This window comes from Aciduricibacillus chroicocephali, assembly GCF_030762805.1.
In the GTDB taxonomy this organism is placed as follows: Bacteria; Bacillota; Bacilli; order Bacillales; family Amphibacillaceae; genus Aciduricibacillus; species Aciduricibacillus chroicocephali.
Map to the genome: position 1 here is coordinate 1,624,813 of NZ_CP129113.1, position 115,343 is coordinate 1,740,155.

A 115,343-nucleotide genomic window follows, 5' to 3' on the forward strand; every position below is an offset into this window, starting at 1 on the left:
TATCTGCTCCTGCCTTTGCCTGGGAAACGGCTGTTTTCGCAAGCAGTTCAAGGGACTCGTCGTTTTCAACATCGCCATCGTGCACGACACCGCAATGGCCATGTGAAGTATATTCGCACAAGCATGTATCAGCTACAACGAGCAACTCAGGATCAACTTCCTTCGCTTTGCGTGTTGCCCGCTGAATAATACCTTCGTCGGAAAACGCACCGGAACCTTGCTCATCTTTCTCATTCGGCACACCAAAGAAAATGACAGAGCGAATTCCTAGTGCCTTCACTTCCTGAAGCTCTTTTTCCAGAAGGTCAAGTGTAATTTGGAAAACACCCGGCATGGAAGATACTTCGTTTTTCGTATTTTCACCTTCCAAAATGAATATCGGATAGATGAAGTCTGTTGCATGCAAATGTGTTTCTCTTACTAAGTCTCGCATCGCAGCAGATGAACGCAATCTGCGGTGTCTTCTGAATTTCATATCTTCTGCCATCGTTCATCAATCCTTTCCTGTAACAGCATGCCCCATCACGGAAACCATGCCTTCTATTGTAAACTCATCCGGTACGATGATATCGGCAAATCCACATGATTCTGCTTTCTCAGCAGTTGTCGTACCAATGCAGCAAATACTCGTATCTAAAAGATGAGGCAGCCCACCAAGGTCTATAAATGCTTCAATTGTAGATGGGCTAGTAAATGTGATAAACGCAAACTCATTTTCATCTAGTGTTTCGGTCAGTTTGCTGCCAATACTTTTATTATAAACAGTTTCATATACTTCAAGCGAATCAAACGCAATATTCTCGCGGCCGAACAGATGTGGCAGCACATCGCGGGAGCGTGACCCGCGGACGAGCAGGATTGTACCTGGACGTGGATGTTTACGGAGAAATTCATGACCCATCGTTTCTGCATCATATACTGACGGGATGAAATCAGCGTGTTTGCCATGCTCTTTTAATGCGTTCTCAGTTTTGTGACCGACAACGCCAATTTTCGCTGATGCGAATCGGTTCGCCGGTATTTTCAACGCCTCAAGTTGTCTAAAAAAGCAATCAACCCCATTTGCACTCGTAAATAAAATCCAGCTGTACGAATCAAGTCTTTGCCAAATCGGCAAATTTTCTGCACGCTGTGAGCAATTTATTTCAAGAAGGGGTAGCTCAACCGGAATGCCACCGGCCAAAGCAATTTGCCTGGAAAAAGCCTTTGCCTGGGATGCCTCTCTCGTCACAAGAATCTTCTTGCCTTGGAGAGGTTTCATTGGCTCTCATTCTCCGCTTTTACGCGCTCTACAATATCTTTTGCTCCTCGAGCGATGAGTTTATCTGCAGCAATCTTACCAGCTTCCTGCGGCGTGGCGGCGCGTACTGTCTCTTTTAACATTGTGGAACCATCTGGTGTACCGACAAATGCTGTAAGTACAACCTCTTCCCCTTCCAAATGAGCAAAACCACCGATAGGAATTTGGCAGCCACCTTCCAGAAGACGGAGGAAAGTACGCTCTGCCTCCACTGTCCGTGTCGTATATTCGTCATTAATCCGATCGAGCAATTCTAGAAGTTCTTTATCATCTACACGAGATTCAATTGCGAGTGCACCTTGGCCAACTGCAGGAATACATACTTCCGGATCAAGATATTCTGTAATCATGTCTTCACTTTTACCGACGCGCTTCAACCCTGAAACAGCAAGAATGATTGCATCATAATCCTCTTCTTCCATCTTGCGCATGCGTGTTTCGATATTACCGCGAATCCATTTAATGTTCAGGTCAGGCCTCGCCTGCAACAATTGCGCGGAACGGCGCAGACTGCTCGTGCCGACAATTGCTCCTTCCGGCAGTTCCATCAGTTTCTTACCGCTTTTGGAAATGAAAGCATCCCGATGATCTTCACGTACAGGAATACAGCTGATCATCAATCCATCCGGCAAGATTGCAGGCATGTCTTTCATACTGTGTACGGCAAAATCAATTTCCTTATCATACATTGCCTGTTCAATTTCTTTGACAAAGAGCCCCTTACCACCGACTTTGTTCAAAGTGACATCGAGAATCCGATCCCCGCGTGTGACGATTTTTTTAAGTTCAAATTCATTTTGCACGCCAGCTTTTTTCAACTGGTCGATGACCCACTCCGTCTGTGTAACAGCAAGATTGCTTTTTCTCGTTCCTACAATGATTTTGCGCATAAATACCGTTTCCCCCTCAGCAGTATGTCAAAATGAAATGATTTCATATGAATGAACCAGAGGCTGCCTTATCCTGTGCGGCAGGCGCCTCTGGTTCGATTTTTTAAAAAGTCCTACTGTCCGGACGTGATACGGTCCGCAAGCGAAAAAGTCAGGATTCCGGAATTGCCAGCTCCGAAGGCTACTGGATTCCCCTGTTCCCGGGATGATGCCAAATCATTCTTAACAGCTTCATCAATCCCGAAAATTTTCATAAACAAAGCAAGTGATTCCTCGGGATTCTCGCTCGTCGCCAATTCCTTCGCTTGTCTGATTGGCTCTTTCAACATTTGGTTAATAATGCTTTTTGTATGTTTATTCAATACTTTCTTTTCGCGCGTTGTCAGATCTGGCATTTTCCGCTCAATACTATTCATCGTTTCAGCCTGGATCGCAAGCGCCTTGTCTCGCAATGCAGAGATGATCGGTACGACACCTAATGTCGCCAACCAACCATTAAATGCAACGATTTCTTCCTCTAGCATCGCTTCAACTTCATTAGCGGCTTTTTTACGTGCTTCAAGGTTTTCATCAACGATATCCTGCAAGTTGTCGATATCATAAAGCTTCACACCATCAAGCCCGGCGATACCTGAATCAATATCACGCGGTACTGCAATATCGATCATAATCAAATCTGAAGGATTTCTTCGCTTGGAAAGAATCTCTTTGACCTGTTTCATATGAAGGACAATGTCAGGGGCGCCTGTTGAGCTGATGAGAACATCCGCCTCTTGCAACAAGTCTCCCAGTTTCTCATACGGAACCGCCTCTGCCCCTGTTTCGGAAGCGAGAACAGCAGCTTTCTCATAAGTCCGGTTAAGGATACTTAACCGAGCGGGTCCAGCAGCACTCAAGTTTTTGAGTGAAAGGGTGCCCATCTTACCGGCACCAAGGACTGCGACATGCTTGTCCTTCAGCGAACCGGAAAGCGCCGACTTCGCAAGCTGGACAGCAGCGTAGCTAATTGAAACAGCATGTTCACCGATCGCGGTCTCTTTGTGAGCCCGTTTTGCAAATGTGATCGCCTGCTTGAACAACTCATTGAAAATCGTTCCAGTCGTCCGCGATTTTTGCGCAGTGAGAAACGCATCCCTCACCTGACCGAGGATTTGAGTTTCACCAAGGACCATGGAGTCGAGACCTGATGCAACACGGAACAAATGTTCAATCGCCGCATCATTTTCTTCAATGACAAGATATGGCAAAAAACTTTCCTTATCAATTTCAAACCAATCGGAAAGGAATTGTTTAATATAATAACGGCCAGTATGTAGCTGGTCGGCAACAACATAAATCTCAGTGCGATTGCACGTTGAAATAATTACATTCTCAAGAATGCTCTTCTGCAAATTAAGATGGATCATGGCACCGTCGACCGCATCCTCGGAAAAGGCCAGTTTCTCACGAATTTCAACTGGGGCTGTTCTGTAATTCAAGCCGACTTTTATAATATGCACACTATCTACCCCCAAAAAATAAAGCCTTCCGTGTTTCACCCGTACTGCGACGTTCTGTATTTATTATAACATGTTTACCCGACTATTTTCCCGCAAAAGCAACAGTTTGATGAATAATATTCATGCGAAAGACGGCAGAATTGTAACATTCTGCCGTCTTTTTCTTACATATATGATTCAAGCAAGCGCCATGCTTCATCCTTGCCCTCTCCCGTTTCGGAAGAGAAAGGAATGATTGGATCTTCCCCTCGCATACCAAGTGTCTCACGTGTCCGTTTCAAATGAGCTTGCCGCTTCCCTTTAGGAATCTTGTCAAGCTTTGTAGCAATGACAATGATCGGCAGCTCGTAATGCAATAGGAAATCATACATAATACAATCGTCTTTTGTCGGTGCATGCCTAATATCTGTTACAAGCAATGCAGCCCGAAGCTGTTTGCGTTTCGTGAAATACTCTTCAAGCATATGGCCCCATTTTTCTCTTTCTTTCTTGGAGACCTTCGCGTAACCGTAGCCCGGCACATCGACGAAGTGAAATGCATCATTGATTTTATAGAAATTCAATGTTTGTGTTTTTCCAGGCTTAGAAGAAGTCCGTGCCAAGTTCTTACGCTGGATCATCTTATTAATAAAAGATGACTTCCCTACGTTTGATCTGCCCGCGAGTGCAAATTCAGGAATCTGCTCTCCCGGATACTGTTTCTCGCTTACTGCGCTAATGATAATTTCGGCTTGTGTTACTTTCATGAATGCCATTCCCCTCTAAACTAATGCGTGTTTCAATACCTCGTCCAAATGCTTCACCTTAATGAATGTCAGGTCTTTGCGGACGCTTTCTGGAATATCATCAATATCACGCGCGTTGTCTTCCGGTATGATAATTGTTGTAATTCCCGCTCTATGTGCACTCATCGACTTCTCTTTAAGCCCGCCTATAGGCAGAACGCGCCCTCGCAATGTAATCTCCCCAGTCATGCCTACTTCTCTTCTAACTGCACGTTTTGTCAGTGCAGAAACAAGTGCTGTAGCAATCGTGATTCCGGCGGAAGGACCATCTTTCGGCGTTGCGCCTTCCGGAACGTGTATATGAATATCATACTTTTCATAAAAATCCGGGTCAATATCCAATTCTTCAGCACGGGAACGCACATAGCTGAATGCAGCTTGAGCCGACTCCTGCATGACATCTCCAAGCTTCCCTGTCAAGGTCAGTTTTCCTTTGCCTGCATAGTAGGTAACTTCAATCGGAAGAATGTCTCCCCCTGCAGCTGTATAGGCAAGTCCTGTCGCTGTTCCGACCTGGTTTTCATTTTCCATCTGTCCGTATCGGAAATACGGTTTGCCGAGGAATTCTTCAAGGTTCTTATTAGAAACGACGACACGCTTTTTATCCTCTGAAATAATGATTCTCGCTGCTTTTCGGCAAAGTGTCGCAATCATGCGCTCAAGCCCACGAACACCAGCTTCTCGCGTATATGTGCGTATGAGTGTCAGCAACGCATCATCTCTGATTTGCAGCTGAGATTTTTTCAATCCATTCTCTTTAATCTGTTTCGGCAAAAGATGTTCTTTAGCGATATGTTGTTTCTCAACTTCTGTATAACCAGCCAGTGAAATGACTTCCATCCGGTCAAGAAGCGGACCTGGAATGTTATTCACATAGTTAGCTGTCGCAATGAAAAGAACATTTGAAAGATCATACGTCTCTTCAATATAATGATCGCTGAAATTACGGTTCTGTTCCGGATCGAGCACTTCCAGCATTGCAGAAGATGGATCACCACGGAAATCGTTCGACATCTTGTCAATTTCATCGAGGAGGATAACCGGATTCACAGTTTCCGCACGCTTCATACCTTGCAGAATACGTCCTGGCATTGCGCCGACATATGTCCTACGGTGACCGCGAATTTCCGCTTCATCTCGTACACCACCGAGAGAAATACGGACGAAATTACGATTGATCGACTCCGCAATGGATCTGACTAGGGATGTTTTACCGACTCCTGGAGGTCCTACAAGGCAAAGGATCGGTCCGCGAATCGATTCTGTCAATTTCTGTACTGCCAGATATTCAAGAATCCGCTCTTTCACTTTCTCCAAGCCATAATGCTCTTTGTTCAGAATGTCTTCAGCATGAGATAACTCAATTTCTGCTTTTGTCTTCTTAGTCCATGGGAGTGCTAGCAGCCAGTCCAAATAGTTGCGGATTACAGAGCTTTCACCAGAGTTCTGCGGTATGCGCTCATAGCGATCAAGCTCTTTTTTCGCAACTTCTCTAATGCGGTCTGGCATATCAGAGTTCTCGATACGTTCTGCAAGCTCACCGATTTCGCCAGTTTTGCCTTCGTTTTCACCAAGTTCTTTCTGGATGGCCTTCAGCTGTTCGCGCAAATAATATTCTTTTTGCGTCTTGTCCATTGAGGACTTAACACGCTGAGAAATCTTCTTTTCAATCTCCAATACTTTCTTTTCATCTGCAATGTATTCAATGAGGCGTTTCATCCGCTTAATCGTGTTCGATGTTTCCAGCAGATTCTGTTTTTCTTTAAGTTTGAGCGGCAAGTGGACCGAAATCACGTCTGTCATACGTGCCGGCTCTGTAATGTCAGAGACAGATTCCAATGTATCTTTATTGATTTTGCGAGAAACTTGCACATACTGTTCAAATTGCTCATAAAGAGCGCGAGCATACGCTTCTTCCTCGTGCGAATCCCCTGAATCCTCTGCCAGTTCTTCATACTCTACTTCCAAATAACTTTCCTGATCGGTATAACGAAGAATTTTCGCTCGTGTTTCACCTTCGACCAAGATGCGGAAAGTGTCATTCGGCAGTTTAATCATCTGTGTCACTTTTGCAATGGTACCAATTTCATAAATATCGTCTTTTTCAGGATCGTCGGTTGCAGATTCTTTTTGTGCAGAGAGGAATATGCATTGTTCCCCGAGCATTGCCTGCTGAAGCGCAGCGACGGAGCGGTCGCGTCCGACATCAAGGTGGACAACCATTGATGGATAGATGACCAATCCGCGCAAAGCCATTAGAGGGAGTATTTTATTATCTGTTGTCATTCGGCATACCTCCATGAATCATTGCTGTAGTATGTATATTAAACAGTTACAGTTATTTCAGTCATATGTAGAACAGTATTCCCTGCGCCTGCACAATTAACCTTGTTTTCGGCAGACTTAGGGCAAGTTACCCATTAAAAGAATGAAAGAGACCGGCAGAGAGCATTCGCAAAATCATTGCATCCCGGCCGGTCTCTTTATTATTGAATATTATCGCAGATTGACGAGCAGTAAGTCCGCATCTCAAATAAGGTGGAGGGACCTCCCTCCCAAATGGGAAGCTGCCCCTTAAGGTCCGATTTGTCCTTCTTGCAATAAGCAGGGCTGACCTCTCAACTTACCGAGTTTACTTATGCACTTTCCTTTGGAAGACTGTCTTTTGAGCTGGCAACCGTTCCGTCTTTAAGGACAAGCTTCGGTGCTCCGTCTTCCTCTGTAACTGTTTCTTTCGTAACGATGCATTTCTCGATATCATCACGTGAAGGCAGTTCAAACATTACTTCAAGCATGATGTTTTCGATAATGGAGCGGAGTCCACGGGCACCTGTCTTACGTTCTATCGCCTTTTTCGCGATTTCTTCAAGAGCGCCTTCCTCGAAATCAAGCTCGACACCGTCGATTTCAAACAGCTTCTGATATTGCTTGACGAGTGCATTTTTTGGCTTCGTCAAAATATCAACAAGTGCTTTCACATCAAGCGGCTCAAGACTTGCGATAACCGGGAGACGTCCAATGAATTCTGGAATCAGACCGTAGCTCTGCAAATCTTCAGGCAATACCTTGGAAAGCAGAACGTTCTGTTCAAAGTCTTCGGATTTTGTATCCGCACCAAAGCCGATTACTTTCTTGCCGAGACGACGCTTGATGATCTGATCGATTCCATCAAATGCTCCACCTACGATGAAAAGTACATTCGTTGTATCAATCTGAATGAACTCCTGATGAGGGTGCTTTCTTCCACCTTGAGGCGGTACGCTCGCAACAGTTCCTTCAAGGATTTTCAAGAGCGCTTGCTGTACACCTTCACCGGAAACGTCACGTGTAATGGACGGGTTCTCAGATTTACGGGCAACTTTATCAATTTCATCGATATAGATGATGCCTTTTTCAGCTTTTTCAATATCATAGTCAGCAGCTTGAATCAGTTTTAGAAGAATGTTCTCAACGTCTTCCCCAACATAGCCTGCTTCTGTAAGTGAAGTCGCATCCGCCATAGCGAAAGGAACATCAAGAATACGGGCAAGTGTTTGAGCAAGAAGTGTCTTACCGCTACCAGTTGGCCCAAGGATAGCGATATTGGACTTAGATAGTTCGACATCGCCACCATACTGTGGTGAATTAATTCGCTTGTAATGGTTATATACAGCAACAGCCAGACTCTTCTTGGCATTGTCCTGTCCGATTACATACTCATCGAGAGTTTGGCGGATCTGTGCAGGTTTCGGAAGTTCTTTGAATTCCGGTTCTTCTTCCGTACCCAGTTCCTCTTCAACAATCTCTGTGCACAACTCGATGCATTCATCACATATATATACGCCGGGTCCAGCTACAAGTTTGCGGACCTGCTCCTGGCCTTTTCCGCAGAATGAGCATTTGAGCTGCCCTTTCTCTTCGTTAAATTTAAACATACCAATTCACCCCTAAAATAAAACTTACTTGCCACCATCAAATCCGCATTGCAATCATTTCAATTAAACATATCATACCAAAAATAGTATGCAAAACAAAACGATACACATCACAGCAAAAGTTTCCTATTTGAATATATGATTCAAACAGAGATAGAACGTTTCGAACAACATTTAAAAGCATAAAATCTGGCAGGGTGCCGTCATTCATTATACTGCATTTACTGCTTTCACATTACGTATTTCATTCATGCTGTCGTTCATTTATTGCCGTATTATACGCATTATAGACAAAAAAGTAAAACAAGATGCAACTGAACGGCATCTTGTTTTACTTTTTATTTCATATAGTCATAAATTGCTTATTTTGTTTTGCTTTGTTCATCAAGGAATTCAATTGCTTTGCGGTATTTAAGGTCTTCCTTGATCATTTCAGTGTTGCCACCAAGCATAGCTTTAAGCTGTTCAACGTCTGTTTGGTACATTTCAGCCATTTGCTCAAGCTCTTTGTTAGCATCTTCATCTGACACTTCAAGATTCTCTTGTTCGAAGATTGCTTCAAGAACGAGGTTAGTCTTAACACGTTCAGAAGCATTTTCTTTCATTTGGCCGCGAAGATCGTCAACTGACTGGCCAGAGAATTGAGTGTAAAGATCAAGTGTCATACCTTGCATTTGCAAGCGCTGTTCGAATTCCTGAACCATACGGTCAGTTTCAGTTTCTACCATTGCTTCTGGGATATCAACTTTTGCGTTGTCAGTAGCTTGCTCAAGCAATGCTTCACGCTTAGCGTTTTCAGCTGCCTGCTTTTTATCCGCTTCAAGCTTTTCACGAGTTTTTGCTTTAAGATCAGCAACACTTTCAGCATCCTGGTCTTTTGCAAACTCATCATCAAGCTCAGGAACTTCTTTTTCTTTGATTTCATGAATATGAACTTTGAAAGTAGCTTCCTGACCTGCAAGGCTTGTTTCATGATAGTCTTCAGGGAATGTTACTTTTACTTCAGTATCTTCTCCGGACTTCTTGCCAACAAGCTGCTCTTCGAATCCAGGAATGAACTGGCCAGAGCCGATTTCAAGAGAATAGTTGTCGCCTTTGCCGCCTTCAAAAGCTTCCCCATTATGGAAGCCTTCGAAATCGATAACAGCAGTATCGCCTTCAACGATTTCGCCTTCTTCTTTAACAACAAGCTCTGCTTGCTGATTGCGAACCTGATCGATTGCCTGATCAACTTCTTCATCAGTTACTTCAACAGATTCAACTTCTACTTCAAGGCCTTTGTATTCGCCAAGTTCAACTTCCGGCTTGACTGTAACTTCAGCTTTGAAAACGATGCCTTTGCCGCGTTCAATTTCTTCAACGTCGATTGAAGGCTGATCAACTGGCTCAATACCAGCTTCTTTAACAGCTTCAGGATATGCAGATGGAAGTACAGCATCAATTGCATCCTGATAGAGTGATTCAACGCCAAAGCGCTTTTCAAACATGCCACGTGGCATTTTACCTTTACGGAATCCAGGTACGCTTACTTGCTTAACGACTTTATTGAAAGCCGTATCAAGAGCCTCTTCGAATCTTTCTGATGAAACTTCAAAAGTCAGTACTCCAACGTTACCTTCTTGTTTTTCAAATTTAGCAGACATACTGTTCCCTCCAACATCTATGTGTCCTGTCACGTTCAGCAATTCAACTTAAGTACTTACACATGCAGATTTGCAACCATTACATTATAACATATCTATCTTGCCTTTCAAGCATTTCTCCTATGTCCCTATGATTGTCAGGTAGAGAGCTTGGCAAGTGTTCAATTCTTCTATGTATTGCGAGCAGTTTGAGCTGCCTTCTTCCACTATGTCATTTCCTGATGCGAATCGAAGGGCATGCACGATGCATTCCGGGTTGCGTTCCGGTTCATTAAATGGATACAGAACGTACAAATATCTTTCCAGAGCTTCCATCATTAAACCATAGCGTGTAGGATCTTGCTGTTCTGTTTCTTTCAATAGATTCCGGACTCTTAATCCAAGTTCGAATTGACCAAGCGTCGGCAAATCATTCGGTACGACCTCAAGATAATGGCCAAATTTTTTCAAACCTATAGGTCCCTCATGATTGCGGTCCTTCAGCCAGAGGAGAATAGCGGTCTTTGTTACCGGATGCACAGTATCATCAAGAAGCATCTCTTGAATGAAATGATCTGGTTCTATTCTCGTCTTGCGCATTTCTTCAATAAGTCCCCATTGACGTCGATGGTCTTCGGCCTGTACAGCTTCGATCAATGATGACATATCTTCCTTCCATTTTCTGTCCGAAAGATCACTGCGCATGTTTTCGCTGATTGCATATAATTGCTGGTACTGCTCCTTCATTGAACTTGGCAAATCGGGACGCTCCAGCACTTCATCCACTGTCTCAACGAGCAAGTCATGCTGGTCTGTCTGAAATAATAGGGTCAAATAGATATGCATATAATCGTAGAAGCCATCATCCTCGCTTTCAAGCAATGATTCGACTTCACTCTGGGCTTCACCAAACTCACCAAGTTCCATGAGGCAAATCAGTTTCCCGACATGGATTTCACTGCTTGCTTCATTATAATAAATGAGCAGATCCAGCTTCTCCAGTGCCTCGCTGTAGCGCTTTTCTTTAAGCGCAGCCAAACTTTCATTCTCCAGCCGTTTTTTCCATTTCGGAAAGAGAATGAGATTATCGGATTTTCCTGTCATTCAGTCACCTCCGTTCTCTTATATTGTTCTCATCATTATAACGTTAACACCTAAAAAAGTACTGAATAATGCCTGTTTTTGAAACGTTCACACTCAATTGCCTGAACTTAAGAATTTCATTTGAGTATATAGAACAAAAAGTTGTATTTCAACCGGGTTAAATGTACTATGTAAACACAATTTGCATTCTCGTATATACAGCAAATGAATTACGACTAAAGTTGGAAAGGATAATTTTATGTCATTTTGTGATGCATGCGCCCCAAGGCCCCTTGCTTATCAGATACAATTCACAAGTGCCGAAAACCAATTACATATACCCGCAATTGTCCGGCATTTAACATCAAAAGGCATGTTGCTTCGAAATCATGATGATCTGTTGCTTGTCAAAGAAGAAGCTGTACGAGGCCTGTATGATTACTTTCTCGACCATATGGACCTGAAGAATATTCGATTCCGGCTTACCTCATCAGACTGGCAGCCGTTTGAGGAAGCACTCGGATTGCTTGAAAACCGCTGGATTGACAAGGTGATCAGTGAGGAGCTTGTCCAGTTCCATTACCAGCCGATCATTGATGCTGACAAAAATATATATGCACATGAAATGCTCGCCCGTTTCACTTCAGAAGATGGAGCGCCTGTATCCCCATACGAGGCATTCCAATCAGCACGAAGCAGAAACCGCACATATGCACTTGATCGAATATGCAGGACGAACGCGGTTAAACAATCCGGGAAAGCACCGGAAAAGGTGTTCATCAATTTTATTCCGACATCTATCTATTCTCCAGAACATTGTTTGCGAACAACTGTCCAACTGGCACATAGTCTTAATCTATCTCCTTCAAAGTTTGTTTTTGAAGTTGTTGAAACAGAGAAAGTGTCAGATATGGATCATTTAAAAGAAATTCTCGACTTTTACAGGGAAAAAGGCTTTTTATATGCATTGGATGATGTAGGTGCCGGTTTCAATGATGCTGATACAATAAAAGAATTGCAGCCACATTATATGAAGCTGGACATGAAATTTGTTCAAGGCGTTTCTCATGATGCCGATAAACAAAAAGCCGCTCTTCATATTCTTAACACCGCTGAATCCGTCGGCTCGATCACACTCGCTGAAGGAGTCGAAGAGGAAGAGGATTTCATTTGGCTAAAAAATGCAGGATTCAAGCTGTTCCAGGGATATCTATTTGGAAAACCGGCCCCTGTTCCAGCCGATTCTGTCCAATCATAGAATAAGCATTTCAAGACGTTGTCGGATTTAGGACAAGGACATTTATTCCAAAGTCAAAAGAACCCGCTGGAAATATAATATTTCCAGCGGGTTCTACTATTATTAGCTATTCATCAATTTGTTAAAGTCAGCGATGACCGGGTTTGTAATCGTATAGCCTCCATCAATCACTAGCATTTGTCCTGTCATGAATTTAGACTCATCTGATGCGAGATATACTGCCGCATGTCCGATATCTTCTGGCTGGCCATGATATGGAAGTGCGTTGTACTTAAGGAAGATTTCACGTACTTGCTGAGGCAAGTTTTCCTCTGCTGATGGGGTAAGAATCAACCCTGGCGCAATGGAGTTGCAGCGAATGTTGTCTTTGCCGTACTGTGCAGCAATGTACTTTGTCATATTTGCAACAGCTGCCTTCGAAGCACCATAAGCAGTACGAGTAGAATCACCGTCAATTGCGCCAATTGAGACTGTATTAATGATAGAGCCTCCACCAGCTTTTTGCATATGAGGTATCGCATAACGACTGCCAAGAAGCGCACTCTTTGTATTCACGTTCATCAAGCGATCCCATTCATCCAAATCAATGTTGACGACATCAAGGTCCTTCTTCAGATTTGTAAGGCCAACGTGGTTATGCATAATTGTAAGGGTGCCGTATTTCTCAACTGTGAAGTCAACTGCTTCTTTAATTGAATCAGCTTTTGATGCGTCGAGGAAGATACCTGATGCTTCTCCTCCATCGGCTTTAATATCTTCAGCTGCTTTCTTAGCACCTTCTTCGTTATAATCGGCGATTACAACTTTTGCTCCTTCTTTTGCCATCAGTTGTGCAGTTGAAAGACCAATTCCTGATGCCGCTCCTGTAAGCAATGCTACTTTGTTTTCCAATCTTCCCATTCTAATCTACTCCTTCAACTATTCAAGTTCTTCTAAGATGCCGACCAATTTCTTTTGAATACGCAAATATTCATCGAGCTCGTTTTTATCAAGCTTTTCAAATACTTCTTGTCTTAACTGTGCACCTTTTTCATGAGCTTTCTTCAGGAAATCTTTACCATCTGGTGTAAGTGCCAGCCGGACAATACGACGATCCTGCTCATCCCGCTCACGACTCGCAAACCCTTCCTTTAAAAGACGGTTGGCGATATTCGTCATGGCGCCAGGTGTATATCCAAGCATATTCGCGAGTTCTGTCTGTTTCAAAGCTCCATGTTCATCTAATTGATGCAATACGAGAATTGGAGAAATACCTAAATTCTGCGGAAATGATCTTGTCCAGCGGACGATCATTTCATTGGAAAACTGTTCTACTGTCCGGATCAGTTCGAACACATTGTCTTGTTGTTTAGCCATTAGCGCAACATGATGGATCCGCCGTCCACCATCATTGTCTGGCCAGTCATATAATCTGAATCTTCACTAGCCAGGAATACGGCGACGCGTCCGATATCCTTCTCAATATCTCCGACACGGCGCATTGGAATCTTTTTCAGCATGGCTTCGTAATAATCCGGATGTTCTTCGGCCCATGCTTCCATACCTGGGGACTTCGCAATAGGTGAAATCAAGTTGACATTAATGCCAAATGGTCCCCATTCATTCGCAGATACACGCGAAATGGCACGGATTGCTTCTTTGGCAGCAGCATAGGAAGCTTGATTTGCGTCCCCATTGATGCCCGCTCCCGAAGCAAAATTAATCACTTTACCCTTTGTTTCTTTCAGATACGGCAAGGCTGCCTGCATCAAATAGAAGGTCGGATAGAATCCTGTATCAAATGACAGATCAAGTTCTTTTTTTGTCGTCTCTGCAAATGACATATTGCGCGACGCATGGGCATTATTAACAAGAATGTCCAACTTTCCAAATTGCCCAACGACTTCATCAATAATATTATTTAATTTCTCATGTTCTGCAAGGTTAGCCTGAATGAATATAGAATCAGGCTGTATGTCTTGCAATTGCTTCAATGTCTCATTGCCAGCTTCTTCATTTAAATCTACGATGGCAAGCTTAGCACCTTCCTTGGCCATCGCTCTTGCCATCCCATTGCCAATCCCGCCTGCTCCGCCGGTAATGACAGCAACTTTGCCTTCAAGTTTACCCATGAAATCAGATCTCCTTTTAATTGGCATATATATAATATAACATTAAATATTTTAACATTAAAGTATTTTGTTTGATTTATTTTCATTCCACATATGAACTTAATATGCACTTCCCGTTATAACCCTATCCAACTCACAAAAAAGCACATCTCTTCTCCGACTGGAAAAGAGATATGCCTTTAATTAAATAGGCTTGTTCGCCGTAAATTTATTTTTCAACCAGGCTATGATTGCCGGCAACACTGAGATGAATACGATGGCAATCAGTACTGTTGAGAAATTGTCCTTGATAATAGGAATATTCCCAAATAAATAGCCAAGCATTGTGCAAATTCCAACCCAAAGGGCGGCCCCGACGATATTGTATGTCAGGAAATAACGATAGTGCATTGAACTTGCTCCGGCAACAAATGGTGCGAACGTACGGATGAACGGCATGAACCTTGCAATTACGATTGTTTTACCACCATGCTTGTTAAAGAAAGCCTCCGCCTTCTCCATTTTCTCTCTATCGATTATTTTGCCAAACCAGCTATCCTGCGGAATGGATGTCCCAATTTTATTACCGATTGCGTAATTCAATGTATCCCCCAGCACTGCAGCAATGAAGAACACAACAATTAGCAGCGCAATATGGAACGCCCCTGTCGCTGCGAACGCACCTGCAGCAAAAAGCAAAGAATCCCCGGGCAAGAACGGGAAAATGACGACACCCGTTTCCACAAAAACAATTAAGAACAAAATGACATATGACCAGATTCCGAACATATCAATGATTTCTTTCAGATGCACATCAATATGCAAAATGAAACTGATCAAGTATTGAATGATATCCATTTTTATCTCCCTGCTTCGCATTGTTAATTCATATCTATGTTGCAAGTCCAATTATAAACCCAAATATGTACAGGCAGGTAGCAAAAAGCGGTAATCATTTGTTAAAATCCTGTGACATCAGCGGAGTTTGTACATTTTATAGATGAGATAACCCATTGAGGCGAATAACAGCCCGAGGTAAATGACAAGATCGAATGGAGCGATATGAAGAGGTTTTCCAATTGCACTCCGGACAGCTTCCCATGTTGCATAGCATAAATAAATGACGGTAAGATTTTTTATAATATTAAGCATCAATACTGAATTACGGACGAGAGGCTCCCTATTCTCTTCTGTCACTTCAACTGGGAATTTATGTGCTTCCGGAAATTTTTCAAGAATAGTGATGCCAATCCAGGTAATCATCCCGATTAAAATTAGAATGAATAAAGACCCTTTCCCTCCCCATCCATCTGCCTCTCCGGCAATATTAAAATGGATTGGAATTTTGTCAGGTACTTCTCTCCATATAATGAACAGGCTGATACAGACGGTAAGCAAAATAACTAATGCAACACCATTAAGGACTTTCTCAAACAAAGAAAGTCTTGTTTTTGTGTATTTTTTCTCGCTCAATTCATCTCCTCCTATAAAATCAAATTCCTTTATGTGGATGATTATACCAAAAACATGTATTGAAAAGACTTACTCTGCCAAAAATAGAAAGAAAGAGGTGTTCAATTCATGCGTAGAAAAACAATTATTATATTTAGCACGGCCTATGTCCTGCTTATGGCCATTACATTCATCATTCAGCATATGAATGGTGATGCTTCCAAATGGACGGATACGCTTGGCAGAGTTTCAGCGAGCTTGCTGCCATTGCTTCTTCTCTTCATGAAACGCATTCCATTCCCTGTACCGCTCATCATCAGTTATTATCTGCTGATTTTTTGCACATTTTATCTTGGAGCAACGATTAGACTATATGACAAATTCAAATGGTGGGATACCGGAACCCATGTGATCGGCGGCATATTTATGTCCTACGTAGCAGCAACACTTTATAAAATCATGGTACCTAATCCAGAGGACCAAAAAATTCCAGCCTGGCTTCTGTTTCTATTCGCCCTTTCATTTTCTATGTTTGCAAGTGTCATGTGGGAAGTGGTTGAATTCGCAGCTTCCGAAATGGGAAAACTCGAAGCTGATAGCCAGAAGGATACGATGACTGATCTGATTGCAGGTCTCGTTGGTGGAGTTATTGCAGCAATCCTTATCGTCATTACTAGAAAAAAAGGAAATCTAAATGACCATTAATAAAGAAGCTGCGAACTAGATATCGCAGCTTCTTTATACTAGACAGACTACTTCACAATTTGAAGAGTTTTTATATGGTGCATGTTCACATACATTGAACTTGCTCTAGCCGGCTGAACCTCTATAAATCCTCCTTCAATGCTTTTAATTTTCCCAATATGATTGACGCTTTCACCCATATTCACAACAACAAATTCCCCTTTTGCTTCTGTAATTAAATTTTCAAAGGTACTTGCCAGTTGCGTGTCAACCGACTGATTCAAGAAACTCTCATTAGCAAACCCGTAAAGCTGACCATGATCGGGATGAGGAATAAGCCATTTTAAATGATCGAGCAAAATATATATCGTTTTATGGACCGGGGAATGGAATACCAAATAGTCGTCTTTCACATTAGTTATATAACCATACAACGACTGTTCTCCAATGACAGCAACCTCTGTGAACATATTGACCGCTTTCATTAGAATCCTTTTTAATGAAAATTCTCCGTTGATGTTTTCTGAATCTATACATGGAGAATCAGCCGGGCACCCTATTTCATTATCGTTGTCATTGTTAAATGTCAGATTCTGAATATGGGTTACAGGAATATAGAGATAATCGTTTCCGTCATAGACGACTAGCGTATCACTCCCTATATCGATGATTGTGCCCTCCAGGTCCATTTTTCCGGTAACTTCTAAATTCACTGTCTCATTTAAAAGCCCCTGCATCTTGCTGTTCATCAATATCCCCCTTATTTAATTCAGAAAAATAGAGTTGCCCATAGATAAAGACTCAGCAAACTTATGATTAAACCGATCGGTACAACGAGAAAAGTCACTTTCAAATATTGACCCCAAGATATTTTGATCGATTCCTTTTTAAGAAGGAACATCCAAATCAATGTGGCAAGTGTGCCAATAGGTGTCAGTAACGCTCCTATATCCGCTCCAATTACACTGGCCAGATATGTCAACTGCAAAAGATTCGTGTTTAAATCCATATCAATAATTGACATCGTGCTGATCATGACAGCAGGCAAGTTATTAAACAGGTTGGAGAATACCGTTGTGAGTGCACCCATTATAAAAGTAGCGTTAAACGGAGAATTCACAACAACATCTCTCACTAAATGCATAATCACTTCATTCAAGCCTACATTTCTCAGACCAAACACAAGAACATACATATTGAAAGCAAAAATCAGGATATGCCATGGTGTCTTTTTCAATATATCCAGGGGACTTGTCCCTAAATTAATCCAGCGAACACCAATTAGAATAGATGCACCAATCAGACCAACCCATTCCGTAGCCACGCCAAAAGGAGCTAGAACAAAGAAAGCCGCCCTTGTTGCTACGACAATGGCTATACAAAGTTTAAACAAATTCCAATCGATGGCATCATCAGTATTTTCTATTTCCAGAGGATGGGATTGCTTGTACTTAGAGTGATGTTTGTCCATTGAAAATTGTACAGAAGTTATTTTACGAGGGAGATCCTTTTTAAAGTAGAAATACATTAGTAGAAACATTGCGCCAATACCGAGCATGGACGGGACAAACATTAAATTAATATAACTATTTAAACTTAATCCCACTATTTTAAGCGCGATGAGGTTCGAGATATTGCTGACAGCTATCGGTGCACTTGCCGCAGTTGCAATTAAAGCACCTGACAGTAAATAAGGGAGTATCTGATGAGGCTTTAATCGTATCAATGTTACGATATGGATGATAATAGGAGTAGTAATTAGGATACTTCCATCATTATTGAACATCATCGTCATAAAAAAACATAGTAAATTCGTATAAAAGAATAGCCGGATCCCAGAACCCTTTGTTCTGTTTACTATATTTAATGCAATCCATCGAAAAAAGCCTATGCTTTCCAGAACGATTGTCATCATAATTGTTGATAATATTGTCATCACAGGCCCACTAACGATTCCTAATATTCCTAGCACGTCGCCCCACGATACAATACCTGTCGCTAATACAATGACTGCACCAATAGAAGTTGGTATTGTTTCATTGATTCCATATGGTCTCCAAAGCATTAAAACAATTGTTGCGATAAAGACAATGATCATTATCGTTATAGACACATCAAACATGCATATCCGCAGCTTTTTTCTTCGCTACTACTTTTTCTTTTTTAATAACTGCCTTCTTCTCAACCGGTGGGGATGTCAGGAACAATTTATAAAATAATGCGCCAATAAGAGAAAAAAACAAAATCATGATCACGCTTTTTTCCTCCTCATATGCTATCAGCTTTTTTGTGTTTCATTGCTTAGCTTAATGTACCTCCTCTTTGAAGTTTTGGGCTTTGATATCATTGAAGGATAGCGGAATTACAGCAATTGAATGTCAAAGCGAGTTTACTGCCCTCCCCTCCTGAATTGATTTGACGTAACGATCTTTGAAGCAAATCTTTATACATAGTCAGATCTGCTTCAATTGGATTTCCCTATATCTGTATGTTCCGTATCGTAGCAATGACTCAGCAGTCAACCATGGTCACAGATTACTTCCGTAAGTCACTTTTCACAGCAACCACCATTAGCCTCTTCTGTTGTCCCCCTCTGAATTTTTCCCTCACGAAAACTAATTGTATGACTCTTATCAATATAGAAGCTTCTAAAAACGTTTCCGTAGACCCATATGAATTCCGAACTGTATGATTAATATCACGCTGACTCAAGGAGGAAGACCAATCAAATGGAAGAAGAAAAATATAGAAATCTAAAAATGGGAGAGCGTGGTGCGGTGATTAGCATTGTCGCATACATTTTCCTCTCAATTCTTAAATTAGTCATCGGATATACAAGCAATTCTGCTGCCTTACGTGCAGATGGTCTTAATAATACAACAGATATTATCGCCTCCATCGCTGTACTGATCGGTCTTAAGCTGTCACAAATCCCGCCCGACAGCAATCATAGGTACGGTCATTGGAAAAGCGAAACAATTGCATCCTTAATGGCATCCTTCATTATGGCAATGGTAGGTATTCAAGTTTTAATTGATATAGTTACCTCGATATTCCAAGGACAAAAAGAAACTCCCGATATTACAGCTGCGTACGTTGGCGTTTTCTCTTCAATCATTATGTACATGGTATATAGGTATAATAAAAATTTGTCTCAAAAAATCAACAGTGGTTCTGTTATGGCAGCAGCCAAGGATAACCTTTCAGATGCATGGGTAAGTATCGGAACGGCTGTCGGTATATTTGCTGCTCAGCTGAATATGCCATGGATCGATACAATGACAGCGATTATTGTCGGTCTATTAATTTGCAAGACAGCATGGGATATATTTATTCAATCATCCATTGAGCTTTCAGATGGTTTTGATGAAGGGAAAATCAAGCTTTATCAAGATGCCATTAACAAAATTCCGAATGTGCAAGGTATCAAGGAGATTAAAGGGAGAAACTACGGAAATAATGAAATAATCGATGTAGTCATTCTTGTATGTCCAACATTATGTATTAGTGAAGCACATGAAATTGCAACATCTGTGGAGAACAAAATGATGAAGGAATATGAAGTGTATGACGTCCATGTGCACGTGGAACCATTTGAATAAATTTGTTTAAAACAACCTCGGTGGTCAGGAGCTTTTCTTAAAAGTTAGATTGCGCAGTATCGTTATGCTTTTTACATAATTCATTTACTGCTTAGCCATATTAATAAAAAAATGGTGGTGATCTAATGCCTGAATCGAGAACGAATCGACTCTTAGTTGGAAGCTCTATTTTATCCAGTGCCTTTAGTGCAACAATCCTCGCCTTAACAATTTATCATCATTTCGTTATTCAAGATAAGATTGATGATCTGAAGAGATAACCATCCAGAAGAAAGCATCTAGACCTGTCAGGTTTAGATGCTTTCTTTAATTAAAAAAGGCCCCAGCAAATATTAGCTGAACCCCCTTTAAACCGTCATATAATGAGTAAACCAGAAATACACAGAGAACAGACTGCTGCACTAGCAAGCCATCTCTTCGCCCATCCTGGTATTGGCAGCAATAGTGAAATGAGTGCTGTAGCACCCCCGATGATTATAATGAGTATAAGTAGCTTGATTAATGGCCCTGCAATACTGTAAGTTAGCATCTCCAATTGCTTCCACTCCTTCTTAGAAAAGGATTCGACAAAAGAAGAGGAAATCCTCTATACTACAGCGCCCAGCAATTTGGTTGCTTGAAAAGATAATAAAATAGCCTTTTTAAATAAAGCTTCAGTAGTGGATAAGTACATTATTTCACGTTTGATAACATTTCGAATAATTGTTCCGAGTTAAGTACGCTAACTCCCTTTGAACTTAATTTATTCAATGATTGTAATCTCTTTTTATCACTTGAACTTGCAACTGCATCTTTTATTACCGTCGTATTAAAATGATGATGAATTGAACCTAAAGCAGTTGCTGATACACAACCTTCTGTAAACAAGCCAACAATTATTATTTCTTTAATCCCGTTACTATTTAAATACGCAATCAATTCTGGATTACTAAATGCATCCCCTTTATTTTTTGGAAAATAAACATCATTTACCTTTAGCAACCTTTCATCTAATTCAGCTCCTTCCCTCCCCTTTAATGCAGAATTTCTTCTGAAGATATTCGAAATAAATTGTTTAGGCTCAAACTCATTCCCTATATAAACAACCGAAATTCCTTTACTGCTTACTTTTTTAATAATAGTATTGATGCTTTCCAACATTGGTTCTACTTGATGTTTTGCAACAGGTAGTCGAGCTTGTTCACCTATAAAGTCCTTTTGGACATCAAGAACAAGTAATGCGATATTCATTTACCTAACTCCCTTTTTCTTTTTCTATTAAGGACTTTATTATAAATTAATTTGCTTATGATCTCTTTAACACTTTAGTATTCGATTCAAAAAAGATAAAAAATAGGGTGACTTTTAAATTCACTCCTAAACTAACCTCATTTCTATTCTTCTCTTGAATATATGATTCTTTTTCAAAAATATAAAAACCACCAGAACCCTTTTTATATAAAAGGTTCTGGTGGTTTTCATTTTAGCGTCCCAGGCAGGATTCGAACCTGCGACCCACAGCTTAGAAGGCTGTTGCTCTATCCAGCTGAGCTACTGGGACAATTATGTATGGAGCGGGTGAAGGGAATCGAACCCTCGACATCAGCTTGGAAGGCTGAGGTTTTACCACTAAACTACACCCGCATAGAATTTAAAAATCTTCCTTTTAAAGCTCAAATATTAAAGAGCCGCTTCAAAAGCACATTTATTATATTAACCCTTCCACTCCATAATGTCAACAGAAAAGTGAGCGAGCTTTTCATTTTTTCTTTTTCATGAAAAGCCCGCATGAATGTCAGACTGTGAGAACTCGGTTCAGCTCTGGGACGAGCTCACCTTTTATATTGTAAAAATGGGCTTCTATACTGTCCTTTTGCACATCGAGAATGGCATAGGTCGGAATGCTGCTCTGTCTCGGTTTACGGATGCTTCCTGGATTAATAATAAAAAGATTGCCGTATTCTTCAGCGTAAGGAACATGTGTATGGCCGAAACAGACGATATCCGCTCCTTCTTCCTCTCCCCGATATGCAAGGTTCATGATGTTCTCTTCCACTTTGTATTGGTGACCGTGTGCAATGAGTACCTTTTTGCCATTGATCATCAATGTGTGTTCAAGCGGAAAGCGTGCATCGTAATCACAATTGCCGCGAACGCCGATAAAGCCGTCGAGTGCAGGCTCTTCAATATCGAGCTCTGTATCACCGCAATGAATATTGTATTTGCAGCCGTGTCGCTGCTTAATTTCTTTTAATTCTTCTTCCAGGCCATGGCTGTCGCTAACCACTAGCACTTTCGCCACTGAAATGCCTCCCTTTTAATTATAAGCTCTGAAGTTCCTGCTGAATCCATTCGTTGAGCCGGTCCATCGCATGCTTGCGGTGGCTGATCCGGTTCTTCTCTGTGCCCGACAGCTGTGCCATCGTCACAACATACCCATCCGGTACGAAAATCGGGTCATATCCAAAGCCATGTTTACCCTGTGGCTGGAACGAAATATGACCTTCACAAGACCCTTCTTTGAAAATCGTCTCCTTGCCTGGTGTCGCAACGGCAAGAACAGATACAAAGCGAGCTGTGCGATTATTGTATGCAATGTGTTCCAATTCATGAAGGACTTTTTCCACATTTTTCGCATCATTGGCGCCTTCGCCCGAATAACGAGCTGAATATACGCCAGGACGCCCGTCCAAAGCATCAATTACAAGGCCAGAATCATCGGAAAGGACTGTTTTGTTCAAAAGCTTCGAGATCGCTTCTGCCTTCAAGGCCGCATTTTCTTCAAATGTCGTCCCTGTCTCTTCCACATCCGGCATCTCCTCTGGCAAATCAAGCAAGCTCAAAGCCTTGATGCCGTATGCTCCGAAGAAATCCCTGAACTCTGCTGCCTTGCCTTTATTTTTAGTAGCAATTACAATTTCTTTCATTTCGTTTCTCCAATTCGATCAGCCAGGTCACCAATCACTTCTTTCTGCTTGTCGAAAATGTCCTTCATACCTTTATCGGCCAATTCGAGCAATTTCGCAAGCTGATCGCGTGAAAATGTCGCTTCTTCTCCAGTACCTTGGATTTCAACATATTCACCTGCGCCTGTCATGACAACATTCATGTCGACTTCGGCCTTGGAATCTTCCTCATAATTAAGATCAAGCACAGCATCTCCGCCTGGAAGAACACCTACTGAAGTAGCCGCAAGAAAATCAGTGACAGGCATTTTCTTGATTGTTTTTTTCTCAAGCAGAGAACCAAAAGCAAGAACTACTGCAATAAACGCTCCTGTTATTGAGGCTGTACGTGTACCGCCATCTGCCTGAATAACATCACAGTCAACCCATAGTGTCCGCTCACCGAATGCATTCAAATCCACTACTGAACGCAGCGCACGACCAATCAGGCGCTGAATTTCCATTGTACGGCCGCTCACTTTTCCCTTGGAGGATTCGCGGATATTGCGCTGATCCGTTGCACGCGGAAGCATTGCGTATTCCGCTGTGATCCAGCCTTTACCCTGTCCGCGAAGAAACGGAGGAACCCTATCCTCTACACTCGCATTGCAAATGACTTTCGTATCTCCGACTTCTATCAGCACCGAACCTTCAGGGTGCATGATGAAATCCTTTGTAATGCTCATGTTTCGGAGCTGATCCGCTTCTCTCTGGTCCACTCTCATTTAACGTCCTCCTAATATAAACAGCAAAAACAAGGCAGCTTGTCCGTAGGGAAAAACCGCCTCGCCTTTCGCTTTAATGTTTTCGTATTGCGTATTACAATTTTTCTGCTGGCATATATTTGTACTTGGAAACGGGATCGTGATACGCTTCTCCCTTTTCGTTCATCAGTGTCTCCACATTTTTAACTTTAACACGGACCGCTTCTACCTTATCCTGCTGTGTCAAAGTCCTGACAAGTGTCTCCATGACCTCATCGGCAATGACTGGGTCCCCTGAACTCTTAAGAACGCCTTCAGTGAATTCTATGTCAAGAACACCCTCGTCCATTTTCGGCTCACTTGCCAGTTCAGTATTCGTATTGAAAACATGCATTGCATTCGATTCAAGTGCCGGCCCCTCGATCAACTCATTAATAATCGAGCTGTAGAGGTTATCCTTACCTGACTCAATCTGCTTAGTGATTGGAACATAATAGCGTGTACTATTATGTTCTTTCGGAAAATACATCGTCACAGTCTGAGCATCGGCATTGCCTGCCTCACTGCTAGCTTGGACATTAATGCCATGGGCACGGGAATACCCCTTTTCAATCGGGGTCCCGTTAACCGGCATCTCATCAAGCGGATGGCCATTGATCCAGATTTGAACACGTTCCACATTTTCAAACTGTGTCAATGTATGAGTCATCGCTTCAAGTATCTTCACTTCGTCTTTTGCGTCATATTCCTTGAACTCCTTGGAGACATCGACAATCATTGTACCATCTTTCAAATTAAGGCCAAGAATTTGAGTCCCTTCAGGAAGCACAGCCTGGAATCCATTTGGCAACATTTCTGAAACAGGACCACCTTTGACGAGGTATTCCATCGCCTGGCTTGCGACTGCTTTGGAGTCCGTCTTCGGCAATTCCAACGTTTGCGGAGCCACCATGCCATTAGCATCAATCAAGTAAAGTTGGCGTGCTACAGTTTCCTCGGCAGCTTCAGCTTTTTTGTCTTCTTTGGCATCAGCTTTCGGGACCTCTTTCATGTCCTTCTCTTCAGGCTTCTTCAGATCTTTCGTAACTTCCGTATTCTGATCCGCTGTACCTTTTGACAAGTCAGTCAAAGACTGCTCTCCGTTGAAACATCCTGTCAGCATTAATGACATGCCCGCCGCCGCGAGACCCATCAAAATCCGTTTTTGCATCGTGTCTCTCCCCCTGAAAGCTAATAATCAGGTTCGACCGGTCAAGAGCCAGTCTTACACCTGGGTTTGTACTTTCATGTATACAGGGAGGCTTGCACTTTTAGACCTGCAAAAACAAAATTTCTTAGATGACCGCGTGCTCGATTGTCACACTTTCCAAATGTTCAACTGAGCTATTGAAGATTTTTCTGGAAATATTCGTGAATATCTCCAAATCTCCCGTAGTATAGAAAGCATGCCGCGGCGTGCGATCGCCTTTATATAGAAGTCCATGAACATCAAGAATTGTACTCGTCTCACGAGCCGTTTCCTCTCCAGAGGAGATAATCGCTACATGATCGCCGACCGCCTTCTGAATTGTACCCTTTAGAAGAGGGTAGTGCGTACATCCTAAGATGAGTGTATCGATCCTCTGATGAGCCTTAATTGGACCGAGGGAGTCATTTACAACCTTCTCTGCCTCAGGACCTGTAAGAATTCCTCTCTCAACAATTGGAGCAAAGAGCGGACATGCGAGAGCCGTCACATCAAGTTCTTCTTTTATACGTTTCAATGCGTTCGGATACGCTTCACTGCGCACAGTTCCTTCAGTACCAATGACACCAATATGGCCATTAACAGTCGTCTTGATCGCCGCTCTTGCTCCCGGCTGAATAACCCCAATAACAGGGATGTCCAACTGTTTCTGCAAGTCTTCAAGCGCAAAGGCTGTTGCCGTATTGCAGGCAATGACAAGCATTTTAATTTGTTTTTCCATAAGGAAGGCAACCATTTCCCCCGTGAATTGCTTTACTTCAGCTTCAGATCGGGGACCATAAGGGCACCTCGCCGTATCACCAAGATAAATGAGCCTTTCTTTCGGCAATTGTCTCATTAATTCATGAGCAACTGTCAGACCTCCAACCCCGGAATCTATGACACCAATTGCTCTATCCAAAAAAATCGCCTCGACTTCTTAATTTTATGAATTTATGTAGCTTCCGGTTTCATAAAGAATGCTTCACCGGCGTAAACAATTATATGCGCTTTCCCCAGCAATATCAAACGTTTGAAGACATTTTCCGTCAAAATTCAAGATAACCATTCTTTATCCTTAAAGTGGATATTCCACTTTCTCATACATATGCCTGAACTGGTTAAGAAGTGCCTGCTTTTGTCCTATAAAAATAGTGTATTGCTAAAGGATTTATAAGACCGTATCCTCCTCGGAAAACAGGCGCCTTATACACACCAATTCCCATCACTACTCATAAACTGCAAGTGACTAAGTAATTCCCTTCACGCTAAAGTCCTGCTTGAAGCAAGGAGGGGTGCGCCATTGGAAGATAGTGCGTACAGGCCGAAACAGATTTTGACGAAACGTGAGAAGGAAGTATTCGAATTGCTCGTACAGGACAAAACAACAAAGGACATTGCAGAAGAGCTGTTCATCTCGGAAAAAACAGTCCGGAATCACATCTCAAATACAATGCAAAAACTCGGAGTTAAAGGGCGGGCACAGGCAGTCGTCGAACTGTTGCGGATGGGCGAGTTAAAATTGTAGTGGAAAAACCGATTCTCATAATTGAGAATCGGTTTTTTGCACCGGAACATTTAAATTATCTAGCGTTTTTTAACTTGCAGTACTTTCACATGCTGCGCTGGGATGTGACGCTGTTCCGCAATTACCGACTTCAAATCCTCGTGCAATCGTTTTTCTTCAGTGCCTGTATATGTACCATGCAGCTCCACGTCTGCATAATCATATTCCGGTACGCCTGCTCGATCATCCAAATATTTAACTTCAAACTTCATATAAATCCCTCCTCAGAACAAAACATTCGACAAAAAACCTCAAATTCCTTTACAGCCTTAGTTTCTTTTAATATTTGAATCGGCTTTTTTCTTAGGTTTCTTCCTTTCAGATTCCATTCACTAAAATCCGTAATCGTACTCGTATTTGGTTGCCGCTATTGTCTCCACCGTAGCAGGCTGACGCTTCTGCTGTCTCACTTTGATGGCAAGCGCATCGAACCGCTTACGAAGCTTTGACGGAGACAGTACAACGGCCATCTCGAAGTCATCCTGTTGTGCCCATTCAATCAAGTCTCTGATCTGCTCCTCCGATCGCTTATCAATCTCCATCATCTTGCGAATATCATCAGCCCATTTTTGCATATCTGGCTCCAAATGCTCCGGATTGTTGCGTTTGATCTGTTCGTAGAAATGCTGAGCAAGTTTGTAATGAAGAGAAGAAACGTCGTAAACGCGTTTGCGACGGTCTTTATGTTTTATGCTTAAATGCTCTAAGTGCTTTAAATGCTTATTATCCTTTTGGGTTTGTTTATCACGTTCATGCAGTTTTTCGGCAGTTCCGTTTCCAGTTCCCTCGGCAATCCCCCCGAACTCCTGATACTTCACATAGTTCACGACTGTGAAAACCGTTCCCTGGTCAGTCTCCCTTACTGTAATCCTTCCAGCCTTGATCAGTTTCTGTAAACAGTTGTGGATGGTCTTCTTGGAGTACTCCTTTTTGCCTCGCCCCATCTTATAAGCAAGATCTTCCCTCAACTTCTCATAGGAACGCAAATATTGCCCCTTCCTGAGCACTTCCCCCGCCACTCTTTTGCCATCAAATGGTGTCGCCTTCCCGATGAGCAGCATGAACAAGCGAAATGTCGACACGTCATGCCACAAGTCTGAATCAAAAACACATCGCGACATTTTGAACCAACTCATTTATAATTCCCCCTTTAATTCATAAATCGAAATGAATAAGCATTTAGGGGCGCCTTCTCTAAAAAAATTTTTTTAAGAATTACCAATTGAGATTAGAACTCTCTTCTCTGCCTTCTTCGCTTTATTAAATCCTAGATATTTTTCCAAATTCTTGTTTCGAATCTCTTAATTTCGGCTATAAACAGACTAAGTGCGAATGAAAAGGAGATGTTTAGAGGATGGATCCGAAAGAACAAGCTAAAGATCATTTGCAACAAATGGATAATGAGAAAAAGGAAGACATTTTGGAGAACTTCGATAAATTCAAAGGCTACCTATCCAAACAGGTAGAACGCGGAGAAAAGATGGGTATGGATGAAGAGCAGCTTGCAAAAACTGCTGAAACTGTAGCCAATCATCTATCGAAGCACGAAGAGCCAAAGAATCGTGAAGAGTATCTGCTTCAGCAGCTTTGGAAAGCAGGCGACAAAGATCAGCAGCATGCACTCGCTCATCTGCTTGTCAATCTGGTGAAAAAGACAGCATAATACAAAAGAGGTGTTCCAGCAGTCTTGAGAAAGACTCACGGAACACCTCTTTATTTGCGTTAATTACCTTCGTAAATATCTTTATGCACACTAAATAGGGATGCCTGGTAAAATCGGCATCCCTCACCCGCAATCCTTAATGGTCACTTCCAAAGAAGTTCTTAAACGCCTGTAAATTCGTCTCCCGATTCATCGCTGCAATTGAAGTTGTCAGCGGAATTCCCTTTGGACAGACCTGAACACAGTTTTGAGAGTTCCCGCAACCAGAAATACCTCCATCGTCCATTAATGCGTCTAGACGCTCTCCCTTATGCATCGCCCCTGTCGGATGAGCGTTAAAGAGGCGAACTTGCGAAAGGGCAGCCGGACCGATGAAGTCCGACTTGTCGTTCACATTTGGACATGCTTCCAGACAGACGCCGCACGTCATGCATTTCGAGAGCTCATATGCCCACTCACGTTTGTTCTCTGCCATTCTCGGACCCGGCCCCAGATCATGTGTCCCATCAATTGGAACCCATGCTCTCACTTTTTTGAGTGCTTCGAACATCCTGCTTCTGTCAACGACAAGATCGCGCTCGACCGGGAATGTCCGCATTGGTTCCAAGCGTATCGGTTTTTCTAACTTGTCAACAAGGGCTGAGCAGGACTGCTGTGCCTTGCCATTGATGATCATCGAACAGGCACCGCACACTTCCTCTAAACAGCTCATTTCCCACTGGACAGGGGTCGTCTTCTTCCCTTGTGCATTGACGGGGTTTTTACGGATTTCCATTAACCCGGAAATGACGTTCATATTCTTTCTGTATGGCACCTCAAATGTCTCAACATAGGATTCAGCTTCAGGGTTATCCTGCCTTCGGATTATGAATGTGACAGTTTTCCTCTCTTCGGCCATTTACCCCCGGCTCCCTTCGCTCTTCTTTGTATAATCGCGCTTCCGCGGCTTGATGAGCGATGTATCCACTTCCTCATAGGAAAAGACAGGTTCATTTTTCGCCGCGTCGAATTCGGCAATCGTCGTTTTCAAGAATTTCTCATCATCACGATCCGGGAATTCCGGTTTGTAATGGGCTCCCCGGCTCTCATCTCTATGATAGGCACCAAGTGTAATGACACGAGCAAGATGCATCATATTTTTCAACTGACGTGTGAACATGACAGCCGAATTACTGTAGCGTGAAGTATCCTCAATATTGATATGATTCCATCTTTCCAGCAGTTCCTGAATCTTCTCGTCAGTCTTAAGAAGCTTCGGGTTCTCTCGGACGACAGTGACATTCTCTGTCATCCATGTGCCAAGTTCCTCATGCAACTTGTACGCATTCTCAGTGCCGCTCATGTTCATGAGTTGCTCGAATTTCTCTTCTTCTTCCTTCACTCTGTCGGCATAAAGACTGTCTGGTAAATCTGCAGCTTCAGTACTGAGTCCATCGAGATATCTCGCTGCTTCCGGACCTGCGACCATGCCTCCGTATATGGAAGAGAGCAATGAGTTCGCTCCAAGACGGTTTGCTCCATGCTGGGAATAGTCACACTCTCCACATGCAAAGACACCAGGTATATTCGTATGCTGGTTAAAATCGACCCAGAGCCCACCCATTGAATAATGGACAGCAGGGAAAATTTTCATAGGCACTCTATGTGGGTCTTCACCAACGAATTTTTCATAGATTTCAATGATGCCGCCCAACTTAACATCAAGCTCATGAGGGTCCTTATGTGAAAGGTCAAGATAAACCATGTTCTCGCCATTGATGCCAAGCCGCTTGTTGACACAGACGTCAAAAATTTCACGAGTCGCAATATCACGCGGCACTAAATTCCCATATGCCGGATATTTCTCCTCTAGGAAATACCATGGCTTTCCGTCCTTGTATGTCCATATCCGTCCGCCTTCCCCTCGTGCAGATTCACTCATTAGGCGAAGCTTGTCATCACCAGGAATGGCAGTCGGATGGATTTGAATGAACTCACCATTAGCATATTTGGCTCCTTGTTGATACAGAATGCTCGCCGCAGATCCTGTGTTGATCATTGAATTAGTAGACTTTCCAAAAATGATACCTGGCCCGCCCGTTGCGATAATCGTAGCATCGGAGCGGAAAGCCTCTATCTCATGTGTCTTAATATGCTGGCATACAATCCCCTTGCCTGCTCCTGAATCATCAAGCACAAGTCCGAGGAATTCCCAACCTTCGTATTTCTTAACGAGTCCTTCCATTTCAAAACGGCGCACTTGCTCATCCAGCGCATACAGCAGTTGCTGGCCTGTCGTCGCACCTGCATACGCCGTCCTATGATAAGAAGTACCACCAAATCGCCGGAAGTCAAGCAGCCCTTCCGGCGTCCGGTTGAACATCACGCCCATGCGATCAAGCAGATGAATGATCTCCGGTGCCGCTTCACACATCGCTTTAACAGGCGGCTGATTCGCAAGGAAGTCGCCGCCATAAACCGTGTCATCGAAATGGATGAAAGTAGAATCGCCTTCCCCCTTCGTATTGACCGCTCCATTAATGCCGCCTTGCGCACAGACAGAATGTGAACGTTTTACAGGAACGATGGAAAACAAATCAACTTTCGCCCCTGCTTCACAAGCTTTAATCGTTGCCATCAGACCGGCAAGTCCGCCACCGACAATCGTAATTTTTTTCTCTATTTTCATGCTCGTTCCCCCCTGAAATTAAGCTCCGTATGCGAATTCAATAAGTGCTCGGATTCCGATATAGGTGACTGCCAAGAACACGATGATACTGATATATGTTCCTGCCCGCTGCGACTTCGGCGATTGTGTGATTCCCCAGCTGACGAGGAAGCTCCACAGTCCATTTGCGAAATGGAAAGTAATGCTGACAACTCCAATTGCATAAAGCCAGAAGTACAGCGGATTACTTAGAATATCAGCCATTAAGGCGTAATTGATTTGTGCATTTCCAAGTGCAACCTGGATTCTAGTCTGCCACACATGCCAAACGATGAATGCTAAAGCAATGAAACCTGTAATACGCTGCAAGTAGAACATCCAATTCCTGAAATAGCCGTACCTGGAAGGATTGTTTCGCGCCGTGAAGGCTATGTAGACACCAAGAATCGCGTGGTAAAGAATGGGTAAATAGATGAATACGAATTCAAGAACGATAAGAAATGGCAAGCCTTCAACGAACCCTGCAGCCTTATTGAAGCTCTCTTTTCCATATACTGCAAAATAATTGATAAGCAGATGCTGGATCAAAAACGCGCCGATCGGGATAATGCCAAGCAAAGAATGTAATCTGCGCCAGAAAAAATCATTATGTCTCATGGAAATTCCCCCTTGCCCGAATAATAACAATTGTATGTAAGCCGATGGCAACTATGAACCTGCAAGCGCTTGCAAAACTTTACCCTTTATTGCCTGTTTGCAAAACCAATTGGCCAGATTATCGGAACAGTATATGATGTTTTGAAGAATCGAATTGTTTTTCACTGTTCGGGTTGCGAAATATGCCGTTTAAATAGATAATAAGTTTACGGTTATTTTGTGTCATGGCTACTGTCATGTTCACGAATGACTTTTTACATATATATTTTTATTTTTGTTTTTTGTTCCTTAGAAAGGATTGATTGCTTTGAAAAAAATAAATGAGGGCAATGGCTTCCCGCCCAGTCTTCTTGAAGACTTGCATTCATCAGGTTCCGCCTATGATGTCCTCCGCTATATTGGACTTCCGGAACTATTCGGCGGTGAAACTCACATCTTGCTTTACTTCATGGGCCGAAAGCTAGCACGCCACTTCACTTTCAATGAATTGGATGATATATATAATGCTTTTGAACGTCTCGGCTGGGGAAAACTTGAACTCGTAAAAGAAAAGCGCAAGGAGCTTGTGTTTTCACTAATGGATGATTCAATTGCACGCAAACTCACTTCCGCACTCCCTGTTGATTTCCGACTGGAAGCAGGTTTTCTCGCTGAAGCGGTACATATGGCTTTTGACAAGTCGGCAGAGTGCATGGATGACATCAACTTCAAAATCCACTCCGTCCGTCTAACCGTCTTATATACTTCATAAAAAATAGGAACAGCCGCACATTCTTATGCGGCTGTTCCTATTCTGCTTCTTCCTCAGATTCTTCTTCAGGTCTGTTCAAGTGTGCGAGAATCTGTTCTGCTGTATTCTTCGGAATTCCAAGTTTTGCAATCTGGTCCACTTCTGCATTTTTCAGATCTGTTATGTTCTTAAAGTGGGTAAGCAGCAGATTCCGTCGTTTGGCCCCAACTCCGGGAACAGAATCCAGCTCGGAACGGACCATGCTTTTACCCCTTAACTGCCTATGGAAAGTGATGGCAAAGCGGTGAACCTCATCCTGAATTCGCTGAACGAGATAAAAAACTTGTGACTGACGTTCAAGCGGGACAATCTCAGGCGGGGTACCATACATCAATTCACCTGTTTTATGCTTGTCGTCTTTCACTAGGCCTGCAAGCGGTACATCCAGGCCAAGCTCGTTTTCTAGCACATCAAGTGCCGCGCTCATTTGACCTTTCCCGCCATCGACAATGATGAGATCAGGAAGCGCTCCATCTTCTTTAAGAATACGAGAATAGCGGCGGCGTATGACCTCACGCATTGTCTCGTAATCATCAGGACCTTCGACATTACGAATCTTATATTTGCGATATTCCTTCTTATCCGCTCGACCATCAGTGAAAACAATCATCGCAGATACCGGATCGGCGCCTTGAATATTCGAGTTATCGAAAGCTTCAATTCTATGTGGAATTGCAATGTTGAGAATTTCCCCAAGTTGTTCCACTGCAAGAATGGTACGCTCTTCATTCAGTTCAATGACAGAGAATTTTTCATTTAGCGCAATCTCCGCATTTTTCATAGCCAGCTCAACAAGCTCCTTCTTCCTGCCTCGATAAGGTGTGTGGACATCCGTATCAAGTACATTAGCAAGGGCTTCCGTGTCTGTACCTACTGGAACTAGAACCGACTTTGGCAATGGATGGTTTTCATGCAAATAGAAACGACCAATGAAACTGAGGAACGTATCGTTCGGATCATCATAGAAAGGAATGATGGATACTTCGCGTTCAATCAATTTACCCTGGCGAATGAAAAATACTTGTATGCAAATCCAGCCTTTGTCATAGCTGAATCCAAACACATCACGATCCTGTTCATCATTCAATGTCATCTTCTGTTGTTCCATGACAGATTCAATATGGATAATCTGATCACGCAATTCTTTTGCACGTTCAAAATTCAGAGCCTCAGCAGCTTCTTCCATCTTCTTTTTCAAATTTTGCTTAATTTCTTTATGCCCGCCTTGAAGGAATGAAGCCATTTCCTGGACAATCTTGCGGTATTCCTCTGTTGACGGTGGATTTAGACTGCATGCATGACATTGATGCATATGATAGTACAGGCAGTAACGGCCAGGAGGGTTGTTGCATTTGCGGAGCGGATAAAGCCGGTCAAGCAGCTTTTTTGTTTCGCGTGCCGCATATACGTTCGGATACGGACCAAAATATTTCCCCTTATCTTTCTTCACTTTACGTGTTGTAATGAGACGCGGGTGGCGCTCATTTGTGATTTTCAGATAGGGGTACGTTTTGTCATCCTTCAGCATGATGTTGTACTTCGGATCATATTTCTTAATCAGGTTCAGCTCCAGGATCAGAGCTTCTGTATCTGATGATGTAACAATATATTCGAAATCCTCTATTTCCTGAACGAGGCGCTGAGTCTTCTTGTCATGAGCACCTGTAAAGTACGAACGGACACGGTTTTTCAGCATTTTTGATTTACCTGCGTAAATGACAGTGCCATGTCGATCCTTCATCAAATAGCAGCCAGGCTGAGCAGGCAGGACAGCCAGTTTCTCCTTGATCCGCTCATTCATATATCTCTCATCCTTTTTATGAAATCAATGTAATCATTATAAAGATACATTATATCATCTAATAATCTGAAATCGAAAGAAATCCCTTGCCGAAAAATGGGCAAGGGATTTCTTCAACGATACAGAAAAATTAAGCGTGTTTGTTGATAAGCTCAACAAGCGCTTCTTTTGGCTGGAAGCCGACAACCTGGTCAACAACGTTGCCATCTTTGAAAAGAAGCAATGTCGGGATACTCATGACACCGAACTTGCTAGCTGTTTCTTGGTTATCATCAACATCAAGTTTGACGATTGTCACTTTATCAGAAACTTCGCCATCCACTTCTTCAAGAACTGGAGCGATCATTTTACAAGGACCACACCATGGAGCCCAGAAATCAGCCAATACAAGACCTTTGGATGTTTTTTCAGCAAAGTTAGCATCCGTTACATGTTCAATTGCCATAATTAACATTCCTCCTTATTCAATAAGCATAAGCTTTGAAATGAGTATAGCACGCACCCCATCCCACTGACGAATAGTTTGCTTACAACTAGTGTGAAGATGGCTCTTTCAGAAGTGCCGCTCATATGCATTTCACTGGAAAGGCCGTGCACTTTCGGCCTTGTAAGGGAAAGACTTATGACGCAAACTTCTAGCCATCTGAACCGGATGACACCAAGTGTGAAAGCAGCCCACTCAGGGGTGACACGCGTAAGCAGAATTGCGGAAAGTTTGTGGTTTATCAAACTTGTAGTAAGACTGCTTACGTCGCGAACCCCTGGCTGCTTGAACCGGATGCCCCTAGTGTGAAGATGGCTCTTTCAGAAGCGAACGCATAAGCAGAATTGCGAAGGGCTGATGATTTACCCAACCTGCAGCAAGACTGCTTATGTCGGCAGCTTCTAGCCATCTGAACCGGATGTACACTAGTGTGAAAGCAGCTCATTCAGCATAGATGCGAAATTATCAAATGACTATGACGCAAGCCTCTCGTCAAATATAACTCTTCCGTCACTTTATACTTTTTCCCATTATCCTAGCTTTATCAAACCTGTTTGCACACGGCACCTTGAAGCATTTCAAAAACCGGCACTGCCTGGTCAACCAGATTTTCTTTCATACCATTCATGACCCAACTTGTTACAATTTGATCCATCGTACCAAAGATCATCTGTCGACATAGCTTCGGCTCAAGGGTGCTTTTGAATTCATCTTTTTCCATTCCCGAAGCAGCAATCCTCTCAATCAACAGAAGATAAGGCTCAAGGATTTTGCTAATTCTCCACCTTAATTCTGTCTGAGATTGACGCAATTCAAGCTGTGTCAGCAACGCAAGCTGAGGACGCTCACCGAGATATTCAAAATGATGGCGAACAAGTGCGCCAAGTTGGGCAGCTGCCGTTTCCTCACGCTCAGTCACTTCCTGTGCCGAAGCAGCAAAGGTACCCATAATGTCTTCAAACAAAGAAATCAGCAAGTCCTCTTTGTTTTTGAAATAAAGATAAATCGTTCCGTCAGCGACACCAGCCTTCTTGGCGATATTGGAAATCCTCGATTTGTAGTATCCATTTTCCGCTATGACACGTACCGATGCCTCGAGGATTTGCTGACGTTTTACTTTCTGCTTATCCACCGTTTGTCCGCCTTTCTGCTTGCAAGTATCAGAAAATCATCCAGTAAATGCCGATGATAAGAAAGACGATCGCCACACCAAACAGTATTTTTGCCATTGTTTCAAAAACCATGTTGCCGACTTCCTTCCCCCGGCCAGCACATGCCGTTTATTTCAATTCGAGGACCGTTACTCCCGTATCTCCTTCACCGCGCTCGCCTGCTCTAGCACTGGCGACATTCGGATGGGTTTTGACGAAATCCTGCACGCCTTTGCGCAGAGCCCCAGTTCCCTTACCATGAATAATTGTAACTCTTGGGAACCCGGCGAGGACTGCTTCATCAATATACTTTTCGACACGCAAGAGGGCATCTTCATAACGTTCGCCACGCAAATCGATTTCCGGTTTTACATAGCTCGTTGTACCTTTCGTGCGTGTGACAGGTGTCTCCGGTTCCTGTTGCTGCGACTTGATGAACTCGAGGTCTTTCCCTTTCACTTTCACCTTCATCGCACCAACTTGAACCATATACTCCTTCTTATTCACCTTTTCAGCAACGACACCTTTTTGATTAAGCATAATGAGACGTACTTCATCTCCTGGGTGCAGTTCATCTGTCTGAGCAGGCTTATTACCTTGAGAAGCATTTTGTCCTTTGGTTGTTTTCTTGCGAAGATGTGGCTGTGCTTCCTCGAGCATTTTTTTCGCTTCAATCCATTCATGCTCTTTCAGAACAGCATTCGAACGCATGGACTTAATTTCATCCACTATCATTTCAGCTTCTTCTCTTGCATCGGCGAGTGCCTTCGCAGCCTTTTCCTCCGCTTGTTCATACAAATGATCTCGCTTCTTCTCATACTTGCGCCATTCAGCTTGCAGCTCACGGCGGATATGCTCACTCTGCTCGAGAATCTGATGTGCTTCTTCGTAATCCTTCTCGGCTTGGCGACGTGCTGTTTCAAGGGATGCAATCATATTCTCAACACTTTCGGATTCTACTCCGATCATGCCCCTAGCTTTATCAATAATTCTTACATCGAGACCGAGACGCTTCGAAATTTCAAATGCGTTGCTTCGCCCTGGCACGCCAAGAAGAAGACGATATGTCGGCTGCAGTGTTTCTACATTAAATTCAACAGACGCATTCATTACCTGTGGTCTGTTAAAACCATATGCTTTCAATTCCGGATAGTGCGTCGTCGCAAGAACTCTGGCACCTGAATCAATTACTTTATCAAGAATGGACATTGCAAGTGCAGCACCTTCCTGTGGGTCGGTACCTGCACCAAGCTCATCAAAAAGAATGAGTGAATTGTCATCAAACTGCTCAAGAATGCTAACAATGTTCGTCATGTGAGACGAGAATGTACTCAAGTTCTGTTCAATCGATTGCTCGTCACCGATATCCGCGAACACCTCATTGAACACAGCAAGTTCCAATCCATCCTGCGCCGGAACAAAAATCCCTGATTGTGCCATAAGAATGGATAAGCCGACAAGTTTCAAAGTAACAGTCTTACCACCGGTGTTAGGTCCAGTAATGACGATCGCCGTGTAATCCTTGCCAAGCTCAATATCATTTGGAACGACTTGCGTTTCTGGAATGAGCGGGTGACGCGCTTCTTTCATATTGATGTAGCCTTGATCATTCATTTTCGGCTTGGCAGCTCGCATATCAGCACTCAATTTCGCCCTGGCTGCTATGAAGTCAAGCTGTGCAAGCACTCTCGTATTTTCTTTCAAGTATCCTGCATGCTCAGCAATTTTCTCTGTTAGCTCCGAGAGGATACGTTCAACTTCCTGACTTTCTTTTGCAAAAGCTTCTTGCAGATTATTGTTCAGGTCAACGACTGCACGCGGTTCCATGAATAATGTTTGACCTGAAGAAGACTGGTCATGGACGATGCCGCCAATTGCTGAGCGGTATTCGCTTTTAACCGGCAATACATATCTGTCATTACGGATTGTGATAATCGCATCGCTTAGCATGCTGCTTTTCGTCTTCAGGAAATTATCCATCCGCTCTCTGATCCGATTCTCGTTCGTGCGAATGCTTGAGCGAATAGACCGCAACTTCTCGGACGCACTGTCCATGACATGCGCATTGTCATCAATGGCGTTCTTAATCGTCTGCTCCAGATCACGTAAAGGCATAATCCGCTCTGATAGTTCAAGCAACAACGGGACTTCATCGTCAAGCGCTTCAAGAAACGTCTTGACATTGCGTCCACCACGAATAGTTTCCGCCACATCAAGGCATTCAGCAGCACTAAGGACGCTTCCAATCTTGCTGCGTTGCAATGAAGCACGGATATCAGCAATTCCGCCAAAAGGGATTGACTTATTCAATCCGATAATACGATAAGCTTCATCGGTTTCTTCCAATTGATGGGTTACTGTTTCAATGTCGGATGCCGGATGTACCTTTCTAGCCAGTTCCTTGCCGAGCGTCGTTTCCGCCTTTTGGATCAGGCGTTCGGCGATTTTATTAAATTCTGCCACCCGGAGGATTCTTTCGTTCATCAATCCTGCTCCTTTTTTGTCAAAATGATTCGCTTTAACCGCGATTCATGAATGCTTTCAGTTTTTCGATCGGCCATGTATTGATAACTGTATCTTTTCTAATCCAGCCTCTTCTAGCATTGCCGACACCATATTTCATATGTTCCAGCATGCCCGAGTTGTGAGCATCTGTATTAATTGAAATATAAACGCCTGCATCCTGTGCTTTTTGTGCCCACTCCGCAGCAAGATCTAAACGGTTCGGGTTTGCATTGATTTCAAGCGCAGTATTCGTTTTCGCTGCATGCTCAATCAAGCCTTCCATATCAACAGGATACCCTGGACGCTTGCCAATCAGTCTTCCCGTCGGATGGGCGATAAGGTTTACCAAAGGATTGTCCATTGCTGCGAAGAGCCGTTTCATGATTTCTTCTTCTGACTGGCTGAAGCTCGAATGAATTGCACCGATTGTCCAGTCCAGCTCTTTCAGAAAGTCTTCCGAAAAATCAAGAGTCGCATCAGGAAGGATGTCCATCTCGACTCCCTGGAAAATATGAAAATCATTGTGCAGCGCATTCAATCGGACAATTTCTTCGCGCTGTTTGAGAAGTCTGTCTTCATTAAGGCCGTTCGCTACTTTTAAGTATTTGGAGTGATCCGTAATTGCCATATATTCATAACCATGACGGCGCACTTCGTCAACCATTTCAGCAAGAGAAAGAGCCCCGTCACTCCAAGTCGTATGCATATGAAGGTCACCGCGGATATCTGAGAGCTCAAGAAGCTGCAAGTCTTCCTTGAATGCTTCTGTCTCACCCTCGTCTTCTCGGACTTCAGGCGGGATGAAATTCAGACCGAAATGTTTGAAAAACTGCTCTTCCGTTTCGAATGCGAGTACTTCACCCGTTTCTTCCTGTTCGACCCCGTATTCACTGATTTTCTCACCGCGCGCTTTGGCAATTTGCCTCATCGCTACGTTATGATCTTTGGATCCTGTAAAATGATGCAATGTACTGGCAAAAGCACCTGGTTCAATAAGCCGGAAATCAACATTGATGTCATAAACTTCTTCAAGCGTCACAGAAACCTTCGTCTCACCCTGTGCGATGACTTCTTTAATCCGTGGAAGCTCAAGAAGTCGGTCGCGTACAGCGAGCGGTTCTTCAGTTGCAATGATGAAATCAAGGTCTCTCACCGTCTCACGCATGCGGCGCAAACTGCCAGCACGTGAATAGCGGACAATTTCCGGAATGTCTGAGAGAAACGCTTCTATATCTTCGGCAATAGGAAGCGCGAGCGCAACAGGAATACGATCTGGGCGCTTGCCAACTTCATTCAATGCTGCAAGCATTTTCTCGGCTGACTTTTTACCGAAACCGGAGAGCGCTTCGACTTTCCCGTTTTCAAGAACTTCTTTCAGTGACTCGGCGTCAACAACGTCAAGCTCCTGGTATAGACGGGAGAGCTTCTTTCCTCCAAGCCCTGGCACATTTAGCAAAGGAATAAGCCCCGACGGTACTTCTTCTTGCAATTGAGTGAGTGTAGCCGATTCACCTTCTGCGTCAAGGAATTCCTGGATCACTGCTGCTGTCCCTTTTCCGATTCCTTTTAGCTTTGTCACATCTTCCATCTCCGCAAGGGAGCGTTCATCTTTTTCCAGAGCCTGAGCCGCTTTGCGGTAGGCTGATATTTTAAATGGATTCTCACCCTTCAGCTCAAGGTAGATCGCAATCTTCTCAAGCAGGCGGATGACATCCTTCTTTGTAATTGTCATTTGATCTCCCCCTGTCCACCATGCCGTATCATGGGAGGAACTGTTTCAATGTATCAGACAAATACGGTGTCTTTTCCAAAATCGTCATTGCAAGACCCGAATCACGCACATAATGTTCTGTGCCAGGAATGAAAAAGAACAGTGCAATGGCGATAAATACGATTAGGTAAGTCTCTGCAAGTCCGAGCACTCCGCCCAGCAGTTTGTTGAAAGATCTCAAAATAGGCAATTTTGCAAAACCGTCAATTGTTCTACCGATCATGCCGATGATCAATCGAGCAACAATAAGGACGATAATAAATGAAATGACATTATAGAATGTCGTCTGGAACGGCAGAACATTCTCTACTGCCGTCCATGTGCTATTGCCGCTTCCTGGGGCAGGGATGATTTTAGCAAGATGCGGTGCAAGGTCATCGTACAGGAACCAGGCAATGATTAGAGAACCAATGAACCCTGCCAAATGGATGACTTGCAGGACGAATCCTCTTCTCACGCCGTTTACCCAGCCGGACACAAGCAGGAATATGATAATAAGTGTTACGATCATAGTTGTCTTTATTCCTCTTTTCCCTTGCGCATGGCTCCAAGGAGCGATGCATATTCTTCTTTTAACTTCATATAATCATTCATCGTATTGACAGCAGTCAGAACAGCAAGGCTTGCCGTATCAAGATACTGGCTGTGTGTTTGGATTTCTTTCATTTTTTGGTCGACGAGGCTCGCGACGAGTTTGATATGGCTTTCGGACTCTGTGCCGATAATCGTATATGGCCTGTTGTGAATCTCGATCGTTGTCCGTGTTTTTTTCTGATCTGCCATACGATCTCTCCTCCAGTTCATTGCTTCGATTATTTTGCGTAATAAACCTCTTTCATATTAACATGAAGGAAACGTTTAGGAAACTAACTGCATTAGCCCAGACAGTCTGCTATGATAGGTCTTACGTAAATTTTGTCTTGATAGGCCAATTAAGGAGGCAATACAATGCCACAGGAAGTCCTGACAGTCCCCAAAACAGTAATTGAAAAGATGAAAATGCACTATGCTCAATACATTGAAGTGAGCACACCCCCTGGCGCAGTTTTTCGCGCGAAAACGAGTAATGCTGCCATCACCGCGTACAACTCAGGCAAGGTACTATTTCAAGGCAAGGCGCCCGAAGCAGAAGCACGCCTCTGGAATGCTGGTGCAACAATTGGATCAAAGAAAAAAACACCCTCAAAAGCTTCTGCTCCTGCAACAAAACAATCCCATGAATCTATCCCTGAAGGCTTCCTAGTCAGTTCTCATATTGGCTCTGATGAAGCTGGGACTGGAGACTATTTCGGTCCAATTACTGTTGCTTGTGCATTTGTCCCAGGAGATAAAATCGAATTACTCCAATCAATTGGTGTTCAAGATTCGAAAAATCTGACAGACGCGACAATCCGGAAATTGGCAACAGACATTGTGAAACTCGATATTCCGTATGCTCTTCTCGTTTTACATAATGAAAAATATAATCGTCTGCAGCGCAAAGGTTGGTCTCAGGGCAAGATGAAAGCGATGCTCCATCACCATGCGATTGAGAAATTGCTTAGTAAAATAGACGGCATCCCTTCCGCCGGTATCCTTATCGACCAATTTTGCATGCCAGACATTTACAAACGGCATATCGGATCAGAAAATGGAGTTCTTGCTGAAAACACTTACTTCATGACGAAAGCTGAAAGTCATTCTATTGCAGTAGCAGCCGGTTCGATCATCGCTCGGACAAGCTTCGTAAAGGAAATGGACAAGCTTTCAAAAGAGGTCGGCTTCACTCTTCCGAAAGGAGCCTCTGCAAAAGTAGATGCTGCGATTGCGAGAGTAATCCGAACTTATGGCAAGGAAAAGCTCGAATCCATTGCAAAAGTGCATTTTGCGAATACACAGAAGGCAGAAAAATATCTATAACAAAAAAATCTTCCAGCTGCATTGGCGGCTGGAAGATTTTTTTTATTATGAGCGGACTTCCGCTCCGAATTCAGTTGTGACAGCATCTACAATTTGCTTGTAGGAAGCTTCCACTTCTTCATCAGTGAGCGTCTTTTCCGGGTCTTGGTAAACGAGATGGTATGCAATGGATTTTTTACCTTCAGGCAGATGTTCACCTTGATACACATCGAAAATGTCGACGCGTTTCACGAGTGGTGCACCAGTTTCAGCAATCTTTTTCTGAACATTACCTGCTTCAACATTTTGATCAAGAACTAGTGCGATATCACGAGAAACACTTGGGAACTTCGGAATCTTCGCGAACGAAGGAAGTTCTTCATAAGCCTTGAAGATTTCTTCCATGTTCAAATCAAAGACGTACGTCTCTGCAAGGTCGTGAGCTTTAGCATAAAGCGGATGCACCTGTCCTACGAAGCCGACTGTTCTGCCGGAAAGCTTCACGATAGCTGTGCGTCCAGGATGCATATTGCCAACTTCGCCTGCTGAGAATTCCGGTGTCAGTCCAAGGTAGCGGAACAACCCTTCCACAATCCCTTTGGCAACGTAGAAATCGACTTTCTTCACTTCACCCTGCCAACGGCTCTCTTCCCAAAGACCTGCAAGAGCTCCAGCTAGACGCAGTTGCTCATGTGGCTGTGCGGATAGCACTTCTTCTTTGGAAATGAATACAGAACCAAGTTCGAACAGGCCAATATTCTCATTACTGCGTGCTTTGTTGTACGTAACAGCACGAAGAATTTCTGGAAGCAAGCTGAGACGCAAGTATTTATGATCCTCAGTCATCGGCATCGCAAGCTTGATTGCCTTTGGTTCCTGTTCCTGAACATCTGGACTGATCAATTTATCGATTGAATCGTCATCAGTTAGTGAGTATGTGAGCGTTTCAGCAAGACCAGCACCTTCAATGAAGCGTTTTACAAGGCGTTTCAGGCGCTGTGTCTCAGTAAGCTCGCCTCGTGTCGCACTGCGGGGCAGTGTGAATGGAAGATGATCATAACCATAGACACGTGCAATTTCTTCAAGCATATCTTCAAAAATGGAAATGTCCATTCGGCGTGTTGGCACAGTCACTGTGAAGTCATTTCCATTCTGTTCGAACGAGAATCGAAGCTTACGGAAAATGTCCGCAATTTCTTCTGATTTGATCTCAGTTCCAAGACGACGATTCGTTTCGGCGGCATCGACTTTAACAACTTTCTCAGTTTTGTCCAGTTCATCGAAGACAACTGGGCCAGCACAAACCTTTCCACCTGCATATAGTTCAAGCAACTGGCATGCGCGAACGCCCGCTTCATAAACACGATTCGGGTCAATTCCCTTTTCATAGCGCGTGCTTGCATCACTGCGAAGTCCAGTCTCTTTAACCGTGCTTCGGATTGATTGGCCATCAAAATATGCTGCTTCAAGGAGGACAGTCTTTGTTCCATCATGAACTTCAGAGTCCAACCCTCCCATGACACCAGCAAGTGCAACGGGCTCAGTACCATTCGTAATGACGAGATTATGAGCAGAAAGGGTGCGTTCTTTGCCATCAAGAGTCGTCAGCTGCTCTCCTTCACGCGCACTGCGCACGACAACTTCCTTCGTACCGAAACGATCATAATCGAACGCATGGAGCGGCTGGCCGTATTCAAGCAGTACATAGTTCGTGATGTCTACTACATTGTTGATCGGACGGATGCCCGCTGCCATTAGACGATTGCGCATCCAAAGTGGTGAAGGCTTCACTTCGATATCTTTGATAACGAACGCCGCATAATATGGGTTCAGTTCTGCATCCTCTGATTTTACGGAAATGAAATCAGCTGTTTGCTCAGCAAATGGCTCAAATGTCGGTTCCGGCAATTTAAGCGGCTTATCAAGAATTGTGGCAACTTCATAAGCAGCTCCAAGCATGTTAAGACAATCCGCACGGTTTGGAGTTAGATCGAATTCCAGTACAGCATCATCAAGGTTCAGAAGTTCCTCAACAGGTGTACCCGGTACAGCATCTTCCGGGAAAACGAAAATACCAGATGCATATTCTTTCGGAACATACTTTTCATCAATGCCAAGTTCCTGTAGTGAGCAGATCATTCCAAATGATTCAACCCCACGAAGTTTTGCTTTCTTGATTTTGAAATTGCCAGGAAGAACTGCACCTGGTTTCGCTACTGCAACTTTTTGTCCTTGAGCAATATTCGGAGCGCCACAGACGATCTGCAATGTTTCATCCCCGACATCTACTTTTGTTACATTCAGTTTATCTGCATCCGGATGCTTGCCGCATTCCAGCACATGACCGACGACGACGTTTGTACTCTTCTCAGCGATATGCTGGATGCTGTCCACTTCGATACCGGATTTAGTAATTTTTTCTGCGAGTTCTTCAGGTGTTTGGCCTTCCAGGTCAACATACTGCTGAAGCCAGTTTAAAGATACGAGCATTGTTGTTTCCTCCCGTTATGCCTTATGGTATTGGTTCAAGAATCTTGTATCGTTCGTATAGAAATGTCTAATATCATCGACACCGTATTTCAGCATCGCAATACGCTCTGGCCCCATGCCGAAAGCAAATCCTGTGAATTCTTCCGGATCATATCCTGCCATGCGCAGAACATTCGGGTGCACCATGCCGGCACCAAGAATTTCAATCCAGCCTGTTCCCTTGCAGACACGGCAACCTGTTCCGCCGCACACTTTACAAGAAATGTCCATCTCAACAGATGGCTCTGTGAATGGGAAGAAACTCGGACGCAGACGAATTTTTCGATCCTTTCCGAACATCGCCTTTGCAAACGCATCAAGCGTTCCCTTCAGATCACTCATCTTCACATCACGGTCCACATAGAGACCCTCGATCTGTGTGAACTGATGTGAATGTGTCGCATCATCCGTATCACGGCGATATACTTTACCTGGGCAAATCATTTTGACTGGCTGGTTCTTATCCGACTTCTGCATCGTACGTGCTTGCATCGGAGAAGTATGTGTTCTCATAAGCAATTCATTTGTAAGGTAGAATGTATCCTGCATATCACGTGCCGGGTGGTTCTTCGGCAAGTTCAAAGCTTCGAAGTTGAAATAGTCTGTTTCTACTTCCGGACCTTCTTTGATTTCATAACCCATTCCGACGAACAAGTCTTCGATCTCTTCGACAATCTGAGTAAGAAGATGAGCACCGCCACGCTTCACTGGATAGCCAGGCAGGGAAATATCGATTTTTTCAGTCTGAAGCTGAATTTCCAATGCTTTTTCTTCAAGTACTGCTTTCTTTTCATCAAGTGCCGCTGTAATTTCTTCACGGACAACGTTGGCAAGTTCACCGATTACCGGACGTTCTTCTGCGGACAATTTGCCCATGCCACGCAAAATACCTGTCAGCTCACCTTTTTTACCGAGGTAATTGACGCGGATTTGTTGCAGTTCTTTCTCATCATTTGTCTGCTGGACGGCTTCCAATGCTGCCGTCTTCAATGCTTGCAGCTGTTCTTTCATGGCAGATACGCCTCCTTTTGATTCAGTTCTGGATATAATCACAAAACAAAAAGCCTCCTCCCTAATAAAAGGGACGAGACTTGTGTTCGCGGTACCACCCTTGTTGACGCACTAAAATACGCCCACTTGGACATTGGATAACGGGAATGTTCCCGGAAACATCTTTACTTGGACGAATCCAAGGTCCCGATGCCAGCTCAAGAGTGAAAAGCGGTTCGTCACTGCAGCCGTAGGGATGATTTCAGTCAGATGTCACCCCTTCCCTGTTCCGGCTTGGACGAGCGCCCGTTCTGTCAGCGCTTTTGTACTATGTATATGTGTTGGTCATATGCATGTCTGTCCCTATTATAGACAAAAAGATGAACAACAGGCAAGGCTATTTTTTTGCTTCATACATTAGAATCCCTGCAGCAATAGCGACATTCAGTGATTCTGCCTGCCCATATATCGGAATTTTTACAATCGTGTCAGCCATTTCTAGAATTTCTTCACGAATGCCTGCTCCTTCATTGCCAACAATAATAGCGAGCTTTTCCGTTTTTTCAGCTTCATTATAAATTACCGATTCTTGAAGTGCGGCTCCCCATACATGGAAGCCTGCAGATTTCAGCTCGGGAAGTTTTTCTAACAGATCCGCCTGAATGACCGGAATATGGAAAAGCGAACCCTGTGTCGACCGCACTGTCTTGTCATTGTAGAGATCAGCAGATCCCTTACCGTAGATGACAGCATCAAAACCAGCAGCATCTGCTGTGCGAATAATTGTCCCCAGATTCCCAGGATCCTGAACTCCATCACAGACAAGAACACGTGTAGACTCTCTAGGAAAGTCCATTTCCTTCATATTTGCAAGCGCAATAATCCCCTGAGGAGTCTTTGTCACCGATAAATGCTCAAGCACATTGTCAGAAATGACTTCGTAAGGCAAACTCGCCAAATCTCCAGTTAATGCATAATCATCCGATACAAGCAGCATTTCAATCGGCCAGCCACTGGCCACTGCCGTTTCTACAAGGTGTGTACCTTCCAAAAGAAATTGACTCTGTTTTTTTCGTTCTTTCGCCATATGAAGCTTTTTCATTTTTTTTACCAAATTATTTTGTACAGATGTGATCAATGTCATCACCTTTCTCTTATAACGTGAAAAGTATACATAATCGCCACTCACTTGTCCAAACTATATACAAATCCCGGAGGTGACGAAAGATGAATTTTGATATCCGCAAAGCGATTCTTGACAACATTGCGACAAACAACCGCGATCAGCTTCAATCAGTTATTGTAGATGCGATTGACCGTGGCGAGGAAAAATTATTGCCAGGGCTCGGAGTTTTGTTCGAGTTGATCTGGCAGCAATCCGATTCGAGTGAACGGAGCGAGATGCTCTCAGCACTCGAAACAGGAGTCAAGCAAACGACAACGCACCACTGGGATCATCAGTAATCATGGGCAGACACTCTTTTGTAGTGTCTGCCTTTACTTTTGTCCTAAAACAAGAGAAGTATTTTCCATATAATTAAGCACAATGGAGCATGCATTTTTTCCCCGGTCGTGGTACGGTTATTAGGAACATGCCACCATTTTTTCCTGTTACGTAAAGTTGCTGTTTTAAGGTGGATGATGCAGATTTATTCGCATACATATGAATTGCATGAAGAAAGGGGACTGACATGGAAGAGAAACGACAGACACCGACTGGTACGAAGAAGATCGCCGCAATTGTAATCGCTGCCGTGCTCGTAATTGGTGGTGCAGTTGCAGCTTTTGCCCTCATCGGCAAATCACCGAAAGAAAAGTATTTCCTTGCAGAAAAAGATTCAATGGACTTCATCGTCGATCAATTCGAAAAACGCTACCAGCCTGAAACAGACTGGGCTGAACTAACGAGGGAAAAACCTTCAAAAGCAAGTTACGAGGTATCTGCCAAGTATGATGGCCCTGGACTTGCGGGCTCCCAAGAATTGGCGATGCTCAACAACTCCAGCCTGAAAGTCGAAACTGGCACAGACTACAAGAAGAAAGTCGCAACTGCAGACGTTACTTTAAACTTGAGCGGCCTGGAATTTGGCGGTCTGAAATTCGGCATTACAAAAGATGAGCTTACGGCAAAACTTCCTTTCGTCAAAGATACATTGCTGATCAAAGACAAAGACTTGCCTAACCTTCTTTCAGAACTCGATAGCACAACTGATGTCGAAGGTATGGAATTCGACTTTGCCCAGTTCTTTGAACAAGGCCTTCCTGAAGAAAATCAGGAGTACATCAAGAAAGAGTATGGCAATATGATTTATGACGAGATCCCAGACGAAGCTTTCGAATCGAAGGATGAGAAAGTGAAAATTGGCAAAAGCGATATCTCTACTGAGAAAATCACGATGAAACTAAGTGAAAAACAGACTAAAGATATTATCGTAAAAGTACTCAACAAAGCAAAAAATGACAAGAAGTTAAAAGCAATGCTTCAAAACCAGATTGGCATGCAGAACTTCGGCATGCAAATCAATCAGAATGAATACAGCAAAGCTTACAAAGAAAACATCGAAGACATGATTCAGGATGTAAAAGATGCAAGCATTCCAAATGGAGTCAAATCAACAATCTGGGTCGCTGACAAGTTGGTCGTCAAACGTGATTTCTCTGTAAAAGCCGGCGAAACTAAGGATGACCTCACTCAAGTTACTGTTAAAGGTGAACAAAACCTTGGGGACAACAAGCAGACATTTGATTATGTATTCAAGTCAAAAACCGACTTTAAAGAAGATGAAATGACTGCCAAAGCAGACTTCTCACATAAGGACGACAAAATTAAAGATTCAGCTGAATTCGCAGTCGATGGCGACAAGGTTAACTACGAAGGCAATGAATCTTTGAAAGATGGAAAACGCAAATTCGAGCGAGTTGTATCTTTCAATGAATCTGCTGGCAAACCATCCAGTCTCGTCTGGTCTGGTACAGCTAAGTACAAAAAAGAAGGCATGGAATCCGACCATACATTCAAAGTCGATGCTCCAGACATGGGCAATCAGAACATCGAATTGTATATGAAGAAAGATGCTCATACTACAGACTCGATCAAGAAACCTTCCAAGGAAAATGTGAAGGATCTTGGCAAGATGTCACAATCTGAAATCGAAAACTACTTCATGAACGAAGTAATACCTTCAATCGGTGCTCAATTCGGTTTCTAAGCATTTCAAGTAACAGGAAGTGGCAGCATGCACCTGACTCAAACAATCTATCATTTAACAGCAACTAATATAAAGCAATTGAAGGGAAAGTGGAAATCGCTTTCTCTTCTTTTGCCTTTCCCTCTTCTATTTATCACCCTTCTCGCCTTCATCGCCATTCAGTTCATGACACCTGAACGTGGTACCCCGATAGAGGTCGGTCTCGTCGGGCTGAATGATTCCAAAGAAAGCCAAATGATTGTTACGATGCTCCGCAATAACAGTGACTTCAAGAAAGCCCTCCATGTTAATGAAGTTACGAGAAAAGAAGCCGATTATATGCTTCAGGAAGGTAAACTAAGTGCTTATATCGCATTCCCGGAAAAATTCAGCAGTAAACTGTATCACGGAGAATCAATAACATTGCAAATTGTCGGCAATCCGAATGAGCGCATGCAAGCTGAAATCATTCGAACCTTCATGGACAGTGCAGCCAAGCATATTAACAGTGCCCAGGCGAATATTCTAGCTATTGATGAATATGCAGAAGAACTGGGAATGTCCGATTCAGACCGGCGCACCCTTTTAAAAAGCGAATTCAAGAAATATCTCTTCTTTACATTAGCAAAAGATCAGGCACTTGAAAGTGAATCCATCTCGGATACAGCATCAAGCAATACGGTTCTCTACTATGTAACTTCAGCCATTTTCACATGCTGGCTAATCTGGATGCTGCTATTCTGGCATTTCTTCAATTTAAATACGAACAAAATGCTCATGCAGCGAATCCGGTTGTTCAATATAGGACATTTACAGATTTTGTCCGGAAAAGTGCTTGCCGTTCTGATTACGGGACTGCCCTTAGCAATCGCAGTTACACTCATTATTCCAATTGCATTCGGGATACCTATCGAATGGCTGGATTATATCAAGATTTCTGGAATATTTCTTATCACAGCTTTTATTTATTTGCTTTCACTCGGCTTTTGGGAACTGCTGATCCTCTCTGTGAAACTGCGTCTTCTCGTTCAAGCTGTCTGGACTGCCCTGCTCCTTATTCTAAGCGGAGCAGCCATTCCACTCAGTTTCTTTCCCGCCTCGCTCAGTGAATTCGCAAAACGGTTATTCACAGCCGAATCATTGGCAAATCTGCAAAACCTCGTACTAGGTGAAGGTTCTTATATCGCAGATAGCTCTCTCTTCTTAACGGCGGCTTTTGCCAGTTGTCTAATTTATGTACTGTCTAAATGGAAGGAGCGGTCAAATTGAAAAGTCTCATACAAGCGCGTTGGCTATTTATTAAAAAATATCCGCTTGCGCTCTGCTTTTGGCTCCTCTTTCCAATTGCCGCAACAAGCTGCTTCATGCAGCTGGCTGGCACTGCTCAGACCGAAACACGCATCCCTGTTGCACTTGTAATACAAGACTCCTCCCCAGCTGTGAGAGGACTTGAACAGTCGATGCAAAGACATCCGCTATTACGTGTTACATTGCTGGAAGAAGAAGCTGCCTTTGATTCATTCCGCAGTTACAAGTACGACAGCCTCTTCATCATTCCAGACGATTTTTCAAAAAATATAGCGGCCGGCAAGACGAAAGGACTGATTCAGGCATATCATTCCGACCGCTCCCTCTTCTTCGAGCCGGTAAAGGAAATGATGGTCGCCAATGTACAAGCTGCAAGCGGCAGAATGCAGGCCGCTTTAACTGTACAAAAACTGAGTGAAAAGCTGACGAACAGTCCAGGTTGGAGCACAGATGAAATTATTAAAACAGCCAATGACATAGAGCAAGAACAACATCTTCTCCAAACAGATTTTCAATTCAGGGGTACACCGGAGAAAACCGATCATGCACTTTTACTTAATCCATTGCTTCCCTGGAGTGCTGCTGCGCTGATTGCGACATTCTTCCTTTTCGATTTCATAACAAAGGAACGTAAAGAAGAAGCTTTTGCCAGGCTGTATTTCTCTCGTTATAGTGTAAGACCTTTTATCCTGATATCCGTCTTACTTTATACAATTATTCTATTCGTTTTCGATTTAACAGCTGCTCTGCTATTCAGTAACGTATTGGATTACAAATTGATTATTTCTCTAATTGGATTCAGACTTATCGCGAGCAGTTTAGCGCTTGCACTTGCATTGCTTGTCAGAAATGCCCCGCTCCATTATGCGCTGTCTCTATTAATCGTTTCATTGCTTGTTATAACGAGCGGCAATCAGGGGCTCTTCTCAGGCTTGAATCCCGTATCGGCATTTGTAAACGAAAAAACAGGAATGCTCCCGCTTGCCATTATGCTTGTAATGCTAGCTATCATTTTAAAACGAAAGGAGTTTTCCCGTGCTTGAAGTTGAAGGTCTAGGCAAAGCTTATAAAAAGAAAATTGTCCTGTCCAATGTATCCTTTTCAGCCGAGCCTGGAGAGATAATTGGACTAGTTGGAGAAAATGGTGCCGGCAAATCCACACTTCTGAACATGATTGCTACATTGGACAAACCGACTTCCGGAACAATTCGTCTCAATGGCTTCGACAGCATCGGGAGCCGGAAGCAATATCGGAAACTTATCGGTTATGTCCCTCAAGACCTAGCAATTTGGGATTCCCTTTCAGTTGAAGAGAATATGCTCTTTTTTGAAAAGCTGAGCTGGGTTCGCAAAGAGGAAGATGCACTTCAAGAGATCTGTAGGAATCTCGCATTGGACCATTGGAAAGAGATGGCCGGAACCCTTTCCGGCGGGCAAAAACGAAAGCTCAATCTAGCCATTAGTCTCATTCATGAGCCAGATCTATTGCTTCTTGATGAACCAACAGTCGGTATTGATATGCGTTCCAAAAGTGAAATTGTACATTATCTCAAACAACTGGCCATCCAGAAGAATAAAGCGATTCTCTATATTTCCCACGATATGGACGAGATTAAAACGCTTTGCGACCGGCTCATCTGTATTGGGAAAGATCCATTCTATCGGGAATTGCTTCAGTCAGCGAATCAGCCTATGCTCACCTTCTGATTCCGTGAAAAAAGTATGACTCTAAGCTTAATGGCTATTGCCTTTCTCATGATTTGAAAGTAAACTGGATGCATAAGGAGGGCAAAAAGTTGGATATTACAAATTTACAACCATTAACACAGGCACCTGCCATGAACGGTGTTGCTGCTCTAGCCGACGATCAGTCGACTACTATGAATTCATCTTCTGGAATGTCATTCAAGGAGCTTTTGCAGTCAAATATTGAACGTGCGATTGCGATGACCGCAGCAGGCGTACTTACTGGAGGCAGTAGCGGATCACCATTCATGTCAGCAATGCGCTCTGCTCCATTCTCTTCAGGCAGTGCTGTTTTGCCTTCCGCACCGTCCGTTTCAGCCAGCTCGGCAGCAAGTGCATATAAGAAGACAGCGTCTGCTGCATCTTCAGCTCCCGGAAATATTTCGAGTATTGTAAGTGAAATGGCTCAGAAATACGGAGTCGATCCGAATCTCATCCATGCTGTCATCAAGCAAGAGTCGAATTATAACCCGAATGCCAAGAGCGGTGTCGGTGCACAAGGATTGATGCAGCTTATGCCAGGAACAGCTCGTTCACTTGGTGTACTCAACCCCTTTGACATGAAGCAGAATATCGAAGGCGGTACAAAATATTTGAGCCAAATGCTGAAGAAATACGGCGGAAAAGTCGAAACAGCACTGGCAGCTTATAATGCGGGGCCCGGTAATGTGGACAAGTATGGCGGCATTCCTCCATTCAGTGAAACACAAAATTATGTACGAAAAATCATGGATAACTATCTTGCCTGATAAATACAAAAACCCTCGGAGAGTCAATTCTCCGAGGGTTTTTCTATATCTTAGGCAAGGCCGATTTCTGTGACCTTGTCGCGATCAAGGCGTTTTACTGCTTCAACAATCAGTTTCACTGTGTTTTCAAAGTCATCACGATGCAAGATTGCCGCATGTGAGTGAATGTAGCGAGTTGCAATCGTAATTGACATTGTCGGTACACCGTTATGTGACAAATGGATAGAACCTGAGTCCGTTCCGCCCCCTGCCATTGATGTGTACTGATAAGGAATATCAAGTTCATCCGCAATACCAACGATGAAGTCACGAACACCTTTATGAGAAATCATAGATGCATCGTAAAGTACGAGCTGCGGTCCTTTGCCCAGTTTGCTGTCCGCATCCTGTGGTGAAATGCCAGGTGTATCACCAGCGATACCAACATCAACACCAAATGCAACATCCGGATTAATCAAGTGAGCAGCCGTCTTCGCACCACGCAAGCCAACTTCTTCTTGAACTGTACCAACGCCATAAACAACGTTTGGATGTTCTTCATTTTTTAAGCGCTTCAGTACTTCAATTGCAATTGCACAACCAATACGGTTATCCCATGCTTTTGCAAGAAGCATTTTTTCATTTTTCAATTGAGTGAACTCAAAGTATGGCACGACTGAATCTCCAGGGCGAACGCCAAACTCTGCAGCTTCTTCTTTGCTAGAAGCACCGATATCGATGAACATGTCTTTAATATCAACTGGCTTCTTGCGCGCTTCAGCAGACAGGATATGCGGCGGTTTTGAACCAATGACACCTGTTACATCACCTTTGGATGTTAGAATTGTCACACGCTGAGCAAGCATGACCTGATTCCACCAGCCACCAATTGTCTGGAAGTAGATGAATCCCTTGTCGTCGATACGTGTTACCATGAAACCGACTTCATCAAGGTGTCCCGCAATCATCACTTTCGGACCATTTGCATCCCCTGTTTTTTTCGCAATCAAACTGCCGAGATTATCAGTGACAATTTCATCAGAGAAAGGCTTAATGTAACGTTCCATCACGTCGCGTGCTTCTTTTTCATCACCTGAAATGGCCCGAGCATCTGTCAGGTCTTTCAGCATTGTCAAAGTTTCATCCATTTTTGTCATTGCAATTCCTCCTTATGGTCCAATCATTAAGATACCCGTTTTTCAATGCGAAAATCAGTACCCTTCATCCTGTCGTTCAAAGTTAACCCGATTTTTCTCATAGTATGCAGACTGTACTTCTTCCTCTGTGAAGCCAAGCAATCGGCCCAACAAAAGAAATTCAGCAAAAAGCGCTTCATACTGAGACTGTTCAGGCTTCTCCTTGAATACAAGCGTGCTTGCGAATACTTTGTTAAACTGCCCTGTAAGGTCCGTTTCACAATTGCTCGCTTCAGCACCATCAAATGTAAGACCTTTCATCAATCCTAGTGACATGATGAAATGAACATTGTCAACATACTCCTCTAGAATGACAGACTTTTCATTTGCCGGTTTATTGCTCCAAAACTTGAAACAACGTGTCTCGTTTGCAAGTTCTCCAAGCTCCACAAAAAGGGCCAGAACCTTCTCTTCAAATAGATTACGGTCCTGGAGAGCATGCTGTTCCACTATGTACATATCCAATTTATGCTGCATATCAAATAACGGCTTCCAGTCCATCAATTTCACCTCTTTTACCAGCAATCGGAAAAATTGCTTCTACTTACTTATTGTAATTGTTGATCAATTCGGAGTAAAGTATTTAGTCTTGTGAGACCTTGTAAATCAAGGGTTCACACTTCCAACAAAGTATAAACTGACTTACCTCAATTGTTTTAATAATTGATCAGACACAAGAACAACAATTCATTAGGCATCTTTATCCAATCTTCCCAAAGAATTTGTTACTAAGATCATATCAATTCCTTAAAAATTTAGCTAATTTATTACAATTAGCAAAGATATAGACTTTGGAGCTTTATGAAGAAAAGGATTGCGGAAATAATCGAGCTAGAGAAGTTCAGAACTTAAGTATAAGCAAATTGTGTTAATGGTTATTGGTGAATTAAAAAAGCCCCTGCCTAATAGGAAGGAGCTTTTCTATATTAGTAAAAAAGTTAACTTACATTATATATGGCCAAAGGACCGTAAACTCAATGACATTTATAGTGTGTTTTTTGATATTCTGCAATAAGTGTATCCAACTCTTGAGATACTCTTAACGCCTTTCGTGAATTAATCCCATTATTTTTTATAGCTCGTATCATTTGCTCACGCTTGTTTTCGAGCAGCTTCTTTAGTTCCTCCACTTGATGAATATCCTCCCAGAATGTAAATGAAAAAGCCGTATATATATTGATTTTTGAAATAGTTTAAAAATCAATATATAGATCATTTTGAACGAGTAGATATTAAGCAAGGCACGCTAGAATTCCCCAAAAGGTTTTCCAAGGCACATACTTCAGTATCTATTAGAACAGGTATGTATATTGCTTTAAAACATAATGTTTTCTCTCGTTGCTTCATAAATCACTCCATAACAATTGACCGTATGGACTGGTTACAAGTTCAACTCATGCAAATACATTCCTGATTCATTCTCTTAATACCGCTACTCGATAGCCAACCATTTGTTCAGAGTTTTCATTTGACCAACAAAGCAATTTCCTCTTTAGATCAAATTCAACCATTTTCAAATTCTTGGCCAATGAACCGATTACAGCTGTTTCATTAAGCATCTGAACCCTTTTCAATTTCTCAAGCCTCCACTTGAGGCAACCAAGCTATCATAGTCCAAAAAGACCTTAGACCTTTGGCTTTGCGTCCTGGCTTTTCAACCAGTTTGCTTTTCACGTTTTCTTTGGATTGTACCCCTTAATCGTTTAAAAATCAAGACCTTTCACTATTTTCAAGTAATACAGTCTATTAAGTTTTGTTATAAATCAATAATCGAGATTCTAAGCTGATTTAACCTTGTAAATATAGCAAAATTTTACAGATAAATAGTATAGTGTTTTCAAAATTAAGGTTAAAAAGGAAGGTATTATCATTTATAATATATAAGATATATACCTAAAAAATTGAATTTTATGAGTTACATATAATGAAAAGTTCATAACGAGGTGGTTTATTTGCATATTCGAATTTTGAATAAAAGTGATTCCAATCTTTATCAAACATTACGTTTGCAGGCGTTATTAGTTAGCCCTGAAGCTTTCGAATCAACATATCAAACAGAAGTCAATTACACACAAGATGCCATTTCTGCTCACCTTTCACCTACCGACGAAAAATTTATCCTCGGTGCGTTTAATGATAATAATGCTTTGGTCGGAATGGTAACTTTCAGCAGAGAAAGCGATCCAAAAACAAGCCATAAAGGAAGTGCTCTAAGTCTTTATGTAGCACCTGAGGTCAGAAAGCAAGGATTCGCCAAGTTGCTCATGGAGGAACTTATTAAAAGAGGAAAGAACCTTGAAGGTTTGGAGCAAATCAATTTAACAGTAGCATCTGAAAACCTTCCTGCTAAAAATCTTTATCTGTCATTAGGTTTTAAAACATTTGGAGTTGAGAGAAACTCTTTTAAATTTAACGGTAAATATTATGATGTTGATCTGATGGACATATTCGTTTAGCTACCTCTTCAATTTAACTAGGAAAGCAGTCATTATGGATCTATTTCAAATCATCATCGTTTTCCAGGCATGCCTGAAGATTGATTCGTCCATTGTATAATTAAAAGACTGGCAGCTTTGTTCACTACCAGTCTTTTTTTATGCCTTTACAACGTTATCCAATTTTCTTTGTATACGTTTCCCTAGACGTTGAGCAATAGTATCGGGTTCACCTTCGAAATCGAGGCTCACCATTATCTTCTCGACTATTTCCTCCAAGTCTTTGATTGGCCAGTTCACAGCTGGCTCTATTTTTAACTTTATCAATACAACTTCACCGACAGTCCGGGATATTTCATCAATATCTAGAATATCGACTGTTTTAAGGCATTGACCCACAAACCAGTCTATATCGCCTTTCTCTTTGGCGAACTGCTCAAGTCCTGCAGAAATATAAAAGAGATCCTCACCTTCTTCGATATAATCCTCCAGTTCCTTCTTCGTATATACACGATCAAATTCATCGTCAAAGTCATCCTCAAAATCATCGTCATCAAGTTCCTCTGGCTCTTTCAAAAGCTTCAAGAATTTTTGAAAATTATCAGCCATTTTTTTAGGCTTTCCGCTATTATCAGAAATATAAAAGATGGCAGGATTATCTCCATCATAGTTTCTATAATCAAATGCCAACCATTCATGGCCGTCTCCGGCAAACAATACAAAGTCTTTATCAATCTCCCACTCTTCAGTGAGATATGGAGATTTACCAATCCCATCTTCCAAATCAATTCCCATTATGGATTCTACAAGCATTTCATCGTCAGGAAGTTTTTCTGAATGCAATACTCTATATGCCAACGTTCCCCCATTTTTCACTCTCATCAAAGAGACATATGACTCAGGTAATTTTACTCTGAGTTTCTTTTCGACTTGGATTAGTGTATCATCTGTAAGCTCCTCCAGAGTCTCATGGTCAATATCCATATCAGTGTCAAATATGTAATCATGCATGTCTTAAACTCCTCCCAATAATAGCGTTATTGTTATTTTAATTAACTCACTAATTATTTTCAGAAGATTCCCTTAATCATTCTTCACAATTTAAATGTACATCTCTTATGGATTCGAAGTTTCTTATCTTCTTCATACTTTAAAATTTGGTTACAACTTACACAATGAGGAGATCATAAGTAGTAAACAGATTTAAAAGAAACTTCATAAATCAAGGAGATGGATTAAAGATGGATATGCAAAAAGGATATGCAGTGGTTATTAAACGTGGCGAAGAGACGGTACGTGTTCTTCCTGTAGAAAATCGACACGGAACAAACCATGATATCAACCTTGTTTCGTATTTGCATGACAAAGGCTATGATGTAAACGATCTGTATAGAAGAGGAAAAAGCGTTTATTTTGGGAAGTTTGAAGATGGAGTCTTTACAAGTTTGGATCAGATTATTTAATTCCCCCTATCTTTACAACGTTTAATAAGGGCGGATTTAAAATATTGCAGCAGAAAAAACGATAATATTTTTGCTGCTCGTATTTCCCGCCTTAATTTTTATTCGTAAAGAATCTCACCTTATGTGAATAATTTATAAAGATAAAGCACCACATGGGTGCTTTTATAAATGAACCGATTCTGATACATCGATAACAGTTTTATGTACGGTATCCAAATCCAACCCAAACTTTTCCCCTGTGAGCTTGGCACATTCTTCATCACAATAATCTTGGGCAAATAATTTATTGAAATAATCGTGTACAGCCAAATCCGTTTTATCTATGTTTTTTCTTTTCTGTATATATGTAAGTTGTTGCGCATTCAATTCCGGGGTAAGACGACTTGCAGAAGCACTGAGGGAAATCGGTTTTCCTTCTTCCACTTTCCATTTAAAAATCCTTTTAAGACCTGAAACCCAATAAACAAATTTAACTTCGTTTCCATTACATTGCCAAGTGCCTTCGGAGTATTCTGACTCCAAACGCTCACGTATTGTTTTGCCACTTGCTAGGCGATAATTTTTTACCTCACCGAGCATTTTATTCCCCCTCCCTTTCTCTATTATCCCTTTTTTACAGTTTATTTACAAGTTTTTATTTATTTGGTATATTAATACAACAAAACACCAGGCTTATCGTCCGCAAACGATAAAGCCTGGTGTTCTTAAAAGTTATTTAGCAAAAAGATGATTCCCTATATTAATGACTGCTTCTCTTGTGAATATCCAGTCATCAGTTGCAATCTCCGGATTATAGTAATATACAGATCCATGTGTCGGATCCCAGCCTTTCATAGCATCCATTACTGCCTGGTATGCATAGCCGGCCGGGGAAAGGTCATATTGTCCGTCATACACAGCTGTAAAAGCGTTCGACTGGAAGATTACGTCATGTGTGCTTCCTGGAAACTCCGGTGATTCCAGTCTGTTCAGAATGACTGCAGCTACTGCAACTTTTCCCTCGTATGATTCCCCACGGGCCTCTCCATGAACAACTTTTGCCATCATTTCAATATCATTCAGCTTCTGCTGAGTCAATGGACCGACAAAACCTGTTGGCGAGATACCTGTATCTTGCTGGAATTGCTTAACAGCATTTTTAGTAACCGGACCATAATATCCTGTCGCCTGATCTGCGAAGTAGCCAAGTTTTTTTAAGTTTTCCTGTAAATGCAAGACAGCTTGTCCCTGTTTACCTTCACTTAAAGATTCCTCAGCAAATGCTGTTCCTGGAATATAAATAAACAATATAGCAAAAAGTCCAAACAATATTTTATTATGTAATTTCAAAAAAGCACTCCTTCCAAATTTTAGATTCTATTGCTATTATACAAATAACAATTAAAACTTCAATTAATACAGCTAACATCTAAGTTACGTTTTAATTACAGAGATTTATTTATCTGTATCCAGTCATATATTTTGCTTACTTCTTTAAAAATCATTCAAACATTTTAGATGTTAACTTAAGAATTGGAGCACTGTACAATCCTTAAGCTACAGATTGAATTCTCTGCCTCTTAATCGGTGCTCCAATAACTTATTTATTTTGTATTATATACTTTCTTTCGTTCAACTCTGCGATCTAGCTGGCTCAGCCTGAGCAAATTCCTCCCAGCCGATTACTGTCGGTTCTTTTTTTCTCATTTTTATAAGCACAACTGCGAATCCGATAACAAGGGTGAAGGTAGCAATTGGCGGCAGCTTCGTAATCCAGCCGCCGAATGCGGTGTAAATGAAGGCTAGTGGAATATTCGTATAGAAAGACTGTTTTGCATAGTCTTTGAAGTCTGTTGTAATGTCATAGAGGCAAAGAGACAATAAATAAAAATGCATAAATGGCAACAATCGCAATACCGCGATTTGCATTGCTGTTGGATTCCTCTCGCTCCCAATAAGCCTTGCTTTAAGCTTCTCAATCTTCTTAAAAGGCTTAGGCAGCAGTGTCCGCAACCTATAGAAGACGAGGCTTGATAAAGTGACACCGATCAGCGAATAGACCGTGCCCCAGATTGAGCCGAACAGCAATCCCCCTGTCAGACAGATCAATATGACCGGAACGAACAAAATCGGTCGGATTACATGAAGAATGATGAAGCAGACCGGAGCCCAGATTCCTGCTGTTTCAATAAAATGCATGCTGCGTTCATATAGCTGTTCCACAAGCTGCTCTCCTCTCGGCTTATTCTATGCTGCAACTCCATTGTATGAGCAGTTGTACAGTCCAATGCAAAAAGACAGCTTCCCAGTATTCTAGGAGGCTGTCTCTTTCATTCAATTACTTCTGCAAAGCAGCTTTAGCTTGCTCAGCGAAAGCAGAGAATGCTGCTGCGTCATGAATCGCAAGGTCAGAAAGCATCTTACGGTTTACTTCGATGCCAGCAACTTTAAGACCATGCATCAATTTGCTGTAAGAAAGACCGTTCAAGCGAGCTGCTGCGTTGATACGAGCAATCCACAATTTGCGGAATTCGCGCTTCTTCTGTTTGCGGTCACGGTAAGCATATTGACCAGATTTGATAACCTGTTGTTTAGCAACTTTAAATAGAGCGTGCTTGGAGCCGTAGTAGCCCTTCGCAAGTTTAAGTACGCGTTTGCGGCGTTGGCGTGTGACTGTTCCACCTTTTACACGTGGCATAGTAATTCCCTCCTGAGGCGTTCGTAAGTTTTATTTTGTCTTGCATTAAGTATTGTGTCAGTTCAGCTCATGTTCCGATTAAGGAAGCATGTTTTTGATGCGCTTGAAGTCACCAGAAGAAACGACTGCGCTCTTACGGAGCTTGCGCTTTTGCTTCTGTGATTTGTTTGCAGCCAAGTGGCTAGTGTAAGCGTGTGAACGCTTCAATTTGCCAGTACCTGTTCTTTTGAAACGTTTCGCTGTACCTCTGTGTGTTTTCATTTTAGGCATGAGATTTTCCTCCTTGTTTGCTTAAAGCAATTTATTGTTTCTCGGCAATTGGAGCAAGCATGATGAACATGTTGCGTCCTTCCATCTTCGCTTTGGATTCGACAGTTGCGACATCCTTCACTTCTTCAGCTAGACGGTCGAGAACTTCCTGTCCGAGTTCCTTGTGAGTGATAGCACGGCCGCGGAAACGGACTGCCGCTTTCACTTTGTCACCATTCTCTAGGAACTTGCGTGCATTGCGGAGCTTCGTGTTGAAGTCATGATCACCGATACCCGGTGTGAAACGGACTTCCTTCACGTTAATGATCTTCTGGTTCTTGCGTGCTTCTTTATCTTTCTTCTGCTGCTCGTAACGGAACTTTCCGTAGTCCATGATGCGGCATACGGGCGGTTTTGCGTTAGGTGCAACAAGCACGAGGTCCAGATTACGTTTAGACGCAATTTCAAGGGCTTCCACACGGGATTTAACTCCAAGCTGGTCACCGTTTGAATCGATCAGTCTTACTTCACGAGCACGGATTTTTTCATTGACGTTCATATCTTTGCTAATAGTCAGCCACCTCCGAAAATTTTAAAGAAAAACTACTGGCATTCGAATGCCCAGCCGTTTTAAAAAGCGACTTTCTGCAACAAAGAACAAGCAGCATGTATCTCCTTTTGGGAAAATAAAAAAGTGCAGGCGCAATGCACCCACACTTCTATTAGCCAAAGGAATAGAATTTGAAAACCAGTCAACGATGCAGAGCATGTTGATCAGGTGAGAAGCGGGTGCTTCTGCTTGTTTCTAAGTTCGTATGCTTTTTTAACAACACTCAATACTTTACCAGAAGCACGCAATCCTGTCAACAGCCTTTTTGACTGATTAGTTCTGGCGAGCACCTTTGTTGCTGATTTCTTCTTTAATAAGAGAAACGAAATCATCAGCCTTCATTGTTTCTGTCTCTTTCTGACCATAGCGTCGTACATTGACACTATCAGATTCCATCTCCTGGTCTCCGAGCACTAGCGCAAACGGAATCTTCTTAGTCTGCGCTTCACGAATCTTGTAGCCAAGCTTTTCATCACGCTCATCGATAGATACCCGAATCCCTTCATGGCGAAGCTGATCAGCAATCTTCTCAGCATAATCATGATGAACATCTAGAGAAACCGGGATGATTTTCACTTGATGAGGTGCAAGCCATGTAGGGAATGCGCCTTTATATTCCTCAAGCAGATATGCTACAAAACGTTCCATTGTTGAGACGACACCACGATGAATAACGACTGGGCGATGCTTTTCTCCATCTTCCCCAATATACGTAAGGTCGAAACGTTCCGGAAGCAAGAAATCAAGCTGTACTGTAGAAAGTGTCTCTTCTTTACCGATTGCAGTCTTCACCTGAACATCAAGCTTCGGTCCGTAGAATGCTGCTTCGCCTTCAGCTTCATAATATTCAAGGCCCATCTCATCAACTGCATCTTTAAGCATGCTTTGAGCTTTTTCCCACATTTCATCATCATCGAAATACTTCTCTGTATTCTCAGGGTCACGATAGCTTAGACGGAACTTGTAATCAGTAATATCAAAGTCTTTATAAACTTCAAGGATGAGTGACAATACGCGCTTAAGCTCGTCTTTAATCTGATCCGGACGTACGAATGCATGTGCATCATTCAAAGTCATCCCGCGTACACGCTGCAGTCCGGATAGCGCGCCGCTCATCTCATAACGGTGCATTGTTCCGAGTTCCGCAATACGGATCGGCAATTCACGGTAGCTGTGCATTTCATTTTTGTAAACCATCATATGGTGCGGGCAGTTCATTGGACGAAGGACAAGTGTCTCATTATCCATCTCCATTGGCGGGAACATATCCTCCTGATAATGATCCCAGTGACCGCTAGTCTTGTACAGTTCAGAGCTACCAAGTACTGGAGTATACACATGGTTATAACCGAGGCGTTCCTCAAGGTCAACGATATAGCGCTCGATTGTACGGCGGACAGTCGCACCGTTCGGCAACCAGAGCGGCAAACCTTGTCCGACCTTCTGGTTGACTGTGAAGATGCCAAGTTCCTTGCCGAGTTTGCGATGATCACGCTCTTTGCGTTCCTCAAGAATGCGCAAATGTTCTTTCAGTTGTGCTTCTTTTTCAAACGCTGTTCCATAAACACGCTGCAACTGTTTATTGTTGCTGTCTCCGCGCCAGTATGCACCTGAGATGGAAAGCAATTTGAACGCCTTGATTTTACCTGTAGAAGGAACATGGACACCGCGGCAAAGGTCAAAGTAATCATCCTGCTTGTAAATTGTAATCTCCTGATCTTCAGGAATAGCTTCGATGAGCTCGACTTTCAGCTTGTCACCAATTTCCTCAAACATCTTGATCGCTTCTTCACGTGTTACCGGGATACGTTCAATTTCGATATTCTGGTCGATGATGCGTTTCATTTCCTTCTCAATTTTTGGAAGGTCTTCAGGTGTAATTTTATGTTCCATATCCATGTCGTAGTAGAAGCCTTCTTCAATGACGGGACCGACACCGAACTGGACATCTTTGTAGAGACGCTTCACTGCATGGGCCATCAAGTGTGCTGTCGAGTGGCGCATAATTTCAAGACCATCCTGATCGCGGTAAGTGATGATTGCAATTTCTCCGCCTTGATCGAGAGGACGACGCAAATCTACGAATTCACCATTCAATTTAATCGCTAGTGCCTGCTTTTTCAATCCTGATGAGATGGAGGCTGCAATCTCTTCGCCAGTAATACCTTGCGGGAAACTCTTTGAAGCACCATCTGGGAAAATAATATTAACTTCACTCATTGTCTACACTCCTTTTTATTTGGAAAATCAAAAAACGCCCGTCTCTTTGCCTATTAAAAGACAAAGGGACGAGCGCTGTACTCGTGGTTCCACCCTGATTCCCATGCTAAAAGAAACCTTCGCATGGCTCATAAAATCCGTAACGTGGATGAGGCGCTGCCAATTTTGCTAAACAAGCTCCCAAGGCAGGGTTCCGAGGCGGTAATCATCTATATACACGCAGGAAGCTTACAGCCAAGGCTCCCCTCTCTTAAGCGTTAGTGACAGATCATCATGTCCTCTTCATAACCGTAATATAAAAGAATCTGATGCCTATTATAGACCCGTATTTTGCCGAAATCAAGGGGGATCGTGAATTTGTTGCAATGAATTTAAATAAATAAGTCAGACATTGATTTTTTCAACCAACTGACTGACCTTCTCATTTTAACCGTCTCTCCGATTACGCCCTTCAACTTTAACTTCCTTCGTCACCTGTTTGATTCGCTCAATGATACGCAAGGCTTTCACTTCTTCCACCTTACCACGCGTTTCAGCGAGCTGGCTTTCAAGCATTTCCATGCTGAAGTTCGATGTGAAGAAAACAGGGAGGCCTTCCATCATCCGATATTGAAGAATAGAACCGAGGATTTCGTCACGGAACCAGGCAGACTGTGTTTCCGCTCCGATATCGTCCAGCATAAGGACATCCGCTTGTTTGAAGTAGTCGATCTTCTTATTCAGCGTTCCATCATTAATGGAATTTTTCATTTCCCGGACAAATTCCGGCATGTAAATGAGCATGGAAGAATAACCGAGCTCTTTCAAATAGTTTGCCGCCGCTCCAAGAAGAAATGTCTTACCAATACCGAATGAGCCATAGAAATAAAGCCCTTTCTTCGGCAATGCCTCTTTCGCTTCAGCCAGGAACTGACTGAGCTGCACAATAGCATCCTTACGTGTTCCTTCACCTTGATCAATTCCCTCTAGTGTTGCATTCAGAATATCTTTCGGCATGTAAAGGCTTGATATAAGCTTTTCTTGATCGCTGCGCTTCTCATGATCAATTCGACTATGGCATTTCTCATAGGAAAGATGGACTTCACCATTTTCCACATGCAGGATTGGCGAATAGCCTTTCACCATGTTGATGCAATCGCCATAGCATTTGCATCGGTCACATTGCTTGGACTGCGTTCTGTATTCATGGAATTTGATCAAGTTCTTCTCAATGTCCCGATTCGTCAATTCAGGGTGCAAAGACAAAAACTCCCGGATTTCCGGGTCATTTAGCACTTCATTCCGTACCTTATCATAGTGCTCTTTGAAATTTTCGTTCTGGCGCATCCACTTTTTCAATGATGACTGCACTGGTTCCATTTCGGAAATCCCTCCTTTCCAGTTCAATTCTTCTGAATGAGTTGGTTGAGCACATTGGCAATCTCAGCTTGGTTCTGCTGCTCATCCTTTGGACTTGACGACTGCTGTATATCATCCCCGGAAGCTTTCTTACGGATCCAATCCGGGACTACTTCTTTTTTAACATTGCGTGAATAATAATTTTTCGAGCCGCTTTTCTTTTCCTGTGGCGGATTCATTGCTTTCTTTGCATATTCAATCGCTTCTTTTGCTGTCTTCAACTTGGCACGGGACCAATTGCTCGCAATTTTTTCGAGGTATGCTTTCGGAAGCTTCATATCCTTCTGGAGAAGCGTATAGTGAATCAGTACATTCATAACCGGTGCTTCAAGACCCTGTGCTATCATGATATCACTAATCATGCGCAAATCCTGACGAGAAGCGCTATTTCCGTTCGAAAAATCCTCCAGCAGTTCCCGAGGGGTCATTGTTTCAAATTTATAAAGTAACGTTCCTTTTCTACCTTCAATTTTAGTAGCTTCCTTGGCGGCAGAATTTGCCGGAAGCTGTTCCGGAACAGGTTTCGCCCGTTCTCCCTGCCGTGCATTTTCATCCGCAAGATCAAGGCATGCTTCACTGAATTTCTTTTGGTCAATTTCATTCTCTTCTGTCAAAGCCCAATAAATCGCCTTCTCCAGTTCGATTACATGGAGTCCATGCAAGGATGCCATCTGCGAAATGACACGACGATTGCCTTCACTAAGAATCTTGCTGTACGGAAGCATCTGTTGCTTCAGACTTTGTGCCAGCCAGTTAAAGTCCACAATATCCTTTGAAGTACGCGGTCCTCTCTCAACCTTTTCCTGCTTGCTTCCATTGACTGGAGTATAGCCGGAAATCTTCTTCCCAAACACTTCATCGAATGTCGCCGTCACTTCTGTATCCTGCTCCGTCCGCTGGCGTTTCGGCATGACAAGTGTTTCAAGATGGCTGAACTTATGCTCACCAAGCTGTTGGAGAAGCATTCCAGCAAGTGCTGCTTCTTTGAAAAATGCAGCTGGAGCAAGCGGTGGAAGCAATTCATAATGAAAAATACGTACGCCACTGCTTTCTCCCTCGAATGTTCGGAGAAGGCCAAGCGCTTCCAGCTTCAGACGTGCTTCATATATTTGATCAAGAGGCAAGTTGAGATAATTCATCAGATGGTGATGTGTCTTTGGAGCGGCTGATGGAAAAACAGTTTCATCAAGCAGCGTGCGATAGAGTGCAACTGCTTCAATGCCAGAAAGCGGTTGATACAGATGCGAAAGTGAAAAACTGTAGTTCACCGGTGCTTCTTCGATGATACATACTTGATAACCCTCACCGGGCAGCAGTTTGCCAACAAAATTCATGACCGTACTTCCCCTCCGCTAAAATCAGTCTTCATCCTGTACGTTTCTGTTCTGTTTATTCGAGTTGGCTATTTCCTTCAGTTCGTCGAGGAATACGGATATATCCTTGAACTGTCTGTAAACGGAAGCGAAACGCACATATGCGACTTCATCAATATCGGATAGGCGGTCCATGACAGCTTCCCCGACCATTTGCGACTGGACTTCCGCCTGTCCGCGGCTGCGCAGTTCTTTCTCGACTTCCAACGCTAGACCCTCGATTGCATCAATCGGTACCGGCCTTTTCTCACAAGCCTTAATCAGGCCGCGTACAAGTTTGTCACGGCTGAATGCCTGGCGATTGCCATCTTTCTTCACAACGATGAGCGGCATTTCCTCCACTCGTTCAAAAGTCGTAAACCGGAATCCGCAACGTTCACATTCACGGCGCCGGCGAATTGTCTGTCCCTCTTCAATTGGCCTTGAGTCCAGAACTTTGGTGCTTTTGTGGCCGCAATTGCTACATTTCATCCGATCCAACCCCACGTTCTTAAAATTTGGCCTCCGATTCCTATGTAAAACCGGCAAACCGTCTGTTCTCTATTCTACCACGTTTCGACACCTTCTGAAACAGTGCACAAACAAACAGAAGACTTTGGAAAAATGATTTCAGGAATGACGGATTTCACCAAATCTATTTTAAGTTTTTCAGCCAAAAGAAAAACACGGATACTATACAGCATCCGTGTTTATATTAAAAGAATTACGCGTTCAATTGTTTTGCTACATGTTTAGCAAGGTCAACGACACGAGCTGAATAGCCCCACTCATTGTCATACCATGCAAGTACTTTTACTTTATTGTCTTCCATTACGATTGTAGACAATCCATCAACGATTGCAGAATGTGTTGTTGTTGTGAAATCGATTGAAACGAGTGGCTCTTCAGTGTAACGCACGATGCCTTTCAATTCGCTTTCAGCAACTTTTTTGAATGCTTCGTTTACCTGCTCAGCTGTAACATTTTCTTCTACGTCAACAACAAGGTCAACTAGTGAAACGTCAGGAGTCGGTACGCGCAAAGCAAGACCGTGCAATTTACCATTCAGATGCGGCAATACTAGACCGAGCGCTTTCGCAGCACCAGTAGATGTTGGAATGATGGACTGAGTGCAGCCGCGTGCTCGACGAAGATCCTTATGCGGATTGTCCAAGTTCTTCTGGTCGTTTGTGAATGCATGAACAGTTGTCATAAGACCATTTTTGATTTTGAAGTTGTCATCAAGTACTTTAACAACTGGAGCCAAGCAGTTCGTTGTGCATGAAGCGTTGGAAATGACTGTGTCTCCTGCTTCAAGAGTATCGTCGTTGACACCCATTACGATCGTACGGTCAACATTTTTACCAGGAGCAGTCAAAACGACTTTCTTCGCACCTGCTTCAACGTGCTTCATTGCACCGTCCTGAGAGTTGAATTTGCCTGTTGCTTCGATAACAAGCTCAACACCAAGATCTTTCCAAGGAAGTTTTTCCGGTTCGCGGGAGTTTGTCTGGACGACTTTTTTGCCATCTACTTCAATACCATCTTCAACAGCTTTCACTTCACCGTCAAAGATACCGTGAACACTATCGTACTTGATCAAATGTGCAAGTGTTTCTGCCGGATAGCTTGCATTGATCGCAACAACATCAAATGCATCGTCCTTAATAATCTGGCGGAATACCATTCTTCCAATTCGTCCAAATCCATTAATTGCTACGCGCGTTTTGCTCATTTCTCTTCCTCCTGTATATCGCATCTTTGTGAATATCTGAAATGAGTATAACACATTCCTCTTAAATGTGTCATATTAACTTCCGTGCAAAATTCCCCAGTTCTGCAGGATAAGTTGCAGTTGCTCATATGTCTCATGTTTACTTCCATTATTGTTAATTACAGCATCTGCGAGCTCTGCCTTTTCCTTCACTGGCATTTGTACTCTAATTCGCGATTCAGCTTCCCGCTCCGTATAGCCATCACGCTCCATGAGACGGCGCAGTTGAGTCTCATGATCGGCGTAAACAACGATGATCTTATCAACATATGCTTGCAAGTTGCTTTCAAAAAGCAGCGGAATATCAAGAACAACTGCCTTTTCTCCTCTTTTCACGTAAGCATCTCGGCGGCTTGTCATAAGACGGCGTACTTCTGGATGGACAATGTCATTCAATTGCTTACGCTTCTCTTCATTAGAAAAAACGACCTTGCCGAGACGCTTGCGGTCAAGCGTACCATCTTCAAGCAGCATTTTCTCTCCAAAAACTCGGACAATCTCAGCCAGTGCGGGCTGTCCGGGTTTTACTACTTCACGAGAAAGTTTATCCGCATCAATGACCGGAATGCCAAAGTCATCAAACATCAATGAAACCGTACTTTTACCGCTGGCGATGCTGCCAGTCAGGCCGATTACACAGGTCATGCATTCCACCTCTATTTCTTCTGGCATTTTGGACAAACATGCGTGCCCCTGCCGCCGACTTTTGATTTCTCAATTGGTGTACCACACGTTTTGCACGGTTCATTTTCTTGTCCATATACATACAGTTCTTGTTGAAACATCCCCATATCGCCCTGGCTATTCACATAGGAACGGATTGTCGTTCCACCCATTGCTACAGCTTCTTCAAGCGTTTCAATCGCTTTTTCGCGTATAATGGCAGCTTGTTTCTTTGTAATCTTTCCAGCTCTTCTCAGCGGATGCACACCGGCTTTATGAAGTGTTTCATCAACATAGATGTTCCCAAGTCCTGTCACGATTGTCTGGTCAAGCAGTACTGGCTTGATATAACGATCTGTCCGTTTCAGCTTTTGCCAGAAATAATCCAAAGTGAAATCATCATCAAACGGATCAGGGCCGAGTTTCTTAAGCGGTTCATTTATGAACTCTTCACCTTTTGGCCATAGATGCATTGTTCCAAACTTGCGGACATCGTTATAGCGCAATTCTTCTCCATTTGTGAATTTAAACACGATATGTGTATGCTTCTTCACCGATTCTTCACTTGGGACGACTGTATATTTTCCTTCCATCCGTAAATGGGAGACAAGAATATCATCATCTAACTCAAACAGTAAATACTTACCTTTGCGACCGATATCTCGGACTGTTTGGCCCACAATCTGCTTACGGAACAGTTCCGGGTCACGCGGATGCTTAATAATATTCGGCCAGTCTATCTGTACATCTTCTATCTGTTTGCCGAGAACGAAGCGTTTCAAAGTCTGTCTAATTGTCTCTACTTCCGGCAATTCGGGCATCTTTCATTTCTCCTCTACTTGGCGTCGAACCAGCTGTTGCCGTATGCGGAATCCGCCCGGAGCGGCACAGCGAGTTCCACTGTATGTTCCATCGTTTCCGGTACGATTTTTTTCAAAATCTCGAGTTCTTCCTCTGGTGCTTCAAGAATTAATTCATCATGTACTTGCAACAGCATGCGTGCCTGCAGTTTCTCTTCCTTTAATCTAGCGTGCAGATCAATCATCGCCTGCTTAATAATATCAGCGGCAGATCCTTGAATCGGCGTATTCATCGCTGTCCGCTCCGCGAAGCTGCGCTTATTAAAGTTACGGCTTGTAATATCAGGCAAATAACGACGGCGCTTCATCAATGTCGTCACATAGCCTTTATGCTTCGCTTCCTGGATGCTCTCTGTCATGTAATTCTGCACACCCGGATAACTCGCAAGATATCTATCGATGAATTGCTTTGCCTCTTTTCTCGTAATACCAAGGCTCTGAGAAAGCCCATAATCACTAATTCCATAAACAATTCCGAAGTTGACTGCTTTTGCCTGGCGACGCATATTCGATGTCACTTCGTCTTGGCTAACGTGGAAAACTTCCGCAGCTGTCTGCGTATGGATATCGAGATCGTCCTGGAACGCTTTTATCAATTTCTCATCATTCGCTATATGTGCAAGGACACGCAACTCAATCTGCGAATAGTCCGCCGCAAACATGATCCAGCCTTCTTTAGACGGCACGAAAGCCTCGCGAATCTTACGCCCTTCTTCAAGACGAACCGGGATGTTTTGCAAGTTTGGATCAATTGAGCTGAGTCTTCCTGTCTGTGTCAGTGCCTGATTGAATCTCGTATGAATTTTGCACGTATCCTTATCTACTACTTTCAGCAGACCTTCAATATACGTAGACTGCAATTTGCCAAGTTGGCGATACATGAGCAGCTTCGGGATGATTGGGTGCGCTTGTTCCAATTGTTCAAGGACATCAGCAGCTGTGGAATAGCCCGTCTTTGTTTTCTTGATTACTGGAAGTCCAAGCTTTTCAAATAATATGGGTCCGAGCTGTTTCGGGGAATTGAGATTGAACTCCTCTCCCGCAAGCTCGTACACTTCCTGTTCAAGCTGGCTGATCCGCTCCTTTAAGTCCTCGCCCATTGCCTTAAGGCGGCCTGTATCAACACGAACACCGTCATGTTCCATCTCGCCGAGAATGAGCGCAAGCGGCAGCTCAAGATCCTGCAAGAGATCCAACTGTTCATTCTCTTCCAGTTTCTCTGCGATTTGTGGTTCCAATTTTGCCAATGCGTTCGCTTTTCTAACTAGATGCTCATGAAATATATCAGCTTCAGGAATACGGAGTTTCGCACCCTTCCCATATACCTCTTCATCAGTACGTACATCTTTGATTCCGAAGCGGTGTGCGATGACCGGAATATCGATATGGTTTTCCGCTGGATCAAGTACATAAGCTGCAAGCAGCATGTCAAACTCAATCCCTTGCAAATCAATGCCATGATTAAGCAAGGCCACTTTCGTTTTCTTTGCATCAAAAACAATTTTCTTCTTGTCCGGATTTTCCGCCCATTGCTTAAAACCGTCAGAAGATAATGCACTATCTGCAGGCAGCATATAAGCGCCCTTTTCATCTGCAACGGCGATCCCCTGTATCGGTTCTTTATGATAGTTGTCTCCAAGCAGCTCAACAATCAACGCTGAACGGTCACTGAACAATCCTGTTTCTATTTCTGTCATTGTCTTAAATTCAATGTCTGCTAGCTCTTCAAGTTCTTCTGGTTCCAGCTCATCTGCCCCTTGAACCTTATTTAAGAGCGAGTTAAAACCGAGATCCTTGAATGCTTCTGCAAGCTTCTTCGGATCATAGCCTTGATATACCGCATCTTCAAGTCCAATTTCAATTGGAGAATCCCGTTTGATCGTAACAAGCTCCCGGCTCATGAATGCATCTTCTTTATGATTCTCAAGGTTTTCTTTCAGCTTCTTACCACTTACCTCGTCAAGCGATTCATATACAGCATCAAGTGTGCCAAATTGTTTTATCAATTTAACAGCCGTTTTCTGACCGACTCCTGGAACTCCTGGAACATTATCGGAGTTATCTCCCATAAGGGCCTTCAGATCAATGACCTGTTCAGGAGTCACTTCCATTTTCTCTTCCAGGAAGCTTGGTGTATATTTTTCAACATCCGTAATCCCTTTTCTTGTAAGGCTCACCGTTGTCTTATCAGAGACTAGTTGCAGCATATCCTTATCCCCAGAGATGACCGTGATATCCCAATCTCCAGATTCAGCTTCAGCCGAAAGTGTTCCGATAATATCATCCGCTTCATACTGAGGCAGCTCATAATGCTTAATATCAAATGATTTAAGAAGATCCTTCAAAACCGGGAACTGCTCAGACAGTTCAGAAGGTGTCTTCTGGCGCCCGCCTTTATATTCGCTGTAAGTTTCATGGCGGAAAGTTGTTTTTCCAGCATCGAAGGCAACGAGCATATGTGTCGGCTTTTCTTCATCAAGAATTCGCATAAGCATTGTTGTAAAGCCATACACAGCGTTCGTGTATACACCTTTGTCATTATTCAGAAGTGGCAGGGCAAAGAATGCCCTATAAATGATACTGTTCCCGTCGATAAGGACCAATTTATTTTTCATATAAGAAATCCTCCTGTGCTTCGCATTTCGGCGTACTTTTGATCTGACTCCATTCTACCATTTTTCCTGTCCGAAATGAAAAGAACAGGCGTTTGAAAGTCCTGTTACATTATGGCTGTCTCCATGCAAAAAGAGCGCACTCGCAAGTACGCTCTTATCTTTTCCCGGGAATGTTAATTGTAAAGACAGAACCCTCCCCAGGAACGGAATGCAATTTTATATTACCTTTATGAAGTTCTACAATATGCTTGACGATCGCAAGTCCAAGACCAGTTCCTCCAGTATTGCGGCTTCGTGCTTTATCAACACGATAGAAACGTTCGAAAAGACGTGGAATTGCTTCTTCCTCAATACCGATTCCTGTATCCTCCACCTGCATGATAAGTTCGGAATCCACTTGTACTCGCAGCTTCACATCTCCGCCTTCAGGTGTGTAATTGATCGCATTGTCAAGGAGATTGATCATTACCTGTTTAATACGCTCTCTATCAAATACAGCCTCAGCCTCTTCTTCAACCTCTACTGTGAGACGAATCTCCTTTTTCTCAGCTTTATGCCGAATCAGCGGTTCTATTTCTTGAACTAGCGCCGCCAGTTTGACCTTTTCCGCAGAAATTTTAAACCCGTCATTTTCAAGGCGTGATAGAGTCAGAAGGTCATCAATGAGGAACTGCAAGCGGTTGCTTTCATCATATATGATTTTAAGGAACTCCTGAAGCGCCTCCGGATCGTCCATTGCACCGTCAAGAAGTGTCTCGGCAAATCCCTTAATGGATGTCATCGGCGTCTTCAGTTCATGTGAAACGTTGGCAACAAAATCTTTGCGCATGACTTCAAGTTTCTTCAACTCACTAATATCATAAAGGACAAGTACTGCGCCTCTCAATTGTGTCCTTTCATTGAAAATCGGCACACCGACAATTTCAAGGAAAACCTCCTTGAGCAAATCTTTCCGGATGACAAACTGGGATTTAATATTCGATTCATAGAGAAACGTTTCTTGCACGAGCGTATGTATTTTCTCATTATTGATTACATCATAATACAGGTGACCATGATATGCCTTTGTCTGCTTTCCAAAAGTGTCAGTGAATTTGCGATTCACATAATGGATATAGCCTTTTTCATCAATGAGAACCAATCCGATTTCTACATTATCAACGATAGTCGCAAGCTGTTCCTTCTGCATCTGCTCATGTATGGAAAGCTGACTCAGATTCCTGGCAAGAGAATTGATTTTATCATTAAGGTCGCTCATTTGTCCTGAGGCCGGCTGATGAATTCTTGCGCGGAAATCCCCTTTGACGAGTCTGTCTACTGTTTCAATCGTCTTATCAAGCGGCTTGATGTAACGTTCCGACATGTGCAGGAGGATGATGATGAGAACGATGAGTTGGATAGCAATGACCGGAATCAGCATATAAATATCCGCATCGGCTCGCCAAAGCAAAACACCTACTGTGATTGTCAGTAAAAGAAGGCCAAGAACATAATTGCGGAGCGGCCTTTCAAAAACGGCTTTCATGCGATCGGTTCTTCGATCTTGTAGCCAAGACCGCGAATTGTTTTAATATAGTCAGGACGTCTCGTATTCGTCTCAATCTTGTCACGCAGGTGGCTAATATGGACATCGACAATCCTTGTATCTCCTACGAAATCATAATTCCATACTGCGAGCAGCAGCTGATCGCGTGTAAGTACCTTTCCTTTATGCTGCGCAAGGTAGAAAAGCAGCTCGAATTCCTTACGAGTGAATGCCAGGATTTTTCCATTTAGTTCAGCTTCATAGCGTTCAGGATAAATATACAAGTCGCCAACCTGAATCTGCCCATCTGCCCGTGCCGGTCTGTTCACTCGACGCAAGATTGCCTTTATGCGAGCTACGACTTCTTTCGGACTGAACGGCTTCGTCAAATAGTCGTCGGCACCAAGTTCAAGTCCGAGGATCTTGTCCAGTTCTTCTCCCTTTGCTGTTAGCATAAGAATCGGTGTTTCTATTCTGTTCTGACGCAATGTCTTGCAAACTTCCATTCCATCAAGCTCCGGCAACATGAGATCTAGAACAATTAGGTCATAATTGCCAACGAGCGCCTTTTCTACCGCAATCTTGCCATCATTCGCCGTGTCTGTATGAAAACCGGCTTTCTCTAGATTGAATTTCAGCAATGTTACGATTGATGCTTCATCATCCACGATCAGGATCTTCTCATTCATGACTGAAACCTCATTTCTATCATTTTTTACAATTCCTATGCATTCATCATACATGTAAAACATTATTAATAGAATAGTCTGGCTCCATGTTAAAAAAAATTAACAGAACGTCTGAACGGAATCCTTTAAAAATACATTGCCAACACGTCCGCTACAAAAGTATAACCAATATAAAAGAGACAGCGGAGCCGCTGTCTCTTCTTTAATGAATCATATTCAATACTTTGCTTACAGAATCAGCTGATTTATCGAGTGCAGCTTTCTCATCGTCTGTCAGGTCCAGCTCAATAATCTTCTCTATGCCATTGCCTCCCAAGATAACCGGTATTCCTAGATAGAGATCGCTGTAACCATATTCACCATCCAGATAAGCGATTGCTGGCAAAACGCGACGCTGGTCTTTTAGAATGGCCTCTACCATGACAGTAAGAGCCGCTCCTGGGGCATAATAAGCACTCCCGCTCCCAAGCAGACTGACAATCTCACCGCCGCCTTTGCGTGTACGCTCGACAATCGTATCGAGCCGCTCCTTCGAGATTAGCTTCTCGACCGGAATGCCTCCGACAGACGAGTAGCGAATGAGCGGAACCATTTCATCGCCGTGGCCTCCAAGTACAAATCCTGTTACATCCTTAACTGAAACATTGAGTTCCTGTGCAATAAATGTCCGGAACCGTCCAGTATCAAGAATGCCGGATTGGCCAATAACCCGTTCTTTTGGAAAACCGGTTTCCTTGTAAATCGTGTAGGTCATGGCATCAACAGGGTTTGACAAAACAATGATAATTGCATCGGGTGCATGCTTCTTGATCTCTCCTGCAACTGATTTCATGATATCCGCATTTGTGCTGACAAGGTCATCACGGCTCATGCCAGGTTTACGGGCAATACCTGCTGTGACAATGACAATGTCCGAGTCTGCTGTCTCAGCATAATCAGCTGTGCCGATAATCCGGGTATCAAATCCCTGAATTGGACTTGCCTCAAGCATATCGAGCGCTTTTCCTTTTGCAGGACCTTCCATATCGGGAATATCGACGATCACGACATCGCCGAGTTCCTTCTGGGCAATCATGAGTGCAGCTGTCGCTCCGGTAAAACCCGAACCGATAACAGAAATCTTTCTTCTCCTCAAGCTCACATGCTCCCTCCTCAGATTAAGCCAAGTTTTTGATCAATTCATCCGCAAATTCAGAAGTACCAACTTCTGTAGCATCATCCATAAGATCCGCAAAGTCGAATGTTACAACCTTAGACGCAATTGTCTTCACGATTGATTGAGTGATCAAATCTGCTGCTTCATTCCAGCCAAGGTGTTCAAGCAATAGGACACCTGAAAGAATAACAGATGAAGGATTTACTTTGTTCAAGCCAGCGAACTTCGGCGCAGTACCATGTGTCGCTTCAAAGATCGCGTGACCAGTTTCATAGTTGATGTTTGCTCCTGGCGCAATACCGATGCCACCGACCTGTGCCGCTAATGCATCGGAAATATAGTCGCCGTTCAAGTTAAGAGTCGCAACAACGTCATGATTTTTTGGCTCCATAAGAATCTGCTGCAAGAAGATGTCCGCAATTGAATCTTTCACGATGATTTTGCCTGCAGTTTCAGCTTCCTTCTGTGCAGCATCCGCAGCATCTGCGCCTTTTTCAGCTTTAATGCGGTCATACTGTGCCCATGTGAAGACTTTGTCTCCGAATTCTTTTTCAGCAAGCTCGTAGCCCCAGATTTTAAATCCGCCTTCTGTGAACTTCATGATATTTCCTTTATGCACTAGGGTAACGAACTTGCGGTTTTCTTTAACCGCATATTCAATTGCCGCTCTAACAAGACGTTCTGTTCCTTCTTTGGAAACAGGCTTTACACCGATACCTGAAGTTTCAGGGAAACGGATTTTGTTAACGCCCATTTCATTCTGCAGGAAGTCAATCACTTTCTTTGCTTCAGGCGTTCCTTCCTGCCATTCGATACCTGCATAGATATCTTCGGTATTCTCACGGAAGATGACCATGTCTACATCTTCTGGATGCTTGACTGGTGATGGAACACCTTCAAAATGACGTACCGGACGCAAGCAAGTGAAAAGATCAAGAGTCTGGCGCAATGTTACGTTCAAAGAACGGATCCCGCCGCCTACAGGTGTTGTAAGAGGACCTTTGATTGCGATAAGGTACTCGTCAATTTTATCCAGAGTTTCTTGGGGCAGCCATTCACCTGTTTCATTGAAAGCTTTTTCCCCAGCAAGAATTTCCATCCATTCGATCGACTTCTCGCCATTGTATGCTTTTTCAATACCTGTTTCGATAACACGGCGAGCAGCTGACCAGATTTCCGGACCGATTCCGTCACCTTCGATAAAAGGAATGATCGGGCGTGCTGGTACGTTTAGTTTGCCATTCGTTACTGTAATTTTTTGACCTTGTGTCATGATTGGGCCTCCATTCATTATGTATAGTGAAAGAACAAGCGCAAAATTACGCTCGTTCCGAAAGTGGTACGTATTGCTGATGCTGCGGGCCTGTGTATTCAGCGCGCGGACGGATCAGACGGTTGTCACTGTATTGCTCAAGAATATGGGCAATCCAGCCAGATACACGACTAATTGCAAAGATTGGCGTGAACAGATCTGTCTCAATGCCGAGGCTATGGTAGACAGAAGCTGAGTAGAAGTCAACATTCGCAGGCAGTCCTTTTTCCTGCTTAATGTAATCTTCTATTTGAACAGAAATATTGTAAAACTTCGGCTGTCCAGTAATCTTCGTCAATTCTTCGGACATCTTCTTCAAATGCTTCGCACGCGGATCTCCACTGCGGTAAACACGGTGTCCAATTCCCATTACCTTTTCCTTATTGGCGAGCTTCTCCTTAACGTAAGGAAGTGCATTTTCTTCTTCGCCAATCTCAAGAAGCATCTTCATAACACCTTCGTTTGCACCGCCATGAAGCGGGCCTTTAAGGGCACTGATTGCTGCTGTAACACCGGAATAAATATCCGATAGTGTAGCGACACATACGCGTGCTGTGAAAGTTGATGCGTTCAACTCATGATCAGCATGAAGTACAAGTGCCTTATCAAGCGCCTCGACTTCCATATCGCTCGGTACTTTATCATTCAACATATAGAGGAAGTTCGCTGCAAAGCTTAGATCCTTATTCGGCGCAACCGGTTCATTGCCCTGACGGATACGGGAAATAGCCGCTACGATTGAAGCGATACGGGCTTGCATACGAATCGCCTTGCGCAAATTAGCTTCTTCGCTAATTTCATCTGCTTCCGGATCGAGCATACCAAGGAATGAAACGGCTGTTCTAAGTGCCGCCATCGGTCGGACTTTTGTCAGATCATAAGAACGAAGATGGTTGATCACCTCACGTGGAAGTTCTGCATGGTCTGCAAGTTCTTTCTTCAAAGCGGACAGTTCTTGCTCTGTCGGGAGCTTCAAGTGCCACAACAGATAGATGACTTCTTCAAAAGTAGAATTTTCCGCCAGATCGTCTATTTTATAGCCAACGTATGTAAGCTGATCATCGATGATCGAGCTGATTGCCGAATGTGCAGCTACAACGCCTGCCAGACCTTTAGTCTGTGTCATAAGAAAACACTCCTATTCTCTCTGTCTCACTGAAATTGGTGGACCCCTTTAATTCTTTTTCGTGAAATATGAATTTTCGAAACTATGAGGGCAATAAAAAAATGAAGTTGATGATGGATCGCTTAGCATCAAGCATCCATTTTGACATCGCCTCATTATGTAGACATCGCCGCCGGCAGCATTCAATGCCGCCGCATATTTAGTTTTTAACACATGGATTTAGGTCATTATTCTTTGCTGAAAATGATTAATCCATTTTGGCCAGTCTTCGCCCATAAAGTAGATTATAGTTTATTTTGTCCAATATGTGAAACGAAAACAGACTAAAAATATAGATTTCTTATAATCCGTATTGTGCTATAACAGCTGAAAACCTAAAAGATCTCTAGTCTTTTCAGACAAGCCTCCGCATAAACTTGACAAAGATTTTCCAATTGATGCGGAGTGAATTTAAATGAATAAAAATTATATGTTACCCGTCCTGCGTCTGCTGCTGATTGCTAGTTCCGTCCTAGTAATTTTTAGTCTAGCCCGGTACACGATCTTACATTTGTATCCTTTTTTCATCGCTTTGGCTCTCGCTTTAGCAATGAATCCCGCTGTCTCCTTACTGGAAAGAAAGTTAAATATGTCCCGGACTCTGGCAATCTTATTCACACTTCTCGGAGTTCTTGCAATATTTTTTAGCATCGTTATCTATGCCATTGTTGAAATTGCCCAAGGCACTGCGATTATTGCGGACAAACTTCCAGGACAGATTGAATTGCTGGCAGAAGCGATCAGACAGCTTACCAATGATTTATTAGGCGAACCATATGTCCAGGTACGTGAGATTTTCCATTCTCTCGGCGGTGCGGAACAAGCGCTTGTCCATTACCAATTCAACGGTCTCATAAGAAATGCAGCCGAAGCGCTTCAGCATCTGCTCTGGCAGCTTCCTCAATGGCTTCTTATTATTCCGGGCTCGCTCGCAACGTTACTGCTAAGTATTCTAGCCGCTTTCTTTATTGCTAATGATTGGCCACGCCTGGTCAATTTTTCACGAAAAAAAACACCCGAAACCGTAAAAATACGGCTTGGGCTCTTAAAATCAGAATTGAAAAAGACTGTCGGTAATTATATGAAGGCACAGCTGATTCTTCTCGCAGCGACAGGAGTCATTGTTCTAATCGGTCTTTTGATCCTACGTATCGAACATGCACTTACAATCTCATTAGCCGTCCTTGCTGTCGACTTGCTTCCATATGCTGGTACAGGGCTCGTCTTTATTCCATGGATCATCTATGTTTTTCTTTCAGGCCAGTACGACTTAGCAATCGGACTTTCCCTACTGTACATGGTCATCATTATTTTCCGGCAGCTTGCAGAGCCAAAATTACTTTCTTCCAGTATTGGCATTCATCCGCTTCTCATGCTCATTGCCCTTTTTGCCGGATTACAGCTTTGGGGTCCCGCAGGATTGTTCGCAACCCCGATCCTGCTCGTCCTAATAAATGGTCTGCGTGCTTCCGGCTTACTGCATGACGCCTGGCAATATATCCAGCACGGCAAAGTTTGACTAAAATCTGCGGAAGAAAAAAGTTCTTTTAGCAATGATAAAAGCGAGCCATTTTTTAATCAGCTTCTTGAATGGACGTCTTGTTATTGGAAGCAAGAGTAACAGGCCGAATGCATCTGTTACGAATCCTGGGGCAATAAGAAAAACACTGCCAATAAAAATACAAATTCCGTCTACGATTTCTTCACTAGGCATTCTACGTTCCGCCATTGCCCGCTGCGCTCGCCGCCATGTCTCCATTCCCTGTTGGCGAGCAAGAAGGCTTCCTAGAACTGCCGATAGAATAATAAGCGCAACTACCCAGCCGGCACCAATTTGGCCACCAATCCAAACGAAAACACCAATCTCAATTGCCGGCATAATGATGAAAATTAAAATAAGTATCCAAGGCATTCATATATCCCTCCTTCAATGAAAAAAGAGAGGATGCCCTCTCTTTTTTTACAAAACGCTTGCATGCCCTTTATAAATATCACCTTTGGCACTATCAATTGTAATATCTTCGTTCTCTATCAGCAATTTGAAAGCATCATCTACACCAACAACGACCGGAATGCCAAGGCTCAGCCCTACAACAGCAGCATGAGAGGTTAAGCCCCCTTCAATTGCGACAAGTCCTGCCGCTTTTTCAAGTGCGGGCATCATTTCACGGTCAGAACCGATTGTGACGAGAATGTCTCCTTCTTTAACTTTCTCAAGCGCTTCCTTCGCATTTTTGGCAAATACAGTTCGTCCATAAGCACTCTTTCTGCCAATACCTTGACCTTTAGCGATCACATCGCCAATCACATGGATTTTCATGAGGTTCGTCGTTCCCCTTTCATTAATTGGTACTCCTGCCGTAATAATAACTTTGCTCCCACGTTTGACAAGTCCAGATTGAAGGCAGCAGTCAATTGAGAAATCAAGCATTTCATCAGTCGTATGTGCTTTTTTGCTCAAGATTGGCTGCACTCCCCAGACGAGTGCGAGCTGCCGTTTGATGTCTTTTGAGAATGTAATAGCGATAATCGGCACAGCCGGACGATACTTCGAAATCATCCTTGCCGTATGTCCACTTTCAGTCGGCGTGACAATTGCATTCACTTTAAGGTTCTCAGCCGTATGTGTGACAGATTGGCTGATTGCGTCTGTAATCGTCATGTCAACTGCACGAGAACGGTCTTTCAAGATGCGCTTATGGTCAAGCGCATCCTCTGCTTTGAGGGCAATTCTGTGCATCGTCTGGACAGACTCTACCGGGTAATCCCCTGCTGCTGTTTCTCCTGAAAGCATGATCGCATCGGACCCATCAAATATAGCATTCGCTACATCTGATGCTTCCGCACGTGTAGGACGTGGATTACGCTGCATCGAATCCAACATCTGTGTTGCTGTAATGACTGGTTTTCCCACTATATTGCATTTTTCAATAAGGCGTTTCTGGACGAGCGGCACTTCTTCAGCCGGGATTTCAACACCAAGATCTCCACGTGCGACCATGATGCCATCGCTCGCTTCAATGATCAAGTCAATGTTGTCGACCCCTTCCTGATTCTCGATTTTCGGGATAATTTTGATATGTTCGGCTTTTTCAGACTCCAGCAATTCACGGATTTCAAAAACATCACTCGGCCGTCTTACAAAAGAAGCTGCGATGAAATCGACATCCTGCTCTACTCCGAAACGGATATCCGCCGCATCTTTTTCTGTCATGCCTGGCAAGTTAACTTGAACATACGGTACATTGACACCTTTTTTATTTTTGACAAGACCGGAGTTGATAACTTTTGTTTCTATTTCTTTCCTGTCCGGGTGAAGAGCAATGACTTCCAATTCAATGAGACCGTCATCAAGCAGAATTTTCTTGCCTGGCTCGATATCATTAATGAGGCCCGGATACGTAATTGAAAAACGCTCACTCGTCCCTTCCACTTCTTCCATTGAAACAAAAACAGTGTTGCCTTTCTCAAGCTCTGCTTTTCCACCAGCAAAATTCCCTGTACGGATCTCCGGACCTTTCGTATCAAGGAGGATGGCGATATCCGTATTTTTGTTAGCAGCAGCTTGGCGTATATTTTGGATGCGTGCCGCATGCTCCTCGAAATTCCCATGCGAGAAATTAAGACGTGCCACATTCATCCCCGCATCAATAAGCTGCTCTAAAGTTTCAACCGATTCGGAAGCCGGTCCGATTGTACAGACGATTTTTGTTTTTCGCAATAATATCTCCTCCTATAGTTTATTCTTTCCCTGTTTTCATGTGTTCAAATGGATAATTGCTTGGACAATTCATAAAGTGCTTCAGCATCTTCTGTACTACGTTTTTGCAACGCTTCGGCAAATGGCGCTTCCATCATCGCATTGCAACGAATGCCTACCATTTTCCCTGTTTCACCTTCCAGAAGCAGTTCAACAGCTCTCGCACCAAAACGACCTGCCAACACACGGTCATGCGCTGTCGGCGAACCGCCACGCTGAATATGACCGAGCACTGTCACTCTCGTCTCCAGTCCTGTCGCTTCCATAATCTTGCCGGCAACGTCAGGAGCACTACCTGCACCTTCAGCGAGAATGATGATACTGTGCTTCTTGCCACGCGCCATACCTTTTGCCAGTCTTGCCATGACACGGTCAAGGTTTGTATTATGCTCTGGAATCAGGATGCTTTCGGCTCCATCGGCAAGACCTGCCCACAAAGCCAAATCTCCCGCATCTCGTCCCATTACCTCTACTACATATGTACGTTCATGTGAAGTGGCGGTGTCGCGAATTTTATCAATTGCATCAATTATTGTATTAAGTGCTGTGTCAAAACCGATGCAATAGTCCGTGCCGCCGATATCATTATCAATTGTTGCGGGGATGCCAATACACGGGATACCGAGCTCCGAAAGTGCAGCTGCACCAGTCAGACTGCCGTCTCCACCGATGACAATAAGGCCATCAATGCCTGCCTGCTGCAAATTGGCAACAGCCAGCGCCAGGCCTTCTTCGGTACGAAAATACTCGCTGCGAGCTGAATGAAGGATCGTACCGCCGCGGTGTATAATATCCCCGACGCTCCCTGATTGAAGCTCAAGGAATTGTCCTTCAATCAAGCCTTCATAACCGTTCAGAACACCAACCACTTCTGTATTATGATACACCGCCTTGCGGACAACGGCACGAATGGCTGCATTCATCCCGGGCGCATCTCCACCGCTCGTCAAAACTCCGATCCGTCTCATCGGGCTTCCCTTCCTTCTTAGCAAATACTTCTCTACTTTTTAAGATAATCAGAATCAGCGAAAATAGCAAAAAATATCTATGCTCAAAAAGAAAAGAGACTGAATTACTCAGTCTCTTGCTAATTGGGCCTCTTGGAAAGTCCCAATCTGTTTGTACTTGTCCCAACGCTTTTCAAGCAGCTCATCACTTTGCAATGTTTTCAGCTCATTTAGCGCTGCTTCAATTGCCTCATTAATGCGCTCTGCCTGCTTCCCTGCATCGCGATGTGCTCCACCCTTCAATTCAGGAATGATGCCGTCAACAATGCCGAGTTCTTTCAAATCGTGGGCAGTAATTTTCATCGTTTCCGCCGCCTGGCGTGCTTTACCTGAATCTTTCCAAAGCAAAGCTGCTGCGCCTTCCGGTGAAATAACGGAATAAGTAGAGTTCTCAAGCATGAGCAGTCTGTCTCCAACTCCAAGAGCTAAAGCCCCACCGCTTCCCCCTTCACCGATCACGATGCAAATGATAGGAACCTTCAAGCCTGACATTTCCATCAGGTTGCGGGCAATTGCCTCACTCTGACCGCGTTCTTCAGCAGCTTTTCCAGGGTAAGCACCTTTCGTATCAATGAAGCAGATAATCGGACGTCCGAATTTATCTGCCTGATACATATGACGAAGCGCCTTACGATAACCTTCAGGATGTGGCATACCAAAGTTACGGTGAATATTGTCCTTCGTATCCTTACCGCGCTGATGACCAACGACTGTTACCGGCTCCCCTTTGTAAAAAGCAAGTCCTGCAACGATTGCACTGTCATCACCATAAAGGCGGTCACCATGAAACTCGATGAAATCATCAAAAATCGCATTCACATAGTCAAGTGTCGTTGGGCGATCCTGATGGCGTGCCATAAGAACCTTGTCCCACGGTTGAAGGTTTCCGTAAATGTCATCTTCCAATGACGCCAGTCTGTTCTCAAGCGTCGCAATTTCTTCTGTCAGATCCATATCAGAATCCTGAGTGATCTTCTTTAATTCCTCAATCTTTTCTTTAAGATTCACGATTGGTTTCTCAAATTCCAGCACTTGTTTCATGAGCGCACTCCTCCTTTTGCATGCATTGCCAGAAGAAGTGACAGTGTATCCTTCATATCATGTCGATTGATTACTTTGTCCAGCTGACCATGCTTAAGCAGAAATTCAGACGTCTGAAAGTCTTTTGGCAACTTCTCACGAATAGTCTGTTCAATGATTCTACGGCCAGCAAAGCCGATAAGTGCACCCGGCTCAGCAAAATTATAATCACCAAGTGATGCAAAACTTGCTGAAACACCACCTGTTGTCGGATGTGTCATAACGGAAATCATCAAACCGCCACTCTCAGAAAGACGTTTGATCGCCATTGAAGTTTTTGTCATCTGCATGAGGCTAAGAACGCCTTCCTGCATGCGGGCACCGCCGGATGCACAGAAAATGATGAATGGAATGCCTTCATCTTTAGCACGTTCAATTGCACGCGCGATTTTCTCGCCAACAACAGACCCCATACTACCCATTCGGAAGCGAGAATCCATAACGGCAAACGCTGTAGGATTACCATCAATCGTCCCTTTTCCTGTAACGATCGCTTCATTCATTCCAGTCTTCTGAATATCCTTCTCAATCTTGCCTTCATAGCCTGGGAAGCCCAGCGGGTTGCCTGTCTTGAGCTCCTTGTCCCACTCTTCAAATGAACCTTCATCAAAAAGGCTTTCAATCCGAACCCATGCACGCATCGGATGATGATGTCCACAATTCGGGCAGACGAAAAGCTGTTTTTCCATTTCTTTCCGGTAAAAAATTTTATGGCAGCCATCACACTTCATCATAAGCCCTTCCGGAACTTCGAGCTTCTGATCCTCACCAGGGATGGTCGCATATTTTTTCTTTTTGCCAAAGAAATCTTTAAGCAAAGTCCACTCCTCCTTATACGTCAACACGGAAGACTCTGTCTGTTTTAACAGACAAAGGACCTGTCTATGCCACATATGTAAAACTACTATAATCAATAGAAAATAAAAATGCTGTCAACATTCGTCGACTTTGTAAAATTAAATTGGAAAGCTGACCGTAACCTCCTAATTATAGCAAACGAGCTATCTGTGTAAAGTGACAGCCTTAGCCTTCCAACTTAAGAACAACTTGTCCCTGACCGAAATATTGTTTTAATTCAGCTATACAAGATTCGTTTGTATCCATCGCATAGGAAGATTGAAGCCCGTAAGTCTTCTTTTTATCCTCATGATAGAAACGGATCGGTACATGTCCGGGATGACATTTCGCCGTCTTCTGGAGGAAAGATAGAGCTTCACGCTCCGATTTTCCCTTCTCCAATTTGATATAGAGCGTTTCCTGTTTCACTTCTTGTAAAATATTCTCATCGAAAGGCATTGCATCATTAATGAGCCATTGCAATACATCTTTTCTCATCTCCACTTTGCCGCTGACGAACAACATAATCCCTTCTTCGAGAAAACGATTTGTATTGCGATACGTTTCAGGAAACATGACGGCTTCCATTTCAGCCGTCTCATCACTCAAGGTCAGAAACGCCATTGATTCGCCCCGTTTTGTCCGAATCACCTTCATACTTTGCAATATCGCGCATGTTTTCAAATTCCGTTTTCCTGAAGATCCATCCGCTTCCGCTAAGGAGATGAAGCCACTGACCTTGAGCCTGGAACGATAGTTTTTCAGTGGGTGGCTTGATACATAAACGCCAAGCAAATCCTTCTCATCCTGAAGTTTCTGCACTTGGCTCATATCTTCCATTTCCGTATAATTCCCTTCCAACTCGTCATAAAAGAAGCTTTCCTGGCCATCGAGGTCTCCAAAGAGCTCTCCCTGCTCCATCGCACTATCTACAGAAGCAAGCATCGTTGCTCGGTTCGGATGAAGTTCGTCAAAAGCACCTGATAGAATAAGTGTCTCAATCATTGCACGCGTAATAATTTTCAAATCTACCCTTAAGCAAAAATTGAACAGGTCACGGAAAGGTCCTCCTTGTTTGCGCTTCATGATGATTTCCCGCGCGACTTGATGGCCTATCCCGCGAATTGCGTTCAAACCCATGCGGATTTTCCCCTGTTCTGCCGAGAAGAAACCAAAGCTTCGATTCACTGAAGGCGCAAGGACATCAATTCCGAGATCACGTGCTTCTTTTATATAAGCTGCAAGCTTGTCATGGCTCCCATGAACAGAGGTCATCAGCTCTGCGAAGAAACTTGCAGGGTGATGTGCCTTTAAATAGCTCAGCTGAAAGGCAATTTCACTATAAGCAACGGCATGACTTTTATTAAAACCGTAATTTGAAAAACGAACGATCCATTCAAATATCTGCTCCGCCACTTCCATCGTGTAACCATTTTCCAGACAGCCCGAAACGAATGCAGAGCGTTGTTCTTCAAGCACCTCTTTTTTCTTCTTGCCAACAGCCCGGCGCAGAATGTCTGCACGTCCAAGGGAAAATCCGGCAATTTTACTCGCAATTTGCATAATTTGCTCCTGATAGACGAGTACCCCGTATGTTTCCTTCAAGATCGGTTCAAGATCGGGATGAAGATATGTAACAGGTTCTGTACCATGCTTGCGCTTGATATAGGTCGGAATGTAATCCATCGGGCCCGGACGATAGAGCGCATTGACCGCCACAATATCTTCAAAACGAGTTGGACCAAGCTCCCGAAGCACTCGTTTCATGCCAGCTGATTCAAGCTGAAAAATTCCGTTTGTACGGCCTTCTTGCAATAATCTGTACGTTGCTGCATCATCTTTTGGCAAGTTATGAAGATCAATTTTAACCTTTTCAGTATGATGAACCGATGATAGCATCCGCTCAATCATAGACAAATTGCGCAGTCCTAGAAAATCCATCTTAAGAAGACCGATCGCTTCAAGATCATTCATCGGGAATTGAGTAAGCGTCACTTCGCCGGAACCTGGAATAAGCGGAACGTGATTCACAAGGGGTTCCTCACTTATTACAACACCGGCGGCATGAGTGGAAATATGCCGAGGCAACCCTTCTAGCCTTGAGGCGATGCGGAACAGCTGCTGAATTGATTCTGTCTGCCTTATATATTCATTCAGCTCGCGCGACTGTCTTGCGTAGTCAACGATATGCATTGTACCAAGCTTTGTCATTTCTTTAAGGATGAAACGAAGATCCTGGTCGCTAATTCCTAGGGTCTTCACGAGCTCGCGAATAAGCGACCTTGCAGCAAACGTACCGAATGTGATGATTTGAGCAACATGTTCAGCACCGTATTTCCTTCTCACATATTGAATCACCTCATCACGCCGCTGGTCGGAGAAGTCGACATCAATATCCGGCATCGTCACACGCTCCGGATTAAGAAAACGTTCAAAAAGCAATCCGTAGCGGATCGGATCGACCTCTGTAATTCCAAGAACATACGCAACGAGAGAGCCCGCTGCAGAACCCCGCCCAGGTCCGACCATGATTCCTTCTCTTTTTGCAAAGTCGATAAAATCAGCAACTATTAGGAAATAGTCGCTGAATTTCATTTGACTGATCACCGATAGCTCATATTTCATCCGCTCATAGGCAACATTATCGTCTTTACTATAGGCTGAAGTAAATTTCTGCTCGCAGACTTGGCGCAAGTATTCGTCTGCTGTCTGACCTTGTTCGACTGGATAGGATGGGAGCATCTGTCTGTCAAAGTCAAGCTCCAAATTGCAACGCTCCGCAATTTCCCCCGTTGCAGCCAGCACCTCCGGAAAATCAGCAAATAGCTGTTCCATCTCATCTTTAGTTCGGAAATGCATTGGAGCGGACGTGCTAGCGGAACCAGAGTCAAATTTCCTTCCTTCTCGCATCGCCTGCAAGCAATGAAACGCCTCTGAATCTTTGTGATCAAGGTAGCGCACTTCCGGCAGCGCAACTACTTTCATGTCCAGATGTTCCGAAAAGGCACACAAAGATTTCAGCATCTCCGCTTTTCGCACAACGGATAAATCTGCACCAATATGAATATTTCCTGCTGCGAAAACCTTTTTCCACTTATCGATATGCCCCTGCATATCATCGAATCGATAATCTAAAAGCATATTGAACAACAAAGATTCATTGACAGGTAAAACGCCAATGACCCCTTCTGTAAAACCCGATAAATCTTCCACTTGAAATGTTTCATCCGATGTCTGTAGTTCTGTCGACAATCGAATAAGTGAATGGTAGCCGTCCATATTTTCAGAAAGCAGAATAATTCGTTCTTCCTGCCCGATATCTCCAACGAAAATATTCATACCGATTATCGGCTTCACACCATTCTCCGTACAAGCCTTGTAAAATGGAATGGCACCGTGCAGCACACTGTTATCAACAAGAGCAACCGCACTGCAGCCACTTTCTCTCGCGCGATTTGCGAGCCGGTCAATATGTATCGTACTTTCCATCAGGCTGAAGCCACTTCTGACATATAAGTGTGCAAACATGCATATTCCCTCCGCTCATTTCCTTCTTAACCATTATAGCGGATTACCGCTTTCCGGTCATTTACTGTCTTCCTCTTTCATAAGGCAGCTGTATCCAGCATACAATTCACTATCCAATTCAGTTTGTCCAAAAAGGTGGAGTTCAGGTGGAAGAACGCTTCTTCGTCACATTCATACATTGTTTTTTTATAGCTTTCGGAGTCATACTCGGTGGTGCATTTATTGGAAGCATCGGTTCTTTCGCAACTGGAGATGCTCCGCTAGCAGTTATGCAGCGGATTGCAAAAAGCTTGAGGATCTGGGCAATCGCAGCGGCAATTGGCGGCACATTTGATGCGATTGCCAATTTTGAACGTGGCATTTTCGACGGGTCGACGATTGATATTTTCAAACAAGGTCTACTCATTCTTTCTGCAATGGCTGGGGTTAAGACCGCCATGGTCCTCCTCGCTTGGTTCACTCAGGAGGAGATGCTCTAATGCATATCCCCCCTTATCATAAACAGCCCGGATGGCAACGTTTCTTTGCGGGAGCTTTTTTTGGCGGCTTAATTGCTTACATGATCTTCCTATTCATGTACGGAACGATGCAGGCTGATTTTCAAGAAGAGCATCTTGCATTAAAAGCAGAAACAGCGGAACTGAAGCGCCAGAACACAGCTTTGCTTGAGGACAATCAAAATCTTGATGAAAAATCAAAAGAAGAAATTGGCATTGATTCAATTGATATTGCTATTTTAAATAGCGAAGAGATGAAATTTGACCGTTTGCTCGGCCATCAGCTCACAGAACTCGTCAGGGAGGAAGTCGATCAAATCATCGGTGCTCCCATCGGATCAGTTGCGGAGAACGCAGACCTTCTCGTCTCAACAATTGAGAATAAGACGTACGAAATCGACGACTTCTCCTATAAGCTTGAAGTTCGCAGACTGACAATATACAAAAAAGTACATATCGCGGTTCACGCCAAATTTAAAAAGTAAAAACACCTTCACAGCTAGAAAAAGCTGTAAAGGTGTACTGCTCATTTATATTCAGCGCATAATGCATCAAGATCAGAAATCAGTGCATCAGCTTCATTCCATGAATACACAGCCGCGCCTGATGCTAGCGGATGGCCACCGCCATTATACTTATTGGCAAGCTTATTGATAACTGGTCCCTTGGAACGGAGACGCACACGGATTTCTTTTTCCTCTTCAATGAAATACACCCATGCTTTGATGCCGCGAATGTCACCGAGGATTCCGACGAGCGCACTTGTTTCAGCAACTGTCACATCATACTTCTCTATAATCTCTCTTGTTAGCTTGATTGCGCATGCACCGGATGGCAAGAGCTCGTAATTGGAAAGCACATAGCCTTTCAGCTTGGCAATTGCATCTTTCACATCATAGAGCCCGTTATAGAGTGCAGTTCTATCAAAATTATACTGGACAAGCTCTGCTGCTACACGGAAAGTTTTGTCCGTCGCACTTGGGAAAAGGAAACGGCCCGTGTCACCGACGATTCCACCATAGATTAAACGAGCAGCACTGTCTGTCATCTTAAATCCATTATCTTTGTTTTCAAGGTAAAATTCATAGATCATCTCACTGCATGAACTTGCGTTTGTATCGACCCAGAGGAGATCTCCATATGGATCATTGTTCGGGTGATGATCAATTTTAATCAGTTTCGCTCCCTTGTTGTACCGTTGGTCGCTTATACGCTCTGTATTCGCAGTATCACAAACAATGACAAGTGCTCCTTCATACATATCATCTGTAACAGTGTCCATACGAATGAGGAATTCCAAATCAGGATCTTCTTCACCTGTAAGATAGATCTTCTTATCAGGGAAGCTTGCACGCAAGATTTCCCCAAGACCTGCTTGAGAACCATAAGCATCCGGATCGGGTCTAATATGGCGGTGCAATATAATCGTTTCGTATTTCTTGATTTCCTCTGCAATTTCTCTGATCATGATAAATCCCTCTTTTCAGTTATTGAATTTATGTATTGATGCTGGATATGATTGCGCCGACACGATACAATGAAGAAAACGCTTTACATAAGGAGCCTGTTATATGTTCATCGTTGCTGTATTGATTTTGCTGTCGGCCATTTTGTACATCTATTATAAAGTACAAATCTTAAGAACGCGCGACTCATTGAGACAAGTATATTTTAACGCAAAAGCAAAACTTTGTCTTGGAAGCCTTGTTTTCTTTTTTGGAATTAATCAATACATTCTCTACCAGACTCGCTTGTCGCTCTTCATTGGGATTGTCTTCCTTCTTATAGGCGGAGCACTTTCTGTCCGCGGCTTCAAAGAAACAAAACATTATCGCGGTGAATGGAAACGTTTGCGTACGGAATGACAAAAAGCCGGGAATCTCCATCAAAATTGGAGGTTCCCGGCTTTTTTAACGGTCAATCAATTGAGCCATGATCATGCCTTTGCCGACGAGTTTTCGTTCGTTGAAGATTTCGACTTCAACCTTTGCATAGATGCGGCCGGCTTCAAGCAAGTGCGGCTTTATGACAAGCGCTGTATCAATCTGTACAGGCTTGATGAAGAACACGGTCAGATTTTCAACGACAAGCTCGCCTTTTTTCATATGATGCATCAGACGGCTCGCAGCTTCAATCATAATTGAAGTGAAGACTCCATTTGAAAGAGTTCCCAACTGATTCGTCATTTGTGGAGCGACAATTGTTTCGTAAACCATTTTCTCATCGCTCTCTGTCATTTCACGCGCTATGATATCCTCAATTGTCTCCCCAATTTGCGGCTGGCGCTGAATATGCTGGAGTGCTTTCAGTACGTCCTGCCTGGTGACAATTCCGGTAAGTACCTGGTTTTCATCAACGACAGGGACAACTTCGATGCCTTCCCATACCATCATATGGGCGACAAAGGCTAGTGAAGTCTTCTCCTGAACGACCTGAGGATGCTTCGTCATTACTTTTTCTATTAGGATATTATGATCCTGTCGTAAAATATCCTTGGACGCGACCATACCGACGACATGCCGTTCTTCATTGATGACAGGGAATCTTGTATGAGCTGTTTCATTGTTCAGCACATGCCAGTCATGTACTGTATTTTCTGCTTTTAAGTAATAGCATTTATCAAAAGGGCGTGCAATATCAGATACAAAAACAATCTCTTTTTTAATCAGCTGATCATAGATTGCCCTGTTGATCATCGTCGCTACAGTAAACGTATCATAACTTGTAGAAATGATTGGCAAATTCTTTTCGTCAGCGAGACGCTTAATAGACTCTTCGGTATCAAATCCCCCTGTAACAAGCACAGCTGCCCCTGCCTTTAAGGCAAGTTCATGAGCTCGGACACGGTTCCCGACAATAAGTAGGGATCCCGCCTCGGTGTAACCCATCATCGCGTCAAGCTGCATTGCTCCAATAAGGAATTTATGTAGCGTCTTATGAAGGCCATTGCGTCCGCCAAGTACTTGTCCATCTACAATATTGATAATTTCAGCAAAGCTCAGTTTTTCAAAATTATCCTTGTTCTTCTTCTCGATTCGAATTGTACCTACACGCTCTATCGTACTGACGAGTCCTTGAGTCTCGGCATCTTTGATTGCCCGATATGCCGTGCCGTCTGATACTTGTAGCGTTTTGGCAATCTGGCGGACAGAGATTTTACTGCCCGCCTTCAATGAGTGTATATGCTGAATAATCTGTTCGTGTTTCGTCGCCACCATCTTACCCCGTCCCCAAACTGTACTAATCATGAATTATATAACTTATTATACAGTTAAAGGCGAAATTCCTCAATGGCTATCTGTCAACCTTTTTCGCTGTTCCTTCTGTTCTACTTCAAGCTTTGGCTGTAATTGTAAAAGAATAGCCAAGTTGGCACCAGCACAGAGCAGGAAGAAAACGAGCCATAACCCCCAGAACAGGAGACTTGCCCCGCTCGTCGCCTCAGGTATCTTGGGCCAGGCAATATACAGAAAGAACGCCGCCAGCAGCAGCCGGAGCAATGCATGGTTGCGAATCATGTTCACCTCTCCTTTCATCACTAATTCAATATATGCCTGTCCAGCTTCTGCGAGAACAAAAAGAGCCGCTCCTGAGCTACAGCTCGAGCGACTCACCAATCTTTAAAAGCGTGCCTTTACCGGTACGAACATCTTTCGCAAAGGCATCTCCATCCTGTTTTATCCCCGGGAACGTATTGAAATGGATTGGCACTACTTGTTTCGCTTTAATCCAATCTGCTGCCAGCAATGCATCTTCTGGCCCCATCGTCACATTGTCCCCAATTGGCAAAAATGCTAGATCAATTTCATTCAGATCACCAATCAGTTTCATATCCGAGAAGAGCCCGGTATCTCCTGCATGATATATCGTTCTGCCTTCAGCTGTGAACAGAATCCCCGCTGGCATCCCCATATAAATGATGTTATCATCCTTGTCCATATAGGAAGATCCATGGAATGCTTGTGTTAATTTTACTATACCAAAGTCGAATTCATGCTTGCCACCAATATGGAGGGCATGTGTGTTCAATCCTTGAAGTCTTAAGTACGTCGCCAACTCAAAAGTTGCAACGACTAAAGCCCCTGTACGCTTGGCGATTTCAATCGTGTCGCCGACATGATCGTTATGACCATGCGAAAGCAAAATGACATCAGGATCGACTTTATCTGCATCAAGATCACACAGCTCATTTCCAGATATGAAAGGATCAATTAATATACGATGCTTTTCTGTCTCAATCATAACAACAGAATGTCCATGATAGGAAATCTTCATCAAGTATCTCTCCTTTAATAAAACACGCCTGGCAAGGAACTCCAGGCGTGTTTATCATTTTCAGAACTATTTTCCGAGTTGATTTTCGGCAGATTCATATTCAAGGCCATGTGCCTCAGCAACGCTTTTATACGTTACATAGCCATCTAATGTATTAATTCCTTTGAACAGTGCCGGGTTATCCTGACATGCCTTCTTATACCCTTTATTCGCAATTTGAAGCGCATAAGGTACAGTGACATTAGTCAGTCCGATTGTTGAAGTACGCGGAACTGCACCTGGAATGTTCGCAACAGCATAGTGAACAACGCCATGCTTTGTGTATGTTGGATCATCATGAGTTGTAATCCGGTCACTTGTCTCAACAATACCGCCCTGGTCAATGGCTACATCAACGATTACAGAACCTTCTGGCATCGCTTTAACCATTTCTTCCGTAATCAACTTCGGCGCCTTCGCACCTGGAATCAATACTGCACCGATGACGAGATCCGATTCTTTCACTTCTTCCAGTATATTGAGTGGATTAGACATCACTGTGTGCAAAGCAGCACCAAACTGGTCATCGAGCTGACGCAGACGTTCCGGACTGAGATCGATGATTGTTACATCCGCACCAAGACCAATGGCAATCTTAGCCGCGTTTGTTCCTACGACACCGCCACCGATAATCGTTACTTTCCCGCGCTTCACCCCAGGAATTCCTGCAAGAAGCACTCCACGACCGCCATGCGGCTGTTCGAGGAACTGGGCCCCAATCTGCGTCGCCATACGTCCCGCAACTTCACTCATTGGAGTAAGAAGCGGTAACGAACGATCCTCAAGCTGAACCGTTTCATAAGCAATACCGACAACTTTATTATCGATCAGAGCTTTCGTCAGTTCAGGCTCTGCAGCTAAATGAAGATATGTGAAGAGAATCAACCCTTCTCGGAAGTATCCGTACTCTTCCTTAAGCGGTTCCTTAACTTTCATGACCATTTCCTGTTGCCACGCTTCAGCAGCGCTTCCAGCAATAGATGCTCCGGCCTCTTTGTATGCTTCGTCCGTAAAACCGGAACCGAGTCCCGCGCCAGTCTCAACATAAACCGTATGACCTGCCCCCGCGAGCGCGTGAACGCCTGCTGGTGTGATGGCTACACGATTTTCATTGTTCTTAATTTCTTTTGGCACTCCGATATTCATAATTGAATACCTCCCCTTATTGCATATTATGTGTACAGTAAGTACTATATTTCAACACTGATGGCCTGCGCTCCTTCTTTTATGAAGGCAGTGCAGGCGTCACCGTGTTGTTCCGCATTATCGCTTCTGGTTGTTGTATTTGTTAACTGCTATGTTGTTGGAGAGGTGGTCCTTATCTTCAATAACACCTCGTTGCACATCTTTGATATGCTGGTTCTTTACAGAAGCTACCCCATCATCAGGTATCTTAAACTTTTCCTTCTTATCCATTCCGCTCACCTCCTATACCTTATCATGTGCAACAGTAGGCGTTCGTATGTCCTGGAAAAGATCTTGGAATTTTATGAATTTGGCTTACATATAAATTTCATTGGGTATATAATAGGAGAAAAGGGGGAGTTATCATGAATTGGGATTATAAAAACATCGTAGTTGCCATTGATGGATCAGACGCAGCAGCCAAAGCATTTGAGAGAGCGCTCAGTTATGCGAAACAGCATAATGCCCGCTTGATTCTCGCCCACGTCGTCGATTCTCGCACATTTGCGACTGCTGAAGCGTATGACCGTACACTTGCAGAACGCGCAGATGAATATGCGACAGAAATTCTGGACCGTTATATGGACGAAGCGAAAGCTGCTGGCTTGCAAGATGTTGTACGCCATGTGGAATACGGTTCTCCAAAAGTTAAAATTGCAAAAGATGTTGCAACTAAATTCGAAGCTGATCTCATCATATGTGGGGCAACTGGCCTGAACGCAGTTGAACGCTTCCTAATTGGTAGCGTTTCCGAAAACGTTGTTCGCCAATCCAAATGTGATGTGCTCGTCGTAAGATAAAACGCAACAAGGCGCCCGCTCAATAGGAACGGGCGCCTCTTCTTATCACAAATCCTTCTGAGCTTCGTGCACGATGTGGGAAAATTCTTTCAAGATAAGCTTTTCCATCGCAAGCTTGACAGCACCACTTGAACCTGGAGTAGTGAAGATCGGTCTGTCATTCACAATACCTGCAATCGCGCGAGACATAATGGCTGAAGAACCGATATCCTCATAATAACTAAGCGTGCGAAACACCTCTCCGAAGCCAGGCATTTCCTTATCGAGCAGTGACTTGACCGCTTCAATCGTCACATCCCGCTTTGCCATGCCTGTTCCTCCGTTTGTAAGAATCGCTTCCACTGCTGCATCCTTGCTTTTTTCCTTGATTATTTTCTGTATTGCTTCGAACTCATCACGCACAATAGTCCTTCCGACTACTTTATGCCCGCTATCTTCCAACATTTGAATCATGAGATTGCCGCTCTTATCCGTTTCTTCCGTACGCGTATCGCTAATCGTTAAGACAAAACAATTCACGGATCGATTTCTATCCGGATTTGACATTAGTCCTGCGCCCCTTCTCTTTCTTCATTATATGTCTTGAACCACGCATCGACTTGGCTAAGCAGATTTGCCATTGCCTGGGCATTTTTAAGTGATGGCAGCTGTGCGAGCAAAGGCTGCTTCGGCATAGTGGCACCGTTGCCTTTCTTCTGCAATATAAAAATACTTTTAACATGCTTCTTCGACTTGAATGCTGTCTCAGGAAGTCTTAAAAGACCAGTAATGAAAGCTTCTTCATGGATAAACTTGTGCAAAGCACCCGCCTGATCACTTTCGAAAAGAAAGTCAGGAACGAGCAAAATACAATAGCCGCCTGGCTTGCAATAGCGCAGTCCAGTTTCAATAAACAGATGATGTGCATAAGAATGCCCATCATCCGCTTTCAGCTTGTAATCCGACGCATCTCCGGGATAATAGCCAACTGGCAAATCCCCTACAACGAGGTCCACTGGATCAAGAAGAAGCGGTCGCAAAGCATCCTGATGGAAAAATTCAATATTCTTCTCTTGAATATTGGCATTCGCCAGAGCAATTCGAATGAGTGTAGGATCAATTTCAGCTGCATACCCTTTCGTATCTTTCGGCAGCCGATCAAGTACAGCTGTAAGTAAATTCCCAGTACCACCTGCCGGGTCAAATACTCGTAAATCTTCACGTCCATGAAGAAATTTTTCAGTGAGATAGGAAACAAAGAGAGCGATTGCTTCCGGAGTCATCAGGTGTTTATCCTGTGTAGAGTCTTTCATCCCTTTTAAAATCGCAAGCTGCACTGCTTTTCGCCGATCCTCAAGCGTAATATCGTCAAGCACGACGTTGCTAAAAATATTTTTAAGTCGATGAGCAAGCAAATCATCGAACTCTTCTGGCACTTCTCCGAAAAACAGACAATCCAGCACTGTGCCAAGCGCGTCCAGATACGGTTCGCCGGCATGCTGGACTATTGCTTCCGTTCCTGCATCAAGCTGCTCAAAAAGCTCCTCCATACTTGTCTTTTCCATAAATGTTCCTCCAATCAGCCATTTCAAATATATCTATTGTATCAGATTAGATGCCCAATGGCGCTTCCTGTGCTCGTACAAAAAAGGAGGCATATAATGCCCCCTTCGAAAAATCAATTTCTTCGATAAATTTTGGCTAGCAGCCTGATAATTTCAAGATATAACCAGACTAGCGTCACCATAAGCGCAAAGGCACTGTACCATTCCATGTATTTTGGAGCTCCGCCTTGTGCACCGCACTCAATATAATCAAAATCTAGCATAAGATTTAACGAAGCTACAATGACAATTCCAATACTGATTGCGATACCAAGTGGACTCGCTTCGTGAAGATATGGAATCTGAATACCGAAGAATGACAGAACAAAGCTCAATAGGTAAACAATCGCAATGCCAAGTGTCGCTGCGATGACTCCATTCCGGAATTTGTTCGTCACACGGATGATTCTGCTCTTATAAATAAATAGCATTCCCGCAAAAATCCCAAGCGTGAGCAGGACGGCCTGCTGGGTGATACCTTGATAAGCGGATTCATAATATGCTGAAATTCCGCCGATTACAACACCTTCAAGAATAGCATAAATTGGGGCAGTTACCGGTGATACCTTCTTAACAAATGTAGTCACTAGTGCGACCACAAAGCCGATCACTGCCGCTATACCGACGAAGCCGATCACTTCTGTTCCCTCATTATAGGCATTCCATGTAAAGAAAGCTGCAACCGAAAGTAGAATAAGCATTATAAAGCTTTTATTAACAGCACCCCCGACTGTCATGATGCGGGAAGATGGTTTCTGACCAAAATCAGAGAATGTTTCCGAACTAAGTGTTGGATTTCCGCTACGCAAAGCGATCCCCTCCTTCTTCTCTCATTATAGAGCAAACCTGAAGTATTAGAAGAGCAAAAAAGCCCCCAATTGGGAGCTTCTTTTATATTTAAGCATTCCGAGCGGCTTCAAGCGCCTTATCGTACTGTGGATGGCTGCTTACTTCAGGAACATATTCCGCATACTGGACAACGTTGTCTTTGTCCAAAACAAAAATAGCACGTGCCAAAAGACGCAGTTCACTAATGAGCACACCATATTTCTCACCAAAGTCCGCTGCACGGTGATCGGACAATGTATCAAGATTCTTAATACCGTTTGCTGCACACCATCGTGTTTGGGCAAATGGCAAGTCCATGCTTATTGTAAGTACATGAACGTCTTTCAGCTTGTCTGCCTCTTCATTGAAACGACGAATCTCTTCGGAACATACCCCTGTATCAACGGATGGTACTGAGCAGATCAACTTAACTTTGCCTTCATAATCTTTAAGTGTTCGTTCCTGCAAGTCGTTGGAAAGCACAGAGAAGTCAGGTGCTTTATCTCCTTTTTTGATCTCATTTCCGATCAGTGTAACGGAATCGCCTTTAAATGTAACATTTGCCATTCATATAACCTCCAGTTGTCTCTTTCCACTCATTATGATGAATATTTAGACAACTGTCCACTGGATTGCCTTAGATTTCATAAGGATCGTCATGACGATCCTGACGACGTTTTGAACCCATCCGAGAACCGCCTTGGTCACTTTTCTGCTGCTTGCTTTCAGAAGATGGGAGTGCGTCTTTAAGTGCCTTTTGAAGTTTTTCAATCGTTTCCGGAGCTTTGTCAATCAGCTTCTCATAGATATGCGTATGTTCATCGAGATGAACCATCTTGATGCTGCCATCTTTTGTAATAACGAGAAAAGCTACAGGTGATACAGAAACCCCACCGCCGCTGCCTCCCGCAAAAGGAATCGGATCTTCAGAATGCTGCTGGCCTGAAGGCAGATCACTTCCTCCCGCCGCAAAGCCAAAACCGACCTTTGATACCGGGATAATTGTACCCCCATCTGGTGTTTCGATTGGGTCTCCGATAATCGTATTCGCTTCAATCATGTCTTTCAAATTTTCCATTGCTGTTGTCATAAGACTATCTATTGGATGATTACTCATATGTCAAAATCCTTTCCTTCATTTATTCTTTGTACTTGGTATTTGCATGTATGCAAGGATAGCTTGCCCCACCGTAATCGTACCAATGCAGTACATTCGGGAATCAAAGAAAGATTGGTGAAAATCCGGAAAAACTTGAAGATCCGGTTTTCCTTTGAATGAAAAGAAACGGTATGCCTGACTAATGATCATACCTTTCATACTCCAGAGCCCACCTGCGGCAATTCCCGCTGTTGCTGCATCGCCAGTACCGAATTCAGTCTTCCACGTTAGTTCTCTTATCTTTATTTTTTTCATTATTTTCTTTCGGCTATCCAATTCCTTTTTCATTCGCTTCCAGTTCACCAGTATATTTTTTTCCCAATTCCCTCCATCCTCTTGCTTCAGTGGAATAGTACGCTCTACTATGTGAATTCCAAAGAGGCTCGCTCGCATAAATGCACAACGTTCTTCATCGTCATAAATGCATTCTAAATAAATTTGTACTTTTGATTTTATCAATATGACAAACAAGAGGATGACTATAAATAAAATGAGTCCAATGACAATCCAAATCATGGGCATGCTCCTGACTCTATCTGCTTTCCTTATAGTTTGGCACAATCAGGGAGTTTTATGAAAAAAATAAAGAGGCAGCTCCTATACAGGAACTGCCTCAGCCATTTCATATTCAGTTGTTATTGCTGACCGAAGCCACGCATTTGCTCTTGAGCTGTACGGACAAGACGCTTAGTGATTTCTCCACCGACAGAACCGTTAGCACGGGAAGTTGTTTCCCCGCCAAGGTTTACGCCGAACTCCTGAGCGATTTCGTATTTCATTTGGTCAAGTGCCTCCTGTACGCCAGGTACAAGAAGTTCGTTTGAGTTGTTGTTGTTAGCCATGTTGTTCACCTCCTTGGTGCACACTTATCATGTGCCGAAGAGGCGAACTTCATACAAACAATTATAAATTTTTTTTACGAATTAGAAAAGATCCGCAAGCTCGTCCTTTTCCTGCTTGATTTGGCGAGCTGAAATGGTCTCTGCATTTTCAATCGCAGACTTAATCAGTTCCGAAAAATCTGCCTGCGATTCAAAGTATTCCATTTTGTCCAAACGCGGCTTTGTCTTCGGTGATTTCGGAACAAAGATTGTGCAGCAGTCTTCATATGGACGAATAGAAATCGGATACGTATCAATTTTTTCAGCAATCTCGATAATTTCTTCTTTATCCATTGCTACGAGCGGACGAATGATTGGATAACTCGTAACCGCATTGATGACATGCATGCTGTCCATTGTCTGACTTGCCACTTGACCAAGACTCTCACCTGTCGTCATCGAAAGAATTCCCCGCTTGCGGCAAATCTGCTCACTAATTCTGAGCATCACACGACGCATCGCTGTCATTGCATAGTAATCGGGAATTTGCTTGAAAATCTCCTGCTGCAATTCAGTGAAGGGAACGAGGTGAATTTTTATGTCATGGCCGAATGCTGTCAGCTTCTCTGCTAGATCAATCACTTTCTGTTTTGCACGCTCACTCGTGTATGGCGGTGAATGAAAGTGAATCGCTTCCAGACTGACGCCTCGTTTCATCGCCAAATATCCTGCTACTGGACTGTCAATACCACCCGAAAGAAGAAGCAATGATTTTCCCGAAGTACCGACTGGCAGGCCGCCAAGACCCTTTCGTGCATCTGTTGTAATATACGTTGCATCGTCACGGATTTCCACCTTCATATGAATATCCGGATGGTGCAAGTCGACAGTAAAATGTTCAGTATTTTGCAGAAGGTGGGCACCAAGAACTTGATTCATATCCTGGGAACGCACAGGGAAACCCTTATTCGTACGTTTAACATCAACCTTAAATGTGCCTTCTACTCTGCCATACAAAAGTGCCTGCAGTGCCGCATCTTTAATCTGTTCAGGGTCATTCTCAGTTTTCACAGCAAGACTCAGACTTTTAATTCCAAAGACGTTCTCCAGTTTCTCCATAATCGGCTCAGGTGCCTGTCCATTTAGAAGGACAAACAATCTTCCTCTAGTCGCCCGCACTTTGACTCCTTGGAAGTCATGAAGCTGATGCTGGATATTCTCTTGCAGTTTCACGAGGAACTTACGGATGTTCTTGCCTTTAATCCCGAGCTCTCCATAACGGATCAAGATATGATCAAATTCATATTGAATAGGGTTCATTTCATTACCACCTTCAGTTTTTCTACTGATGCGTTAAATATGTTAAGGAACGTGTCGATTTCCTCAGCTGTCGTTAACGTTGACATGCTGACACGGATTCCCGAGACTGCCCGCTCTTCATCATGGCCGCAAGCGGTGAGAACCTGACTCTTCCTGCTATCTTTTGAAGAACATGCAGATTTTGTGGAAACATAAATTCCGTATTCACCTAGCATATGGATCATCACTTCAGGCTTAATTCCCGGTACAGAAAAGTGAACGATATGCGGTGCAGCATGCTGTTTCGGCGTATTTAGTTGTACGTACGGATTTTGTTCCAGCTTTTGAAAAAGTTTATTTCTCAGCACATTCATCCTGTTAACGCCTTGCTGTTCATTCTCTAGTGCTAGTCGAAGTGCCTTGCTGAAAGATACTGTCCCGGCAACGTTCTCCGTACCCGATCGAACGCCAAATTCCTGTCCCCCTCCATCAAAGAGTGGGAACAGTTTGACCCCTTTCCTCTTATAAAGAAGGCCTGTCCCTTTCATGCCATGAATCTTGTGACCTGACATCGTACATAGATCTATCCGAGCTGTCCGGAAATCTAAAGGAAGCTTTCCAAGACCTTGCACATAATCAACATGAAAAAGAAGCTTCGGATATTCTGCTGCGATTCGGCCTATCGCTTCTATATCCTGTACTGTGCCAATTTCATTGTTGACGTGCATGACAGAAAGCAAGATCGTGTCTTTCCGAATTGCCTGTTGTAGTTCCTTAAGATCGATTCTTCCAGATTCATCAACCGATAAATAAGTCGTTTTAAAACCGATCTTCTCAAGCGATTGGAAAGCTTCAATAACAGAAGGATGTTCAATTGCTGTCGTTATAATATGACTGCCGCGTGACTTATGCTCAAGGGCCGCCCCTTTGATTGCCAAATTATTTCCTTCCGTGCCTCCTGAAGTAAAAATCAGCTCGTCAGGCGAAACGTGCAGCAGCTTTGCGGCTTGATTGCGCGCTCTGTCCAACAGCTGTTCACTTTGTCCTCCAAGCTGATGCAATGAAGAAGGATTTGCAAAGAATTCATTTGTTGCCTGTATAAAACTATCAACAACCTCCTGAAGCGGTTTGGTTGTTGCACTATTGTCGAGATAAATCATGGATAACCCGGCTTTCTTAATTAAAATGAAAGACCGCCGGGATTGCGAGCATACGCTTCACATTCCGGCAGTCTCTATTATTGCATCAATTCATACGATTGTTCAATACGTTTTAGAGCCCCTGGCTCGACAAGTTCAACCGCTTTGGCCGCTTTTTCAAGAGCAAGCTCATACTCACAATTGCGGAAGAGACGTTCTGCATCCGCTAGGCTCATCGCTAACCCATCATTTTGACTTCGGTAACGATTCGCATACTGGATGACCTTCTCTGTCAAATGAGCCTGTTCAATCATAAGATTTGCTTCTTGAGCAGCATGGGTAAATGCCTGTTTTGCATTTTCTAGCGCTGCCTGCACACCCGCAATTTCAAGCGGATGTCTTTCAAGAGCTTTCATCACGAGCTTATTTTTCGCCATCGCCTGTTCAATAAGGGAAAGGATATTATTCGGCACACCTGGAATGTTGCTTTTGGAAAGTTTGCGACGCAGATTATTGATCTGTTCATGAAGCTCTGCGACATTCTCTTTCGCTTCCAGTTCGTCTTTGCGCAAATTTATAATACGCTTCTTGAAAGCTTCATGTTCTGATTCAAGAACTGCAACATGCTCATACAGCTCTTCAAGCTCTTTGCGCAAATCTGTGTGTGATGTATCCCCATTCATTTCCATTTCTAAATCTTGAAGTTGAATGATCAACTGCTGAACACTCTTTTCCAGTGTTAGGAAGCGTTCCATGTCACTGTCTTCAAAATAGTAGGCTCTGCGCATAACATCGACTTCCTCTTTTGTCGCAGCAAAATCCTCAGCAGCCGTTTCTACAATATTTGCAATATCTGGCAGCTTGGATTCAACATGATTGCGAGCAATTGCTTCTCTTTCAAGGATGTCATATATTTCAGAGATGCGCCCTCTAATATCGGCGATGATTTCCTCTGGTTTAGCAACCTGACCTTCATCAAGCATTGCCGCACATTGCACTAAGCTTTTTTCATATGTATTAAGCTCTTGCTCAAAATTGAAATGGTCGACTCTATAGCCTTCTTCACGCATTTCTCTGAGCCCTCGACGCAACTCATCAAAAGCTTGTGGAAGCTCATGCTTCTGTGCCTTGTAAAGAAGCGGGAAAGTTTCCATCTTCGTTAGTAGAGCTGCCGTTTCGGCATTTACCTGGTCGATCAATGCGCGTGCTTCCAAGTAATTCCCTTCATCAGCTAACTCCTTATATGTGCCAAGCGCCTTGAACAGCTCATCCAGTTCCTTTTCAAACGCAGCTTCCGCCTTGCCGAATTGATAACGTTTCTGAGAAAGTTGGCGGCGAAGTGCTTTCAGTTCCGGTTCAAGCTCTGATGCTTCTTTTCGACTTGTCTCTTCAGAAGCAAGCAATTCCCCGAGTTCTTCAAGGATTTTATTTATTTCCTGCTCAATCGCTTTTAGCTTCTGTTCAGCGCTATGGACGATTGCTTTTGCACTTGGAATGCGGTAACGGTCTGCTGCCTGCTCCGCTTCATACATCTGCTCTTCCACTTCATGCAGATCCTGTTCCAGAATCTCATCCCAGCGTTCCTTCCAAGCCTCAAACCGCTCGAGTGTTTCCCCCAGCAGATTAAGCGGCTTGATTTTTGCAAGTTCCGCTGCCACATTTCGGTCCATGATACTGATCTTCCAGCTTTCCAGCTTGTCTACGGCATCATAGATACGCTTTCTTAATATCGAGCCGATAATGAACAGTACAACGATGATCAGTACGGCTCCAATTATATATGCTGCCATCTTCTGCCTCCCAACTTCCGCGTCCGTACAAGAAAAAAGGATCCTTCCCGGTCCCATCCTTTAATTTACTGAATTCAAGTCGTTCGCCCGCGTCCTTTTATCCTTTTTCATTATGTTACTTCATATCATATCATGTAAAGACGAAATTTGGCTAAAAAAAAGCTGATTTACCGCCAATATTGACATCGTTCTCCAAAGTAAGACAATTTCACCGATAAGAAGTTATAATTCGCCAATTTTCCCTAAGTATTTTTTACAACTTTTGCATCTGACCGTCACATTCCTCTTCTCCAGCAGCATACTCCAGCCAAGCATGTATGGAAGCAGAATAATTACGAACAAAATAAATATCCAACTCTCCCGCAGAACGTTCCCTCATCTCATGATGCATCAGGTAAGGTGCAAGCAGCATCCCTTTCAGCTGCAGCAACAGGAAATCACTGTCGCCTCTGCGCTCTCCAACAGCCGCATTAAGAGCATTTTTTAAATAGTAGTTCTCTTTCGCTATATACGTTACGACCATCTCACGAACAAAGACAGAATCAAGTGACAGCTCACGCTGGATGAAACAAGTCATCTGTTCATGTGTTTGACGGTATGCGATCATTTCGTATGTAAGATTCTTCAAGGTCTCCAGACTGGACAACCCCTCGGACTCGTGCAATGATTGTTCCATCGTCTGCAAATATGCTTCATAGTACTCAGTGACTGCATACTCAAGCAGACCTTGCTTGCTTTTGAAATAATAGCTGATCAGCGAAACATTGACACCTGCCTTTTCGGCGATGTCCCTTACGGATGCTCCATTGAAGCCTTTTTGATAAAACAGCGCAGAAGCCGCATCCATCACTTTCTGCTTCGATTGGCCCGCTTTCATCTGCATCTACTCCTTCACTGCCAAATATACGACAAAGCCCGCCTGTTTCCTGCATCAACTGCTCGACATTAATCACTCTTTTTGTCGAATTGCTCCAGGATAACTAGGCACATATTTTCAACAAAGGATGATTTACATGTTCGAGAAATCCGCCTATTCAGGCAATCTACTAAAAGACTATGACTTGCTAAGCAAACAGCTCGATGCTCTTTCTACAGGAGAGAAAGACACTGTTGCCCTGCTTTCCAATGCATCAGCGCTTCTCAATCAGTTCCTGGACAGAGTCAATTGGACTGGTTTTTATATCAATCAGGAAGATGAACTTGTACTTGGACCTTTCCAAGGCCTTCCTGCCTGCATCCGCATTCCATTTGGTAAGGGCGTATGCGGCACTGCCGCTGCTACTGAAAAGACACAGCGTATCGCTGACGTTCATTCCTTCCCTGGCCATATCGCATGTGATGCAGCTTCGAGATCCGAGATTGTCATTCCTATTAATATTAATGGCAAACTGTTCGGTGTGCTAGATATCGACAGTCCGGAAACAGACCGTTTTACAGAAGAAGATGAGAGAGGACTCTCCCAATTTGTAAAAACCCTCGAAAAACACTTGTCATAACGAAATATTCTTTTTCCCGATTTCGTTGACTTCTCTTCGTAGAAATTATATACTATGCTTTGTGTAAAATAAAAGGTAGCCTTCGTGAACCGGCGCTTGTCGCCATTTTGTTCCTCTATATTGAGGTGTATCGTGTAACTCTCTGCTGCTGGAGCGATGGTACATGAAAACAAAATGAGCAACGCAGGGAACACAAACTTATTTTATGCAAATTATATATTTGTAGGAGGACATCATACATGTCACGTTTTACTGGTTCTATTTGGAAAAAATCACGCCGCCTAGGCATTTCACTTTCTGGCACAGGTAAAGAGCTCGAAAAGCGCCCTTACGCTCCTGGCCAGCACGGTCCGAACCAACGCCGCAAGATCTCTGAATATGGTCTTCAGCAACAAGAAAAGCAAAAGCTTCGTTTCATGTACGGCTTGAACGAGCGCCAGTTCCGCAACACGTTCAACGAAGCAGGCAAGATGAAAGGTATCCATGGTGAAAACTTCATGGTTCTTCTTGAATCACGCCTTGACAACATCGTTTACCGCCTAGGTCTTGCTCGCACACGCCGTCAGGCACGCCAGCTTGTAAACCATGGCCACATCCTAGTTGACGGCAAGCGCGTTGACATTCCTTCATACCGTTTGAAGCCAGGTCAGTCTATTACATTGCGCGAACGTTCACGCAATCTTGACATCGTTAAAGAAGCAGTTGAGGCTAACAGCTTCACACCTGACTACACTACTTTCGATGCTGACAAATTGGAAGGCACATACGCTCGCTACCCTGAGCGCTCTGAGCTTCCTGCTGAAATCAACGAAGCGCTTATCGTTGAATTCTACTCTCGTTAATTCGAGACTTACAAAAACTATATTTCCAAAACGCCAGAATCCTTGTTATATCAAGGATTCTGGCGTTTTTCTTTTCCTATGATAAAGAACTCCCTCGAACTAGAAAGGACATCGCATAATCTCATTGTACTCGCCACATGGTGTATAATTGCGCCATTTGATATTCCACAGTAGCAGGGCTCTCTTATTACTATTTAGTTGTATTTATAAAACTCAATCATAATGCAATCCGTGGCATTTATAACCTGCTACGCATGGTAGCCTTTTACGAGAAGCTATCCCCTTTTCAAAAAACTCATTATTTGTTTCCTCTTCGCATAATTTTTATTAACTGCAACAGCCTAAGGAGATACTATAACGGTTCAGGGAGAGTCTGTTATGCGAAAAAAAATCATGATCCCAATTGCCATGTTTTTTGTATTTTTTACTTTTGTCACAAGCATACAAGCAGCTACGAAAAGTCGAGAAGAATACGAAAAAAAAGGTGATATCATATGGGAAACAGAAACTGATCAGAAAATAGTCGCCATAACATTTGATGATGGTCCTCACTCTCTATACACAGATCAAATATTGGATATATTGAAGAAATACAATGCAAAATCAACGTTTTTCATCATGGGAGCACATGCGCAAAAACACCCGGATATTATAAAAAGACAGAGCGATGAAGGTCATGAAATTGCAAATCACACATATAACCATCTATACGGCAACACGGATCAACTTAACAAGGAAATCAAACGCACAACAAATATCATAGGTCAAATAACAGGTACTCGTTCAGCTTTATTTCGTCCAGTTGGAGGCCTTTTCAACGACACTGTCGTTAACACATCAAAAAATAACAATCACCTCGTTGTCATGTGGTCTTGGCATCAAGACACCTATGATTGGCAGCTACCAGGAGTAAATAAAATCGTAAATAAAGTAACTTCAGGTATTAGACCAGGAGACATCATCTTAATGCATGATGCAGGTGGTGACCGCACTCAGACCGTCAAAGCCCTCGAGAAAATTTTAAAACGTTTAACAAAAGATGGTTATGAGTTTGTTACGGTTTCTGAACTCTTATACAGATCGAACTCAATATTACCTGAGTTTATTGAGAATGAGTTTGGAAATGATGCCAAGTTTATTTCAGAATAACGATGTTCTTGGCACTGCCATCAGCTTAATGTAAAAACACCTACGAATAAACATGTATCCCATGCCTTATTCGTAGGTGTCCATATTAAAAAATACCTTTATCATGTAAAATGCGGCGAGCAATTTCAGCCGCATTTTTTCCGTTTGCTTCTCCTATATTACTTTGAATATTTACAGCAAATGTATATATTTTATTCTTTTTCTCAACAAATCCAACAAACCAGCCATTAATATCCTTGCCCTCTACTGTTCCCGTTCCGGTTTTTCCATATAATCGACTGCTATCTTTTTCCTCAATGAACATCGACTGTTTGACTTGGCTTATGTCTTTTTCCTTAAAACCATATCTGTTATTCTCAAGCGTATGAACAAGGAGCTGGACTTGCTCAATTGGTGAGACTTTCAAGGTTGACTCCATCCAGTAGCTCGACACATCCCCTGATACATCCTCATTTCCATAATGTATTCTTTCAAATTGCCTCTGCAAAGATTCATTTCCGACCTTCTTATCAAGGTTTTGGAAATACCAGTTCACCGAGTCACGGATTGCCGAATCAAGGTTTTGATCTCTGCGCCATTTGCTAAATGGTTGCTCCGAGCCGTTCCACTTCATTCCATTAAGTTCAGGAGTAATAATACCAGCATCCAAAGCGAATAGTGCCGAGTAGATTTTGTATGTACTATTAGGAGATACTCTTTTTGTACTTATATCTCGATTAAAGATTTCATATTGTCCGTTACCCGAATTGTATAAGACAAAGCTTCCCTCTACATCTTTAAAATAAGGAGTCAAATCTTCATTCTTCACACTATATTTTTCAAAATCAAAATCAAACTTGTCACTTGAAGCTGCCAAAGCCGGCATAGACATGGAAAGAATCAAGACAAAACACCCGATGGCTGTACATATCATTTTGCTTTTTCTTTTTAACAAATTTGATTCCAAATTGAAATTGGCTATGTGAACGATTCTTTTCTTGATCTGCTTTTTTGAACCGCCAATCCCTGAAACAAGATTGGTATCAACACGATCTGGCCCGATGTTGGCAAAGCTTATAATTGTCTGCCCGTATTTAACAGCATCCTCTGTATTAAGCAACGAGAGTACACGATGATCGCATGCAAGTTCCCGCTCTGTCCGCATCCTGCTAGCAACGTACCATACGATTGGATTGAACCAATAGATAATCTGTACAAGTGCTGTCAAATAGTTAATCAGGGTATCCTTGTTTTTTTGATGACTCAGCTCGTGGAGAAATACATGCTGCAGTACTTCAGGAGAATTGAGCCTTTTCGGTATAAGTACAAAAGGTCCAATAACTCCAAATGTAATTGGAGCTGCAAACATTTCAGTCTCCAAAAGCTTGATATTCCTATTTACTCCAACTTGTCTCTTACACTCATTGAATAGTCCTAATATCTTTTCTTCTTGTACTGGGATCGCAAGACTTCTGACTCTTTGTACATTAATAAATCCAACAATAAGCCTAAACGCCAGAACAAGCATTCCAATAAGCCAAACTGAACCTATGATATTGTAAAACAGATCGGGTAGAGCCTTGCTTACAGAAACTGAAAGGTCGCTAATCGTATTGCTTCCTGCAGGAGTATTGTTTTGCCATAAGCGAACTTTTCCTTCCTGGGTCCCTATAGTACCAGAATACCAATTCAACCTTTCAATATTTTGTAAGAGCCAAGCAGGGTGGAGCATATTAAATGGTAGAAAAGGCATAAGTAGCGGCACATAAATAAATTGCCAGATTTTATAATGCATCTGTGTGGAAATATGGTTTAAAAAGACTTTTTTTACAAAAAGAATAGCTGCAGTCAGTAAAGTTGCCGCAATGGTTCCCCAAAGTATCTTGAACAAGAGGCTCTGAATGTCCATTACTTGTCCCCTTCTTTTGATTCGTCCAATATCCTTTGAAGTTCCGCTATTTCTTCTTTGGACAGCTTGTCGTTTTCAATGAAATTCAACACCATTGAGCTCAAAGCTCCTCCAAAAAAATTTTCAAGGAATGTTCTACTTCTTCCTTCAATGTACTCAAACTCCTCAACAAGAGAGCTATAAATATAAGCTCTTCCTTCTTTATGAGCTTTAAGCACTTTTTTCTTCACAAGTCGGGCGAGCATTGTCTGAATTGTATTCGGTTTCCAATCAGCTTCTTTTGAAACGAGCTCCACTACTTCAGGAGTTGATATAGGTTCATGTTTCCAAATAACCTTCATTACTTTATATTCTGCTTCTGATATTTGCGGTAACTCTCTCATCGTAATCCTCCTGCATATGTAAATCTTTATAGCAGGCAGGCTACAGTGTACCTGCTTGCTATTTAATACTTCCTATTTGTTATTCAAATAATCATATAGATCATTTATAAAATTTTCATTCAGTTGTAAAGCTGACCTTCCTTTTTGATAATTCTCGGCAAGTGAGACAAGTAGGAAGTGGTCTTCCTTTGTGTCAAAAGCCATTAGGAAGCTATTCTCAGCTCCACTTTTACCCTGTTGTGCTTTCAGCTCTGCTGTACCTGTTTTTGCTGCGAGATGTTTATTAGAGGCGTTCAACGAATGAGCTGTTCCATGTGGATCCGTCACGACTTTTTCCAGACTTTTAGTCACTTCATTGGCGGCATAATTTGTTATTACACCTTTTTTCTTTTTCACAGTACTAGCTTTTTCAATACTCGGGTAAACAATATTTCCTCCGTTTTGGAAGACAGAATACATTGCAATCTGCTGAATTGGAGAAATGAGCAACTCTCCTTGACCATAACCTGTATCTGCCAATAAAATATCTGAACTAAAATTGGACTTGTTGGATATTTGAGCCGGATTCATATCGAATGGCAAATTAAGTTCCTCACCGAAAATGAATTTATCCAAACCTTTGCGGAACGTTTTTTCTCCCATTTCCAAAGCTTCTTGCGCAAAATAAATATTATCCGAATAAATAAGCGCCTTCTCCATATCGACATCCTTAACATCTGATACACGTGTCACTGAGTATCCGCCCCATGACTTATCCTTCTGCCAGCTGAGCCCATGAATTTCTCTGTGCTTATCAGGTGTTGTCACATGGATATCCAAGCCGATACTTGCAGTAATCGTTTTAAATGTGGAACCAGGGGCATAACGAACAGAAAATCGGGATATGAAAGGCTTCTTTTCTGCATTTGCATACTTATCATAGTCATCCTGCGAGATTCCTTGTGCCATTTTATTCGGATCATAGGAAGGAGAACTGACCAACGCATAAAGACCGCCTTCTTTAGGATTCATTACAACTGTAGATCCTGCATTCCCCTCCAGACTGTCGAACGCCTCTTTTTGAATATAGTTATCGATTGTCAGTTCAATGTCAGCACCATCGACTTTTTTCTTTTTCAGTAACACTTGCTTTTCTTCCCCATCACGGTCAACGACAACAATTTCTCCACCGTCTGTACCTCTAAGCTTTTTATCAAAAACCCTTTCCAATCCTGCCTTGCCGATCACATCACCGTCACCAAGTTCAGGATGCTTATCAATATCCTCTTTAGTCACATTTCCGACATAGCCGGTCAGATGTGCTGCCGCTTCTTTTAATGGATAATAGCGTTGCTTTGTATCTTGATATTCTATCCCTTTTAATTCTTTAGCCTGTTTTTCAGTGATAGTTTTCACAGGTACAAAAAGTTCATCCTTCACCCACTTTTGCTTCAGTTTTTTTTCTAAATCATCTGTAGGGATCTTTAAATAACGGCTGATTTTTTGTAGGCTTTTCTTTCTCTCGTCTCCTGATCCAAGCTTATTTGGTATGATTCCTGCCAACTTGAAATCTGCATTCACTGCGAGCTCATTATCAAGACGGTCTCTGATTTCCCCACGTTCTGCTTTCCATGTTTGGAACTTAACTTTGTCCTGTCCTTCCATTCCTGGGAAGATAAGAGATGGTTTCCACTCCACTAAAATATGATCATCATGATTGACAAGGCTCGTTTTGTAATTCAAATTTTTAATTTTTCCAATTGGTGTATTGAAACTCAGCTGGTATTTCAATTCGAATTTTAACCCAGTCAATTTCTTCAGCTCGACTTTGGAAGCATGAATATCTGTGGCCCCAATACCATTGAATATGGAGTCATATTTCTGTTCAATTTCCTTAGGAGTGTAATCTTGAAGCTTGTATGAATCTCTATCAAGAATACTGCTTAACTCCTTGTAATCTTTATCCTCCAATATTCCAATGAAACGATCTGCTGTTTTTTGAAACTTTCTTTCTTGAACTTGATTGTATGTATAGGCTGCCGCAACTCCAATTAATGCACATATGACCAAGATGATAATAAGGTATTTGTATTTCCCCTTCTTTTCAGACCGCTTAAGCATGCTTTCTTTTCTCCCCTTCCGTATCAATAATAATACAGATTTTCGCTTAAAACTACATGTGTAGTATATTAGGGATTATATCACTTCTTTCCTTGAAAGAGCAAAGTAATTCCAGAAATGGAGCGGGCCCAAAAATCATCGAAATTGATTTTGAACCCGCTCCAAGAACGAAATTTATTTAACTACAAGCACAGGTATTTCAGACTTCTTGATTAGCTGCTGGCTTACACTGCCGAGGAACATTTCCTGCAATGCATTCAGCCCTCTTTTACCAACGATGACCATCTCGGCATCACCTTCATTCGCATATTGAGTGAGGGCCATGGCCGGATCACCGAACAGGACTGTGAATGTCTGTTTTACTTGGCTTTCATTTATTTTATCAATGACGGGATTCAGCTGCTCCCTCTCGATTAATTCTCTTTCCTCTTCACTAGATGGTAGCGGAATATCCACTCTTGTATTTGCGTACTCAGCTACAAAGACAACGTCAATTACACATTCATCACATAATTTAGCAAGCCTTATTGCTTCGTCTGCCGCTCTCAATCCATTTTGAGAACCATCCGCTGCGAGTATGAATTTTCTATACATCTTCATTCCCCCTGTCATATACTGATGGAGATTCGTAGTTGCCTATTCTTCTTTATTTATACCCGTTTCTTCTCAATTTTTATCAAGTTATCTGAATTTGTCTTATATAATAGTAATATAGTCTTATTTACGCTATAATCAATACGAGATAACCCTCAATAAATTAGGCCAAAATAATTAAAACGGAGGTCACTTCATGAAACTGAAACAACTAGCAGCCTTCATTGCTCTGCTTATGATTCTCAGCTTTACTTCACCTGTTCATAGCGTCGCGGCTAAGACTAAGCCATCTTATACAATTTCTCCATCCAGCAAAACCTATAAAAATCTTATGATGAATTTCTCCACTTACAACCAATATACGAAACATTACTATTTATTGCGGTCGTATTTGGAACGACTTGAAAAAACGGGCGGCGGTACACTTACTCTTAAGAAAGGCACATATACGATTTCTAATACTCTGTATGTTCCTTCAAATGTAACGATTAAACTGCAAAGTGGTGCTAAACTTGTCAAAGGTATGAAGACAGGCACAAGGCAGTTCGGTCCCTCTTCTTCCATTTTCCAGTTCGTTCGTCCTGCTTATGCATATAAAAAAGGTGTGTATGGCGGATATAATGGTGTAAAGAACGTTTCAATCATTGGTACAGGCACAGCCACAATTGATATGAAATATTACAAAGATGGTATTGCCATCATCGCTGGCCATAATCAAAATATTAAAATACAGAACATTACATTCCAAAATATGTACTCCGGTCATTTCATTGAAATTGACGCAACGAAAAATGCCACCATTAGCGGCAATACATTCAAGAATTCCAAAGCATCTCCTAATAAAAATAAAGAAGCGATCAACATTGATACGCCGGATAAATTAACAAAGGGATGGAGCCAGCAATGGAGCAAGTTTGACCGGACACCGAACTCCCTGTTGCTTATCTCCAAAAATACATTTGAGAATCTTGACCGTGCGATTGGCACACATAAGTATTCCGGTGACAAATATCATGACAGAGTAACGATTAAGGACAATACAATTCGGAATACACGCCAGGATGCAATTCGTCTTATGAACTGGAGCAACGCAGTAATCGAGAACAATCTTATTAAAGATGTTACACGAGGTCCGAATAATGATTATCGGGGAATTCTTGCAAGTGGTGCAATCAATCCGACAATCCGCAACAATACATTCCAGAACACAGCCCGTCCGGCACAATTCTTCCCTTGGAAAAATTCTGGTCCAGGCTCCGAGTACAGTGTGACTTATAATAAGCTGAACAAGGCGAATATTGAGGCATTTGAGACAAATATTGTGCGCAACAATACCGAGAATTTTATCCGCATCAACACTGTTTACGGTCAATTTGACCATAATACGACACAGTTTGTAAATCTCATTGCGAAATAGCTTTTTCTAGACCATGCCGCTCATCTGGCATGGTCTATTTAATTCAACTGTTGCCACATTCAAGAAAGTATTATTAAATAGGTAGAGACTACAACATAGATAGCGCAGGTGATTTTATTGAATAAGAGTTATATTGGCGGAACGCTTAGTACGTTCCAATGGTTTATTTTCCTTCTTGCCAATGCGATTGCTCTGCCAATCGTCATTGGAGGTGCCTTCGGTCTATCCATTGAAGAAATTGCATCTCTTATGCAGCGTGTATTCTTCATCGTCGGCATCAGTTCATTTCTTCAAGGCGTCATCGGACATAGACTTCCGCTCGCGGATGGTCCGGCCGGTTCTTGGGTCAGTATCTTCGTCATGCTTGCAGCGATTGCTCTGCAGCAAACAGGAGACCCACAGTCAGCACTGCCGCTTCTTATGGGTGCTGTATTCTTTGCAGGTATCTTACTTGTCATTCTCGGTCTTACTGGGCTCGTTCAGAAGATTTTGTTCCTTTTCAGCCCACTCGTAACAGGAACATTTTTGCTTTTGCTAGGTCTACAGCTGAGTGGTGTATTCCTTGAGGGAATGCTTGCCGTATCAGGAGATCCTGCAGTACCAGATTACGGAATGGTTGCTATTGCTTTCTTCGTATTTATCTTAGTCATTCTCCTATCGAATAAAGGCAGAGGTTGGGTAAAAAGCTATGCTGTTCTAATCGGTATTCTTGCAGGTTGGATCATTGCATTGATTACAGGGAAGGCATCAATTTCATCCCCGGCTCAGTCATCTGTATTCAAACTGCCCGAATTGTTCGCATGGGGCATGCCGCAATTAAATGCTGGAATGATTGTAACTGCAATATTATTTTCATTCTTGATTATTTCCAATACGATTGCTGCTGTAACAGCTGTAAGCCAATCTATTGGAAACGACACGAGGAACTATGAAAAGACGATTAACCGCAGTCTGTTTACAGGTGGGATCTCTCACTTCCTTGCAGCTGGCTTCTCTTCTTTAGCCGTTGTACCGCTCCCTGTGACAGCCGGCTTTTTGCAGATGACAGGAGAAAAGAAAATCAAACCTTTCCTGATTGCAAGTATTGCTCTTGCTGTACTGGCACTCATCCCGTCAATCGTTCATGTACTTTCATTGCTTCCTGGTCCGATAGCAAGCGCAGCATTGATGGCATCTTTCATTAATTTAATAGCTATTGCTCTTACTTCATTGACGAAGGAAGTACTTGATCATCGCAGACTTTCCATTTTGGGCATCACATTCCTTGTAAGCATGGGAATTATGTTCCTTCCTGCAGGCATATTCAGTACGTTACCATCAGTTATCCAGGACGTTGTCAGCAATGGACTGCTTGTTGGGACAATCCTTGTCATTCTTCTTGAGCAGTTATGGAAACCGCAGCGCGAAACCGAAACAACCAAAAATTAATTCAAAAGGCAGCATAAACCTTCCGGTGCTCCGGGAGGTTTACTTTTCTTATGTTTGAAATACGGAACACAAGGCTATATTTTTTAATCGGGCGGTGAACCTTTTTGCATAAGAAAATAAAGATATTCTATGAAATTATTTTATTCACATTGGCATTCATTTCTATTTTAACGATTTTCAAAACAAATATTTTTACACAAATTCTCGATAAGATCATCTGGCTCGTATTTTTCATTGATGTTTTGACAGGCTTTATAAAGAGCAAACATAAAGGCAAATACATATTACAGCACCCGATTGAAATCATTGCAGCGATGCCGCTTGACAGTATGTTTCAGTCTGCCAGAATCATCCGGGCTTTACGGCTGCTCCGCTTCTTTACAGTAGGAAAGAGATATTTCGGCCCGCTTCGGAGGATTTTCGAGACAAACGGCCTGAACAATCTGCTTTCGGTTTCAGCGTTCACTCTGCTTGGTGCATCAATCCTCGTTACATATTTCGAACCGGCTATTGATACATATGAGGATGGGCTTTGGTGGTCAATCGTAACGACGACAACCGTTGGCTATGGGGATCTTTCTCCAAAAACACCTGCTGGACGGCTCATCGCTGTCATACTAATGCT

General features: G+C 43.1%; 116 protein-coding genes, 2 tRNA genes, 1 riboswitch and 1 other annotated feature (2 of these 120 only partly in view). Of the genes, 27 read left to right on the plus strand and 91 right to left on the minus strand.

The window, feature by feature from the left end; translation table 11 throughout:
* The 9 genes from hemB to QR721_RS08620 all read right to left on the minus strand — a co-directional run.
* On the minus strand, positions 1-487 hold the beginning of the coding sequence (gene hemB / locus QR721_RS08580; protein ID WP_348025966.1) for a porphobilinogen synthase. It extends 503 nt beyond the left edge of the window; only the first 487 of its 990 coding nucleotides appear in the window; it begins with the start codon at positions 485-487; its stop codon lies beyond the left edge, outside the window.
* Positions 488-493: 6 nt separating this feature from the next.
* Positions 494-1,261, minus strand: a complete 768-nt coding sequence (locus QR721_RS08585; protein ID WP_348025968.1) for a uroporphyrinogen-III synthase — start codon at positions 1,259-1,261, stop codon at positions 494-496.
* Positions 1,258-2,190 carry a hydroxymethylbilane synthase gene (hemC, locus tag QR721_RS08590; RefSeq protein WP_348025970.1) on the minus strand — a complete coding sequence of 311 codons (933 nt, stop codon included), beginning with the start codon at positions 2,188-2,190 and terminating at the stop codon, positions 1,258-1,260. Before hemC ends, QR721_RS08585 begins: the two co-directional genes overlap by 4 nt.
* Positions 2,191-2,303: 113 nt before the next feature.
* Entirely contained in the window at positions 2,304-3,689 is a 1,386-nt protein-coding gene (gene hemA, locus QR721_RS08595; RefSeq protein WP_348025972.1) for a glutamyl-tRNA reductase, read from the minus strand.
* Between the two features lie 164 nt (positions 3,690-3,853).
* Entirely contained in the window at positions 3,854-4,435 is a 582-nt protein-coding gene (gene yihA, locus QR721_RS08600) for a ribosome biogenesis GTP-binding protein YihA/YsxC (protein WP_348025974.1), read from the minus strand.
* A gap of 15 nt (positions 4,436-4,450) precedes the next feature.
* Positions 4,451-6,760, minus strand: a complete 2,310-nt coding sequence (gene lon, locus QR721_RS08605; RefSeq protein WP_348025976.1) for an endopeptidase La — start codon at positions 6,758-6,760, stop codon at positions 4,451-4,453.
* Between the two features lie 350 nt (positions 6,761-7,110).
* On the minus strand, positions 7,111-8,388 hold the full coding sequence (gene clpX, locus QR721_RS08610; RefSeq protein ID WP_348025978.1) for an ATP-dependent protease ATP-binding subunit ClpX: 1,278 nt from the start codon (positions 8,386-8,388) through the stop codon (positions 7,111-7,113).
* 362 nt (positions 8,389-8,750) lie between these two features.
* The gene (tig, locus tag QR721_RS08615; protein ID WP_348025981.1) at positions 8,751-10,031 is read right to left on the minus strand and encodes a trigger factor; all 1,281 of its coding nucleotides are present in this window, start codon (positions 10,029-10,031) and stop codon (positions 8,751-8,753) included.
* A 120-nt stretch (positions 10,032-10,151) separates the two neighbouring features.
* Complete coding sequence (locus QR721_RS08620) at positions 10,152-11,114, minus strand: tetratricopeptide repeat protein (protein WP_348025983.1); 963 nt, start codon at positions 11,112-11,114, stop codon at positions 10,152-10,154.
* Between the two features lie 352 nt (positions 11,115-11,466).
* Between QR721_RS08620 and QR721_RS08625 the strand changes: the two genes are divergently transcribed.
* Positions 11,467-12,351 carry an EAL domain-containing protein gene (locus tag QR721_RS08625; RefSeq protein WP_348025985.1) on the plus strand — a complete coding sequence of 295 codons (885 nt, stop codon included), beginning with the start codon at positions 11,467-11,469 and terminating at the stop codon, positions 12,349-12,351.
* Positions 12,352-12,453: 102 nt separating this feature from the next.
* Here the strand turns inward: QR721_RS08625 and QR721_RS08630 are convergent, their stop codons facing one another.
* From QR721_RS08630 to QR721_RS08650, 5 genes are all read right to left on the minus strand, one after another.
* Complete coding sequence (locus QR721_RS08630; RefSeq protein WP_348025987.1) at positions 12,454-13,251, minus strand: SDR family NAD(P)-dependent oxidoreductase; 798 nt, start codon at positions 13,249-13,251, stop codon at positions 12,454-12,456.
* An 18-nt stretch (positions 13,252-13,269) separates the two neighbouring features.
* Entirely contained in the window at positions 13,270-13,707 is a 438-nt protein-coding gene (locus QR721_RS08635; RefSeq protein ID WP_348025989.1) for a MarR family transcriptional regulator, read from the minus strand.
* The gene (locus QR721_RS08640; protein WP_348025991.1) at positions 13,707-14,462 is read right to left on the minus strand and encodes an SDR family NAD(P)-dependent oxidoreductase; all 756 of its coding nucleotides are present in this window, start codon (positions 14,460-14,462) and stop codon (positions 13,707-13,709) included. Before QR721_RS08640 ends, QR721_RS08635 begins: the two co-directional genes overlap by 1 nt.
* Before the next feature lie 183 nt (positions 14,463-14,645).
* Positions 14,646-15,299, minus strand: a complete 654-nt coding sequence (locus tag QR721_RS08645) for a DedA family protein (protein ID WP_348025993.1) — start codon at positions 15,297-15,299, stop codon at positions 14,646-14,648.
* A 117-nt stretch (positions 15,300-15,416) separates the two neighbouring features.
* Positions 15,417-15,914, minus strand: coding sequence for a DUF1648 domain-containing protein (locus QR721_RS08650; protein WP_348025995.1), 498 nt, complete (start codon positions 15,912-15,914; stop codon positions 15,417-15,419).
* A gap of 108 nt (positions 15,915-16,022) precedes the next feature.
* Here QR721_RS08650 and QR721_RS08655 point away from each other — a divergent pair, with 108 nt between their 5' ends.
* A complete protein-coding gene (locus tag QR721_RS08655; protein ID WP_348025997.1) occupies positions 16,023-16,598 on the plus strand; it encodes a DUF2238 domain-containing protein in 576 nt (191 codons plus the stop codon).
* A gap of 47 nt (positions 16,599-16,645) precedes the next feature.
* Here the strand turns inward: QR721_RS08655 and QR721_RS08660 are convergent, their stop codons facing one another.
* Genes QR721_RS08660 through QR721_RS08670 form a run of 3 tightly spaced genes read right to left on the minus strand, consistent with a single transcriptional unit; the run spans position 16,646 to position 18,832 of the window.
* On the minus strand, positions 16,646-17,326 hold the full coding sequence (locus QR721_RS08660; RefSeq protein ID WP_348025999.1) for a DUF2642 domain-containing protein: 681 nt from the start codon (positions 17,324-17,326) through the stop codon (positions 16,646-16,648).
* A 20-nt stretch (positions 17,327-17,346) separates the two neighbouring features.
* Positions 17,347-18,699 carry an arsenic transporter gene (locus tag QR721_RS08665; RefSeq protein ID WP_348026001.1) on the minus strand — a complete coding sequence of 451 codons (1,353 nt, stop codon included), beginning with the start codon at positions 18,697-18,699 and terminating at the stop codon, positions 17,347-17,349.
* A complete protein-coding gene (locus tag QR721_RS08670; protein WP_348026003.1) occupies positions 18,692-18,832 on the minus strand; it encodes a hypothetical protein in 141 nt (46 codons plus the stop codon). The genes QR721_RS08665 and QR721_RS08670 overlap by 8 nt, the downstream gene beginning before the upstream one ends.
* Positions 18,833-19,306: 474 nt before the next feature.
* On the opposite strand from QR721_RS08670, the gene QR721_RS08675 reads away from it, so the two are divergent.
* Together QR721_RS08675 and QR721_RS08680 are read left to right on the plus strand one after the other, a co-directional pair.
* Positions 19,307-20,179: a cation diffusion facilitator family transporter gene (locus QR721_RS08675; protein WP_348026005.1), complete on the plus strand. Its 873-nt coding sequence runs from the start codon at positions 19,307-19,309 to the stop codon at positions 20,177-20,179.
* 125 nt (positions 20,180-20,304) lie between these two features.
* Positions 20,305-20,439, plus strand: coding sequence for a hypothetical protein (locus QR721_RS08680; RefSeq protein ID WP_348026007.1), 135 nt, complete (start codon positions 20,305-20,307; stop codon positions 20,437-20,439).
* Positions 20,440-20,851: 412 nt separating this feature from the next.
* Here the strand turns inward: QR721_RS08680 and QR721_RS08685 are convergent, their stop codons facing one another.
* The 8 genes from QR721_RS08685 to racE form a co-directional block, all read right to left on the minus strand.
* Positions 20,852-21,409: a cysteine hydrolase family protein gene (locus QR721_RS08685; protein WP_348026009.1), complete on the minus strand. Its 558-nt coding sequence runs from the start codon at positions 21,407-21,409 to the stop codon at positions 20,852-20,854.
* 236 nt (positions 21,410-21,645) lie between these two features.
* A tRNA-Arg gene (locus tag QR721_RS08690) sits at positions 21,646-21,719 on the minus strand.
* 9 nt (positions 21,720-21,728) lie between these two features.
* A tRNA-Gly gene (locus QR721_RS08695) sits at positions 21,729-21,802 on the minus strand.
* Between the two features lie 151 nt (positions 21,803-21,953).
* A complete protein-coding gene (locus QR721_RS08700) occupies positions 21,954-22,460 on the minus strand; it encodes a metallophosphoesterase (RefSeq protein ID WP_348026011.1) in 507 nt (168 codons plus the stop codon).
* A gap of 19 nt (positions 22,461-22,479) precedes the next feature.
* Complete coding sequence (locus QR721_RS08705) at positions 22,480-23,085, minus strand: XTP/dITP diphosphatase (protein WP_348026013.1); 606 nt, start codon at positions 23,083-23,085, stop codon at positions 22,480-22,482.
* Entirely contained in the window at positions 23,082-23,828 is a 747-nt protein-coding gene (rph, locus tag QR721_RS08710; RefSeq protein ID WP_348026015.1) for a ribonuclease PH, read from the minus strand. The genes QR721_RS08705 and rph overlap by 4 nt, the downstream gene beginning before the upstream one ends.
* A gap of 94 nt (positions 23,829-23,922) precedes the next feature.
* Entirely contained in the window at positions 23,923-25,017 is a 1,095-nt protein-coding gene (locus QR721_RS08715; protein ID WP_348026017.1) for a GerMN domain-containing protein, read from the minus strand.
* A 124-nt stretch (positions 25,018-25,141) separates the two neighbouring features.
* Complete coding sequence (gene racE, locus QR721_RS08720) at positions 25,142-25,954, minus strand: glutamate racemase (protein WP_348026019.1); 813 nt, start codon at positions 25,952-25,954, stop codon at positions 25,142-25,144.
* 381 nt (positions 25,955-26,335) lie between these two features.
* Here racE and QR721_RS08725 point away from each other — a divergent pair, with 381 nt between their 5' ends.
* Positions 26,336-26,560 carry a helix-turn-helix domain-containing protein gene (locus tag QR721_RS08725; protein ID WP_348026021.1) on the plus strand — a complete coding sequence of 75 codons (225 nt, stop codon included), beginning with the start codon at positions 26,336-26,338 and terminating at the stop codon, positions 26,558-26,560.
* Between the two features lie 59 nt (positions 26,561-26,619).
* Here QR721_RS08725 and QR721_RS08730 read toward each other — a convergent pair whose 3' ends face one another.
* Positions 26,620-26,811: a hypothetical protein gene (locus QR721_RS08730; RefSeq protein ID WP_348026023.1), complete on the minus strand. Its 192-nt coding sequence runs from the start codon at positions 26,809-26,811 to the stop codon at positions 26,620-26,622.
* 120 nt (positions 26,812-26,931) lie between these two features.
* Complete coding sequence (locus tag QR721_RS08735; protein ID WP_348026025.1) at positions 26,932-27,735, minus strand: hypothetical protein; 804 nt, start codon at positions 27,733-27,735, stop codon at positions 26,932-26,934.
* A gap of 218 nt (positions 27,736-27,953) precedes the next feature.
* On the opposite strand from QR721_RS08735, the gene QR721_RS08740 reads away from it, so the two are divergent.
* The gene (locus QR721_RS08740) at positions 27,954-28,262 is read left to right on the plus strand and encodes a DUF3243 domain-containing protein (RefSeq protein WP_348026027.1); all 309 of its coding nucleotides are present in this window, start codon (positions 27,954-27,956) and stop codon (positions 28,260-28,262) included.
* Between the two features lie 136 nt (positions 28,263-28,398).
* Here QR721_RS08740 and sdhB read toward each other — a convergent pair whose 3' ends face one another.
* From sdhB to QR721_RS08755, 3 genes are read right to left on the minus strand one after another with little or no spacing between them, the layout of a single operon-like run.
* Positions 28,399-29,160, minus strand: a complete 762-nt coding sequence (sdhB, locus tag QR721_RS08745) for a succinate dehydrogenase iron-sulfur subunit (protein ID WP_348026029.1) — start codon at positions 29,158-29,160, stop codon at positions 28,399-28,401.
* Positions 29,161-30,930 carry a succinate dehydrogenase flavoprotein subunit gene (gene sdhA, locus QR721_RS08750; protein WP_348026031.1) on the minus strand — a complete coding sequence of 590 codons (1,770 nt, stop codon included), beginning with the start codon at positions 30,928-30,930 and terminating at the stop codon, positions 29,161-29,163.
* A gap of 18 nt (positions 30,931-30,948) precedes the next feature.
* Positions 30,949-31,566: a succinate dehydrogenase cytochrome b558 subunit gene (locus tag QR721_RS08755; RefSeq protein WP_348026033.1), complete on the minus strand. Its 618-nt coding sequence runs from the start codon at positions 31,564-31,566 to the stop codon at positions 30,949-30,951.
* A gap of 307 nt (positions 31,567-31,873) precedes the next feature.
* Here QR721_RS08755 and QR721_RS08760 point away from each other — a divergent pair, with 307 nt between their 5' ends.
* A complete protein-coding gene (locus tag QR721_RS08760; RefSeq protein ID WP_348026035.1) occupies positions 31,874-32,317 on the plus strand; it encodes a DUF2507 domain-containing protein in 444 nt (147 codons plus the stop codon).
* 37 nt (positions 32,318-32,354) lie between these two features.
* On the opposite strand, the gene uvrC is transcribed toward QR721_RS08760, so the two are convergent.
* From uvrC to zapA, 7 genes are all read right to left on the minus strand, one after another.
* Positions 32,355-34,157 (minus strand): excinuclease ABC subunit UvrC, encoded by a 1,803-nt coding sequence (gene uvrC / locus QR721_RS08765; RefSeq protein ID WP_348026037.1) that lies wholly within the window; start codon positions 34,155-34,157, stop codon positions 32,355-32,357.
* Positions 34,158-34,287: 130 nt separating this feature from the next.
* Positions 34,288-34,602: a thioredoxin gene (gene trxA, locus QR721_RS08770; RefSeq protein ID WP_348026039.1), complete on the minus strand. Its 315-nt coding sequence runs from the start codon at positions 34,600-34,602 to the stop codon at positions 34,288-34,290.
* A gap of 583 nt (positions 34,603-35,185) precedes the next feature.
* Positions 35,186-35,773 carry a fatty acid metabolism transcriptional regulator FadR gene (fadR, locus tag QR721_RS08775; protein ID WP_348026041.1) on the minus strand — a complete coding sequence of 196 codons (588 nt, stop codon included), beginning with the start codon at positions 35,771-35,773 and terminating at the stop codon, positions 35,186-35,188.
* Between the two features lie 148 nt (positions 35,774-35,921).
* Complete coding sequence (locus tag QR721_RS08780; RefSeq protein ID WP_348026046.1) at positions 35,922-38,276, minus strand: endonuclease MutS2; 2,355 nt, start codon at positions 38,274-38,276, stop codon at positions 35,922-35,924.
* Positions 38,277-38,310: 34 nt separating this feature from the next.
* Positions 38,311-40,029, minus strand: coding sequence for a DNA polymerase/3'-5' exonuclease PolX (gene polX / locus QR721_RS08785; protein WP_348026048.1), 1,719 nt, complete (start codon positions 40,027-40,029; stop codon positions 38,311-38,313).
* A 28-nt stretch (positions 40,030-40,057) separates the two neighbouring features.
* On the minus strand, positions 40,058-40,579 hold the full coding sequence (locus QR721_RS08790) for a CvpA family protein (RefSeq protein ID WP_348026050.1): 522 nt from the start codon (positions 40,577-40,579) through the stop codon (positions 40,058-40,060).
* An 8-nt stretch (positions 40,580-40,587) separates the two neighbouring features.
* Complete coding sequence (gene zapA / locus QR721_RS08795) at positions 40,588-40,851, minus strand: cell division protein ZapA (protein WP_348026052.1); 264 nt, start codon at positions 40,849-40,851, stop codon at positions 40,588-40,590.
* A gap of 165 nt (positions 40,852-41,016) precedes the next feature.
* Here zapA and rnhC point away from each other — a divergent pair, with 165 nt between their 5' ends.
* The gene (gene rnhC, locus QR721_RS08800) at positions 41,017-41,967 is read left to right on the plus strand and encodes a ribonuclease HIII (RefSeq protein WP_348026054.1); all 951 of its coding nucleotides are present in this window, start codon (positions 41,017-41,019) and stop codon (positions 41,965-41,967) included.
* Between the two features lie 45 nt (positions 41,968-42,012).
* Here the strand turns inward: rnhC and pheT are convergent, their stop codons facing one another.
* From pheT to QR721_RS08815, 3 genes are all read right to left on the minus strand, one after another.
* Complete coding sequence (gene pheT, locus QR721_RS08805) at positions 42,013-44,436, minus strand: phenylalanine--tRNA ligase subunit beta (protein ID WP_348026056.1); 2,424 nt, start codon at positions 44,434-44,436, stop codon at positions 42,013-42,015.
* A 15-nt stretch (positions 44,437-44,451) separates the two neighbouring features.
* Complete coding sequence (gene pheS / locus QR721_RS08810; RefSeq protein ID WP_348029820.1) at positions 44,452-45,486, minus strand: phenylalanine--tRNA ligase subunit alpha; 1,035 nt, start codon at positions 45,484-45,486, stop codon at positions 44,452-44,454.
* Between the two features lie 376 nt (positions 45,487-45,862).
* On the minus strand, positions 45,863-46,609 hold the full coding sequence (locus QR721_RS08815; protein ID WP_348026058.1) for a TrmH family RNA methyltransferase: 747 nt from the start codon (positions 46,607-46,609) through the stop codon (positions 45,863-45,865).
* Between the two features lie 83 nt (positions 46,610-46,692).
* Between QR721_RS08815 and sspI the strand changes: the two genes are divergently transcribed.
* From sspI to QR721_RS08845, 6 genes are all read left to right on the plus strand, one after another.
* Positions 46,693-46,929 carry a small acid-soluble spore protein SspI gene (sspI, locus tag QR721_RS08820; RefSeq protein WP_348026060.1) on the plus strand — a complete coding sequence of 79 codons (237 nt, stop codon included), beginning with the start codon at positions 46,693-46,695 and terminating at the stop codon, positions 46,927-46,929.
* A 227-nt stretch (positions 46,930-47,156) separates the two neighbouring features.
* On the plus strand, positions 47,157-48,674 hold the full coding sequence (locus tag QR721_RS08825) for a DUF6583 family protein (RefSeq protein WP_348026062.1): 1,518 nt from the start codon (positions 47,157-47,159) through the stop codon (positions 48,672-48,674).
* A gap of 27 nt (positions 48,675-48,701) precedes the next feature.
* Positions 48,702-49,922, plus strand: coding sequence for an ABC transporter permease (locus QR721_RS08830; RefSeq protein ID WP_348026064.1), 1,221 nt, complete (start codon positions 48,702-48,704; stop codon positions 49,920-49,922).
* Positions 49,919-51,004, plus strand: coding sequence for an ABC transporter permease (locus tag QR721_RS08835; RefSeq protein ID WP_348026066.1), 1,086 nt, complete (start codon positions 49,919-49,921; stop codon positions 51,002-51,004). Before QR721_RS08830 ends, QR721_RS08835 begins: the two co-directional genes overlap by 4 nt.
* Positions 50,997-51,668, plus strand: a complete 672-nt coding sequence (locus tag QR721_RS08840; protein ID WP_348026068.1) for an ABC transporter ATP-binding protein — start codon at positions 50,997-50,999, stop codon at positions 51,666-51,668. Before QR721_RS08835 ends, QR721_RS08840 begins: the two co-directional genes overlap by 8 nt.
* 89 nt (positions 51,669-51,757) lie before the next feature.
* Positions 51,758-52,456 (plus strand): lytic transglycosylase domain-containing protein, encoded by a 699-nt coding sequence (locus QR721_RS08845; RefSeq protein WP_348026070.1) that lies wholly within the window; start codon positions 51,758-51,760, stop codon positions 52,454-52,456.
* Between the two features lie 50 nt (positions 52,457-52,506).
* On the opposite strand, the gene QR721_RS08850 is transcribed toward QR721_RS08845, so the two are convergent.
* From QR721_RS08850 to QR721_RS08860, 4 genes are all read right to left on the minus strand, one after another.
* The gene (locus tag QR721_RS08850; protein WP_348026072.1) at positions 52,507-53,592 is read right to left on the minus strand and encodes a M42 family metallopeptidase; all 1,086 of its coding nucleotides are present in this window, start codon (positions 53,590-53,592) and stop codon (positions 52,507-52,509) included.
* Between the two features lie 54 nt (positions 53,593-53,646).
* Positions 53,647-54,132 carry a dUTP diphosphatase gene (locus tag QR721_RS08855; protein WP_348026074.1) on the minus strand — a complete coding sequence of 162 codons (486 nt, stop codon included), beginning with the start codon at positions 54,130-54,132 and terminating at the stop codon, positions 53,647-53,649.
* Positions 54,133-54,605: 473 nt separating this feature from the next.
* On the minus strand, positions 54,606-54,719 hold the full coding sequence (locus QR721_RS13910; RefSeq protein ID WP_431189541.1) for an aspartyl-phosphate phosphatase Spo0E family protein: 114 nt from the start codon (positions 54,717-54,719) through the stop codon (positions 54,606-54,608).
* A gap of 327 nt (positions 54,720-55,046) precedes the next feature.
* Positions 55,047-55,205: a hypothetical protein gene (locus QR721_RS08860; RefSeq protein ID WP_348026076.1), complete on the minus strand. Its 159-nt coding sequence runs from the start codon at positions 55,203-55,205 to the stop codon at positions 55,047-55,049.
* Positions 55,206-55,222: 17 nt separating this feature from the next.
* Positions 55,223-55,309, minus strand: a riboswitch (cyclic di-GMP riboswitch).
* Positions 55,310-55,574: 265 nt separating this feature from the next.
* Between QR721_RS08860 and QR721_RS08865 the strand changes: the two genes are divergently transcribed.
* Positions 55,575-56,087 (plus strand): GNAT family N-acetyltransferase, encoded by a 513-nt coding sequence (locus QR721_RS08865; RefSeq protein WP_348026078.1) that lies wholly within the window; start codon positions 55,575-55,577, stop codon positions 56,085-56,087.
* Between the two features lie 138 nt (positions 56,088-56,225).
* Here the strand turns inward: QR721_RS08865 and QR721_RS08870 are convergent, their stop codons facing one another.
* Positions 56,226-57,077, minus strand: coding sequence for an SMI1/KNR4 family protein (locus tag QR721_RS08870; RefSeq protein ID WP_348026080.1), 852 nt, complete (start codon positions 57,075-57,077; stop codon positions 56,226-56,228).
* A 230-nt stretch (positions 57,078-57,307) separates the two neighbouring features.
* Here QR721_RS08870 and QR721_RS08875 point away from each other — a divergent pair, with 230 nt between their 5' ends.
* Entirely contained in the window at positions 57,308-57,529 is a 222-nt protein-coding gene (locus QR721_RS08875) for a hypothetical protein (RefSeq protein WP_348026082.1), read from the plus strand.
* A gap of 162 nt (positions 57,530-57,691) precedes the next feature.
* Here QR721_RS08875 and QR721_RS08880 read toward each other — a convergent pair whose 3' ends face one another.
* The 19 genes from QR721_RS08880 to citZ all read right to left on the minus strand — a co-directional run bounded on the left by QR721_RS08880 (position 57,692) and on the right by citZ (position 77,755).
* Positions 57,692-58,108, minus strand: coding sequence for a hypothetical protein (locus tag QR721_RS08880; RefSeq protein WP_348026084.1), 417 nt, complete (start codon positions 58,106-58,108; stop codon positions 57,692-57,694).
* Between the two features lie 132 nt (positions 58,109-58,240).
* Positions 58,241-58,858 (minus strand): cell wall hydrolase, encoded by a 618-nt coding sequence (locus QR721_RS08885; RefSeq protein WP_348026086.1) that lies wholly within the window; start codon positions 58,856-58,858, stop codon positions 58,241-58,243.
* A 282-nt stretch (positions 58,859-59,140) separates the two neighbouring features.
* Entirely contained in the window at positions 59,141-59,731 is a 591-nt protein-coding gene (locus QR721_RS08890; protein ID WP_348026088.1) for a TVP38/TMEM64 family protein, read from the minus strand.
* Between the two features lie 115 nt (positions 59,732-59,846).
* Complete coding sequence (rplT, locus tag QR721_RS08895) at positions 59,847-60,206, minus strand: 50S ribosomal protein L20 (RefSeq protein ID WP_348026090.1); 360 nt, start codon at positions 60,204-60,206, stop codon at positions 59,847-59,849.
* A gap of 78 nt (positions 60,207-60,284) precedes the next feature.
* Entirely contained in the window at positions 60,285-60,476 is a 192-nt protein-coding gene (rpmI, locus tag QR721_RS08900; RefSeq protein ID WP_348026092.1) for a 50S ribosomal protein L35, read from the minus strand.
* Between the two features lie 31 nt (positions 60,477-60,507).
* Positions 60,508-61,014: a translation initiation factor IF-3 gene (infC, locus tag QR721_RS08905; protein WP_348026094.1), complete on the minus strand. Its 507-nt coding sequence runs from the start codon at positions 61,012-61,014 to the stop codon at positions 60,508-60,510.
* Between the two features lie 123 nt (positions 61,015-61,137).
* Positions 61,138-61,262 (minus strand) — a sequence feature (ribosomal protein L20 leader region).
* Positions 61,263-61,338: 76 nt separating this feature from the next.
* Positions 61,339-63,285, minus strand: coding sequence for a threonine--tRNA ligase (gene thrS, locus QR721_RS08910; protein WP_348026099.1), 1,947 nt, complete (start codon positions 63,283-63,285; stop codon positions 61,339-61,341).
* Positions 63,286-63,711: 426 nt separating this feature from the next.
* The gene (gene dnaI / locus QR721_RS08915; RefSeq protein ID WP_348026101.1) at positions 63,712-64,644 is read right to left on the minus strand and encodes a primosomal protein DnaI; all 933 of its coding nucleotides are present in this window, start codon (positions 64,642-64,644) and stop codon (positions 63,712-63,714) included.
* Positions 64,645-64,667: 23 nt separating this feature from the next.
* The gene (locus QR721_RS08920; RefSeq protein ID WP_348026103.1) at positions 64,668-66,017 is read right to left on the minus strand and encodes a replication initiation and membrane attachment family protein; all 1,350 of its coding nucleotides are present in this window, start codon (positions 66,015-66,017) and stop codon (positions 64,668-64,670) included.
* 24 nt (positions 66,018-66,041) lie between these two features.
* Positions 66,042-66,527, minus strand: coding sequence for a transcriptional regulator NrdR (nrdR, locus tag QR721_RS08925; protein WP_348026105.1), 486 nt, complete (start codon positions 66,525-66,527; stop codon positions 66,042-66,044).
* Between the two features lie 232 nt (positions 66,528-66,759).
* Positions 66,760-67,770, minus strand: coding sequence for a glyceraldehyde-3-phosphate dehydrogenase (locus QR721_RS08930; protein WP_348026107.1), 1,011 nt, complete (start codon positions 67,768-67,770; stop codon positions 66,760-66,762).
* Between the two features lie 75 nt (positions 67,771-67,845).
* A complete protein-coding gene (coaE, locus tag QR721_RS08935) occupies positions 67,846-68,454 on the minus strand; it encodes a dephospho-CoA kinase (protein WP_348026109.1) in 609 nt (202 codons plus the stop codon).
* Positions 68,455-68,465: 11 nt separating this feature from the next.
* The gene (gene mutM, locus QR721_RS08940) at positions 68,466-69,293 is read right to left on the minus strand and encodes a DNA-formamidopyrimidine glycosylase (RefSeq protein WP_348026111.1); all 828 of its coding nucleotides are present in this window, start codon (positions 69,291-69,293) and stop codon (positions 68,466-68,468) included.
* Positions 69,294-69,307: 14 nt separating this feature from the next.
* Positions 69,308-71,947 (minus strand): DNA polymerase I, encoded by a 2,640-nt coding sequence (gene polA / locus QR721_RS08945; protein ID WP_348026113.1) that lies wholly within the window; start codon positions 71,945-71,947, stop codon positions 69,308-69,310.
* A gap of 154 nt (positions 71,948-72,101) precedes the next feature.
* Positions 72,102-73,472 (minus strand): two-component system histidine kinase PnpS, encoded by a 1,371-nt coding sequence (pnpS, locus tag QR721_RS08950; protein WP_348026115.1) that lies wholly within the window; start codon positions 73,470-73,472, stop codon positions 72,102-72,104.
* Positions 73,469-74,161 (minus strand): response regulator transcription factor, encoded by a 693-nt coding sequence (locus tag QR721_RS08955; protein ID WP_348026117.1) that lies wholly within the window; start codon positions 74,159-74,161, stop codon positions 73,469-73,471. The genes pnpS and QR721_RS08955 overlap by 4 nt, the downstream gene beginning before the upstream one ends.
* A 202-nt stretch (positions 74,162-74,363) precedes the next feature.
* Positions 74,364-75,302, minus strand: coding sequence for a malate dehydrogenase (gene mdh / locus QR721_RS08960; protein ID WP_348026119.1), 939 nt, complete (start codon positions 75,300-75,302; stop codon positions 74,364-74,366).
* A gap of 16 nt (positions 75,303-75,318) precedes the next feature.
* A complete protein-coding gene (gene icd, locus QR721_RS08965; RefSeq protein WP_348026120.1) occupies positions 75,319-76,590 on the minus strand; it encodes an NADP-dependent isocitrate dehydrogenase in 1,272 nt (423 codons plus the stop codon).
* Positions 76,591-76,636: 46 nt separating this feature from the next.
* Positions 76,637-77,755, minus strand: a complete 1,119-nt coding sequence (gene citZ / locus QR721_RS08970) for a citrate synthase (protein WP_348026122.1) — start codon at positions 77,753-77,755, stop codon at positions 76,637-76,639.
* Between the two features lie 454 nt (positions 77,756-78,209).
* Here citZ and ytvI point away from each other — a divergent pair, with 454 nt between their 5' ends.
* Positions 78,210-79,313 carry a sporulation integral membrane protein YtvI gene (gene ytvI / locus QR721_RS08975; protein ID WP_348026124.1) on the plus strand — a complete coding sequence of 368 codons (1,104 nt, stop codon included), beginning with the start codon at positions 78,210-78,212 and terminating at the stop codon, positions 79,311-79,313.
* Here ytvI and QR721_RS08980 read toward each other — a convergent pair whose 3' ends face one another.
* The 6 genes from QR721_RS08980 to dnaE all read right to left on the minus strand — a co-directional run bounded on the left by QR721_RS08980 (position 79,314) and on the right by dnaE (position 88,006).
* Positions 79,314-79,706 carry an FxsA family protein gene (locus QR721_RS08980; protein ID WP_348026126.1) on the minus strand — a complete coding sequence of 131 codons (393 nt, stop codon included), beginning with the start codon at positions 79,704-79,706 and terminating at the stop codon, positions 79,314-79,316.
* Positions 79,707-79,754: 48 nt separating this feature from the next.
* Positions 79,755-81,515, minus strand: coding sequence for a pyruvate kinase (gene pyk, locus QR721_RS08985; RefSeq protein ID WP_348026128.1), 1,761 nt, complete (start codon positions 81,513-81,515; stop codon positions 79,755-79,757).
* Between the two features lie 44 nt (positions 81,516-81,559).
* Positions 81,560-82,522 carry a 6-phosphofructokinase gene (gene pfkA, locus QR721_RS08990; RefSeq protein ID WP_348026130.1) on the minus strand — a complete coding sequence of 321 codons (963 nt, stop codon included), beginning with the start codon at positions 82,520-82,522 and terminating at the stop codon, positions 81,560-81,562.
* Between the two features lie 108 nt (positions 82,523-82,630).
* Positions 82,631-83,602 (minus strand): acetyl-CoA carboxylase carboxyl transferase subunit alpha, encoded by a 972-nt coding sequence (gene accA, locus QR721_RS08995; RefSeq protein ID WP_348026132.1) that lies wholly within the window; start codon positions 83,600-83,602, stop codon positions 82,631-82,633.
* Positions 83,599-84,459 carry an acetyl-CoA carboxylase, carboxyltransferase subunit beta gene (gene accD, locus QR721_RS09000; protein ID WP_348026134.1) on the minus strand — a complete coding sequence of 287 codons (861 nt, stop codon included), beginning with the start codon at positions 84,457-84,459 and terminating at the stop codon, positions 83,599-83,601. Before accD ends, accA begins: the two co-directional genes overlap by 4 nt.
* Positions 84,460-84,664: 205 nt before the next feature.
* Entirely contained in the window at positions 84,665-88,006 is a 3,342-nt protein-coding gene (gene dnaE / locus QR721_RS09005; protein ID WP_348026135.1) for a DNA polymerase III subunit alpha, read from the minus strand.
* A 146-nt stretch (positions 88,007-88,152) separates the two neighbouring features.
* Between dnaE and ytrH the strand changes: the two genes are divergently transcribed.
* Positions 88,153-88,485, plus strand: a complete 333-nt coding sequence (gene ytrH / locus QR721_RS09010; protein ID WP_348026137.1) for a sporulation membrane protein YtrH — start codon at positions 88,153-88,155, stop codon at positions 88,483-88,485.
* Entirely contained in the window at positions 88,485-88,988 is a 504-nt protein-coding gene (ytrI, locus tag QR721_RS09015; RefSeq protein ID WP_348026139.1) for a sporulation membrane protein YtrI, read from the plus strand. The genes ytrH and ytrI overlap by 1 nt, the downstream gene beginning before the upstream one ends.
* 41 nt (positions 88,989-89,029) lie before the next feature.
* Here the strand turns inward: ytrI and QR721_RS09020 are convergent, their stop codons facing one another.
* Entirely contained in the window at positions 89,030-89,971 is a 942-nt protein-coding gene (locus tag QR721_RS09020; protein ID WP_348026140.1) for a DHH family phosphoesterase, read from the minus strand.
* A 103-nt stretch (positions 89,972-90,074) separates the two neighbouring features.
* Here QR721_RS09020 and QR721_RS09025 point away from each other — a divergent pair, with 103 nt between their 5' ends.
* Positions 90,075-90,368, plus strand: a complete 294-nt coding sequence (locus tag QR721_RS09025) for a YtpI family protein (protein ID WP_348026142.1) — start codon at positions 90,075-90,077, stop codon at positions 90,366-90,368.
* A 45-nt stretch (positions 90,369-90,413) separates the two neighbouring features.
* Here the strand turns inward: QR721_RS09025 and QR721_RS09030 are convergent, their stop codons facing one another.
* The 5 genes from QR721_RS09030 to QR721_RS09050 all read right to left on the minus strand — a co-directional run bounded on the left by QR721_RS09030 (position 90,414) and on the right by QR721_RS09050 (position 94,233).
* Positions 90,414-91,718, minus strand: coding sequence for a DRTGG domain-containing protein (locus QR721_RS09030; protein WP_348029821.1), 1,305 nt, complete (start codon positions 91,716-91,718; stop codon positions 90,414-90,416).
* Between the two features lie 72 nt (positions 91,719-91,790).
* Positions 91,791-92,021, minus strand: a complete 231-nt coding sequence (locus QR721_RS09035; RefSeq protein ID WP_348026144.1) for a hypothetical protein — start codon at positions 92,019-92,021, stop codon at positions 91,791-91,793.
* Positions 92,022-92,097: 76 nt separating this feature from the next.
* Entirely contained in the window at positions 92,098-92,778 is a 681-nt protein-coding gene (locus tag QR721_RS09040) for a metal-dependent hydrolase (RefSeq protein WP_348026146.1), read from the minus strand.
* 66 nt (positions 92,779-92,844) lie between these two features.
* A complete protein-coding gene (ald, locus tag QR721_RS09045) occupies positions 92,845-93,963 on the minus strand; it encodes an alanine dehydrogenase (protein ID WP_348026148.1) in 1,119 nt (372 codons plus the stop codon).
* Between the two features lie 117 nt (positions 93,964-94,080).
* Entirely contained in the window at positions 94,081-94,233 is a 153-nt protein-coding gene (locus QR721_RS09050) for a hypothetical protein (protein ID WP_348026150.1), read from the minus strand.
* Between the two features lie 134 nt (positions 94,234-94,367).
* Here QR721_RS09050 and QR721_RS09055 point away from each other — a divergent pair, with 134 nt between their 5' ends.
* Entirely contained in the window at positions 94,368-94,802 is a 435-nt protein-coding gene (locus QR721_RS09055) for a universal stress protein (protein ID WP_348026151.1), read from the plus strand.
* Between the two features lie 45 nt (positions 94,803-94,847).
* Here the strand turns inward: QR721_RS09055 and QR721_RS09060 are convergent, their stop codons facing one another.
* From QR721_RS09060 to refZ, 11 genes are all read right to left on the minus strand, one after another.
* Positions 94,848-95,348: a MogA/MoaB family molybdenum cofactor biosynthesis protein gene (locus tag QR721_RS09060; protein WP_348026153.1), complete on the minus strand. Its 501-nt coding sequence runs from the start codon at positions 95,346-95,348 to the stop codon at positions 94,848-94,850.
* On the minus strand, positions 95,348-96,346 hold the full coding sequence (locus QR721_RS09065; RefSeq protein WP_348026154.1) for a class I SAM-dependent methyltransferase: 999 nt from the start codon (positions 96,344-96,346) through the stop codon (positions 95,348-95,350). Before QR721_RS09065 ends, QR721_RS09060 begins: the two co-directional genes overlap by 1 nt.
* 113 nt (positions 96,347-96,459) lie before the next feature.
* Entirely contained in the window at positions 96,460-97,194 is a 735-nt protein-coding gene (locus QR721_RS09070; RefSeq protein ID WP_348026156.1) for a Bax inhibitor-1/YccA family protein, read from the minus strand.
* 88 nt (positions 97,195-97,282) lie between these two features.
* Positions 97,283-97,780 (minus strand): thiol peroxidase, encoded by a 498-nt coding sequence (tpx, locus tag QR721_RS09075; protein WP_348026158.1) that lies wholly within the window; start codon positions 97,778-97,780, stop codon positions 97,283-97,285.
* 70 nt (positions 97,781-97,850) lie between these two features.
* Positions 97,851-98,330, minus strand: coding sequence for a GerW family sporulation protein (ytfJ, locus tag QR721_RS09080; protein WP_348026160.1), 480 nt, complete (start codon positions 98,328-98,330; stop codon positions 97,851-97,853).
* An 18-nt stretch (positions 98,331-98,348) separates the two neighbouring features.
* Positions 98,349-98,888, minus strand: a complete 540-nt coding sequence (locus QR721_RS09085) for a DUF2953 domain-containing protein (RefSeq protein WP_348026162.1) — start codon at positions 98,886-98,888, stop codon at positions 98,349-98,351.
* Between the two features lie 119 nt (positions 98,889-99,007).
* Positions 99,008-99,214 carry an alpha/beta-type small acid-soluble spore protein gene (locus QR721_RS09090; protein ID WP_348026164.1) on the minus strand — a complete coding sequence of 69 codons (207 nt, stop codon included), beginning with the start codon at positions 99,212-99,214 and terminating at the stop codon, positions 99,008-99,010.
* Between the two features lie 81 nt (positions 99,215-99,295).
* On the minus strand, positions 99,296-100,513 hold the full coding sequence (gene thiI, locus QR721_RS09095; RefSeq protein ID WP_348026166.1) for a tRNA uracil 4-sulfurtransferase ThiI: 1,218 nt from the start codon (positions 100,511-100,513) through the stop codon (positions 99,296-99,298).
* On the minus strand, positions 100,510-101,652 hold the full coding sequence (locus QR721_RS09100) for a cysteine desulfurase family protein (RefSeq protein WP_348026168.1): 1,143 nt from the start codon (positions 101,650-101,652) through the stop codon (positions 100,510-100,512). Before QR721_RS09100 ends, thiI begins: the two co-directional genes overlap by 4 nt.
* A 77-nt stretch (positions 101,653-101,729) precedes the next feature.
* On the minus strand, positions 101,730-103,421 hold the full coding sequence (locus QR721_RS09105; RefSeq protein WP_348026170.1) for a septation ring formation regulator EzrA: 1,692 nt from the start codon (positions 103,419-103,421) through the stop codon (positions 101,730-101,732).
* Between the two features lie 253 nt (positions 103,422-103,674).
* Complete coding sequence (gene refZ, locus QR721_RS09110) at positions 103,675-104,298, minus strand: forespore capture DNA-binding protein RefZ (RefSeq protein WP_348026172.1); 624 nt, start codon at positions 104,296-104,298, stop codon at positions 103,675-103,677.
* 136 nt (positions 104,299-104,434) lie between these two features.
* Here refZ and QR721_RS09115 point away from each other — a divergent pair, with 136 nt between their 5' ends.
* The 3 genes from QR721_RS09115 to QR721_RS09125 all read left to right on the plus strand — a co-directional run bounded on the left by QR721_RS09115 (position 104,435) and on the right by QR721_RS09125 (position 106,908).
* Positions 104,435-104,917 (plus strand): GAF domain-containing protein, encoded by a 483-nt coding sequence (locus QR721_RS09115; RefSeq protein ID WP_348026174.1) that lies wholly within the window; start codon positions 104,435-104,437, stop codon positions 104,915-104,917.
* A 239-nt stretch (positions 104,918-105,156) separates the two neighbouring features.
* Positions 105,157-105,759, plus strand: a complete 603-nt coding sequence (rpsD, locus tag QR721_RS09120; protein ID WP_348026176.1) for a 30S ribosomal protein S4 — start codon at positions 105,157-105,159, stop codon at positions 105,757-105,759.
* Positions 105,760-106,137: 378 nt separating this feature from the next.
* Positions 106,138-106,908, plus strand: coding sequence for a polysaccharide deacetylase family protein (locus QR721_RS09125; protein WP_348026178.1), 771 nt, complete (start codon positions 106,138-106,140; stop codon positions 106,906-106,908).
* 85 nt (positions 106,909-106,993) lie between these two features.
* Here the strand turns inward: QR721_RS09125 and QR721_RS09130 are convergent, their stop codons facing one another.
* From QR721_RS09130 to QR721_RS09145, 4 genes are all read right to left on the minus strand, one after another.
* On the minus strand, positions 106,994-108,796 hold the full coding sequence (locus tag QR721_RS09130; RefSeq protein ID WP_348026180.1) for a BlaR1 family beta-lactam sensor/signal transducer: 1,803 nt from the start codon (positions 108,794-108,796) through the stop codon (positions 106,994-106,996).
* The gene (locus QR721_RS09135) at positions 108,796-109,179 is read right to left on the minus strand and encodes a BlaI/MecI/CopY family transcriptional regulator (RefSeq protein WP_348026182.1); all 384 of its coding nucleotides are present in this window, start codon (positions 109,177-109,179) and stop codon (positions 108,796-108,798) included. The genes QR721_RS09130 and QR721_RS09135 overlap by 1 nt, the downstream gene beginning before the upstream one ends.
* 72 nt (positions 109,180-109,251) lie before the next feature.
* Positions 109,252-111,279 (minus strand): penicillin-binding protein PBP4(5), encoded by a 2,028-nt coding sequence (pbp4, locus tag QR721_RS09140; RefSeq protein WP_348026184.1) that lies wholly within the window; start codon positions 111,277-111,279, stop codon positions 109,252-109,254.
* Between the two features lie 174 nt (positions 111,280-111,453).
* Positions 111,454-111,873, minus strand: a complete 420-nt coding sequence (locus tag QR721_RS09145; protein WP_348026186.1) for a universal stress protein — start codon at positions 111,871-111,873, stop codon at positions 111,454-111,456.
* A 196-nt stretch (positions 111,874-112,069) separates the two neighbouring features.
* Here QR721_RS09145 and QR721_RS09150 point away from each other — a divergent pair, with 196 nt between their 5' ends.
* From QR721_RS09150 to QR721_RS09160, 3 genes are all read left to right on the plus strand, one after another.
* A complete protein-coding gene (locus QR721_RS09150) occupies positions 112,070-113,290 on the plus strand; it encodes a right-handed parallel beta-helix repeat-containing protein (RefSeq protein WP_348026188.1) in 1,221 nt (406 codons plus the stop codon).
* A gap of 117 nt (positions 113,291-113,407) precedes the next feature.
* On the plus strand, positions 113,408-114,718 hold the full coding sequence (locus QR721_RS09155; RefSeq protein WP_348026190.1) for a purine/pyrimidine permease: 1,311 nt from the start codon (positions 113,408-113,410) through the stop codon (positions 114,716-114,718).
* Between the two features lie 104 nt (positions 114,719-114,822).
* Positions 114,823-115,343: the 5' portion of a potassium channel family protein gene (locus QR721_RS09160; protein ID WP_348026192.1), read on the plus strand. It continues 214 nt past the right edge of the window; 521 of the gene's 735 nt are visible here — the first part of the coding sequence; it begins with the start codon at positions 114,823-114,825; its stop codon lies off the right edge, out of view.

Bases quoted from the DNA above. Each gene is read 5' to 3' on its own strand.
- thrS (WP_348026099.1), bottom strand. From the start codon at position 63,285: ATGAGTGAAGTTAATATTATTTTCCCAGATGGTGCTTCAAAGAGTTTC.
- dnaE (WP_348026135.1), bottom strand. From the start codon at position 88,006: ATGTTTGCACACTTATATGTCAGAAGTGGCTTCAGCCTGATGGAAAGT.
- QR721_RS09135 (WP_348026182.1), bottom strand. From the start codon at position 109,179: ATGAGAGAGTTACCGCAAATATCAGAAGCAGAATATAAAGTAATGAAG.
- rnhC (WP_348026054.1), top strand. From the start codon at position 41,017: ATGCCACAGGAAGTCCTGACAGTCCCCAAAACAGTAATTGAAAAGATG.
- QR721_RS08630 (WP_348025987.1), bottom strand. From the start codon at position 13,251: ATGGGAAGATTGGAAAACAAAGTAGCATTGCTTACAGGAGCGGCATCA.
- QR721_RS09040 (WP_348026146.1), bottom strand. From the start codon at position 92,778: ATGAAGATTTCCTATCATGGACATTCTGTTGTTATGATTGAGACAGAA.
- clpX (WP_348025978.1), bottom strand. From the start codon at position 8,388: ATGTTTAAATTTAACGAAGAGAAAGGGCAGCTCAAATGCTCATTCTGC.
- QR721_RS09105 (WP_348026170.1), bottom strand. From the start codon at position 103,421: ATGGCAGCATATATAATTGGAGCCGTACTGATCATCGTTGTACTGTTC.
- ytfJ (WP_348026160.1), bottom strand. From the start codon at position 98,330: ATGAGTAATCATCCAATAGATAGTCTTATGACAACAGCAATGGAAAAT.
- dnaI (WP_348026101.1), bottom strand. From the start codon at position 64,644: ATGGAACCAGTGCAGTCATCATTGAAAAAGTGGATGCGCCAGAACGAA.
- QR721_RS09115 (WP_348026174.1), top strand. From the start codon at position 104,435: ATGTTCGAGAAATCCGCCTATTCAGGCAATCTACTAAAAGACTATGAC.
- QR721_RS08665 (WP_348026001.1), bottom strand. From the start codon at position 18,699: ATGTTTGATGTGTCTATAACGATAATGATCATTGTCTTTATCGCAACA.
- QR721_RS08815 (WP_348026058.1), bottom strand. From the start codon at position 46,609: ATGACATTGATCACATCTGTACAAAATAATTTGGTAAAAAAAATGAAA.
- lon (WP_348025976.1), bottom strand. From the start codon at position 6,760: ATGACAACAGATAATAAAATACTCCCTCTAATGGCTTTGCGCGGATTG.
- pheS (WP_348029820.1), bottom strand. From the start codon at position 45,486: ATGAAAGAACAGCTGCAAGCATTGAAGACGGCAGCATTGGAAGCCGTC.
- QR721_RS08675 (WP_348026005.1), top strand. From the start codon at position 19,307: ATGGAAGAAGAAAAATATAGAAATCTAAAAATGGGAGAGCGTGGTGCG.
- citZ (WP_348026122.1), bottom strand. From the start codon at position 77,755: ATGACACAGACTAAAGGTCTGGCAGGCGTTGTAGCTGCACATTCGGCA.
- QR721_RS08875 (WP_348026082.1), top strand. From the start codon at position 57,308: ATGGATATGCAAAAAGGATATGCAGTGGTTATTAAACGTGGCGAAGAG.
- QR721_RS09050 (WP_348026150.1), bottom strand. From the start codon at position 94,233: ATGGATAAGAAGGAAAAGTTTAAGATACCTGATGATGGGGTAGCTTCT.
- QR721_RS08585 (WP_348025968.1), bottom strand. From the start codon at position 1,261: ATGAAACCTCTCCAAGGCAAGAAGATTCTTGTGACGAGAGAGGCATCC.
- coaE (WP_348026109.1), bottom strand. From the start codon at position 68,454: ATGACCTGTGTAATCGGCCTGACTGGCAGCATCGCCAGCGGTAAAAGT.
- rpmI (WP_348026092.1), bottom strand. From the start codon at position 60,476: ATGCCTAAAATGAAAACACACAGAGGTACAGCGAAACGTTTCAAAAGA.
- pfkA (WP_348026130.1), bottom strand. From the start codon at position 82,522: ATGAGACGGATCGGAGTTTTGACGAGCGGTGGAGATGCGCCCGGGATG.
- rpsD (WP_348026176.1), top strand. From the start codon at position 105,157: ATGTCACGTTTTACTGGTTCTATTTGGAAAAAATCACGCCGCCTAGGC.
- QR721_RS08640 (WP_348025991.1), bottom strand. From the start codon at position 14,462: ATGGGTAAACTTGAAGGCAAAGTTGCTGTCATTACCGGCGGAGCAGGC.
- QR721_RS08850 (WP_348026072.1), bottom strand. From the start codon at position 53,592: ATGACAAAAATGGATGAAACTTTGACAATGCTGAAAGACCTGACAGAT.
- sspI (WP_348026060.1), top strand. From the start codon at position 46,693: ATGAATTTTGATATCCGCAAAGCGATTCTTGACAACATTGCGACAAAC.
- QR721_RS08740 (WP_348026027.1), top strand. From the start codon at position 27,954: ATGGATCCGAAAGAACAAGCTAAAGATCATTTGCAACAAATGGATAAT.
- zapA (WP_348026052.1), bottom strand. From the start codon at position 40,851: ATGGCAGATCAGAAAAAAACACGGACAACGATCGAGATTCACAACAGG.
- QR721_RS08685 (WP_348026009.1), bottom strand. From the start codon at position 21,409: ATGAATATCGCATTACTTGTTCTTGATGTCCAAAAGGACTTTATAGGT.
- QR721_RS09090 (WP_348026164.1), bottom strand. From the start codon at position 99,214: ATGGCTAACAACAACAACTCAAACGAACTTCTTGTACCTGGCGTACAG.
- QR721_RS09130 (WP_348026180.1), bottom strand. From the start codon at position 108,796: ATGGACATTCAGAGCCTCTTGTTCAAGATACTTTGGGGAACCATTGCG.
- tig (WP_348025981.1), bottom strand. From the start codon at position 10,031: ATGTCTGCTAAATTTGAAAAACAAGAAGGTAACGTTGGAGTACTGACT.
- ald (WP_348026148.1), bottom strand. From the start codon at position 93,963: ATGAATATCGGAGTGCCAAAAGAAATTAAGAACAATGAAAATCGTGTA.
- QR721_RS08790 (WP_348026050.1), bottom strand. From the start codon at position 40,579: ATGATCGTAACACTTATTATCATATTCCTGCTTGTGTCCGGCTGGGTA.
- ytvI (WP_348026124.1), top strand. From the start codon at position 78,210: ATGAATAAAAATTATATGTTACCCGTCCTGCGTCTGCTGCTGATTGCT.
- nrdR (WP_348026105.1), bottom strand. From the start codon at position 66,527: ATGAAATGTAGCAATTGCGGCCACAAAAGCACCAAAGTTCTGGACTCA.
- hemC (WP_348025970.1), bottom strand. From the start codon at position 2,190: ATGCGCAAAATCATTGTAGGAACGAGAAAAAGCAATCTTGCTGTTACA.
- QR721_RS08660 (WP_348025999.1), bottom strand. From the start codon at position 17,326: ATGAACAGCAAGATGCAGGGGCTTTTAAATGAGACAGTGAATTTAGAA.
- rph (WP_348026015.1), bottom strand. From the start codon at position 23,828: ATGAGAGTGGACCAGAGAGAAGCGGATCAGCTCCGAAACATGAGCATT.
- QR721_RS08825 (WP_348026062.1), top strand. From the start codon at position 47,157: ATGGAAGAGAAACGACAGACACCGACTGGTACGAAGAAGATCGCCGCA.
- ytrI (WP_348026139.1), top strand. From the start codon at position 88,485: ATGCATATCCCCCCTTATCATAAACAGCCCGGATGGCAACGTTTCTTT.
- QR721_RS09100 (WP_348026168.1), bottom strand. From the start codon at position 101,652: ATGATTTATCTCGACAATAGTGCAACAACCAAACCGCTTCAGGAGGTT.
- QR721_RS08705 (WP_348026013.1), bottom strand. From the start codon at position 23,085: ATGAAAGAAATTGTAATTGCTACTAAAAATAAAGGCAAGGCAGCAGAG.
- sdhA (WP_348026031.1), bottom strand. From the start codon at position 30,930: ATGAAAATAGAGAAAAAAATTACGATTGTCGGTGGCGGACTTGCCGGT.
- pbp4 (WP_348026184.1), bottom strand. From the start codon at position 111,279: ATGCTTAAGCGGTCTGAAAAGAAGGGGAAATACAAATACCTTATTATC.
- QR721_RS09085 (WP_348026162.1), bottom strand. From the start codon at position 98,888: ATGATTTGGATTGTCATTGGACTCATTTTATTTATAGTCATCCTCTTG.
- QR721_RS09150 (WP_348026188.1), top strand. From the start codon at position 112,070: ATGAAACTGAAACAACTAGCAGCCTTCATTGCTCTGCTTATGATTCTC.
- QR721_RS08920 (WP_348026103.1), bottom strand. From the start codon at position 66,017: ATGAATTTTGTTGGCAAACTGCTGCCCGGTGAGGGTTATCAAGTATGT.
- QR721_RS08730 (WP_348026023.1), bottom strand. From the start codon at position 26,811: ATGAAGTTTGAAGTTAAATATTTGGATGATCGAGCAGGCGTACCGGAA.
- QR721_RS09060 (WP_348026153.1), bottom strand. From the start codon at position 95,348: ATGTCAAATCCGGATAGAAATCGATCCGTGAATTGTTTTGTCTTAACG.
- pheT (WP_348026056.1), bottom strand. From the start codon at position 44,436: ATGCTCGTATCTTTAAACTGGCTTCAGCAGTATGTTGACCTGGAAGGC.
- yihA (WP_348025974.1), bottom strand. From the start codon at position 4,435: ATGAAAGTAACACAAGCCGAAATTATCATTAGCGCAGTAAGCGAGAAA.
- QR721_RS08625 (WP_348025985.1), top strand. From the start codon at position 11,467: ATGTTGCTTCGAAATCATGATGATCTGTTGCTTGTCAAAGAAGAAGCT.
- QR721_RS09035 (WP_348026144.1), bottom strand. From the start codon at position 92,021: ATGATTCGCAACCATGCATTGCTCCGGCTGCTGCTGGCGGCGTTCTTT.
- QR721_RS08980 (WP_348026126.1), bottom strand. From the start codon at position 79,706: ATGCCTTGGATACTTATTTTAATTTTCATCATTATGCCGGCAATTGAG.
- QR721_RS08680 (WP_348026007.1), top strand. From the start codon at position 20,305: ATGCCTGAATCGAGAACGAATCGACTCTTAGTTGGAAGCTCTATTTTA.
- QR721_RS08880 (WP_348026084.1), bottom strand. From the start codon at position 58,108: ATGCTCGGTGAGGTAAAAAATTATCGCCTAGCAAGTGGCAAAACAATA.
- QR721_RS09145 (WP_348026186.1), bottom strand. From the start codon at position 111,873: ATGTATAGAAAATTCATACTCGCAGCGGATGGTTCTCAAAATGGATTG.
- QR721_RS09020 (WP_348026140.1), bottom strand. From the start codon at position 89,971: ATGATCAGAGAAATTGCAGAGGAAATCAAGAAATACGAAACGATTATA.
- QR721_RS08655 (WP_348025997.1), top strand. From the start codon at position 16,023: ATGCGTAGAAAAACAATTATTATATTTAGCACGGCCTATGTCCTGCTT.
- QR721_RS09025 (WP_348026142.1), top strand. From the start codon at position 90,075: ATGTTCATCGTTGCTGTATTGATTTTGCTGTCGGCCATTTTGTACATC.
- QR721_RS08735 (WP_348026025.1), bottom strand. From the start codon at position 27,735: ATGAGTTGGTTCAAAATGTCGCGATGTGTTTTTGATTCAGACTTGTGG.
- trxA (WP_348026039.1), bottom strand. From the start codon at position 34,602: ATGGCAATTGAACATGTAACGGATGCTAACTTTGCTGAAAAAACATCC.
- sdhB (WP_348026029.1), bottom strand. From the start codon at position 29,160: ATGGCCGAAGAGAGGAAAACTGTCACATTCATAATCCGAAGGCAGGAT.
- QR721_RS09125 (WP_348026178.1), top strand. From the start codon at position 106,138: ATGCGAAAAAAAATCATGATCCCAATTGCCATGTTTTTTGTATTTTTT.
- QR721_RS08780 (WP_348026046.1), bottom strand. From the start codon at position 38,276: ATGAACGAAAGAATCCTCCGGGTGGCAGAATTTAATAAAATCGCCGAA.
- polA (WP_348026113.1), bottom strand. From the start codon at position 71,947: ATGAAAAATAAATTGGTCCTTATCGACGGGAACAGTATCATTTATAGG.
- QR721_RS08870 (WP_348026080.1), bottom strand. From the start codon at position 57,077: ATGCATGATTACATATTTGACACTGATATGGATATTGACCATGAGACT.
- QR721_RS09055 (WP_348026151.1), top strand. From the start codon at position 94,368: ATGAATTGGGATTATAAAAACATCGTAGTTGCCATTGATGGATCAGAC.
- uvrC (WP_348026037.1), bottom strand. From the start codon at position 34,157: ATGAATGAGCGGATCAAGGAGAAACTGGCTGTCCTGCCTGCTCAGCCT.
- QR721_RS08830 (WP_348026064.1), top strand. From the start codon at position 48,702: ATGCACCTGACTCAAACAATCTATCATTTAACAGCAACTAATATAAAG.
- rplT (WP_348026090.1), bottom strand. From the start codon at position 60,206: ATGCCACGTGTAAAAGGTGGAACAGTCACACGCCAACGCCGCAAACGC.
- QR721_RS09065 (WP_348026154.1), bottom strand. From the start codon at position 96,346: ATGGAAAAGACAAGTATGGAGGAGCTTTTTGAGCAGCTTGATGCAGGA.
- infC (WP_348026094.1), bottom strand. From the start codon at position 61,014: ATGAACGTCAATGAAAAAATCCGTGCTCGTGAAGTAAGACTGATCGAT.
- tpx (WP_348026158.1), bottom strand. From the start codon at position 97,780: ATGGCAAATGTTACATTTAAAGGCGATTCCGTTACACTGATCGGAAAT.
- QR721_RS08930 (WP_348026107.1), bottom strand. From the start codon at position 67,770: ATGAGCAAAACGCGCGTAGCAATTAATGGATTTGGACGAATTGGAAGA.
- refZ (WP_348026172.1), bottom strand. From the start codon at position 104,298: ATGAAAGCGGGCCAATCGAAGCAGAAAGTGATGGATGCGGCTTCTGCG.
- QR721_RS08755 (WP_348026033.1), bottom strand. From the start codon at position 31,566: ATGAGACATAATGATTTTTTCTGGCGCAGATTACATTCTTTGCTTGGC.
- QR721_RS08635 (WP_348025989.1), bottom strand. From the start codon at position 13,707: ATGGCTAAACAACAAGACAATGTGTTCGAACTGATCCGGACAGTAGAA.
- QR721_RS13910 (WP_431189541.1), bottom strand. From the start codon at position 54,719: ATGATACGAGCTATAAAAAATAATGGGATTAATTCACGAAAGGCGTTA.
- pnpS (WP_348026115.1), bottom strand. From the start codon at position 73,472: ATGAAAGCCGTTTTTGAAAGGCCGCTCCGCAATTATGTTCTTGGCCTT.
- accA (WP_348026132.1), bottom strand. From the start codon at position 83,602: ATGAAACAAGTGCTGGAATTTGAGAAACCAATCGTGAATCTTAAAGAA.
- thiI (WP_348026166.1), bottom strand. From the start codon at position 100,513: ATGAACCCTATTCAATATGAATTTGATCATATCTTGATCCGTTATGGA.
- polX (WP_348026048.1), bottom strand. From the start codon at position 40,029: ATGACAATTACAAAGAAGGATGTCATCCGCCTGCTTGAGAAGATTGCG.
- QR721_RS08955 (WP_348026117.1), bottom strand. From the start codon at position 74,161: ATGAATGAGAAGATCCTGATCGTGGATGATGAAGCATCAATCGTAACA.
- QR721_RS08620 (WP_348025983.1), bottom strand. From the start codon at position 11,114: ATGACAGGAAAATCCGATAATCTCATTCTCTTTCCGAAATGGAAAAAA.
- QR721_RS08855 (WP_348026074.1), bottom strand. From the start codon at position 54,132: ATGGACTGGAAGCCGTTATTTGATATGCAGCATAAATTGGATATGTAC.
- QR721_RS08645 (WP_348025993.1), bottom strand. From the start codon at position 15,299: ATGGATATCATTCAATACTTGATCAGTTTCATTTTGCATATTGATGTG.
- QR721_RS08715 (WP_348026017.1), bottom strand. From the start codon at position 25,017: ATGCAAAAACGGATTTTGATGGGTCTCGCGGCGGCGGGCATGTCATTA.
- mutM (WP_348026111.1), bottom strand. From the start codon at position 69,293: ATGCCCGAATTGCCGGAAGTAGAGACAATTAGACAGACTTTGAAACGC.
- icd (WP_348026120.1), bottom strand. From the start codon at position 76,590: ATGACACAAGGTCAAAAAATTACAGTAACGAATGGCAAACTAAACGTA.